At 69.7% G+C, this 109,463-nt stretch carries 91 protein-coding genes, 2 tRNA genes and 2 pseudogenes; 53 read left to right on the top strand and 42 right to left on the bottom strand.

From position 1 onward, the window contains the following. Positions 1-319, bottom strand: a 319-nt coding sequence (locus I004_RS0106710; RefSeq protein ID WP_028434844.1) for an extracellular solute-binding protein, incomplete at its 3' end; no start/stop codon positions are given. 154 nt (positions 320-473) lie between these two features. Beyond that, positions 474-869, bottom strand: coding sequence for a helix-turn-helix transcriptional regulator (locus tag I004_RS0106705; RefSeq protein ID WP_028434843.1), 396 nt, complete (start codon positions 867-869; stop codon positions 474-476). A gap of 278 nt (positions 870-1,147) precedes the next feature. Between I004_RS0106705 and I004_RS0106700 the strand changes: the two genes are divergently transcribed. Continuing rightward, the gene (locus I004_RS0106700; protein ID WP_028434842.1) at positions 1,148-1,963 is read left to right on the top strand and encodes a sulfite exporter TauE/SafE family protein; all 816 of its coding nucleotides are present in this window, start codon (positions 1,148-1,150) and stop codon (positions 1,961-1,963) included. Between the two features lie 262 nt (positions 1,964-2,225). Here I004_RS0106700 and fdhD read toward each other — a convergent pair whose 3' ends face one another. The 7 genes and pseudogenes from fdhD to I004_RS0106670 form a co-directional block, all read right to left on the bottom strand. Next, on the bottom strand, positions 2,226-3,125 hold the full coding sequence (fdhD, locus tag I004_RS0106695) for a formate dehydrogenase accessory sulfurtransferase FdhD (protein ID WP_028434841.1): 900 nt from the start codon (positions 3,123-3,125) through the stop codon (positions 2,226-2,228). An 86-nt stretch (positions 3,126-3,211) separates the two neighbouring features. Then, positions 3,212-3,301, bottom strand: a pseudogene (locus tag I004_RS38025) (hypothetical protein); the annotation flags it as partial. A gap of 40 nt (positions 3,302-3,341) precedes the next feature. Further along, positions 3,342-4,319: a 2-dehydropantoate 2-reductase gene (locus tag I004_RS0106690; RefSeq protein WP_028434840.1), complete on the bottom strand. Its 978-nt coding sequence runs from the start codon at positions 4,317-4,319 to the stop codon at positions 3,342-3,344. 158 nt (positions 4,320-4,477) lie between these two features. Continuing rightward, on the bottom strand, positions 4,478-4,633 hold the full coding sequence (locus I004_RS39805) for an MFS transporter small subunit (RefSeq protein WP_199779338.1): 156 nt from the start codon (positions 4,631-4,633) through the stop codon (positions 4,478-4,480). Beyond that, entirely contained in the window at positions 4,630-6,021 is a 1,392-nt protein-coding gene (locus I004_RS32620; RefSeq protein WP_037975106.1) for an L-lactate MFS transporter, read from the bottom strand. The genes I004_RS39805 and I004_RS32620 overlap by 4 nt, the downstream gene beginning before the upstream one ends. Before the next feature lie 186 nt (positions 6,022-6,207). Then, a complete protein-coding gene (locus tag I004_RS0106675) occupies positions 6,208-6,966 on the bottom strand; it encodes an MBL fold metallo-hydrolase (protein ID WP_028434839.1) in 759 nt (252 codons plus the stop codon). 54 nt (positions 6,967-7,020) lie between these two features. Beyond that, positions 7,021-7,719: a class I SAM-dependent methyltransferase gene (locus tag I004_RS0106670; protein WP_028434838.1), complete on the bottom strand. Its 699-nt coding sequence runs from the start codon at positions 7,717-7,719 to the stop codon at positions 7,021-7,023. Positions 7,720-7,957: 238 nt separating this feature from the next. On the opposite strand from I004_RS0106670, the gene I004_RS0106665 reads away from it, so the two are divergent. Further along, the gene (locus I004_RS0106665; protein ID WP_028434837.1) at positions 7,958-8,635 is read left to right on the top strand and encodes a GntR family transcriptional regulator; all 678 of its coding nucleotides are present in this window, start codon (positions 7,958-7,960) and stop codon (positions 8,633-8,635) included. Between the two features lie 129 nt (positions 8,636-8,764). On the opposite strand, the gene I004_RS0106660 is transcribed toward I004_RS0106665, so the two are convergent. Further along, on the bottom strand, positions 8,765-9,718 hold the full coding sequence (locus I004_RS0106660; protein ID WP_028434836.1) for a sigma-70 family RNA polymerase sigma factor: 954 nt from the start codon (positions 9,716-9,718) through the stop codon (positions 8,765-8,767). Positions 9,719-9,728: 10 nt separating this feature from the next. Continuing rightward, positions 9,729-10,946 (bottom strand): FAD-dependent oxidoreductase, encoded by a 1,218-nt coding sequence (locus I004_RS0106655; RefSeq protein ID WP_028434835.1) that lies wholly within the window; start codon positions 10,944-10,946, stop codon positions 9,729-9,731. Positions 10,947-11,483: 537 nt separating this feature from the next. On the opposite strand from I004_RS0106655, the gene I004_RS0106650 reads away from it, so the two are divergent. From I004_RS0106650 to I004_RS0106590, 13 genes are all read left to right on the top strand, one after another. Beyond that, positions 11,484-12,665, top strand: coding sequence for an ROK family transcriptional regulator (locus I004_RS0106650; RefSeq protein ID WP_028434834.1), 1,182 nt, complete (start codon positions 11,484-11,486; stop codon positions 12,663-12,665). Positions 12,666-12,867: 202 nt separating this feature from the next. Then, complete coding sequence (locus tag I004_RS0106645) at positions 12,868-14,421, top strand: sugar ABC transporter ATP-binding protein (RefSeq protein WP_028434833.1); 1,554 nt, start codon at positions 12,868-12,870, stop codon at positions 14,419-14,421. Then, positions 14,415-15,431 (top strand): ABC transporter permease, encoded by a 1,017-nt coding sequence (locus I004_RS32615; protein ID WP_078510878.1) that lies wholly within the window; start codon positions 14,415-14,417, stop codon positions 15,429-15,431. The genes I004_RS0106645 and I004_RS32615 overlap by 7 nt, the downstream gene beginning before the upstream one ends. Next, positions 15,428-16,552: a substrate-binding domain-containing protein gene (locus I004_RS0106635; protein WP_078510877.1), complete on the top strand. Its 1,125-nt coding sequence runs from the start codon at positions 15,428-15,430 to the stop codon at positions 16,550-16,552. The genes I004_RS32615 and I004_RS0106635 overlap by 4 nt, the downstream gene beginning before the upstream one ends. Before the next feature lie 96 nt (positions 16,553-16,648). After that, on the top strand, positions 16,649-17,857 hold the full coding sequence (locus tag I004_RS0106630; RefSeq protein WP_051344766.1) for a Gfo/Idh/MocA family protein: 1,209 nt from the start codon (positions 16,649-16,651) through the stop codon (positions 17,855-17,857). 70 nt (positions 17,858-17,927) lie between these two features. Next, complete coding sequence (locus I004_RS0106625) at positions 17,928-18,926, top strand: sugar phosphate isomerase/epimerase family protein (RefSeq protein WP_028434830.1); 999 nt, start codon at positions 17,928-17,930, stop codon at positions 18,924-18,926. A gap of 224 nt (positions 18,927-19,150) precedes the next feature. Then, positions 19,151-19,936: a D-Ala-D-Ala carboxypeptidase family metallohydrolase gene (locus I004_RS0106620; RefSeq protein WP_028434829.1), complete on the top strand. Its 786-nt coding sequence runs from the start codon at positions 19,151-19,153 to the stop codon at positions 19,934-19,936. 428 nt (positions 19,937-20,364) lie between these two features. Further along, the gene (locus I004_RS32610; RefSeq protein ID WP_051344765.1) at positions 20,365-20,751 is read left to right on the top strand and encodes an SseB family protein; all 387 of its coding nucleotides are present in this window, start codon (positions 20,365-20,367) and stop codon (positions 20,749-20,751) included. Further along, on the top strand, positions 20,748-21,371 hold the full coding sequence (locus tag I004_RS37430) for a hypothetical protein (RefSeq protein ID WP_051344764.1): 624 nt from the start codon (positions 20,748-20,750) through the stop codon (positions 21,369-21,371). Before I004_RS32610 ends, I004_RS37430 begins: the two co-directional genes overlap by 4 nt. 3 nt (positions 21,372-21,374) lie before the next feature. Next, on the top strand, positions 21,375-26,030 hold the full coding sequence (locus I004_RS32600; RefSeq protein WP_051344763.1) for a putative T7SS-secreted protein: 4,656 nt from the start codon (positions 21,375-21,377) through the stop codon (positions 26,028-26,030). Next, positions 25,999-26,487: a hypothetical protein gene (locus I004_RS38020; protein ID WP_486579786.1), complete on the top strand. Its 489-nt coding sequence runs from the start codon at positions 25,999-26,001 to the stop codon at positions 26,485-26,487. Before I004_RS32600 ends, I004_RS38020 begins: the two co-directional genes overlap by 32 nt. Before the next feature lie 98 nt (positions 26,488-26,585). After that, complete coding sequence (locus I004_RS0106595) at positions 26,586-26,918, top strand: hypothetical protein (protein WP_028434827.1); 333 nt, start codon at positions 26,586-26,588, stop codon at positions 26,916-26,918. 12 nt (positions 26,919-26,930) lie between these two features. Next, positions 26,931-27,275 carry a hypothetical protein gene (locus I004_RS0106590; protein WP_028434826.1) on the top strand — a complete coding sequence of 115 codons (345 nt, stop codon included), beginning with the start codon at positions 26,931-26,933 and terminating at the stop codon, positions 27,273-27,275. A 44-nt stretch (positions 27,276-27,319) separates the two neighbouring features. Here the strand turns inward: I004_RS0106590 and I004_RS38015 are convergent, their stop codons facing one another. Together I004_RS38015 and I004_RS0106585 are read right to left on the bottom strand one after the other, a co-directional pair. Further along, positions 27,320-27,538, bottom strand: coding sequence for a DUF397 domain-containing protein (locus I004_RS38015; RefSeq protein WP_078510876.1), 219 nt, complete (start codon positions 27,536-27,538; stop codon positions 27,320-27,322). After that, a complete protein-coding gene (locus tag I004_RS0106585) occupies positions 27,535-28,410 on the bottom strand; it encodes a Scr1 family TA system antitoxin-like transcriptional regulator (protein ID WP_078510895.1) in 876 nt (291 codons plus the stop codon). Before I004_RS0106585 ends, I004_RS38015 begins: the two co-directional genes overlap by 4 nt. A gap of 500 nt (positions 28,411-28,910) precedes the next feature. Here I004_RS0106585 and I004_RS0106580 point away from each other — a divergent pair, with 500 nt between their 5' ends. The 10 genes from I004_RS0106580 (at position 28,911) to I004_RS0106535 (ending at position 41,562) form a co-directional block, all read left to right on the top strand. Further along, on the top strand, positions 28,911-31,439 hold the full coding sequence (locus tag I004_RS0106580) for a PQQ-dependent sugar dehydrogenase (RefSeq protein ID WP_051344797.1): 2,529 nt from the start codon (positions 28,911-28,913) through the stop codon (positions 31,437-31,439). Positions 31,440-31,453: 14 nt separating this feature from the next. Beyond that, the gene (locus I004_RS32595; protein ID WP_078510875.1) at positions 31,454-32,875 is read left to right on the top strand and encodes a ThuA domain-containing protein; all 1,422 of its coding nucleotides are present in this window, start codon (positions 31,454-31,456) and stop codon (positions 32,873-32,875) included. Positions 32,876-33,282: 407 nt separating this feature from the next. Further along, on the top strand, positions 33,283-34,431 hold the full coding sequence (locus I004_RS0106570; protein ID WP_028434823.1) for an inositol-3-phosphate synthase: 1,149 nt from the start codon (positions 33,283-33,285) through the stop codon (positions 34,429-34,431). Next, positions 34,428-35,366 carry an SCO3242 family prenyltransferase gene (locus I004_RS0106565; RefSeq protein WP_051344762.1) on the top strand — a complete coding sequence of 313 codons (939 nt, stop codon included), beginning with the start codon at positions 34,428-34,430 and terminating at the stop codon, positions 35,364-35,366. The genes I004_RS0106570 and I004_RS0106565 overlap by 4 nt, the downstream gene beginning before the upstream one ends. Continuing rightward, positions 35,363-36,319, top strand: coding sequence for a sugar phosphate isomerase/epimerase family protein (locus I004_RS0106560; protein WP_028434821.1), 957 nt, complete (start codon positions 35,363-35,365; stop codon positions 36,317-36,319). Before I004_RS0106565 ends, I004_RS0106560 begins: the two co-directional genes overlap by 4 nt. Then, on the top strand, positions 36,313-37,038 hold the full coding sequence (locus tag I004_RS32590; RefSeq protein WP_199779337.1) for an EboA domain-containing protein: 726 nt from the start codon (positions 36,313-36,315) through the stop codon (positions 37,036-37,038). Before I004_RS0106560 ends, I004_RS32590 begins: the two co-directional genes overlap by 7 nt. Beyond that, positions 37,038-37,898: a TatD family hydrolase gene (locus I004_RS0106550; RefSeq protein WP_028434820.1), complete on the top strand. Its 861-nt coding sequence runs from the start codon at positions 37,038-37,040 to the stop codon at positions 37,896-37,898. The genes I004_RS32590 and I004_RS0106550 overlap by 1 nt, the downstream gene beginning before the upstream one ends. 15 nt (positions 37,899-37,913) lie before the next feature. Further along, positions 37,914-39,092 carry a metabolite traffic protein EboE gene (gene eboE, locus I004_RS0106545; RefSeq protein ID WP_028434819.1) on the top strand — a complete coding sequence of 393 codons (1,179 nt, stop codon included), beginning with the start codon at positions 37,914-37,916 and terminating at the stop codon, positions 39,090-39,092. After that, positions 39,089-40,528, top strand: a complete 1,440-nt coding sequence (locus tag I004_RS0106540) for an alkaline phosphatase family protein (protein WP_028434818.1) — start codon at positions 39,089-39,091, stop codon at positions 40,526-40,528. Before eboE ends, I004_RS0106540 begins: the two co-directional genes overlap by 4 nt. Beyond that, on the top strand, positions 40,525-41,562 hold the full coding sequence (locus I004_RS0106535) for a sugar phosphate isomerase/epimerase family protein (RefSeq protein WP_028434817.1): 1,038 nt from the start codon (positions 40,525-40,527) through the stop codon (positions 41,560-41,562). The genes I004_RS0106540 and I004_RS0106535 overlap by 4 nt, the downstream gene beginning before the upstream one ends. Positions 41,563-41,638: 76 nt before the next feature. Here the strand turns inward: I004_RS0106535 and I004_RS0106530 are convergent, their stop codons facing one another. The 3 genes from I004_RS0106530 to frc all read right to left on the bottom strand — a co-directional run bounded on the left by I004_RS0106530 (position 41,639) and on the right by frc (position 46,665). Beyond that, complete coding sequence (locus tag I004_RS0106530; protein WP_028434816.1) at positions 41,639-43,021, bottom strand: OFA family MFS transporter; 1,383 nt, start codon at positions 43,019-43,021, stop codon at positions 41,639-41,641. A gap of 248 nt (positions 43,022-43,269) precedes the next feature. Continuing rightward, positions 43,270-45,429 (bottom strand): acetate--CoA ligase family protein, encoded by a 2,160-nt coding sequence (locus tag I004_RS0106525; RefSeq protein ID WP_028434815.1) that lies wholly within the window; start codon positions 45,427-45,429, stop codon positions 43,270-43,272. A 3-nt stretch (positions 45,430-45,432) separates the two neighbouring features. Then, a complete protein-coding gene (gene frc, locus I004_RS0106520; RefSeq protein ID WP_028434814.1) occupies positions 45,433-46,665 on the bottom strand; it encodes a formyl-CoA transferase in 1,233 nt (410 codons plus the stop codon). 352 nt (positions 46,666-47,017) lie between these two features. Between frc and sucC the strand changes: the two genes are divergently transcribed. The 9 genes from sucC to I004_RS0106470 all read left to right on the top strand — a co-directional run bounded on the left by sucC (position 47,018) and on the right by I004_RS0106470 (position 58,585). Then, positions 47,018-48,172 (top strand): ADP-forming succinate--CoA ligase subunit beta, encoded by a 1,155-nt coding sequence (sucC, locus tag I004_RS0106510; RefSeq protein WP_028434813.1) that lies wholly within the window; start codon positions 47,018-47,020, stop codon positions 48,170-48,172. A gap of 14 nt (positions 48,173-48,186) precedes the next feature. Continuing rightward, positions 48,187-49,065 carry a succinate--CoA ligase subunit alpha gene (gene sucD, locus I004_RS0106505; RefSeq protein WP_028434812.1) on the top strand — a complete coding sequence of 293 codons (879 nt, stop codon included), beginning with the start codon at positions 48,187-48,189 and terminating at the stop codon, positions 49,063-49,065. 584 nt (positions 49,066-49,649) lie between these two features. Continuing rightward, positions 49,650-49,734 (top strand) — tRNA-Leu (locus I004_RS0106500). 372 nt (positions 49,735-50,106) lie between these two features. Then, positions 50,107-51,648, top strand: coding sequence for a Re/Si-specific NAD(P)(+) transhydrogenase subunit alpha (locus tag I004_RS0106495; RefSeq protein WP_028434811.1), 1,542 nt, complete (start codon positions 50,107-50,109; stop codon positions 51,646-51,648). 6 nt (positions 51,649-51,654) lie between these two features. Continuing rightward, the gene (gene pntB, locus I004_RS32585) at positions 51,655-53,133 is read left to right on the top strand and encodes a Re/Si-specific NAD(P)(+) transhydrogenase subunit beta (protein ID WP_051344761.1); all 1,479 of its coding nucleotides are present in this window, start codon (positions 51,655-51,657) and stop codon (positions 53,131-53,133) included. 242 nt (positions 53,134-53,375) lie between these two features. Further along, complete coding sequence (locus I004_RS0106485) at positions 53,376-54,536, top strand: acyl-CoA dehydrogenase family protein (protein ID WP_028434810.1); 1,161 nt, start codon at positions 53,376-53,378, stop codon at positions 54,534-54,536. Beyond that, complete coding sequence (locus I004_RS0106480) at positions 54,533-55,717, top strand: glutamate dehydrogenase (protein WP_028434809.1); 1,185 nt, start codon at positions 54,533-54,535, stop codon at positions 55,715-55,717. Before I004_RS0106485 ends, I004_RS0106480 begins: the two co-directional genes overlap by 4 nt. A gap of 74 nt (positions 55,718-55,791) precedes the next feature. After that, the gene (locus I004_RS0106475) at positions 55,792-57,861 is read left to right on the top strand and encodes an acetate--CoA ligase family protein (protein ID WP_486579780.1); all 2,070 of its coding nucleotides are present in this window, start codon (positions 55,792-55,794) and stop codon (positions 57,859-57,861) included. Positions 57,862-57,967: 106 nt separating this feature from the next. Continuing rightward, complete coding sequence (locus tag I004_RS0106470; protein ID WP_028434807.1) at positions 57,968-58,585, top strand: TetR family transcriptional regulator C-terminal domain-containing protein; 618 nt, start codon at positions 57,968-57,970, stop codon at positions 58,583-58,585. Between the two features lie 123 nt (positions 58,586-58,708). Here I004_RS0106470 and I004_RS0106465 read toward each other — a convergent pair whose 3' ends face one another. The 4 genes from I004_RS0106465 to I004_RS0106450 all read right to left on the bottom strand — a co-directional run bounded on the left by I004_RS0106465 (position 58,709) and on the right by I004_RS0106450 (position 64,888). Then, positions 58,709-60,079: a M14 family metallopeptidase gene (locus tag I004_RS0106465; RefSeq protein ID WP_028434806.1), complete on the bottom strand. Its 1,371-nt coding sequence runs from the start codon at positions 60,077-60,079 to the stop codon at positions 58,709-58,711. Positions 60,080-60,266: 187 nt separating this feature from the next. After that, the gene (locus I004_RS0106460) at positions 60,267-61,481 is read right to left on the bottom strand and encodes a S8 family peptidase (RefSeq protein WP_028434805.1); all 1,215 of its coding nucleotides are present in this window, start codon (positions 61,479-61,481) and stop codon (positions 60,267-60,269) included. 374 nt (positions 61,482-61,855) lie between these two features. Beyond that, positions 61,856-63,172, bottom strand: coding sequence for a tetratricopeptide repeat protein (locus tag I004_RS0106455; protein WP_028434804.1), 1,317 nt, complete (start codon positions 63,170-63,172; stop codon positions 61,856-61,858). Positions 63,173-63,427: 255 nt separating this feature from the next. After that, positions 63,428-64,888, bottom strand: a complete 1,461-nt coding sequence (locus tag I004_RS0106450; RefSeq protein ID WP_028434803.1) for an Nramp family divalent metal transporter — start codon at positions 64,886-64,888, stop codon at positions 63,428-63,430. A gap of 67 nt (positions 64,889-64,955) precedes the next feature. On the opposite strand from I004_RS0106450, the gene I004_RS0106445 reads away from it, so the two are divergent. Further along, positions 64,956-65,720, top strand: a complete 765-nt coding sequence (locus I004_RS0106445) for an FCD domain-containing protein (protein ID WP_037975097.1) — start codon at positions 64,956-64,958, stop codon at positions 65,718-65,720. A gap of 63 nt (positions 65,721-65,783) precedes the next feature. On the opposite strand, the gene I004_RS0106440 is transcribed toward I004_RS0106445, so the two are convergent. Both I004_RS0106440 and I004_RS0106435 read right to left on the bottom strand, forming a co-directional pair. Then, positions 65,784-66,230 carry a PaaI family thioesterase gene (locus I004_RS0106440; protein ID WP_028434801.1) on the bottom strand — a complete coding sequence of 149 codons (447 nt, stop codon included), beginning with the start codon at positions 66,228-66,230 and terminating at the stop codon, positions 65,784-65,786. A 101-nt stretch (positions 66,231-66,331) separates the two neighbouring features. Beyond that, positions 66,332-67,255 (bottom strand): alpha/beta fold hydrolase, encoded by a 924-nt coding sequence (locus I004_RS0106435; protein WP_028434800.1) that lies wholly within the window; start codon positions 67,253-67,255, stop codon positions 66,332-66,334. 377 nt (positions 67,256-67,632) lie between these two features. On the opposite strand from I004_RS0106435, the gene I004_RS0106430 reads away from it, so the two are divergent. Further along, positions 67,633-68,778, top strand: coding sequence for a site-2 protease family protein (locus I004_RS0106430; RefSeq protein ID WP_028434799.1), 1,146 nt, complete (start codon positions 67,633-67,635; stop codon positions 68,776-68,778). Positions 68,779-68,823: 45 nt separating this feature from the next. Here the strand turns inward: I004_RS0106430 and I004_RS0106425 are convergent, their stop codons facing one another. From I004_RS0106425 to I004_RS32575, 6 genes are all read right to left on the bottom strand, one after another. After that, positions 68,824-71,268, bottom strand: a complete 2,445-nt coding sequence (locus I004_RS0106425; protein WP_199779336.1) for a GcvT family protein — start codon at positions 71,266-71,268, stop codon at positions 68,824-68,826. 84 nt (positions 71,269-71,352) lie between these two features. Next, positions 71,353-72,891 (bottom strand): amino acid permease, encoded by a 1,539-nt coding sequence (locus I004_RS32580; protein ID WP_051344760.1) that lies wholly within the window; start codon positions 72,889-72,891, stop codon positions 71,353-71,355. A 119-nt stretch (positions 72,892-73,010) separates the two neighbouring features. After that, positions 73,011-73,964 (bottom strand): choline kinase family protein, encoded by a 954-nt coding sequence (locus I004_RS0106415; protein ID WP_051344759.1) that lies wholly within the window; start codon positions 73,962-73,964, stop codon positions 73,011-73,013. A 38-nt stretch (positions 73,965-74,002) separates the two neighbouring features. Further along, positions 74,003-76,417, bottom strand: a complete 2,415-nt coding sequence (locus I004_RS0106410) for a GcvT family protein (protein WP_037975095.1) — start codon at positions 76,415-76,417, stop codon at positions 74,003-74,005. Between the two features lie 342 nt (positions 76,418-76,759). Beyond that, positions 76,760-77,767 carry an NAD(P)/FAD-dependent oxidoreductase gene (locus I004_RS0106405; RefSeq protein WP_037975316.1) on the bottom strand — a complete coding sequence of 336 codons (1,008 nt, stop codon included), beginning with the start codon at positions 77,765-77,767 and terminating at the stop codon, positions 76,760-76,762. 134 nt (positions 77,768-77,901) lie between these two features. Continuing rightward, complete coding sequence (locus I004_RS32575) at positions 77,902-78,717, bottom strand: GntR family transcriptional regulator (RefSeq protein ID WP_028434794.1); 816 nt, start codon at positions 78,715-78,717, stop codon at positions 77,902-77,904. 639 nt (positions 78,718-79,356) lie between these two features. Between I004_RS32575 and I004_RS0106390 the strand changes: the two genes are divergently transcribed. After that, the gene (locus tag I004_RS0106390) at positions 79,357-80,817 is read left to right on the top strand and encodes an amino acid permease (protein ID WP_037975093.1); all 1,461 of its coding nucleotides are present in this window, start codon (positions 79,357-79,359) and stop codon (positions 80,815-80,817) included. A gap of 199 nt (positions 80,818-81,016) precedes the next feature. Then, positions 81,017-81,778, top strand: a complete 762-nt coding sequence (locus I004_RS0106385) for a dienelactone hydrolase family protein (RefSeq protein WP_028434792.1) — start codon at positions 81,017-81,019, stop codon at positions 81,776-81,778. Positions 81,779-81,887: 109 nt separating this feature from the next. Here I004_RS0106385 and I004_RS0106380 read toward each other — a convergent pair whose 3' ends face one another. Further along, positions 81,888-82,313, bottom strand: coding sequence for a nuclear transport factor 2 family protein (locus I004_RS0106380; RefSeq protein WP_028434791.1), 426 nt, complete (start codon positions 82,311-82,313; stop codon positions 81,888-81,890). Between the two features lie 96 nt (positions 82,314-82,409). Between I004_RS0106380 and I004_RS32570 the strand changes: the two genes are divergently transcribed. Further along, positions 82,410-83,027, top strand: coding sequence for a PadR family transcriptional regulator (locus I004_RS32570; RefSeq protein WP_051344756.1), 618 nt, complete (start codon positions 82,410-82,412; stop codon positions 83,025-83,027). Between the two features lie 181 nt (positions 83,028-83,208). On the opposite strand, the gene I004_RS32565 is transcribed toward I004_RS32570, so the two are convergent. The 4 genes from I004_RS32565 to I004_RS0106355 all read right to left on the bottom strand — a co-directional run bounded on the left by I004_RS32565 (position 83,209) and on the right by I004_RS0106355 (position 87,193). Continuing rightward, entirely contained in the window at positions 83,209-84,264 is a 1,056-nt protein-coding gene (locus tag I004_RS32565; protein ID WP_051344755.1) for a CU044_5270 family protein, read from the bottom strand. A 1-nt stretch (position 84,265) separates the two neighbouring features. Then, a complete protein-coding gene (locus I004_RS0106365; protein WP_486579776.1) occupies positions 84,266-84,877 on the bottom strand; it encodes an RNA polymerase sigma factor in 612 nt (203 codons plus the stop codon). A 364-nt stretch (positions 84,878-85,241) separates the two neighbouring features. After that, positions 85,242-86,099: a TauD/TfdA family dioxygenase gene (locus I004_RS0106360; RefSeq protein ID WP_199779335.1), complete on the bottom strand. Its 858-nt coding sequence runs from the start codon at positions 86,097-86,099 to the stop codon at positions 85,242-85,244. 2 nt (positions 86,100-86,101) lie between these two features. Further along, complete coding sequence (locus I004_RS0106355; protein WP_051344754.1) at positions 86,102-87,193, bottom strand: isocyanide synthase family protein; 1,092 nt, start codon at positions 87,191-87,193, stop codon at positions 86,102-86,104. A 107-nt stretch (positions 87,194-87,300) separates the two neighbouring features. On the opposite strand from I004_RS0106355, the gene I004_RS0106350 reads away from it, so the two are divergent. Beyond that, complete coding sequence (locus tag I004_RS0106350; protein ID WP_028434787.1) at positions 87,301-88,275, top strand: LysR family transcriptional regulator; 975 nt, start codon at positions 87,301-87,303, stop codon at positions 88,273-88,275. Here the strand turns inward: I004_RS0106350 and I004_RS32560 are convergent. Further along, positions 88,229-88,997, bottom strand: a pseudogene (locus I004_RS32560) (DUF2238 domain-containing protein). The gene I004_RS0106350 and the pseudogene I004_RS32560 overlap by 47 nt on opposite strands. Positions 88,998-89,385: 388 nt before the next feature. On the opposite strand from I004_RS32560, the gene I004_RS32555 reads away from it, so the two are divergent. After that, positions 89,386-90,864: an amino acid permease gene (locus I004_RS32555; RefSeq protein ID WP_051344753.1), complete on the top strand. Its 1,479-nt coding sequence runs from the start codon at positions 89,386-89,388 to the stop codon at positions 90,862-90,864. Between the two features lie 62 nt (positions 90,865-90,926). Here the strand turns inward: I004_RS32555 and I004_RS0106335 are convergent, their stop codons facing one another. Beyond that, positions 90,927-91,490 carry a hypothetical protein gene (locus I004_RS0106335; protein ID WP_486579773.1) on the bottom strand — a complete coding sequence of 188 codons (564 nt, stop codon included), beginning with the start codon at positions 91,488-91,490 and terminating at the stop codon, positions 90,927-90,929. Between the two features lie 119 nt (positions 91,491-91,609). Next, complete coding sequence (locus I004_RS0106330; RefSeq protein ID WP_051344751.1) at positions 91,610-92,521, bottom strand: LLM class F420-dependent oxidoreductase; 912 nt, start codon at positions 92,519-92,521, stop codon at positions 91,610-91,612. Positions 92,522-92,800: 279 nt separating this feature from the next. Here I004_RS0106330 and I004_RS32550 point away from each other — a divergent pair, with 279 nt between their 5' ends. The 9 genes from I004_RS32550 (at position 92,801) to I004_RS0106285 (ending at position 101,581) form a co-directional block, all read left to right on the top strand. Beyond that, positions 92,801-93,589 (top strand): DeoR/GlpR family DNA-binding transcription regulator, encoded by a 789-nt coding sequence (locus I004_RS32550; protein ID WP_051344750.1) that lies wholly within the window; start codon positions 92,801-92,803, stop codon positions 93,587-93,589. Further along, positions 93,586-93,744 carry a hypothetical protein gene (locus tag I004_RS39385; protein ID WP_158677008.1) on the top strand — a complete coding sequence of 53 codons (159 nt, stop codon included), beginning with the start codon at positions 93,586-93,588 and terminating at the stop codon, positions 93,742-93,744. Before I004_RS32550 ends, I004_RS39385 begins: the two co-directional genes overlap by 4 nt. Before the next feature lie 48 nt (positions 93,745-93,792). Further along, the gene (locus I004_RS0106315; RefSeq protein WP_051344749.1) at positions 93,793-94,812 is read left to right on the top strand and encodes an autoinducer 2 ABC transporter substrate-binding protein; all 1,020 of its coding nucleotides are present in this window, start codon (positions 93,793-93,795) and stop codon (positions 94,810-94,812) included. Positions 94,813-94,893: 81 nt separating this feature from the next. Continuing rightward, entirely contained in the window at positions 94,894-96,444 is a 1,551-nt protein-coding gene (locus I004_RS32545) for a sugar ABC transporter ATP-binding protein (protein WP_051344748.1), read from the top strand. A 2-nt stretch (positions 96,445-96,446) separates the two neighbouring features. Beyond that, positions 96,447-97,454, top strand: a complete 1,008-nt coding sequence (locus I004_RS32540) for an ABC transporter permease (RefSeq protein ID WP_037975091.1) — start codon at positions 96,447-96,449, stop codon at positions 97,452-97,454. Continuing rightward, positions 97,451-98,569, top strand: a complete 1,119-nt coding sequence (locus I004_RS0106300) for an ABC transporter permease (RefSeq protein WP_199779334.1) — start codon at positions 97,451-97,453, stop codon at positions 98,567-98,569. Before I004_RS32540 ends, I004_RS0106300 begins: the two co-directional genes overlap by 4 nt. Further along, on the top strand, positions 98,566-99,351 hold the full coding sequence (locus I004_RS0106295) for a class II aldolase/adducin family protein (RefSeq protein WP_028434781.1): 786 nt from the start codon (positions 98,566-98,568) through the stop codon (positions 99,349-99,351). The genes I004_RS0106300 and I004_RS0106295 overlap by 4 nt, the downstream gene beginning before the upstream one ends. Further along, positions 99,348-100,091, top strand: coding sequence for an HAD family hydrolase (locus I004_RS37425; RefSeq protein ID WP_078510872.1), 744 nt, complete (start codon positions 99,348-99,350; stop codon positions 100,089-100,091). The genes I004_RS0106295 and I004_RS37425 overlap by 4 nt, the downstream gene beginning before the upstream one ends. Beyond that, the gene (locus I004_RS0106285) at positions 100,088-101,581 is read left to right on the top strand and encodes an FGGY-family carbohydrate kinase (RefSeq protein WP_037975089.1); all 1,494 of its coding nucleotides are present in this window, start codon (positions 100,088-100,090) and stop codon (positions 101,579-101,581) included. Before I004_RS37425 ends, I004_RS0106285 begins: the two co-directional genes overlap by 4 nt. A 96-nt stretch (positions 101,582-101,677) precedes the next feature. Here the strand turns inward: I004_RS0106285 and I004_RS0106280 are convergent, their stop codons facing one another. Next, positions 101,678-102,253: a CGNR zinc finger domain-containing protein gene (locus tag I004_RS0106280; protein ID WP_028434779.1), complete on the bottom strand. Its 576-nt coding sequence runs from the start codon at positions 102,251-102,253 to the stop codon at positions 101,678-101,680. 104 nt (positions 102,254-102,357) lie between these two features. On the opposite strand from I004_RS0106280, the gene I004_RS0106275 reads away from it, so the two are divergent. Then, positions 102,358-103,530, top strand: coding sequence for an epoxide hydrolase (locus I004_RS0106275; RefSeq protein ID WP_028434778.1), 1,173 nt, complete (start codon positions 102,358-102,360; stop codon positions 103,528-103,530). A gap of 86 nt (positions 103,531-103,616) precedes the next feature. Here the strand turns inward: I004_RS0106275 and I004_RS0106270 are convergent, their stop codons facing one another. The 5 genes from I004_RS0106270 to I004_RS0106250 form a co-directional block, all read right to left on the bottom strand. Further along, positions 103,617-103,895, bottom strand: a complete 279-nt coding sequence (locus I004_RS0106270; protein WP_028434777.1) for a hypothetical protein — start codon at positions 103,893-103,895, stop codon at positions 103,617-103,619. A gap of 358 nt (positions 103,896-104,253) precedes the next feature. After that, positions 104,254-104,325 (bottom strand) — tRNA-Cys (locus I004_RS0106265). A 56-nt stretch (positions 104,326-104,381) separates the two neighbouring features. After that, positions 104,382-105,317: a sulfite exporter TauE/SafE family protein gene (locus I004_RS0106260; protein ID WP_028434776.1), complete on the bottom strand. Its 936-nt coding sequence runs from the start codon at positions 105,315-105,317 to the stop codon at positions 104,382-104,384. Positions 105,318-105,452: 135 nt separating this feature from the next. After that, positions 105,453-105,911 (bottom strand): RrF2 family transcriptional regulator, encoded by a 459-nt coding sequence (locus tag I004_RS0106255; protein ID WP_028434775.1) that lies wholly within the window; start codon positions 105,909-105,911, stop codon positions 105,453-105,455. Positions 105,912-106,049: 138 nt separating this feature from the next. Then, complete coding sequence (locus I004_RS0106250) at positions 106,050-106,856, bottom strand: thioesterase family protein (protein ID WP_028434774.1); 807 nt, start codon at positions 106,854-106,856, stop codon at positions 106,050-106,052. 194 nt (positions 106,857-107,050) lie between these two features. Here I004_RS0106250 and I004_RS0106245 point away from each other — a divergent pair, with 194 nt between their 5' ends. Together I004_RS0106245 and I004_RS32530 are read left to right on the top strand one after the other, a co-directional pair. Next, complete coding sequence (locus I004_RS0106245) at positions 107,051-107,737, top strand: TetR/AcrR family transcriptional regulator (protein ID WP_037975084.1); 687 nt, start codon at positions 107,051-107,053, stop codon at positions 107,735-107,737. Between the two features lie 276 nt (positions 107,738-108,013). Then, positions 108,014-109,390, top strand: a complete 1,377-nt coding sequence (locus I004_RS32530; RefSeq protein ID WP_037975082.1) for an MFS transporter — start codon at positions 108,014-108,016, stop codon at positions 109,388-109,390. The last annotated feature ends 73 nt before the right edge of the window (positions 109,391-109,463 follow it).

The raw sequence follows: 109,463 nt of genomic DNA, 5'->3' as shown, positions 1-109,463 counted from the left end.
TCAGCCCGTCCATGGTCTTGGTGTCGGCGGTGACCAGTGCGTCTGCGGGGGCGCCCTGCTTGACCTGGGCGGCGAGCTCCTGGGAAGCAGCGAAGGAGAACTTCAGCTTCGTACCCGGGTGTTCCTTCTCGTAGGTCTTTCCCGCGGTCTTGAACACATCGGTGAGTGAAGAGGCGGCCAGGACCGTCAGTTCGGCCTTCGAGGCATCGCTCGAGCTGCCGCTGCCCTTCTTGTCACTGCCACAGGCGGTCAGCGGTATGAGGAGGGAGGCAGTGGTGATCGCGGCGGCGGCACGCCGCCAAGTGACTGTGGACGACATGAAGTTGAGGCTCCTTGAACGGTGCGGGGGGCGGACGTGGGCGAGTGGGGGGAACGGGCCCACGGGGAGAGGAGGCGGAAGGCGGGCGGACGGGCATGCCGCGGCGGCACGGGGTTGGGGGACGGTGTGCTCAGGTGCGTTCGGGGACGATGGCTCAGGTGCGGTCGATGTGCACGTTGGTCGACTTCACTCTGGCGGTGGCCCGCATGCCGACCTCCAGGCCCAGCTCCTCGACGGCCTCCCGCGTCAACAGGGACACCAGACGGTGCGGACCGGCCTGGATCTCCACCTGCGCCGCGACATCACCGACCTTGACGGCGGTCACGATGCCGGAGAACGCGTTGCGGGCCGAGGTACAGGAGGCTTCGTCCTCGCCGAAGCCGCCCTGGCCGACCTCTACGGAGAAGGCAGCAAGGTCCTTGCCGTCGATGAGACGGCGGCCTCCCTCATCGCGATGGGTTGCGACCCGCCCGGCGTCGGCCCAGCGCCGGGCCGTGTCGGGGCTCACCCCGAGCAGACGAGCCGCCTGACCGATCGTGTAGCTGTGCACCCGGGCAAGCTAAGCGCACACTCTCGCATCCGCAAGACATCAGAAGCAGTCGTGCAGCAAATGCAACTCATCTCAAAGTCGCTCCATCGCACCTGAGCTACCTCGGCAGTTCGCCCCTGAGGCCCGTGCGGTCACAAGAGCGTGGCAGCGCGGAGAGAGCTCGGGGCGCCGGTGCCGATGCCTGAGGTCCGGGAGTCCAATCCTGAGCGGGTATCTGATCTCCGAAGGTGGGGTCGTGCCCTAGCAGGCAGGTAGGGCAACCAGCGAGGATGCCCTTCATGGCCGAAGATCAGAACCTCGTTCCTCGCTCGACGCGCTCAGCACCCGTGGTGTTCGGTGCGGGAGCGGCAATCGGCGTTGTGGGAGGGATGATCGGGTTGGGCGGGGCGGAATTCCGCCTGCCGTTGCTGATCAGCCTCTTCGGGTTCGCTGCGCTCTCAGCCGTCATCCTGAACAAGGCGATGAGCCTGGTCGTGGTTCTGGTCGCGCTGCCCGCCCGGCTGGCAGCGGTCCCGGCCGGCGAGGTGGCCGCACGCTGGCCCGTAGCGGTCAACCTGCTGTCCGGCAGTCTGCTGGGTGCCTGGGCCGGAGCGACTTGGGCGGTGCGGATGCGCACGGCCACCCTCTACAAAGTGCTGGCGGCTCTGCTGGTGCTCATGGCGATCGCGCTGGTGGTGGTGACGCAGGCCACTACCCTGGCAACGCTCGCGCTGCCGCTGTGGTCGCAGGTGCCCTGCGGGGTCATAGCCGGGTTCGGCATCGGGGTGGTAGCGGCGATCATGGGCGTGGCGGGAGGCGAGCTGCTGATCCCGACGATCGTGCTGTTGTTCGGGGAGGACATCAAGACTGCGGGAAGTCTTGCGCTGCTGGTGTCCTTCCCGACGATGCTGGTGGCGTTCGCCCGGTACAGCCGTGACGGCAGTTTCGCGGTGCTCGGTGCGAACCGCCGCTTCACGCTGGTCATGGCTGCGGGCTCCGTCGTCGGAGCGGTGCTGGGAGGGCTGCTCCTGGGCGTGTTCCCAGACTTGGTGCTCATTCCATTGCTGGCGGTGATCCTGCTCGTTTCCGCCGTCAAGCTCGCCCGTCACAACTGACTTCTGCAGGTGCAGCAGGCTGCCCAGAGGTGGGCCGGTCCAAAGCCGCACCATTCACAGATCCTGCGGTGCGCAGGAGGCGGCGTCGGGGCGGAGTGAGCAATGCGCCTACGGGCGCGCCGAGGAGCGCTCTCGGACTCTGAGACACGGGCGCGGGCGCGCAGGGGCGCCCGCGGGGAGGCCCAGGCATGGGAAGGGCCCGGCCGGCGCAGGGGGCGCCTCCCGCCGACCGAGCCCCTATCCCGTGCAGCAGGCGAGGCCGTCAGGCCCGGCCGGCCGTTGTGCGCAGGGCGAGCCGGTGCTCACCTGCATACACGTTCATGGAGGATCCGCGGAGGAAGCCGACCAGGGTCAGCCCCGTCTCCGCGGCCAGATCAACCGCCAGTGACGAGGGCGCCGAGACGGCGGCGAGCACGGGGATGCCCGCCATCACCGCCTTCTGCGCCAGCTCGAAGGACGCACGTCCGGAGACCATCAGCACCGCGTCGCGCAGGGGGAGTCCGCCCTGCTGGAGTGCCCGTCCCACGAGCTTGTCGACGGCATTGTGGCGGCCCACGTCCTCCCGTACGTCGAGGAGTTCGCCCTCGGGGGTGAAGAGGGCGGCGGCGTGGAGTCCGCCGGTGCGTTCGAAGACCCGCTGGTACGCGCGCAGCGTGTCGGGCAGCGAGGAGAGCACGGAGGGCTCGAGACGGACCCGTGGCCCGGCGGGGTCGTGCGGGTCCTCCGGATTCTCGATGCTCCAGCGGGCGGTCGTACGGACGGCGTCGAGACTCGCCTTCCCACAGAGGCCGCACGACGAGGTGGTGTAGACGTTCCGCTCCAGGGCGATGTCCGGGCGGGGGACTCCGGGCGCCAGGCGCACGTCGACCACGTTGTAGGTGTTGGACCTTCCCCCAGCCACCGGTGGGGGGTCCCCCACGTCGGTGGCGCCCGCGCAGTAGACGATGTTCGCGAGTTCGTCGGCCGCACCGATCACGCCCTCGCTGACGAGGAAGCCCGCGGCCAGCGCGAAGTCGTCACCCGGGGTGCGCATGGTGATGGCGAGCGGCTTGCCGTTCAGCCGGATCTCCAGCGGCTCCTCGGCGACGAGGGTGTCCGGGCGGGTGCTGACCGCACCATCGCGGATGCGCAGCACACGCCGTCGCTCAGTGACCCGTCCCATTCGGTCCGTCCTGTCGGTGTTTCCTGTGGGCGGTGGCCCCGGGCCGGCCCCACGGGGGTGGGGGCCGGCCGGGACGCACCTGGCCGTCAAGCGCCGGCGGTGTTGCCGCCGCCGACTTGCTGATAGCCGAACCGGCCTTTGACGCAGAGGTTTCCGTGCGTCACCGGATTGTCAGGCGGGGGTACTCCTTCGTCGGTTTCCCGCGGTCGCGTTGCCTCATGCTGCGCTCCTTACGGTCTGTGCCAGCAGGTCGGTGACGGCATGGATGGCGCAGAGCTTCGGAACGCGTGTGCCTGTCAGCGCGGCGAGTTCGACCACGGCGGCCAGGAGCACGTCCAGCTCCATGGGCTTGCCGCTCTCCAGGTCCTGGAGGGTGGAGGTCTTGTGCTCGCCGACGCGTTCGGCTCCTGCCAGTCGCTTCTCGACGGAGATCTCGGGACGGCAGCCGACGGCCTCGGCCACCGCGAGCGTCTCGCGCATCATCGTCGCCACCAGAGCGCGGGTGTCCTGGTGGCGGCAGATCTGTGCCATGGTCGCCCGGGACAGCGCGCTGAGCGGATTGAACGCGATGTTCCCGAGCAGCTTGATCCAGATGTCGTTCCGGATGTCCGCCTCGACGGGGCACTTGAGGCCACCGGCAATCATGGCTTCGCTGAACTCCTCGCAGCGCGCGGAGTCGGTCTTGTCCGGCTCGCCGATGGAGAAGCGGGTGCCTTCCATGTGCTGTACGACGCCTGGGCCCTTGAGCTGCGTCGCGGCGTAGACGACGCAGCCGATGGCGCGTTCGGGGGGCAGGACGGCACTGACGGCTCCGTCGGGGTCCACGCTCTCGACCCGCCTGCCCTTGTAGGGGCCCTCGAGACCGTGGAAGTACCACCACGGAATGCCGTTCTGCGCGGCCACCACGGCCGTCTTCTCGCCCATCAGGGGATGGACCAGCGGCCCGCACGCCGCGTAGGAGTTGGCCTTCAGCCCGAGGAAGACGAAGTCGACCGGTCCGATCGAGGACGGGTCATCGGTGGCGTGTACGCGTGCGGTGAAGTCACCGCGCGGGCTGAGGACCTGGACGCCGTTCTCCTTCATGGCAGCCAGGTGCGGTCCACGGGCTATGAGGTGTACATCGGCGCCTGCTCGGTGCAGGGCCGCTCCGACATAGGCGCCGATTGCTCCAGCGCCGACGACTGCAACTTTCATATCCGCTCTCCGTTCGGTTGAGGGGACCGAGCGTGGGATGGAACCAAGATGGTCGACAGAATATTGTATACACTCACGAACCGACAAGACATGTGCGGCGGTTGCACCGCACATGGCTCGTCCGAATTATCCCGTCGCGAGTGCCCCAAAGGGACCCGTCAGCCGCCGGTGAAGAGCTGCACGGCCTTGAGGATCAGCTCGTAGAGCCCGTACGCCATGGGTGCGCCGACCCAGAGCCAGGCGAACGCGAACAGGGCCGTGGGGGGCCCGTCGGCGGTTGCCGCCGCTGCGGTGCTGTTCTCGCCGGTCGTCATCGCCCCGTCGCCTCCTTGCGCTCTTCGCCGCTCGCGGACCCGGCGGCGGTCGCCGCCGCGGGCTCGTGGAACTTGGAATTCACCGGCCGTATCAGCTCATTCGCGATGAACCCGACAGCCAGCAAACCGATCATGATGGACAGGGCGAGTCCGTAGAGCCCCGGTCCGGAGCGGCCCGCCGCCTCCTGCGAGTCGGCGACCCAGTTGACGATGAGCGGGCCGAGCACCCCGGCGAGGGACCACGCGGTCAGCAGCCGCCCGTGGATCGCGCCCACCTCGTACGTGCCGAACAGGTCCTTCAGATACGCCGGCACGGTCGCGAAGCCGCCGCCGTAGAAGGAGATGATCACGAGCGCGCAGGCGATGAACAGCGGCTTGGAGGAGTCGCCGAGCAGCACGATCCCCAGGTACATCAGCGCCCCGACGCCCAGGTAGCAGCGGTACATGTTCTTGCGGCCGATGAGGTCCGACGTCGAGGACCACACGAACCGTCCGCCCATGTTGGCGAGCGAGAGCATGGCGACGAATCCGGCCGCGGCGGAGGCCGAGACGGGGGTGGAGGTGTCGGCGAAGAAGTCGCCGATCATCGGCGCGGCCTTCTCCAGGATTCCGATGCCGGCGGTGACGTTCATGCACAGCACCACCCACAGGAACCAGAACTGCGGTGTCCGCACGGCGTTGCGCGCCGAGACGTTCGCGGTGGTCACCAGTGGCTTGCTCGCCAGCTGTTCCTGCGGCTTCTTCCCGCCGGGCGGCTGCCAGCCCTCCGCCGGTACGCGGACCAGCAGCACGCCGAGCGACATGAAGACCGCGTAGACCAGTCCGTGCACGAGGAATGCGGAGGCGACCCCGCCGTTGTCGCTGCCGAAGCTCTCCAGCATCTGCGCCGACCACGGAGAGGCGATCAGGGCGCCGCCACCGAACCCCATGATCGCGATGCCGGTCGCCATGCCGGGACGGTCGGGGAACCATTTGATCAGTGTGGAGACGGGTGAGATGTACCCGATACCGAGGCCGATACCGCCCACGACGCCGTAGCCGAAGACCACCAGCCAGTACTGCTCGACGGCCGCGCCCAGCGCGGAGATCAGGAAGCCCGAGCAGAAGCAGATCAGCGAGACCGTCATCGCCCAGCGTGGTCCGTTGCGCTCCACGAGGGTGCCGCCGAAGGCCGCGGAGAGGCCGAGCATGACGATGCCGAGCTGGAAGGGCAGCGCGCTGGCCGTCCCGGAGAGGCCGAGGGACGACTCGAGCGCCGGTTTGAAGACGCTCCACGCGTAGGCCTGGCCGATCGAGAGGTGGACCGACAGCGCGGCCGGGGGTATCAGCCAGCGGCTCCAGCCGGGTGGCGCGACAGTGCGTGAGCGATCAAGAAACCCGAGTGCCATGGCCAGGAGGGTAGGTAGTTGAAGTGGGGATGACCAGAGCCAAGGCAGATTTCGTCGACTGTATGTGGACTGGCCGGTGTGCCACGTGGGTTGGCGTGATGGAACCGTGATCCGCCCCGCCCTCTCACCCCTGTTCTCCCGCGCGGCGGCACATGACGATCTGCCGGGCAGGAGCGCCCAGAACTGCTAGGCCCCCGTGGTGCCGACGTCCAGAACCTGCCGGGGAACGGCGACGGCGAGCGGTCCGGAGAAGCCGGCTCGGGCCCCGCGCAACGCCTCCTCGTGCGGGGTGCCGGGCCACAGGTGCGTCAGCACGAGCCGGGCGGCGCCTGCCTGCTCGGCGTACCGGCCCGCGAGGCGGGCGCTGAGCAGATGCTCCGCGTCCGCGGGCGGGACGGCTTCGGGGTGTGTGGCCTCGGAGAGGAAGAGGCCGGCCTCCCGGGCGAGCAGTGGCACCTGAGGGCTGGGGCCTGTGTCGCCGGTGTAGGCGAGCACGGCACCCTGCGGGTCGGTGAGGCGGATGCCCGCGTTCGGCACGAAGTGCGGAAGCAACAGGGTGGTGACCGTGAAGGGGCCGATCTCGAAGCGTGCCCCGGCGGCGAACTCGTGCAGTGTCCAGGCGTGGGCGAGCATGCCGTGCCGGTCGAGAGCGAGTACGGGGTCCAGGGCTCCGGGCAGGGCGTACAGGGGGAGCGGTGGGGGAGAGGCGCCGCCCAGGGCCCGCGCGCGCAGCAGCGGATTGAGGTCCGCGCAGTGGTCCGGGTGTCCGTGGCTGACGAGGACCGCGTCGATGTCCTCCGCGTCCGCGTGCTCCAGGAGCGCCGGCAGCGTGGCGTATCCCGGGTCGATGAGCAGCCGGAAGCCCTCGCAGACGACCATGTAGCCGCTGCATCCCTGCGTTCTCGTCGGCCACGCCCCGCAGCCCCCGAGTACGGTCAGATTCATATGGAGGGCCCTTTCTTCCGGGCTCCCGCCCGTCCCGCCCGGTCCGGCTTCCCGTCAGCGCCTCACGCAGGTGTACGAGGCGTAGGCGGAGCCGCGGTAGGAGGCGTCGGTGATCTCGAAGCCCGCGGCTTTGAGCATCGGCTCGAACAGCCAGCGGAACGTGCTGTGTTCGGTACGGATGTGCTCCGCGAGGTCCTCGCGCGTGTAGGCGGTGGAGGAATCCTTCGGGGCGGCGGCCAGCCAGTCCTCCAGGAATGTCTCCGTGTCCTGCGCGGCGACGTCGTAGACCAGGTCGTGGAGCCGGAGTATGCCGCCTGGCCGCAGCATCCCGGCCATGCGGCGCAGGGCCAGCACCTTCCAGAAGTCGGGAATCTGATGCAGCGCGTGCCGCGTGAAGACCGCGTCCGCGGGGGCTCCGGAGTGCTCGTAGGTGAGGAAGCCGCCCGGTACGCATTCGAGCGTGGCCAACTCCTCGGCGGCGGCGCGCTCGCGCAGCACGTCCCGCATCGCCGGTGAGATCTCCACCGCGATCACACGGCCGAAGTGCCGCGCCGCCGGCACGGCGAACTGGCCCGTGCCGGCCCCGAGATCGACGACCACGGAGTCCGACGAGAGCCCGTGCGAGCGGAGCAGGGCCAGGTCCTCGCCCGGATCGGGATGTCCCTGCTTACGGTCGAAGCCGCTGACGAACGCGGCGTCGAGGTGCTCGGGGCCCGCGTGCGCGAGCTCGTCGGGGATCCAGTCGCGGTCCATGGAAGGAGAGACTGGCACGCCGATGGGGCGTGGCTCGCGCCAATATCGGGTGGTGCCAAGGCCGTTGGGGTCCGGCGCGCGATGACCCGCGCCCGCGTGTGACGTGTCACAGAGATGCGAAAGTGGCTCACGACGCCGCCACAATTCGACTGCACTCCGTAGACTGTATTCAATAGCCAAGAGTTTCAGGGTTCCCATCTTTCCGGGTTCAGGGTGCCCGAAGGTCAGGAGTCGCAGAATGCTGTCCGCTGGACTGCCGGAAGGCACCATGCCCAAGCTGGAGCGGCCGGGGCCGCTCCGCGAGCGGGTCTACGAAGCGCTGCTGGAGCTCATCACCACCCGCTCGCTCAGGCCCGGGCAGCACCTGGTCGAGAGCGAGCTGGCCCAGCATCTCGGTGTTTCCCGGCAGCCGGTACGGGAGGCGCTTCAGCGGCTGAACACGGACGGATGGGTGGACCTGCGTCCCGCGCAGGGCGCTTTCGTGCACGAGCCCACGGAGGACGAGGCCGACCAGCTGCTGACCGTGCGCACGCTGCTGGAGGCCGAGGCCGCCCGGCTCGCCGCCGCGAACGCGGACGCGGCCGGTGTCGCGGAGCTCGAGGACCTGTGCGCGCGTGGTGAGGCGGCAGTCGGCGGCGAGGAGGTGGAGAAGGTCGTGGAGGCGAACGCGGCGTTCCACACCCGCGTGATGGCCCTGGCCGGCAACGCCGTCCTCGCGGAACTCGCCCGGCAGGTCGACCGCAGGGTGCGCTGGTACTACACGCCCGTCGCCCGGCAGCGCGGCGCGCAGTCCTGGATCGAGCACCGCGAGCTGATCGCGGCCATCGCCGAGGGCGACGAGCAGTCGGCCGCCAAGGTCATGCGGGAGCACACGGAGCACACGCGGCGCTCGTACCACGAGCGCGAGCGCGGCTGACACCTCCGCTTCTTCGTTCCCCCCTCCCGGCACCCAAGGTTCCACCGAGGCGCCGGGCGTAGCTGTGCGCGCCCGCAGTGCACCGCGCACTCCGGCCCCGGGACCGGCCATTTTCCGGTCGGCGGTGCATCACCAACGGGCGATGAGCGGCGTGTCCGGTTCGTGCTGCCGCCAGGCTTCAACGAGGCGGGCGAGACGGGTGGGCGCAGCGATGCCGCGCACGGTCGTGATCCTGCCGTTGGCGACGTCGAACGTCACGGCGCCGACGACTTGGTCGCTGACCACGAAGAGGATGGCGGGGGCGCCGTTGACGAGCGCGTAGTGCACGGCGGGAGTGCCACCGGCGAAACGCCGCTTCGCAGGTGTGGGCTTGAAGCCGGCCCGTACGACAGCGGCGACGCGCTGCGGAGTGTCGTACTGCAGCAGCTTGTCGGCCCTGCCGGCGCCGTCGGAGATCGCGGTCGCGTCGTCGGTGAGCAGGGCCACCAGCCGTTCTGTGCGGCCCGAGGAGGCGGCGGCGAGGAATTCCTCGACGATCCTGCGGGCGGACGCGGGGTCGACTGCTCCGCTGCCGCGGCGTACGGCGGTGATGCGGCGTCGGGCCCGGTGGAGGTGCTGCTGGCTCGCGGACTCGGTGATGTCGAGGATCTCGGCGATCTCGGCGTGGCTGTTGGAGAACGCTTCGCGCAGGACGTAGACGGCCCGCTCGAGGGGTGACAGGCGCTCCATGAGGGTGAGCACGGCCAGCGAGACCGATTCGCGCTGCTCGAATGTGTCGGCCGGGCCGAGCATCGGGTCGCCGTCGAGGAGCGGTTCGGGAAGCCAGGCGCCGACGGCGCGTTCGCGGCGGGCCTGCGCGGAGCGGAGCCGGTCGAGGCACAGGTTGGTGACGACCTTGGTCAGCCATGCCTCCGGCACCTTGATCCGCTGCCGGTCGGCGGACTGCCAGTGCAGGAACGCGTCCTGCACGGCGTCTTCGGCGTCGGCGGCGGAGCCCAGCAGTCGGTACGCCAGCGAGGCCAGCCGGTTCCGGCCGGCCTCGAACCGAGTGGTGTCGAAGCGATCAGTGACGCTGCTGTCCACGCGGACCACCCTAGGCGGCTACGCGACCGCTCTCGGCGGACGTGTTCGGCGACGTATCCGGGGCGGCGGCCAGGCGGCGCCTGCGCTTGGGCAGGCCGAAGGTCGGGTGAGAGGTAGCCCACAGCGCTGTCTTGAGAATGCCCGCCTTGATCCGCGCGGCCTTCCGGCCGCCCACGTACATCGGTCTTGCTTTCGCTTCGTCGTCGACCATCTGCAGGATCCCGTCCCGCCGCCCGAGGCTGATGTGATTGCCCACGTACTCGAGCTTGGCGTGAGGGATCTGGCGGCCGGTCAGGCGTCCCACGATCGCGGTGATCGCCTGCCTGCTGGTGCAGCCGGCCGAAGCGCAGGACATCGGCAGCGGCCGGCCGTTGTCGCCGATGGCATAGACGCTGTCGCCGGCCGCGTAGACGTTCGGGTGCGAGACGGACCGCATGCTGCGATCGACGACGATCCGACCGTTCCCGGTGACCTCCAGCCCGCCCGCGGCGGCGATGGGGCTGACCGCGAACCCGGCCGTCCAGACGGTCGCGTCGGATGCCAGTACGGTGCCTTCGGCGCACAGCACCCGCGTCGCTTCGACGGCTGCGACGCTGGTGTGCTCCAGGACCGTGATGCCCAGCCGGTCGCAGGCCTGGCGCAGGTGGCTGCGGGCTCCGGCGGAGAGCGGAGCGCCGAGCTCGCCGCGGGCGACCAGTGTCACCGACAGGCCCGGCCGGGATTCGGCGAGTTCGGTGGCGGTCTCGATGCCGGTCAACCCGTCGCCGACGACCAGCACGCTCCCGCCTTCGCCCCGCCCGTCCAGGCAGTCCAAGCGCTCGCGCAGGCGCAGCGCCGAGGGCCGGCCGGTGACGTCGAAGGCGTGCTCGGCCACGCCCGGGACGCCGCGGTCGGCGACGTGGCTGCCGAGCGCGTAGAAAAGCGTGTCGTAGCCGAGCTCGCCGCCGCCGTCGGCGTCGGCCACGGTGACGACCTGGCGCTCGGGGTCGACGGCCGTGACGAGGGCCAGGCGGAGACGAACCCCTGTCCCCGCGAAGACGTCGGCGAGCCTCCGAGCTTCGATCTCCTGACCGGCCGCGAGCTGGTGCAGCCGAAGTCGCTGGACGAAGTCCGGCCCAGCGCTGACCACGGTGATCTCGGTGTCGGCCGGGGACAGCCGGCGGGCCAGGTTCCCGGCCGTGTGGGCCCCGGCATAGCCGGCGCCGAGCACGAGGATGCGGTGCTTCATGTGGCGCTCCTGTCTGTTCGCTTGCTCCCTCGGTGGTTTGAGCGGAACGGCGTCCCGATTGCTGACAGGAATCATGTGTGACGTGGGTCACAAATCTATAGGATCGGTGCGAAGCGGCTCGGGGGCCGGTCGCCCGGTCGAGGCCCGCGCTGCCGGTCCTCCCCCTGGCTCGACCGGCAGACTTCCACGGTCGGCGACTCCGCCGGTGCCTTCCCGTCCGAGACCCTCGACGGCCGGAACCCCCACGGCCTCACGGATCTGCTTGCGGTGGTGCTCGGCAGTGCGGCCGGCCGGTACACGGAAAGGCTTTGTCCAGTCCATGGAAAAAGTCGAAGGGGTTTGTGCAGAACTTCTTCCCCATTGTGCAGAGCGCTGGTACGTTCCCAGTCAATCCCCGGGGAGCGACCCACGCTTCCGCGGGAGAGGTCGACGAGAAGTCCGGCCGGAGGCAGGGGAGTTGTTGCCCTGTCCGTCGGCCGGGTGGCTTCCCAGAGCCGGCTTACGGTTACCAGGGGAGGGAGGGTGGCGGTGAGGCGCATGACTGCTCGGCCCGCGAACGCGCACCAGGCGCGACTGCTCCGCTTGCTGCGTGACGGCGGTCCGAACTCCCGCGCCGAGCTGGGCGACCACGTCGACCTCTCCCGTTCCAAGCTCGCCGTGGAGATCGACCGGCTACTGGAGACGGGGCTCGTCGTCGCCGACGGGCTCGCGGCCTCCCGCGGTGGTCGCCGTTCGCACAATGTGCGACTTGCTCCCGAACTCCGTTTCCTCGGCGTCGACATCGGCGCCACCTCCGTCGATGTGGCAGTGACAAACCCCGAGTTGGAGATACTGGGGCACGTCAATCAGCCGATGGACGTGCGTGAGGGCCCCGTCGCCGTCTTCGACCAGGTGCTCGCGCTGGTCGCCAAGCTCCGTGACTCCGGAGTCGCGGACGGTTTCGCCGGTGCGGGGATCGGTGTCCCCGGGCCTGTGCGCTTCCCCGAGGGCGTCCCCGTGGCGCCGCCGATCATGCCCGGCTGGGACGGATTTCCCGTGCGGGAAGCCCTCAGCCAGGAGCTCGGCTGCCCGGTCATGGTCGACAACGACGTGAACCTCATGGCGATGGGCGAGATGCAGGCCGGAGTCGCCCGCTCCGTGAGGGACTTCTTCTGCGTGAAGATAGGCACCGGCATCGGATGCGGTGTCGTGGTCGGCGGTGAGGTGCACCGCGGCACCACGGGAAGCGCCGGCGACATCGGGCACATACAGGTCGAGCTGGAGGGCCGCCCGTGCCCCTGCGGCAACCGCGGCTGCCTCGAGGCCTACTTCGGAGGTGCCGCACTCGCACGTGACGCCGAGTCCGCCGCGCGCGACGGACTCTCGCCGGAACTCTCCACCCGGCTCGAGGCCGTCGGACGGCTGAGCGCCGAGGACGTCGCCACCGCGGCCGCCGCGGGCGACGGCACCTCCCTCGATCTCATCCGCGACGGCGGCGCCCGCGTCGGCCAGGTCATCGCCGGGCTCGTCAGCTTCTTCAACCCCGGCCTCGTCGTCATCGGCGGCGGAGTGACCGGGCTCGGCCACACGCTGCTCGCCAGCATCCGCACACAGGTCTACCGCCAGTCCCTGCCACTGGCGACCGGCAATCTCCCCATCGTCCTGGGCGAGTTGGGCCCCGTCGCCGGCGTGACCGGAGCGGCCCGCCTCATCAGCGACCACCTCTTCTCACCGGCCTGACCCGACTCCAGCGGCCCGGCCGGAGCCAGGCCCGAACGGCCCCCAGGGCCCACGTCGTACAGCGCGCGCACCGCCCCGCATTTCGGCACCCGGCACCACCGCACCCGGCACCACCGCACACAGCACCGCCGGCACCACCGTCCCGCGACGGCACCGAGCACGGTCCCGCCTGCCCGTACGCAGTACGCACGGAGGCCCCGCCATGGCTCCAGAGGTTCCACACGTTCCACTGCTGACGATGTCCCGCATCACCAAGACCTTCCCCGGCGTGAGGGCGCTGGACGGCGTCGACCTGGACGTACAGGCCGGCGAAGTGCACTGCCTGCTGGGGCAGAACGGGGCGGGCAAGTCCACCCTGATCAAGGTTCTCGCCGGTGCGCACCAGCCGGACGAGGGCGACATCCACTGGCAGGGGGAGCCCGTACGGCTGGCCACGCCGATGGCCGCCATGCGTCTGGGCATCGCCACCATCTACCAGGAACTCGACCTGGTGGAGCACCTGTCGGTGACGGAGAACATCTTCCTCGGCAATGAGGTCTCCGCCCGCGGCTTCATTCGCGCACGGGACGCCCGCACCCGTGCCGCCGCGTTGATGCGCCGCCTCGGTCACCCGGAGATCGACCCGGACGTGACCGTCGGCGCCCTTCCGGCCGCCGGGCAGCAGATCGTCTCGATGGCGCGCGCCCTCTCGCACGACGTGCGCCTCATCGTCATGGACGAACCCTCCGCCGCGCTCGATCCCGACGAGGTCTCCAACCTCTTCCGCATCGTCGGCGGGCTGACGGCCGACGGTGTCGCCGTCGTCTACATCTCCCACCGGCTGGAGGAGATCCGGCGCGTCGGCGACCGCGTCTCCGTGCTCAAGGACGGCCGCGTCGCCGCCCGGGGACTGCCGGCCCGCACGACGGAGACCCGGGAGTTCGTCGCCCTGATGACCGGCCGCGAGGTGCAGTACGCATTCCCCGAACGCCCCGTCCACACCGAGCCGTTGGAGGACCGCGTCCTTCACGAGGCGCCCCGGCCACCCGTGCTGCGCGCCGAAGGACTCGCCCGCAAGGGCGAGTTCGAACCGCTCGACCTCGAACTGCGCGCCGGGGAGATCACCGGCCTCGCGGGCCTCGTCGGCTCCGGACGCTCGGAGATCCTGGAGACACTCGCCGGAGCCCGCCGTCCCACCGACGGGCGCATCCTCGTCGACGGCAGACCGCTGCGCGCCGGCGACGTCACCGCGGCGGTACGGGCGGGCGTCGGCCTGGCGCCCGAAGAGCGCAAGTCCCAGGCGCTGTTGATGCTGGAGCCTGTCACCAGCAACGTGTCCGTCTCGGCACTGCCCCGCTTCTCCACCGGCGGCTGGCTCGACCGCGCCCGCGAGCGCGCCGAGACCCGCGCACGCACCCGCGACCTGTCCCTGCACCCGGACGACCCCGACAGGGCCGTGCGCACGCTGTCCGGCGGGAACCAGCAGAAGGTCGTCCTCGCGCGCTGGCTGCTGCGCGAGTGCCGGGTGCTGCTGCTGGACGAGCCGACCCGCGGCGTCGACGTGGGGGCACGCGCCGAGCTCTACACCGTCATCCGCCGCCTCGCCGACTCCGGCGTCGCCGTCCTTCTCGTCTCCAGCGAAGTGCCCGAAGTCCTCGGACTGGCCGACAGGGTGCTGGTGCTGAGGGAGGGCCGCGTCGTGCACACCGCCCCCGCCCGGGAGCTCGACGAGCACCGGGTGCTGGACCTCGTCATGGAAGGGAGCCCGTCGTGCTGAGCCCAACCGGTGCCGAGGCGGTCAAGGAGCCCGCGTCGCAACCGCCCGCGCCGCCGTCCCGGCGCGGCATCAGCGCCCCACGTCGCGGGGTGCGGCACCTCTCCCTCGCCGGGGTGCTCGTCGCGCTGGTCGTCGTCGGCGCGTTCACCAAGCCGGAACAGTTCCTGACGTCCGACAACCTCCAGCTGATCCTGACCCAGTCCTCGGTCATCGGGGTAGTCACCGTGGGCGTCACGTTCGTGATCATCGGCGGCGGCATCGACCTGTCCGTGGGAGCGATCGTGGCGCTCGCCTCCGTGTGGGCGACGACCGTCGCCACGCAGGAGTTCGGGCTCGGCGGCATGCTGCTGTGCGCGCTGTCGGTGGGGCTGGGCTGCGGGCTGGTGAACGGGATGCTCATCGCCTACGGGCCGATGGTGCCCTTCATCGCGACCCTGGCCATGCTCGCCTCGGCGCGCGGGCTGGCGCTGCTGATCAGCGACGGCAAGACGCAGGTGGTGACGGTGAATTCCGTGCTCGACCTCGGCGTCTCCGACAGCTACGTGCTCGGCATCCCGCCTCTCGTGCTGGTCTTCGCGGCCGTCGCGGTGCTGGGCTGGCTCGTCCTGGGACGCACGACCTTCGGACGGCGCACCGTCGCGGTCGGCGGCAACGCCGAGGCCTCGCGGCTCGCCGGCATCGCGGTACGCAGGCAGCGGCTGCTGCTGTACCTGCTCTCCGGCCTGTGCTGCGGCATCGCCGCGTTCATGCTGATCGTTCTCACCGGCTCGGGTCAGAACACCAACGGCAACCTCTACGAACTCGACGCCATCGCCGCCGCGATCATCGGCGGCACCCTGCTCAGCGGAGGCCGGGGCACCATCACCGGCTCCGTGCTCGGAGTGCTCGTCTTCACCACGATCACCAACCTGTTCGCTCTCAACAACCTCCAGACGGACGTCCAGCAGATCGCCAAGGGCGCGATCATCGTCGCCGCAGTCCTGGTCCAGAAGGGTCGGAAGACGTCATGACCGAATCACCCGAGAACCCGAATCCACAGAACCCCAACCCCAACTCGTCCCGCACGGACGCCTCTTCGCGCGCGTCCTCGTTGAGGGCGTTCGGCGCCTCCCGCAGGAACATCCTCTTCGGCGCCGCCGCCGGTGCCGCCTTCCTCTCCGGCTGCACCAGCAACGAGAGCAATGCCGAGAAGGACGCCGAGGCCGGGCAGGCGAACGTCGCCGACGACAAGCCGGGCAAGAGGGTCACGATCGGCTTCGCAGGGCCGCAGGCCGACCACGGCTGGCTCAACGCCATCAACGAGCAGGCCAAGGAGCGGGCGAAGAAGTACAAGGACGTCACCCTCGAGGCGACGGAGGGGTCGAACGACAACGCCCAGCAGGTCGGCCAGATCGAGACGCTGATCAACAAGAAGGTCGACGTCCTCGTCATCCTCCCCGCCGACGGCAAGGCGCTGACACAGGTCGGCCTGAAGGCGATGCGCGCGGGCATCCCCGTCGTCAACCTCGACCGGGTGTTCGCCTCGCAGCAGGCCTACCGCTGCTGGATCGGCGGCGACAACTACGGCATGGGGCTCAACGCCGGCCGGTACATCGGGGAGAAGCTCAAGGACAGGAAGAACGCGAAGGTCGTCGAACTCGCGGGCATCGACAACCTGGAGCTGACCCGGGAGCGTACGGAGGGTTTCGACGACGCCCTGAAGAACTACCCGAACATCAAGAAGGTCGCCCGGCAGGCCGCCGAGTTCACCGTTGAGTCGGGCCAGTCGAAGATGGCCCAACTGCTCCGTGCGGAGCCGAAGTTCGACGCGCTGTGGAACCACGACGACGATCAGGGCGTGGGCGCCGAGCGGGCCATCAAGCAGGCGGGCCGCGACGACTTCCTCATGGTCGGCGGTGCCGGGTCGAAGCGGGTCATGGAGGCCATCAAGGCCGACAACAGCGTCATCAAGGCCACGGTCCTCTACCCGCCGACGATGGCAGCATCAGCCATCGACCTCGCCCGCGCGCTGGGCCAGAGCAAGGGGATCGGTGGTCTCGCCGAGTTCGAGATCCCGGCCTCCATCACGCTCTACTCGGCCGTCGTCACGAGGCTCAACGTCGACGAATACCTGCCGACGGGCTTCAAGTAGGCCCGGCCCTGGCCCCGTTACCGGCGCACCACGCCACGCACCACGCCAAGGCCGTGCCCCACCCCCCCACTTGTACCCCCGACAGGGAGGAGCCCCATGTCCGACGACACAGCGCCCGCACCCGCGCCCGTACCGCCCGAGCAGGGTGGATCGGCGCCACCGCTCGGCGTGGGCATGGTCGGTTACGCCTTCATGGGAGCCGCACACTCCCAGGGGTGGCGCACCGTCGGCCGGGTCTTCGACCTGCCGCTCACTCCCGCGATGACCGCTGTGTGCGGACGGGACCCGGACGCCGTGCGGGCGGCGGCCGGGAAGCTCGGCTGGGCGGCGGTGGAGACCGACTGGCGGAAGCTGATAGCCCGCAGCGACATCCAGCTCGTCGACATCTGCACGCCCGGTGAGAGCCATGCCGAGATCGCTGTCGCCGCGCTGGAGGCCGGCAAGCACGTCCTGTGCGAGAAGCCTCTCGCCAACTCCGTCGCCGAGGCCGAAGAGATGGCCTCGGCGGCACGAGCGGCCCGCGAGCGGGGCCAGTTGACGATGGTCGGCTTCAACTACCGCCGCACGCCCGCGCTCGCCTTCGCGCGGCGCTTGGTCGCGGAGGGACGCCTGGGTGAGCTGCGACACGTACGCGTGAGCTATCTGCAGGACTGGCTCGTCGATCCGGCCTTCCCGCTGGCGTGGCGGCTGCGCCGCGAGGCCGCCGGGTCCGGTGCGCTGGGGGACCTCGGCGCACACGCCATCGACATCGCACAGCACCTGGCCGGATCGCCCGTCGCCGGCGTCTCGGCGCAGACGGAGACCTTCGTGACGGAGCGCCCCCTGCCCGGCGAGGCACCCGGCGGCGCGCTCGGGCCGGTCACCGTCGACGACGCCGCCATCTTCAACGGGCGCCTGGAATCAGGGGCGTTGGCATCGTTCGAGGTCAGCCGCGTCGCCTCCGGGCGCAAGAACGCGCTGCGGGTCGAGCTCAACGGGACGCTCGGATCGCTCGAGTTCGACCTGGAACGCCTCAACGAGCTCCACTTCCACGACCAGACCGACACCGCGTCCGAATCCGGGTTCCGGCGCATCCTCGTCACCGAGGGCGAACACCCCTACCTGGAGGCGTGGTGGCCGCCGGGGCACGGCCTGGGCTACGAGCACACCTTCGTCCACCAGGCGCGCGATCTGCTGTACGCGATCGCCACCGGCACGGACCCCGAACCGTCCTTCGCCGACGGACTGCAGGTCCAGCGGGTCCTGGCCGCGGTCGAGGAGAGCGCGGCAAAACACAGTGCCTACATCAGCGTCGACGCCGGCTGACGAAACCGGCAGCCCGGCCGGGAGACCGGACCGGATCAATCGGCCCAGCTCGGATCAGGAGGCTGCGCACATGCCCCGACAGTTCACCCTCTTCACCGGCCAGTGGGCGGACCTCCCGCTGGAGGAAGTCTGCGCACTCGCCCGCGACTTCGGATACGACGGACTCGAACTCGCCTGCTGGGGCGACCACTTCGAAGTGGACCGCGCACTGGCGGAGCCGGACTACGTCGACGGACGGCACGCCCTGCTGGAGAAGTACGGTCTGAAGTGCTGGGCGATCTCCAACCACCTCGTGGGGCAGGCGGTCTGCGACGACCCCATCGACGAGCGGCACCAGGGCATCCTCCCCGCCCGCATCTGGGGCGACGGCGACCCGGAAGGCGTGCGGCAGCGCGCCGCGGCCGAGATGAAGGACACCGCGCGCGCCGCGGCGGCGCTCGGCGTACGCACCGTCGTCGGCTTCACCGGCTCGTCCATCTGGCATCTGGTCGCCATGTTCCCGCCGGTCCCGCCGCACATGATCGACCGCGGCTACGAGGACTTCGCCGAGCGGTGGAATCCGGTCCTGGACGTGTTCGACGCGGAGGGCGTGCGCTTCGCACACGAGGTTCACCCCAGCGAGATCGCGTACGACTACTGGACGACGCACCGTGCGCTGGAGGCCATCGGCCACCGTCCGGCGTTCGGCCTCAACTTCGACCCCAGCCACTTCGTCTGGCAGGACCTCGACCCGACGGGGTTCCTCTACGACTACCGGGAGCGGATCTACCACGTCGACTGCAAGGAGGCCCGCAAGCGGCTCGACGGCCGCAACGGCCGGCTCGGCTCCCACCTGCCGTGGGGCGACCCGCGGCGCGGCTGGGACTTCGTCTCGGCCGGCCACGGCGACGTGGCGTGGGAGGACGTCTTCAGGATGCTGCATTCCATCGGCTACGACGGGCCCGTCTCCGTGGAGTGGGAGGACGCGGGCATGGACCGGCTCGCGGGAGCGCCGGAGGCCCTGCGCAGGCTGAAGGCCTACGACTACGACCCGCCGTCCTCCTCCTTCGACGCGGCGTTCAGCAGCTGAGCAGCGCCCCGTCCCCGCCGAGCCGCCGCGCCCCGGGCAACCCAAGCCCGCCTGCCCGGGGCGCGGTGCGGTGTGGGGACCGGGACGCCCCCGCCCTGCCGGCGTCAACTGCCGTAGCACGGACGCCGGAAGCGTCATGACGTGTTCTTGACACTTTCTGCGAGCAGGGTCACTCTCATGCTCTTCCAGCCTGTGCCACCGACCAGTGAGAGGCAGCGTCCGTCATGAGTTCACGTCCCGTCAGAGTGCTGTTGTCGGTTCTCACGGGAGCGGGTTTGATGCTCGTCGCCCCCGCTGCCACCCCCGCTGTCGCGAGTTCCGCGCCGGCCGCCCCTGCCACCTCGACCACCGCCGACGCGAGCGCTGCCGACGCCTGCTACAGCTGGAGCGGAACGCTCAGCGAGGGCGCGTCCGGAGAGGCCGTGCGGCAACTCCAGATCCGCGTCGCCGGATACCCGGGATCCGGCAACCAGCTTGCCGTCGACGGCCAGTTCGGCCCGGCCACCAAGGCCGCGGTGCAGCGCTTCCAGTCGGCATACGGCCTCTCCGCCGACGGAGTCGCGGGCGCCCAGACCTTCAACAAGATCTACGAGTTGCAGGACGACGACTGCACGCCGGCCAACTTCAGCTACGACGAGCTGAACAACTGCAACTCCGACTGGTCCGGGGGCAAGGTCGGTGCTGCCACGGCCCGCGGTAACGCCCTCGTCACCATGTGGAAGCTGCAGGCGATGCGCCACGCCATGGGCGACAAGCCGATCACCGTCAACGGCGGCTTCCGCAGCGTTGCCTGCAACAGCGCGGTCGGCGGCGCGGCGAACAGCCGCCACATGTACGGTCACGCGGCCGACCTGGGCGCCGGTTCGCAGGGTTTCTGCGCCCTGGCGCTGGCGGCCCGTAACCACGGCTTCACCGAGATCCTCGGTCCCGGCTACCCGGGCCACGACGACCACACGCACGTCGCGGGCGGCGACGGACGCTTCTGGTCGGCGCCCACCTGCGGGCTCTGACCCGCCACTTCGCGTTTCTGCCTCGCCATGTCCGCTCCGGTGCCGTCGGCCCGGAGGGACGTGGCGAGATGCGTTTCCCGGTGGGACCCCCGCCCGTGCCGCCGCCGGAAGTGATCACCGCCTCATCCTGCCCCCGTCACCGGGTACCTCGCGTGCCTGCTGTGTACGGTGATGAGGACTGTAGGGACGTAGGGGGACGGGGAGTTGTACGGATGTGCAGGGGGAGGCGGCACCGCCCGCGGACCGGGCGGCGGAGCTGCGTGAAGTGGCGGCGGCGATGGGGGAGTTCGGACGTCGCCTGGTGCTGGTGCCGTTGCTCGACGGCGAGTTGAAGTACATGCAGCCGGGGGGCCGCGACGGAACCTGTCGCAGGGTGCGTCGTGTCCCCTACGGTCGGAACGGCTGATCGGACCGGGGGGGGGGTTGTCATGCTGACGGAGGACGTCGAGGACGTCGAGGCTGCACAGGAGCAAGTGCGCGCCACCTTGGGGGAGTTCCGCAGGTCGATGGTGCTCGTTCCGGTCCGGGACGGCGGGATCCTCACCGGGGACCAGGGTGGTCTGCGCTGGATCTATGCGTTCACGGACACGGACACGCTGACGGCGTTCGCGCAGGCACGTGGCGAGGGCGGCGAGTGGGAGTTCCGGCGGGTCTACGGCGCCCGGCTGCTGGACGAGACCGTGGCGGAGGTCGGAGTTCCGTGCGGGATCGCGGTCGATGTGGGCAGCGAGGGGGCGTTCCTGTTGCCTCCGGCGAAGGGGATCGTGCCCGATGAGGTGGCCGTGACCGAGGAGCCGGAGGGGGCGTCGGCATGAGCGGTGGTTACAAGTTCGACCCGGCGGCGGCGAAGCAGGTCGAGCAGGGTCTGAAGGCTGCGACGGCGGAGCTGGAGGAGACGGGCTTCTTCTCGATCGCGGCGCAGCAGGGGCAAGGGTTCCAGTTCCTGCAGATGTCCGGCATGGAGATGGGCAGCGGCGAACTGGCCGACGTCTTCGGGCAGTTCTGTGGCCTGTGGGGTCTGGCGATCCAGATGAAGATGCACGATCTGAATGACATCGCGGAGAAGCTCGGGCTGTCGGCGGGGCTGTACCACGAGCAGGAGCAGTACGTGAACGACACCCTCAAGGAGGTCGTCGTCACGGCCGGTTCGTACAACCCCCAGCAGGGAGTCGCGGAAGGGGACAAGGCGGGGGAGAAGTCCTGGGGCGAGGTGTGGGGGGACGTGAAGCCACGGATGCCGGAGGTGGACACGTCGCAGCCCGACTGGAACCAGATGGGCGACCAGTGGGGGCAGGTCGGGGACGACTTCGGGAACTCCCCGTGGCAGGACCTGGCCGGACCGGACCGGCAGGACGACTCGGACTGGCAGTGGGACGGGCCTCCCGAGCAGGAGCAGGGCGGCCAGGGCGACAACAGGGGCAACGGGGGGAACTGACCGGTGGGTCTGGGGGACGCGTTCGAAGCGGTCGGTGACGGAGCCGAGTGGGTCGGCAACAAGGCCGCCGACGGCCTCGACAGCGTAGGTCTGGAAGGCGCAGCCGAGGGCGTACGGGATGCGGGCGAGTGGACGGCGGACAAGCTCGGTGCCGACGTCTCCGAACGGCAGCTGGGCGAGACGGAGGATCCGAAGGAGATCATCCACGGCGACGTGGAGAAGCTGACCGAACGGGCCGAGCATCTCCGGGACTTCTTCAAGGCGTTCGACAAGCTCGGCTCCGGGCTGAAGGGCCTGGACGTGCACGGCTGGGAGGGCGAGGCCGGGGAGGGGTTCCGGGCCGAGTTCGCGCCGCAGCCGAAGTTCTGGATCCAGGCCGCGGACGCCTGCGAATCCTCCGCGAAGCAGTTCGTCCAGTACGCGTCCACCGTGCAGTGGGCACAGGGCCAGGCCAAGGAGGCCATCGCCCTGTACAAGAAGTCGAAGGCGACTTCGGACAAGGCGGTCGACGACTACAACGCGAAGGCCGACGACTGGAACCGCAAGAACGAGTCCGGCCAGGACCCCGGCCCGAAACCGTCACCGTTCCAGGACCCGGGCAAGGCCGGGCTGGAGCGGGCCCAGCACATGGTGACGGAGGCCCGCAGCCAGCGGGACGACGCCGCGCGCCGAGCGAAGGACGTCGTCAAGGGGCTGGTGGAACAGGCCCCTGAGGTGCCCGGGGCCTGGGAGATGATCAAGACCAGCTTCCAGGACATGTCGGACGGTCTGGCGCTGAACAGCATGCACCTCGTCGGCGGGGCGCTGAAGGGCCTGGGCGAGACGGCCGGCCTGGTGCGGATGCTGAACCCGCAGGATCCGTACAACATGACCCACCCGGGCCAGTACCTGCAGAACATGAACGGCGTCGCCACCGGCCTGGCCTCCACCGTCGCCCATCCCGAACGCCTCGTGGGCATCGTCAAGAACCAGAACTGGCGCGACCCCGCCGAGGCCATCGGGAAGGTCGCCGTCGACCTGATCGGCGGCAAGGGCGCGGGCGGCGCCGTCAAGGGTGGCCTCAAGGGCGCGCTGAAGACCGGGGGCAAGGAGGCCATCGAGCAGGGCGCGAAGCAGGGCGCCCGGAGGACGGTCAAGGAGCGCATCCAAGATCTCGCACGGGACCTGAACTGCAAGGTTCTGCGCAACGAGCCCGTCGACATGGCCACGGGCCGGATGGTGCTGCCGCAGACCGACGTCAGCCTGCCCGGCACGTTCCTGCTGGAGTTCACACGCACCTTCGAGTCCGCGTACCGCAACGGCGGCTTCTTCGGGCCCGCCTGGGCCTCCACCATCGACGAGCGCCTCGAAGTCGACGCCGAAGGTGTCGTGCACGTCGCCGCCGACGGCAGCGTGCGCGCCTACCCGCACCCGGCACCCGGCCTGCCCGTCACCCCGGTCAAGGGGGTGCCGTGGTCGCTGGAGCGGCACCCGGACGGCTCCTACGTCCTGCACGATCCGGTCGGGCGGATCACCCGCACCTTCGAGGCGCCCGCCGGCGTCGAGCCGGGCGGTGACGGGATCGCCAAGCTCGCGTCGATGTCCGACGCGCAGGGCAACTGGATCTCGGTGGAGTGGGAGCTGGGACACCCGCACTCCATGACGCACTCAGGCGGCTACGAGCTGCAGTTCACGTGCGACGCGGGCCGCATCACCCGGCTTTCGCTGGCCACCGCCGATGGTCCGGTCACGCTTCGCTCGTACGGCTACAACGAGCGCGGCTTCCTCACCTCCGTCGCCGACTCCGAGGACCGCGCCACCCGCTATGACGTGGACGAGCGCGGCCGCATCACCAAGTGGACCGACAGCAACGACCGCTCGTTCTCGTACACGTACGACGACGAGGACCGCTGCATCCACCACGCAGGCGAAGCCGGGCACCTCGAGGCCCGATTCGAGTACGGACTGGACAGCAACGAGCCGGGGTGCACGACGACTCGGGTCACCGACTCCCTCGGCCACACGTCCCTGTTCACCGTCGACGCCCGGCTGAGAATCGTCGCGGAGACCGACCGTGCCGGCCGGACCACCCGCACGACGTACGACGACGAGCACCGGCCGCTGACGGTCACGGATCCGGTCGGTGCCACTGTCGAGTATGTCTACAACGAGGTCGGGCGTCCGCTGCGTGTCGTGCTGCCCGACGGCGGTGAGATCTCCGTCGAGTACGACGAAGAGGGCCGTCCCGTCCGGAGGACGGACGCGGACGGAGCGGAGTGGAAGTACGCCCGTGACGAGGGCGGGCTGCTCACCGCCGTCACCGACCCGGCCGGCTCCACGACGACGTACGGGTATGACGGACGCGGTCATCTCGCCTCCGTCACCGCCCCTTCCCCAGCCTCCGGCCGGGGAGACCCCAAGGGCGCCACCAGCGCGGTCCGTTGCGACGCGGCCGGGCTGCCGGTGCAGATCACCGATCCCCTCGGTGGAACCACGGTGTACGTGCGCGACGCCTTCGGCCGTCCCGTCACCGTCACCGATCCGTCCGGCGCCGTCACCCTGCTGGAGTGGACGCCGGAGGGCCGGCTGGTGCGCCGCACCGACCCGGAGGGCGAGGTGCAGAGCTGGACGTACGACGGGGAGGGCAACTGCGTCACCCACACCGACGCGGTCGGGGGTGAAACCCGCTACGAGTACGGCCACTTCGACCTGCGCACGGCCCAGACCGGCCCTGACGGAGTGCGGCACACCTTCGCCTACGACACCGAGCTGCGGCTCGTGCAGGTCGCCAACCCGCAGGAGCTGACCTGGAGTTACACCTACGACCCCGCGGGCCGGCTGATATCCGAGACCGACTTCGACGGCCGCACCGTGCAGTACGGTCACGACGCCGCCGGGCGCCTGGCCTTCCGCACCAACCCGGCGGGCCAGACGATCAGCTTCACCCGCGATGTCATGGGCCGCGTCACCAGGAAGAACGCCGACGGCGACGCCACCGACTACTCCTACGACGCGGTCGGACGGCTCATATCCGCCTCAGGCCCCGACGCGGAACTGATCTGCCGCCGGGACAAGTTGGGACGCGTCAAGGACGAAGCCGTCAACGGCCGTGTCCTGAACCATGATTACGACGCGCTCGGCCGCCGCACCCGCCGCGTCACACCGGCAGGCACTGTCACGACGTACACGTACGACGCGGCAGGCAACCGCACCTCGCTCACGACGAACGGCCATACGCTCACCTTCGGCCACGACGAGTCGGGCCGCGAGATCAGCCGCAGTGTCGGCGAATCCGAAGGTGCCCTGACCTTCACCAACCTCTGGGATCCAGCGGGGCGGTTGGCGTCCCAGACCATCGCGGGCCCTGCGGCGGGCACGGTGCAGCAGCGGACCTACCGGTACCGCGCAGACAGCCATCTGGTCGGTGTCGAGGACCAGTTGAACGGTTCGCAGCTCTTCGAACTCGACCGGGCGGGACGGGTCACGGAGGTCCGCGCCGAGAACTGGTCGGAGAGCTACGCGTACGACGAGGCCGGGAACCAGGCCAGCGCCGACTGGCCCGCCCAGCACGCCGGTTCGGACGCGCGCGGCGAGCGCAGCTACAGCGGTACGAAGCTGCTGACCGCCGGGCAGATCCGCTACGAGTACGACGACGCGGGCCGTGCGGTGCTGCGGCAGAAGTCGCGGCTGTCGAAGAAGCCGGACACGTGGCGCTACACCTGGGACGGTGAGGACCGACTGACGTCGGTGACTACGCCCGACGGTGCGCGCTGGCGGTACCTGTACGACCCGCTGGGGCGCCGCATCGCCAAGCAGCGGCTCGGCGACGACGGTCAACAGGTCCTGGAGCAAGTCGACTTCACCTGGGACGGCTCGATCCTCGTCGAGCAGACCAGCAGCGCCCCGAACATGCCCGATCCGGTGACGCTCACCTGGGACCACGATGGGCTGCGGCCCCTGACGCAGACCGAGCGCATCACGAACGAGACCACTCAGGCCGAGATCGACTCGCGTTTCTTCGCGATCGCCACCGACCTGGTGGGTGCCCCGATCGAACTGTTCGACGAAAGCGGCGGCATCGCCTGGCGCACCCGCCGAACCCTGTGGGGCACGACGACGTGGAACGCGGACGCCACGGCGTACACGCCGCTGCGCTTCCCCGGCCAGTACGCGGACCCTGAGACGGGCCTGCACTACAACTTCCACCGCCACTACGACCCCACCACGGCCCGCTACCTCTCCCAGGACCCCCTGGGCCTCGACCCGGCTCCGAACCCGGTCACGTACGTGCACAACCCACACACGTGGGCGGACCCGCTGGGGCTTAAGTGCGAACCGGCTGACAGTGGCAACAATGATCTTCCGGAGGGGTACACCTCTTCCCCAGCGCTCAAGGGAGACCCCTACCATCCCGACTCGGTGGACGAGCGAAGTCGGCAGAGTCGGGAAACGTATGGACCGACCGTTGCCGATCGGGCGGCCGAACTGGGATATAACAGAAGAATTCCCGCACAGAGGGCGCCGTTTAATTCCCATGGACAGGTCGTGTTCCATAACGGTAGGAACTACATCACGCCAGATGTCGATGGGCATAACGTTTCAGACGGCTGGAAGATGTTCAATCGCAGAGGCCAACGGATCGGGACATATGACCAAGATCTCAACTACGTCGGGGAATGACAGCTTCTCAATCGAGGTGATCGAAGAAGCTGCCTCAGAGGATCAGGATCAGCAGTCTCCCCAAGCCGTAGGCAGGATTAAGGTCGGCGGCTTCACCGAGACCTTTCTCATGGATCTGAGTTTCTGGGCAGTGGGTGAATATCGCCAGAGTTGGGGGCAAGCGCTCGATGAACTCGAACGCACCGAGACGGCTACCTCCTGCCTTATTTCGTCCATCACTGATCCAGCACGCAGCAACTTCATTTCGTGCTGGCCACTGTATCGAGAAGGGGGGGCGGTGTATCTACAGAATTCGATCATCTTCTTGGATGAACTCGATGAAGCGTTCGACCCTCAAGAGCCCTGGCGGTACGTGCAGCCTCGCTGCTCGGTGGACGAAGACGGGAATCGCATCTCGGAGTGGGTGACGAGCGTGTCCCAGGTGCGTCGATTCCGTGAATCCGCCTGGGGCTCGTGAATCCACTTCCTAGGATCCAACCTTTCGAGGAGTTACTGCGGCATCGTGTGGATACCCGAATTTGAGGTTTCCTCGGTGAACTTGATGGGTGGGTACAAGTGATCGAGGTGCAGACTTCCGAGGGCAACGTGGAGCTCGGCGACGAGGACAGGTCGCTGCTCCGAGCGGTCCTCCGCGAGGTCAATGAGGCCTCCTACCTCCTGGAGGACGAGGTGACCTGGAGCGGATTTCCAGAGCTTTTGTCAGCCGTCCGCGACGAACGCACCTTTCCCGATACCCGGGTCGTGATCGGTGCAGAGCAGATGAAGAATCTCCGCGAGTTGGCTGACCCGACCTGTAAGCACTTGGGTGCCGACGAGTTCCGGACTCGGACCGGGTTCCCTTTGCGGGAGGCGCAGAGAATGCTGCACCGCCTCGGCGACGATTCGTAGCTAGGAGGTCCGATGAAGGAATGGCTGCAGCCTCATGTGGCTGAGGTCCTGCGGGATGCGGAAGACGACTGGATCATCATCGACAATGTCATCGCGTACGGTTGGGAAGGTAGTACGCAAGCCCGAAAAGACCCTCGTGAGGCGACTGTCGAGCTGTTCCGCTTCCTTCTGGACCAGGAATTGATGCTGGTTGGTGATCTCGGAGACCGCGGGTTCGAGGCCTGGACATGCTCTGTGGATGAGGCTGTCAAGACATTCGTCGAGGGTTGCGAGTCCTATGACTGGGAACCGCAAGGCGCACTTTGGTGGCTCGAAATCACCAGCAAAGGCAGGGATTGGCTCGCTCGGGCAGCATGACTTATTCCGAGCTCTTTTTGAAGTGCTGAAAGTAAACTGAGCAGCTACTCGTCTGCCGCCTCCGGATGCGTGATCACCAACGTATGCCTGCATGCATTGAGGAATGTGGCCCAGGCAGCTGGAGAAAGGGCGAGTTGCGGGCCCTGCTTATTCTTGGAGTCGCGGACGTGGATGGCCTCGGGGCAACTGGCGACCTCCACGCAGTCCCCGTCACCGCTGCTGCTGTAGCTGCTCTTGAACCAGGACAGTTCAGTAGTGCTCATAGCGCTCCCCGCATCCGCTCCAAGAGGGCCTTCGAGTCCTCCAGGCCAAGGGCCTGAGAGCGCATCCTGGCATACCTCTTCTGGAGCACGCTCAGCTCCTTCGGCTCGGAGACGAAGATGCCGCCTCGCTGTGCCTCGTTGTACGCGAACCAGCGGTGCTCCGGTGTCTCCAGGAGCTGCATGGGGCCGGCCAAGCCTGCATGGGCCCCGTGGGCCAGCGGCATCACCTGGATCTCCACGTTGCGCTGCTCGGCGACGAGCACCACGTGGTCCAGGAGCCCCCGGGTCACCTCCACCCCACCCGTGCGGCGCAGGAACAGATGCTCCTCCAGGATGAAGCTGTACGCCGTGGACGGGCGCTCCGTCAGCAGCCGTTTGCGTTGCGCACGCGCTTCCCACTGGGCCTGGATCTGCGCGTCGTCCAGCGGTGGAAGCTGGTTGACGAACAGCGTCCGCGCGTACGCCTCCGTCTGCAACAGCCCTGGAACCAGGCGGCATTCGTAGGTGTTGAGCGTGATCGCTTCGGCCTCCAGACGCGCCCACTGGCGAAACCAGCTCGCCAGGCCCGGTTGCCGGGAGAGGTGCCGTGCTGCTCCTCGCAGTGTTCCGAACGCGTCCAGTACCTCCTCGGCGCGTTCCACGAACTCCGGCTGGGGGAAGCGCCGGCCCTGCTCGATCGAGGCGACCGTCGGCTGCGAGTAACGCACCAGCGGTGCGAACTCCTCCTGGGTCAGCCCGGCCCGCTTCCGGAATGACTTCAGTACTTCGCCGAACGCCTTGAGGCTGTCCGAGGACTCCGGTTCGGCGCCGCCGTTCGCCGCGTCGCCGCGGCCTTCGTCGGCGCACGAGTTCCCGCCGATGCCGTCCACCATCTCCAGTAGCCCCCGCTCGCCGCGCACCCTGAACTCACGCATCGTCACGGAACGTGACACTCGCTGTCCAGTGTCTCCACCCGTACTCCGGCCCTGAGTACGTGTCAGTGACCTGGCCCGCGTCACCGTGCGGCAACCCATGTCGGCGCTGGGAGCGCAACGCACGGGGGCCCAGCTGGCCGCAACGCTGCGTGAGTTAACGCCCCCACACACTTTGTCCACATGGTGGAAGAAGCCGACTTGGACGGTGCCAAAGGGGTTTCCGTATTGGACGAAGATGGCTAACGTCCTTGTGGTGTACCGGACATGAGCCGCTTTCCCCCTCGATCGCATGCACGACCGGTACATCCGCAATCCGGTGATCCCCGGGCCCCACACCGGCGATCAAGTCGGCGCGACGGCGCGCGCCTGTGCCAGCACGACGGTCTACGACACCTCGGTCACCCACCGTTCTCCCTCTCAGGAGGAGTCGCGTGCACAGGATCACCCGCTACTCATCCCTGCCCTACGGACCCCACAGACACCCACGACAGCGCCGTTCGCCGCTCAGGCCGCGACGGCCTCGTGCCGCGTTCCGCTCCCGTATCGCCCTTCTGGTCTCCGGCGTCCTGGTCGCCGGCGGCCTCTCGCTCTCCGCCGCCCCCGCTTCGGCATCGGAAGCGGCTTCGCCACCGGAAGCGCCGAAGGGCGCGGCCGCCGCGAAGAAGGCCGCCGACTTCCAGCAGGTCACCCTGGCCAAGGGGGTCGCCGAGACGGGCGAGCCGATGACGTTCGCCGTGCTGCCCGACAGTTCGGTGCTGCACACCTCGCGCGACGGCACGCTGAGGCTGACCGACAAGGGCGGCTCCACGAAGGTGGCCGGGCAGATCCCCGTCTACAGCCACGACGAGGAAGGGCTCCAAGGCGTCGGCGTGGACCCCGACTTCAAGGACAACCGCTTCGTCTACCTCTACTACGCGCCGCCCCTGAATACCCCCGAGGGCGACGCCCCCGAGACCGGGAACCCCGACGACTTCAGGCCCTTCGACGGAGTCAACCGGCTCTCCCGGTACGAGTTGGGCGAGGACGGCACCCTCGACGCGGACAGCGAGAAGAAGATCCTCGAAGTCCCCGCCAGCCGCGGCCTGTGCTGCCACGTCGGCGGCGACATCGCCTTCGACGCCGACGGCAATCTGCTGCTGTCCACCGGCGACGACACCAACCCGTTCCAGTCGGACGGGTACTCGCCGATCGACGAACGCGCCGACCGCAACCCTGCGTTCGACGCCCAGCGCAGCAGCGGCAACACCAACGACCTTCGCGGCAAGATCCTCCGCATCACGGTGAAGGAGGACGGCTCGTACGGCATCCCGGAGGGCAACCTCTTCGAGCCGGGCACCGAGAAGACACGCCCCGAGATCTATGCGATGGGCTTCCGGAACCCGTTCCGTATGACCGTCGACAAGCCCACGGGCATCGTCTACGTCGGCGACTACGGCCCCGATGCCGGCGCGGCGGACCCGGCCCGGGGTCCCGCCGGACAGGTGGAGTTCGCGCGGGTCACCGAGGCGGGGAACTACGGCTGGCCGTACTGCACCGGCGACAACGATGCCTACACGGGCTACGACTTCGGCAGTGGCGAGTCCGGCGGGAAGTTCGACTGCGCGGCCCCGAAGAACGAGTCGCCCAACAACACGGGCCTCACCGATCTGCCGCCCGCGCAGGCGGCCTGGATCCCCTATGACGGCGCGTCCGTACCGGAGTTCGGCGACGGTTCCGAGTCGCCCATGGGAGGCCCCGTCTACCGCTACGACAAGAACCTCGACTCGGCTGTGAAGTTCCCCAAGGAGTACGACGGGGACTTCTTCGCGGGCGAGTTCGGGCGGCGGTGGATCAAGCGGATCGAGCAGGACGCCTCGGGAGGCGTCACGTCCATCAACTCCTTCCCCTGGAGCGGCACTCAGGTGATGGACATGGAGTTCGGCCCGGACGGTGCGCTGTACGTGCTCGACTACGGCACCGGCTTCTTCAACGGTGACGAGCACTCGGCGGTCTACCGGATCGAGAACGCCACCGACGGCCACAGCCCCATCGCGGAGGCCAAGTCGGACAGGACCAGCGGACAGGCGCCGCTGGAGGTCGCCTTCTCCTCCGAGGGCAGCAGCGACGCCGACGGTGACGAGCTCAGCTACAGCTGGGACTTCGGTGACGGCGCCACTTCCGACGAGGCGAACCCGACGCACACGTACACCGAGAACGGCACCTACTCCGCGACCGTGACGGCAACCGACCCGGGCGGCCGCACAGGCAGCGCGAGTGTCATCGTCACCGTGGGGAACACCGCGCCGACGGTGCAGCTCCAACTGCCGCAGGACGGGCAGCCGTTCAGCTTCGGCGATGAGGTGCCCTTCAAGGTGGAGGTGACCGACCCGGAGGACGGCGACATCGACTGCTCCAAGGTCGAGGTCAGTTACGGTCTCGGCCACGACAGCCACGGCCACCCGATCACCTCGGCCAAGGGCTGCTCCGGAACCATCAAGACCAGCGCGGACGGCGAACACGACCCGAACGCCGACATCTTCGGGGTCTTCGACGCGTCGTACACCGACAACGGAGGCGGCGGCCAGGACCCGCTGACCAGTCACGACCAGAGCATCCTCCAGCCCGAGCACCGGCAGGCCGAGCACTTCACCACCTCGGCCGACGGTGTGACCGTCGCCGACGCCGAGGGCGCCGAGGGTGGACGGGCGGTGACGGGCGTGAACGACGGCCAGTGGATCTCCTTCGACCCGTATGTCAGCGAGCACGTCACCGAGTTGTCCGCGCGCGTCAAGAGCAGCGGCAGCGCGAGCGGCACCGTCGAGGTACGTGCGGGCGGCCCGGACGGCACCCTGCTCGGCACCGCCGACGTCGGTACCGGCGACGGCTGGCGGGACGTGAGCACATCCATCGAGAACGCGCCACAGGGCACCGGCAAGCTCTGCCTGGTCTTCAAGGGCGGCGCGGGCGACCTGTACGACCTGGACAGCTTCAAGGTCACCACCGGCTGAGAGGAGGAGAGCACATGAGACGAACACGCAGATCACGCACCGCTCGCCCGGCACGCAGGGCGCGCACGACACGTGCGGCCCTCACCGCCGCCTCGGCGCTGCTGCTGACGGCGACGGCAGCGGTTCCGGTGCAGGCCGCCGCGCAGAAGAAGCCGCCGCATGAAGGCGAATCCGTGCTGGTCTTCTCCAAGACCGCCGGCTTCCGGCACGACTCCATCCCCGACGGGATCGAGGCGTTGAGGCAGCTCGGTGAGCAGAACGGATTCACCGTGGACGCCACGGAGGACGCCGGCGTCTTCACCCCGGGACGTCTCGCCGCCTACGACGCGGTGGTCTTCCTCTCCACGACCGGCGACGTGCTCAACGAGCCGCAGCAGGCCGCCTTCGAGGGGTACGTCGAGGACGGAGGCGGCTACGTCGGAGTGCACGCGGCGGCGGACACCGAGTACGAATGGCCGTGGTACGGCGGGCTCGTGGGCGCGTGGTTCGACTCGCACCCCGCGATCCAGCCCGCCACCGTCGACGTCGAGGACCGGGCCAACCCGGCCACCTCCCATCTGGGCACGGCCTGGGAACGCACCGACGAGTGGTACAACTACCGCTCGAACCCGCGGGAGAACGTCCACGTCCTGGCGGCCCTCGACGAAGGCTCGTACACGGGCGGCACCATGGGCGGCGATCACCCCATTGCCTGGTGCCAGGAGTACGGCGGTGGCCGGGCCTTCTACACCGGTGGCGGACACACCAAGGAGTCCTACGCGGACGAGGCGTTCCGTACGCATCTGCTCGGCGGCGTGCGGTGGGCAACCGGGACCGCGCAGGCCGACTGCCGTCCGGAGAACGGCTATACGGCCGTCTACGACAGCGGCACCGGGCTCGACCAGTGGAAGCAGGCCGGGCCCGGTCACTTCGAGGAGAGCGACGACGGGACCCTGCGAACTGTCGGCGGGATGGGCCTGTTGTGGTACCAGGCCGAGCAACAGGGCAGTTATTCGCTGAAGTTCGACTGGAAGATGGCCGGGGACGACAACTCCGGTGTCTTCGTGGGCTTTCCCGCCTCGGACGATCCGTGGTCCGCGGTCGACAACGGCTACGAGATCCAGATCGACGCGACGGACGTGCCGGAGAAGACGACCGGCTCCGTCTACGGATTCCAGTCGGCCGACCTCGAGGCCCGTGACGCGGCGCTCAACCCGCCCGGGGAGTGGAACACCTACGAGATCCGCGTCGAGGGCGAACGGCTCCAGGTCTGGCTCAACGGAACACGCGTCAACGACTTCACCAACACCGACCCCGCACGCAGCCTGACCGACGGCCACATCGGCCTGCAGAACCACGGCGACGGCGACGACGTGGCCTTCCGCGACATCAGGCTGCGCCAACTGGCGCCCGCCACGGGCTCCGGCGACAGGGCTCACGAGGGAGGCGAGCACTGAGCCGAGTGCCCGGCCGCGCCCCACCGCCCGGTGGCGGTCGGGACCGCGTCCGAATGTGAACCGCCGTCCGGCACACGCCGGATGACGGGCCGCAGCCTGCGGTCCGTCCTCACGGTGTCCGACGGTCCGAGGGGGGCCGCGGACCCGTACAGGCGGCGGGCGAGGAGAACGCCGACTCCTCCCCGCCGCCCCAGCCGTGAACGGTGCGGTGCCCGGCCCGGGCGCCGCACCCCCGATCGCGCCGGACCGGAACGGCACCGGCCTGCGCCCGCTCGTCCCGACCAGCTCCGTCACGACTCCGGCAGGTGCAACTCCGGTTCCGTGCGGCGCCGTTCGGAACCCCCTCACCGCGTCACACCCGCGACACCCCGGTCCACCCGTACACCCCCTCACAGCGGAGGCAGGCCGTGACCGAAGTCAATGCGAACCAGCCCGACGCCACCCCGGACGGCGCCCGCACCGGCGTATGGCTCATCGGAGCACGCGGCTCCGTCGCCACCACGGCGATCGCCGGCTGCGCCGCTCTCGCCTCCGGGATGCATCCCCCGACCGGCATGGTCACCGAGACCGCCGCCTTCGCCGGATGCGGCCTGCCACCGCTGGGGCGGCTGGTCTTCGGGGGCCACGACACGGCGTCGTGCCCGCTGCCCAAGCGCGCCGAACAACTCGTCGCGGCCGGTGTCCTCCCGCACGGCCTCCCCGCCGCCGTGCACGACGGACTCGCCGCCGCCGATGCGTGCATACGTCCCGGCGGCCCGTTGCCCCAAGACCCCCGCGACGAGGACGAACTGATCCGCTCCTTCGCCGCCGACCTCGGAGACTTCGCCCGGGACAACGCGCTCGCCCGCACGGTCGTGGTCAACGTCGCCTCCACGGAAGGCGTTTCCGCCGACGACGATGCCGCGCTGCCCCCGAGCTCCCGCTACGCGGCCGCCGCTCTTCGCGCGGGATGCGCGTATGTGAACTTCACGCCGTCCACCGGGCTGCACCACCCATCGCTGCGCGAGGAGGCCCGCCGCTGCGGACTGCCGCACGCGGGCCGCGACGGCAAGACCGGTCAGACGCTGCTGCGTTCCGTGCTCGCGCCGATGTTCGCGCAGCGCGCGCTGCCCGTACGCGCCTGGTCGGGCACCAATCTGCTCGGCGGGGGCGACGGGGCGGCGCTGGCCGACCCCGGAGCGGCCGCCGCGAAGAACGCCGGCAAGGAGCGCGTGCTCGCCGACAACCTCGGCGGGTTGCCCGAGGGTCAGCTGCACATCGACGACGTCCCGGCGCTCGGGGACTGGAAGACGGCCTGGGACCACGTCGCCTTCGACGGCTTCCTCGGCTCCCGCATGGTCCTTCAGACCATTTGGCAGGGCTGCGACTCGGCCCTCGCGGCGCCCCTCGTCCTCGACCTCGCGCGCATCGTCGCCCGCGCCCACGAGGCCGGCATCGGGGGAGCAGTCGACGGGCTCGGGTTCTACTTCAAGGATCCCGACATCGGACCCGCGGACCTGCCAAGGCAGTGGCACGAACTGCTTGCCCTGGCCGGCCGGCTGCGGGCGCTCGCGTGAGGGGCGGAGGCGCGACGCGCGAACCCGGCGGCTCCGGTGCTGGCGCCTGGGCCGAACTCCTGCGCGTATCGGCCCTGTTCACGGTGCCCGGTGACGCGATCGCGGGCGCCGCGGCAGCCGGGCACAGGCCGAACCGACGCACGGTCCTGGCGGCCGCATCGTCGCTGTGCCTGTACGAGGCGGGCATGGCCCTCAACGACTACTCGGACCGGCACATCGACGCGGTCGAACGCCCCGGACGCCCGATCCCGTCCGGACGCATCACCCCGGCACGGGCGCTGACGGCCGGGGCCGCGCTGACGGCCGCGGGACTCGGCATGGCCGCAGCGGCGGGCCGCGGAGCGCTGCTCACGGCCACCGCGCTGGCCGGCACCGTCTGGGCCTACGACCTGCGGCTCAAGCACACCGCGTTGGGGCCCGCGGCGATGGCCGCCGCCCGCGGCCTCGACCTCGTCATGGGCGCGGCGGCCACCGTGTCCGCCTCCGCGCACCCTGCCCGCCGCCCGCTCGGCGTGCCCGGCGAGGTGCTGCAGGCCGCCGGACTGCTCGGAGCCCACACCTTCGCCGTGACGACCGTCTCGCGACGGGAGACGCTCGGCGGGTCATCGGCGGTGCCCCTCGCCGCGCTGGGCGCCGTCGGAGCGGTCGCGGCCGTCGCCGGGGGAGCCGCCGGGCGCGCTCGTGGCGGTGCGACAGGCCGCGTCGGGGCGCTGATGGCCGCGGCATACGCGGCCACAGCCGCGCGCCCGCTCGTCCACGCCGTCCTCAACCCGTCGCCCCCGCTGCTGCAGGGCGCCGTCGGAGGCGGAATCCGCGCCACGATCCCGCTCCAGGCCGCGCTGGGCGCGCGTGCGGGACGGCCCGGAGCGGCCGCCCTGGTCCTCGCACTGCTGCCGTCGGCCGCCCGGCTCTCACGGAAGGTCAGCCCCACATGACCCCGACCGCACAGGACCCACAGCGCCCCGGCCTGCGCTACGCGTACGGCACCAACGGCCTGGCCGATCTCAGGCTCGTTGACGCCCTCGCCGTCCTCGCGGACCTGGGCTACGACGGCGTGGGACTCACCCTCGACCACATGCATCTCGACCCGCTCGCACCCGACCTGGCGCGGCGGACCGCCGCCGTGGGCAGGGCACTCGACCGGCACGGGCTGTCCGTGACGGTGGAGACCGGAGCCCGCTACGTGCTCGACCCCCGCCGCAAGCACCACCCCACCCTCCTGGACCCGGAACCCGAAGCCCGCTCCGCGCGACTGGAGTTGCTGCTCAAGGCCGTACGCGTCGCCGCCGATCTCGGCGCGCACGCCGTGCACTTCTTCAGCGGCACCCTGCCGAAGGGCGCCGACGCGCACACCGCCTGGCCCCGCTTCGTCGACGGCGTCGACGCGCTGCTCTCGGCGGCGCGGGCCGCGGGCGTGGCGCTGGCCGTCGAGCCCGAACCGGGGCATCTGCTGGGCGACTTGGCGGCGTTCCACCGGCTTCGCTCCGGACTCGGCTATCCGGAAGGCCTCGGTCTGACCCTGGACGTCGGGCACTGCCTGTGCCTGGAGTCCGAGCCGCCGCACGAGTGCGTACGGGCCGCCGCCCCCTGGCTGCGGCATGTGCAGATCGAGGACATGCGGCGCGGCGTTCACGAACATCTCCCGTTCGGCGAGGGGGAGTTGGATGTGCCCCCGGTCCTCGCCGCGCTGCGCGAGGCACGGTACGCCGGGCTGGTCACCGTCGAACTGCCCCGCCACTCGCATGCCGGCCCCGACTGCGCCCGCGACGCCCTCCGCTTCCTGCGGCAGGCCGAGGCCGAGGCGGTACGTGCCGGCGGCGGAGCCGGGCCCGGGGGAGCCGCGGAACGCCTGCTGCCCGAGAAGGAGAGAAGAGCCGCACCATGCTGAATCCCCGTGCCCCTCACGACCCGGATCCCGCCGCCCCGCGGCTTCCCCACGCGGACGAACACCCCACGCTCCAGGGCATCGAGGACAGGCTCGACTGTCACCTGGACGACACCGGCCGCACCTGGCTCCGCGAGGCGCTGGCCGAGGCGTCTCGCGCGCCCGGGAACACCGCCTGGGAACTGCACTTCGCCTCGGCGGGACGCCACTGCGGACGTACGGCCGTAGGCGACGCCCGCGTCCTTCTGCTGCACGCGGCAGGCGCCGGCACGGACACCCTCACGCGCCTGTACCGGCAGGGCACCGCAGCCGAACGTGCCGCCGTGCTGCACGCACTGCCCCTGCTGCCCGCGGGTGCCGCACCGGAGGCGCTGCCGCTGGTCGAGGACGCGCTGCGCGCCAACGACACCACCCTCGTCGCCGCCGCCGTCGGCCCGTACGCAGCCGCGCATCTCGACCGGCACGGCTGGCGGCACGCGGTGCTGAAATGCCTGTTCACCTCCGTTCCCCTCGACGCCGTCGCCGGCCTGGCGCGCCGTGCTCGCGGCGATGCCGAACTGGCCAGGATGCTCACCGACTTCGCCCACGAACGCACCTCCGCCGGCCGCCCCGTTCCCGCGGATCTGCACCGCGCCCTCGACCTGACGGGACCGGCGGGCCCGCCCGGCAGCACCGGCGCACCGGAGGAACCCGCCCCCGCGCACCCGCCCGAGGAGTCCTGATGCGCATCTTCGACCCGCACATCCACATGACCTCGCGGACCACCGACGACTACACCGCCATGTACGAAGCGGGCGTGCGCGCCCTCGTCGAACCCTCCTTCTGGCTCGGCCAGCCCCGCACTTCGCCCGGATCCTTCTACGACTACTTCGACTCCCTCCTCGGCTGGGAGCCCTTCCGCGCCGCCCAGCACGGCATCGCCCACCACTGCACCATCGCCCTCAACCCCAAGGAGGCGGGCGACCCCCGCTGCGTGCCCGTACTCGACGAACTGCCCCGCTACCTCGTCAAGGACGGCGTCGTCGCCGTGGGCGAGATCGGCTACGACTCGATGACGCCGGCCGAGGACACCGCGCTGGCCGCACAGCTCCAACTCGCCGCCGACCACGGCCTGCCCGCCCTCGTGCACACCCCGCACCGCGACAAGGCCGCGGGACTGAGGCGCACCCTCGACGTCCTTCGCGAGTCCGCCCTGCCGCCGGAGCGCGTCGTGCTCGACCACCTCAATGAGGCCACGGTCGGGGCAGCCGCCGACTCGGGCTGCTGGATGGGCTTCTCCATCTACCCCGACACCAAGATGGACGAGGCCCGCATGGTGCGGCTGCTGCGCCTGCACGGCACCGACCGCGTCCTGGTCAACTCCGCGGCGGACTGGGGCCGCAGCGATCCGCTCAAGACCCGCGCCGTGGGCGACGCGATGCTCGACGCCGGCTTCACCGACGACGAGGTCGACCAGGTGCTGTGGCGCAACCCCGTCGCCTTCTACGGGCAGAGCGGCCGCCTGGAGCCAGAACTCGAACCGGCGACACCGACCGCACCGGCCACGCACGAGGGCAACTCCATTCTGCGCGGCGGGGAATGAGGGGGATCGGCTGACATGCGCTTCCGGCACCCCGACGGCTCGACCGTCCACCTCGCCTACTGCACCAACGTGCACGCCGCCGAGGACCTCGACGGCGTCATGAACCAACTGCGCGAGCACGCCGAACCGGTACGCCGCCGACTGCACCGCGACCGTCTCGGCATCGGCCTGTGGCTTGCCCGCGACGCCGTACGCAGACTCAGCGCCGACCCTTCGGACGTGAGGGCACTGCGCGCCGAGCTCGACCGCCGCGGCCTCGAGGTCGTCACCCTCAACGGCTTCCCCTACCAGGGGTTCGGGGCGGAACGCGTCAAGTACCGCGTCTACAGGCCCGATTGGACCGAGCCCGAACGGCTGGAGCACACCGCCGAACTGGCGCGGCTCCTCACCCTGCTGCTTCCGGACGACGTCGCCGAAGGCACCGTCTCCACACTGCCGCTGGCCTGGCGCGAAGGCTTCACACCCGCGCGGCGCCGCACGGCACTGTCCGCCCTCGGCACGCTCGCCGCACGCCTCGACGCGCTGGAGGAGACGACCGGACGCAGCATCCGCGTCGGCCTGGAACCCGAGCCGGGCTGCACGGTGGAGACGACCGCCGACGCGCTGGAGGTGCTCGGCGGGGAGGACGCCCCGCCCGCACACCGCATCGGCGTATGCGTCGACACCTGCCATCTGGCCACCCAGTTCGAGGAGCCCGGCCGGGCCCTGGACGCCCTCGCCGAAGCGCACGTGCCCGTCGTGAAGAGTCAGCTCTCCGCGGCGCTCCACGCCGAACACCCGGCGGCCGACGGAGTTCCGGCGGCTCTCGGAGCATTCGACGAACCCCGCTTCCTCCACCAGACCCGCGCGCTGACCGCCGCCGGAGTGCGCGGCACCGACGACCTCGGCGAGGCCCTGCGGCCCGGAACCCTGCCGGACTCCGTCCCCTGGCGCTCGCACTTCCACGTACCGCTGCACGCGCCGCCGGAGCCGCCGCTGACCTCCACGCTCGACGTCCTGGAGGCGGCGCTCACCCGGCTCGTCGGCGGGGCGGCCCCGCTGACACGCCATCTGGAGGTGGAGACCTACACCTGGCAGGCCCTCCCGCACGGTCTGCGGCCCCGCACCCGCTCACAGCTGGCGGACGGGATCGCGGCCGAACTCGACGTGGCCCGGGAGATGCTGACCGCCCTCGGCCTGAAGGAGCTGCCATGAACGACGCCCGGCAGGACCCGGGTTCCCCCCGGCCCCGCAGACACGGGCAGGCACCGAATCCGCTGCTCGTCCTGGACGTCGTCGGACTGACCCCTCAACTTCTCACCCACATGCCCCGGTTGAGTGCCATGGCAGGCGAGGGAAGCTACCGGCCGCTGGGCACGGTGCTGCCGGCCGTCACCTGCGCCGCGCAGTCCACGTTCCTTACGGGCCTCACGCCGCAGGAGCACGGAATCGTCGGCAACGGCTGGTACTTCCGCGAACTCGGCGAGGTGCTGCTGTGGCGTCAGCACAACGCCCTCGTCTCCGGCGAGAAGCTGTGGGACGCCGCCCGCGCCCGCCACCCCGGCTACACCGTCGCCAACGTCTGCTGGTGGTACGCCATGGGAGCCGGCACCGACTGGACGGTCACGCCGCGTCCCGTCTACTACGCCGACGGACGCAAGGAGCCCGACTGCTACACCCGGCCGCCCGCACTCCACGACGAACTCACCGACGCCCTCGGCACGTTCCCCCTCTTCCACTTCTGGGGACCCGGAGCAGACCTCGTCTCCTCCCGCTGGATCACCGAGGCCACGCGGCATCTGCTGCGCACCCGCCGTCCCGACCTCGCCCTCTGCTACGTCCCGCACCTCGACTACGACCTCCAGCGCTACGGACCCGACGATCCCCGCTCCCACCGCGCCGCCGCCGAACTCGATGCCGTGCTCGCCCCGTTGCTCGACGACGCGGACGCCGAGGGACGCACGGTCGTCGCGCTCTCCGAATACGGCATCACCCGAGTCGACCGCGCCGTCGACATCAACCGGGCGCTGCGCCGCGAGGGCCTGCTCGAAGTGCACACCCAGGACGGCATGGAGTACCTGGACCCCACCACTTCGCGTGCCTTCGCCGTCGTCGACCATCAGCTCGCCCACATTTACGTGCGCGATCCCGCCGACCTGGACGCGGCCCGGGCCGTGGTGGAGTCCCTGCAGGGAGTCGCCGAAGTCCTCGACGAGCGCGGCAAGAAGGCGCACCACCTGGACCACCCGCGCTCCGGCGAACTCGTCGCCGTCGCCGAGCCCCGCGCCTGGTTCACCTACTACTACTGGCTTGACGACGCCCACGCCCCCGACTTCGCCCGGCTGGTCGAGATCCACCGCAAGCCCGGCTACGACCCGGCCGAGCTGTTCATGGACCCCCTCGACCCGTATGTGCGTCTGCGTGCCGCCACCGCGCTCGCGCGCAAGAAGACCGGCATGCGCTACCGCATGGCGGTCGTACCCCTCGACCCCTCACCGGTGCGCGGCAGCCACGGCCGGCTTCCCGGACGCAGCGACGAAGGGCCCGTCTTCATCTGCTCACGCCCCGGCGTGGCCGAAGGCTCCGGCCCGCTACCCGCCACCGACGTCAAGTCCCTGCTCGTCAACCTCGCACTGGGAGAGCACACATGAGACGTACGACGAACACCCCCGACGCCGAGCTGTCCCGACGACTGCGCCGCCGCGGCTTCCTCGGTGTCGCCGCCGGCGCCGCCGCGGCATCACTGCTGGGCAGCGCCGGGGGCACGGCACACGCCGCGACCCGCACCGGCGCGGCACACGGCCGCTGCGAACCGGCCGTTCCCATGGGCCGGTTGGGCATCCAGCTCTACACCTTGCGCGACAAGGTGGCCTCGCTCGGCTTCGCCGCGGTCTTCGAGGAACTGTCCCGCTACAGCTACGAACAGGTCGAGTTCGCCGGCTACAGCCAGGGGACCGGGGACATCTCCCTGGCCGAACTGCGCAAGCTGCTGCGCGAGTACGGGCTGCGCGGCATCGGCAGCCACGTCGGCTACTACTCCGGCAACCCGGACGACTACACCTTCGACACCCAGCTGGAGAAGGTGGTCGACGACGCCGCCGCGCTCGGGCTTCCCCATGTGGGCACGGCATCGAGCCCCGACCGCTACGGCCGCACCGTCGACGGGTGGAAGCGCGCGGCGGAGGACTTCAACAGATACGGGGCCGCGGCGAGGAAGCGCGGCCTGAAGTTCTACCAGCACAACCACCAGATGGAGTTCGGCTTCGCAGAGGACCGCCCGGACGTGCGCCTGTACGACGTGCTGCTCGCCGAGACCGACCCCGAACTGGTGTACCTGGAGATGGACATCTACTGGGCCTACGCCGGCCAGTACCGCTTCAGCGTCCGCCCGGACGGCACACCGGCGCCCTTCGAACCGGTCGAGTACGTGCTGAAGCAGCCGGAGCGCTACCCGCTCTTCCACGTGAAGGACGGGGAGCACGACGAGACGTCCGACGACGGCTACCGGATGGTGGACGTCGGCGACGGCGACATCGACTACCAGCGCTTCCTGACGAAGGTCGGCCGGACCCACGGCGGGAAGAAGCACAACTGGCTGGTCGAGCACGACCAGCCGGAGGACTCCTTCAGGACCGCCCGCCGTTCGGCCGGGCATCTGCGGTCACTTCGGACCCGCGGGCATTGAGCACAAAGACAGCTGCCGGGCAACCCATGGGGAGCGGGTGGCCCGGCAGCTGCTGGTTCTGTCCTCCTCAGTTACCTCATTCGCCGCCTATCGGCTGCGGATTGGGCTTGATCAGCGACCTCTTCGGCCGTCCCGGCTGATGCAGGAACAGGGCGACGGCGCCCGCGAACAGCGAGGTGCCACCGGCGAGGCCGAACGCACCGCCGTATCCCCACGACGCGACCACGAGCGAGCCGAGGCCCGCGCCTGCGAGACCGGACAGCAGCTTCGAGCTGTAGATCAGGCCGTAGTTGGTGGCGTTGTTGTTCTCACCGAAGTAGTCGGCGGTCAGCGCCGCGAACAGTGGGAAGATCGCTCCGCCGCCGAAACCGGAGATCATCGAGCAGACCAGGAACAGCGGCATCGACCCAGCCTGTCCGGACAGCAGGACGCCGAACTGTGACAGACCGAGCACCACGCAGACGAAGATCAGGCACTGCTTGCGTCCGTACATGTCGGACAGCCAGCCGATCACGCCGCGGCCGGTGCCGTTGACGATGGCCTTCAGCGACATGGCGGTGGCGACGATGCCGCCGGCGAAGCCCATGTCGTCACCGAAGGGCACCTGGAAGGCGATTCCGAAGATGTTCACGCCTGAGGTGCACAGCAGGCAGAACCACATGAGAGGCACGCGGCCCGTCTGGAGGGCCTCCCTGGGGGTGTACTGCTTGACCGCCGGCGGGTTCTTCTCCAGGGCCCGGCGGGTCCGCTTGTCGTCCGGCGCCTTCAGCGGGTCGACGTCCGCCGGCCACCAGTTCTTCGGCGGGTCCTTGAAGAACCAGCCGGCGGCCGCGACCACGAGGGCCAGGAAGACGCCCACACTCACCAGGACCCACTTGAAGTTGTGCAGGTCCATGAACCCGGTGAAGATGTACACGAAGGGCACCGAGCCGTAGGCGAAACCGCCGTTGACGAAACCGGTCTTGCCGCCCTTTCGTTCCGGATACCACTTGCCGACCATGTTCACACAGGTCGCGTAGACCGCTCCCGCGCCCATGCCGCTGAAGGCGCCGAAGCCGATGTACGCCCAGATGGGATTCTCCGCGTATGCGAGCGAGAGATAGCCCAGGAACGTACCGACGGCGCCCCACATCATCGCCAGACGCGCCGGGAACCTGCCCGACTCGCGCAGATGCCCGACGGGCATGGCGACGCCGGCCTGGAAGAACACCCAGACACCCATGATCCAGAAAATGTGCAGGCTGTTCCAGCCGTGAGCATGGTGGAGAGTGTCCTCGGCTGATGCGAAGGCGTACTCCGCCGACGAAATGCCCATCATGCCGATCCACGGCAGGATGACCATCCAGCGGCGACGACGCCCCATGATGTCGATGTCGGTCTCGCCTATTCGGTAGGTCCGACCGTTCCTGTCGGTCACCTCCCTGTACGGGAGGGCCGACGGCGCTTCTGTTGTTGTCATGTTCTGCACCCCTTGCGTGGAGAGAGTCTGGCCAGCGCCCCCTGTCCGGATCCCTAGCTCTGGTGCTGTGTCCTGCCTTTCAGCTCGTCCTGTGTCGGTGTAGGGGCTCCGGCGACCGCGGTTTCGCCGGAGCCCTGCCGGGGCTTCCCGCCGTAGTGGCGGAGAGAGGAACATCCGCCCTCATGCGGGAAGCCCACGGCATCAGCGGCTCTTTTCAGATGTGCGGCTCGTGCGTCTCCTGCGCGGCGTTACCGCAGCAGGCCCGCCGCCCGCGCCCACCGGTACTTGGCGCCGAGCACGGCGACCGGCTTCTCCGTCGTGTACGGGTAGGCGACCACGCCGCGTTCGAAGAGGTACTGACTTGCCTCTTCGACCTCGGTGTCGCCCGCGAGAGACGCCACCACCGGCTTCTCGATGCCCTTCTCCCGCGCCTCGGCCACGACCCTGGCCGTCAACTCCGCGAACACCATGGGCGGAGTGACGATCGTGTGCCAGTAGCCGAGCACGAGGGAATGGATGCGGGGGTCCTCCAGGCCGAGCCGGATCGTGGCCTCGTACGTGGAGGGCGGCTCACCGCCGGTGATGTCCACCGGGTTGCCCGCGGCGCCGAACGGCGGGATGAAGGCGCGGAACGCCTCGTCCAGGTCCGGCGGGATCTCCATGAGCGACATCCCGTTGTCGACGATGGCGTCCGAGAGCAGCACTCCCGAACCGCCGGCGCCGGTGATGATCACGGTGTTGTCGCCCTGGGGGGTGGGCAGCACGGGCAGTGCCCGCGCGTACTCCAGCATTTCGTTCAGACCCGGCGCCCGGATGACGCCGGCCTGCCGCAGGACGTCGTCGTAGACCGCGTCGTCGCCCGCGAGTGCGCCCGTGTGCGAACCGGCTGCCTTGGCGCCCGCACTCGTGCGGCCCGCCTTGAGCACGACGACCGGCTTCTTCGGCACGGTCGCCCGTGCCGCCTCCACGAACGCCCGCCCGTCCTTGAGGTCTTCGAGGTGCATCGCGATGCACTTCGTGTTCGGGTCGTCCGCGAAGTACGTGAGCAGGTCGTCCTCGTCGAGGTCGGACTTGTTGCCGAGCCCCACGATCGCCGAGACACCGGTGCTGGTGCTGCGCGCGAAGCCGAGGATGGCCATGCCGATGCCGCCCGACTGGGAGGTGAGCGCCACACCGCCCTTGACGTCGTACGGCGTGCAGAACGTGGCGCACAGGTCGTGCCACGTCGAGTAGTAGCCGTAGATGTTCGGCCCGAGCAGCCGCACACCGTGCTTCTCGCCAATGGCGACGATCTTGTCCTGGAGCTCCACCTCACCCGTCTCGGCGAAACCGGACGGAATCAGCACGGCGTTGGGAATCCCCTTGGCGCCGACGGCTTCCAGAGTGTCCGGGACGAACTTCGCCGGCACGGCGAAGACCGCCACGTCGACGTCGCCCGGGATGTCGGCCACCGACTTGTACGCCTTGCGCCCCAGGATCTCGTCGGCCTTCGGGTTCACGGGGTGGATCTCCCCGGGGAACCCGCCGTCGACGAGGTTCCGCATGACCGAATTGCCGATCTTGCCCTGCTCGTTGGAGGCGCCGATCACCGCGACGGAGGACGGCTGCATCAGCCGCTTCATCGAGGTGCGGATCTCCTCGGGGGTGTAGCGCCGGCGCTCCGCCGGCTGGCCCTCGCTGAGCAGGATGCGGATGTCCGCCGCCATCGCACCGTCGGGCGACGCGAAGACGGGGTTGAGGTCGACCTCCACCAACTCGGGAAAGTCGTGCGCCAGTTGTGAGACGGAGGTGATGACCTGCGTCAGTGCCGCTCGGTCGACCGGGTCGCCGCCGCGTACGCCCTTGAGGATCTCGGAGGCACCGATGCCGTCGAGCATCGACTCCGCGTCCTCCTGGGACGCCGGCGCCAGGCGGAAGGTGACGTCCTTGAGGACCTCCACCAGCACACCGCCCAGACCGAACGCGACGACCTTGCCGAAGGTCGGGTCGGTGACGGTACCGACCAGCACCTCCTGCCCCGGCTTGGCCATCTGCTGCACCTGCACGCCGAGCACGTTCGCGTTCGCGTCGTACTTGCGGGCGTTGCCGACGATCTCCGTGTACGCGCTGCGCACCTCGGCCGAGGTCGAGACCCCGACGCGGACGCCGCCCGCGTCGGTCTTGTGCAGGATGTCCGGCGAGACGATCTTCATGACGACCGGGAAGCCCAGCCTGTCGGCCAGCTGCACCGCCTCGTCGGCGGATTCCGCGAGCCCTTCGTCCGGCACCGGTATGCCGTAGGCGTCCGCGACGCGCTTGCCCTCGGGGGCGGTCAGCGACGTGCGGCCCTCGGCGCGGGCGGCATCCAGTACCGCCCGTACCGCTTCCTTGTCCGGCGTGGCGAGGCCGTCGTTCTTACCCTGCGCCATCGGTCAGATCACTCCGTTCGTCTTGAGCAGTGCCAGTTCTTCCTCGCCCAGGCCCAGCTCGCCTATGTAGACGTCCTCGTTGTGTTCGCCCAGCAGCGGCGAGGACGTGATTTCCACGGGGGAGTCGGAGAGCTTCATCGGGGAGCCCACGGTGGTGAAGGAACCGCGCTCCGGGTGATCGACCTCGACGATCATCCCGTTGGCGGCCAGGGACTCGTCCTCGACGATCTCCTTCGTCGAAAGGATCGGCCCGCAGGGGATGTTGTGGGCGTTGAGGGCGCCCAACACCTCCCACTTGGGCAGTGTCGACGACCACTCCTCGATCAGCTGGAACATCTTGTTCAGCTTGGGCAGCCGCGCCTCCGGCGTGTTCCAGTCCGGGTCGTCGGCCAGTTCGGGACGGCCGATGAGCTTCGTCAGCGGCTCCCAGCCCACGGGCTGCACGATCACGTAGACGTAGTCGTTGGGCCCGCCCGGCGCGCACTTGACCGCCCAGCCGGGCTGGCCGCCGCCTGAGGCGTTGCCCGAACGCGGCACCTCGTCGCCGAAGTCGTCGTTCGGGTACTCACCGAGCGCACCGTGTGCGAGCCGCTGCTGGTCGCGCAGCTTCACGCGGCACAGGTTGAGAACCGAGTGCTGCATGGCCACGTTGACCCGCTGGCCGCGGCCCGTGCGCTCACGTTGCAGCAGCGCGGCGAGGATCGCGGCGACGGTGTGCACGCCGGTGCCCGAGTCGCCGATCTGTGCCCCGGTCGCCAGCGGCGGCCCGTCCTCGAAGCCGGTCGTCGACATCGAGCCGCCCATGGCCTGGGCGACGACCTCGTACGCCTTGAACGTGGTGTACGGACCCTCGCCGAAGCCCTTGATGGAGGCGTAGACGATCTTCGGGTTGATCTGCTTGATCCGGTCCCAGGTGAAGCCCATCCGGTCCACCGCTCCGGGGCCGAAGTTCTCCACCAGCACGTCGCTGCGCCGGATCAGCTCCGTCAGCAGCTCCTTGCCGCGGTCGCTCTTGGTGTTGAGCGTGATGCTGCGCTTGTTGCAGTTGAGCATCGTGAAGTAGAGCGAGTCGACGTCCGGGAGGTCCCGCAGTTGCTTGCGGGTGATGTCGCCCGAGGTCGCCTCGAGTTTGATCACGTCTGCGCCGAGCCAGGCGAGGAGCTGAGTCGCCGAGGGGCCGGACTGGACATGAGTCATGTCCAGGATCCGAATCCCGTCCAGCGCCTTCTCAGTCACCGTCGTCGTGCCGGTCACATCGGTCACATCGGTCACCGCGGTCACCTCACTTGTACATCGTCTGGTTCATGGTTCCGTCGCCGAGGGTGTTGCCGACCCGCTCGCGCTCCTCGCGGTACTTGGCCTTCCGGCCGTGACGGATCTGGTTCATCGAGGAGTTGTCGCCGACGTCTTGCGGCTGTCCTGGCTGTCGTCGGGCATGGCTTACGAGTCCCTTCGTCGGGTGTGAGCTCTGGTCAGAGCAGATTGCATACAGTCGACGAATACTGTATGAACCTTGTTATCCCGCATCGAGAGACCGATGTCCAGGGGGCGTGCACCGATCGTTTCGAAGATCGACCAGGGAGCACATGTGGACCTTTTCGAGCACCAGGCGAGGGAACTCTTCGAGCGCTACGGCGTCTTGGTACCTGAAGCGGAGGTCGCGGAGACGGGCAGCGCAGCCCGCGAGGCGGCATTGAAGCTCGACGCCGATCAGCACGGCGTCGTGGTCAAGGCGCAGGTCAAGACAGGAGGCAGGGGCAAGGCCGGCGGCGTGAAACTCGTGGCCGACGCCACTGCCGCGGAGGTCACCGCGCGTCAGATCCTGGGCATGGACATCAAGGGCCACACCGTGCACAAGGTGATGCTCGCCCAGCCCGTGAAGGTCGATACGGAGTACTACGTCTCCTTCGTCCTGGACCGTGCGCAGGGATGCTTCATCGCCATCGCATCCGCCGAAGGCGGCATGGAGATCGAGGAAGTTGCCGAGGCGCGGCCGGAAGCCGTCGCACGCGTCCCCGTCGATCCGGCGGAGGGCGTGACGGACGAGAAGGCCGCGGAGATCGTCGCCGCGGCGGCACTGCCGACGAACGTGGCGCCGGTACTGGTCAAGCTGTGGCAGATCCTGCAGGCCGAGGACGCACTCCTCGTCGAGGTCAACCCCCTTGTCCGCACGGCCGACGGCACGATCGTCGCCCTCGACGGCAAGGTCACCCTCGACGACAACGCCCGCTTCCGCCAGGCACGTTGGGGCGAGCAGGACGAGGGCGGCGGCCATGACGCGCTGGAGGCGCAGGCCGCCGAGAAGGGCCTCAACTACGTGAAGCTGGACGGCGAGGTCGGAGTCATCGGCAACGGCGCGGGGTTGGTGATGTCCACCCTCGATGTCGTCGCCGGCTGCGGCGCGAAGCCCGCGAACTTCCTCGACATCGGCGGCGGCGCCTCCGCGCAGGTCATGGCCGACGGCCTCTCCGTCGTCCTCGGCGACCCGTCCGTGAAGTCCATCCTCGTCAACGTCTTCGGCGGCATCACCGCCTGCGACGCGGTCGCGGACGGAATCACCCAGGCCCTCGGGCAGATACGGCTGACCAAGCCGCTCGTCGTGCGGCTCGACGGCAACAACGCCGTGCGCGGACGCGAGATCCTCGAGGCGAATCCCCACCCGCTGCTGGAGCAGCGGACCACCATGGACGGCGCCGCCCAGCGGGCCGCCGAACTGGCCACGGCCGCGGCTGCGGCCGCTTAGGGAGGCGGGAGACCATGGCGATCTTCCTCAACAAGGCGAGCAAGGTCATCGTCCAGGGCATGACCGGCTCGGAGGGCATGAAGCACACGCGCCGGATGCTGGCGTCCGGCACCGACATCGTCGGCGGCGTGAACCCGCGCAAGGCGGGCCAGGACGTGGATGTGGACGGGCGCTCCGTCCCCGTCTTCGGCTCGGTGGCGGAGGCGCGGGAGGCGACGGACGCCGACGTGTCGGTCCTCTTCGTACCCCCGGCCTTCTGCAAGGCGGCGGTCGTGGAGGCGGCGGACGCGGGCATCCCGCTCGGCGTCGCCATCACCGAGGGCATCCCCGTCCACGACGCGGTCGCCTTCCGGTCGTACGCGCAGGAGCGCGGCACGCGCATCATCGGCCCCAACTGTCCCGGTCTCATCAGCCCCGGGCTGTCCAACGCCGGCATCATCCCCGCCGACATCGCACCGGAGCCCGGCCGTATCGGCCTGGTCTCCAAGTCCGGCACACTCACCTACCAACTCATGTACGAGCTGCGGGACATCGGCTTCTCCAGCTGTGTCGGCATCGGCGGCGACCCCGTCATCGGCACCACGCACATCGACTGCCTCGCAGCCTTCGAGGAGGACCCGGAGACCGACCTGATCGTGATGATCGGCGAGATCGGCGGTGACGCGGAGGAGCGCGCGGCGGACTTCATCAAGGAGAACGTCACGAAGCCCGTCATCGGCTACGTCGCCGGATTCACCGCTCCCGAGGGCAAGACCATGGGGCACGCGGGCGCGATCGTATCCGGCTCCTCCGGAACCGCGCGCGCGAAGAAGGAGGCACTCGAGGCGGCAGGCGTACGGGTCGGAGAGACCCCGACCGAGACGGCACGCCTCGTACTCGACCGGCTGGCGTGAGCTGCCCAGGGGGTGTCGTCACGACACCCCCTGGAGCTGACCGGGCCGGTGTGAACTGCGCGGAGCGACGTGACGTTCCGCATATCTGGGCGGGGGCGGGTGCCAAGGCACCCGCCAACTCACTACTGTCCAGTAATAAGTCCACGCCGGCTTCAGCAACCCGCCCCGTATGTGCAACGAGAGCGGAGAGGAACGATGGGCATCACACCCTCACCCTCGTCACTCCCACCCCCGACGCCGAACGGTCCACACAACCTCATACCCGAGCCCGGTACCGCCTGGGCGCCCCCCGACCCTGCCGGAGAGCCCCTCCCCGGCCCGGAGTTCGGGCCGGGGCCCGACGCGGCCGGGCAGGGGCTCTGCGGCCCGTCCGGCGAAGACCTCGTGAGCCGTGGCCGCGATGCTCACCGCCCCCCGGCCCAGGAGGATCCCACCGGACGGCGGCCTGACCTACTGCCAGAGCGGGCGGCCCGGCAAAATCCCCGCCGGGCCGCCCGCTCACCGGGGATCACCGAGGTGAGTACCGCTGCCGGAGCTTGGTATGGTTGTCCGCGTCGCCACGGCAGAGCCGGGCGACGACCCTTGTCCGGGTGGCGGAATGGCAGACGCGCTAGCTTGAGGTGCTAGTGCCCTTTATCGGGCGTGGGGGTTCAAGTCCCCCCTCGGACACAGATATTGCGCCTGCCGGCGTCGGCCTCTTTCCGGCCGGCGCCCGCGGATTCTCTCTGCCGGGCAGCTTTCTCCTCTGCGTCCCGTGGGTGGTCCACCCCGCGACAGCCTCCGTTTGCGCCGCGCAGCAGCGTGCATCCTCACATCAGTCCGATGCTGTGCTTCCGGCCGGTCGACCTCCCACCCGAGGTCACCGGCGGCGCACCCCGCCACCGCGGGAGGAGCCACGGAGAACTCACTTAGGAATAGTCCCTGCACAGAGCCCGTCAGACTGACATTAAATAAGCAGCCCCTGAGCAGTCCCCTCACCGCCGTCCGGCCCCGACGTACAACGGACCGCGGAGCCGCCCAACACCCCGTAAAGGGAGATCGATGTCAGATTCACATCCGCAGCAGGTGGGTGTCGCCGCAGAGTCGAAAGCCGGGGAGACCCGGGTCGCGGCCACACCCGACAGCATCCGGAAGATCCTGAAGCTCGGCTATGAGGCCGTCGTCGAATCGGGAGCGGGCGCGGCCTCGGGATTCTCCGACGAGCAGTACACGGAGGCGGGCGCGCGCATCGGCGACGCCTGGCAGGCGGACGTCGTCCTGAAGATCAACGAACCCTCGCGTGAGGAGATCGGGCGGTTGCGGGACGACGCGACGCTGGTCGGCATGCTCGCCCCCGGCCTCAACCCCGGCCTGCTGGACGACCTCGCCCAGCGGTCCCTCACCGCGCTGTCCATGGACGCGGTGCCGCGGATCTCGCGGGCACAGTCCCTGGACGTGCTCAGCTCCATGGCCAACATCGCCGGATACCGGGCCGTCATCGAGGCGGCGCACGTCTTCGGGCGGTTCTTCACCGGGCAGGTCACCGCGGCGGGCAAGGTGCCTCCGGCCAAGGTGCTCGTTGCCGGTGCGGGTGTGGCGGGCCTTGCCGCGATCGGCGCGGCGAGCAGCCTCGGAGGCGTCGTACGGGCCACCGACCCGCGTCCTGAGGTCGCCGACCAGGTCCGTTCGCTCGGCGGTGAGTACCTCGCCGTCGACGTCGAGCAGGAGGCGTCCACCGACGGATACGCCAAGCAGACCTCCGACGCGTACAACCAGCGTGCCGCGGAGATCTACAGCGAGCAGGCCGCCGACGTCGACATCATCGTCACCACGGCTCTGATCCCGGGCAAGCCGGCGCCGCGGCTGGTCACGGCGGAGGACGTGGCGAGCATGAAGCCCGGCAGCGTCATCGTCGACATGGCCGCCTCGCAGGGCGGCAACGTCGACGGGACGGTCGCCGGCAAGGCCATCGTCACCGACAACGGCGTCACGATCATCGGCTACACGGACCTGGCCGGGCGTCTGCCGACGCAGGCCTCGCAGCTGTACGGGACCAACATCGTCAACCTGCTCAAGCTGCTCACGCCGGAGAAGGACGGGCAGCTGACACTGGACTTCGACGACGCCGTTCAGCGAGGCGTCACGGTCGTGCGGGACGGTGAGAAGAGCTGGCCGCCGCCCCCGGTGGAGGTGTCCGCCCAGGCAGCTCCCAAGGCCGAGACCGCGGAACCCGCCGCCGAACCGGCCAAGCCCAAGCTGTCCGCGACGGCACGGTACGGCCTCATCGGCGCCGGGATGGCCGCCATGTTCGCGCTGATCGCCTTCTCGCCGACCCAACTGGCGGAGAACTTCACGGTGTTCGCGCTGGCCGTGGTCATCGGCTACTACGTCATCGGCAAGGTGCACCACGCCCTGCACACACCGCTGATGTCCGTGACCAACGCCATCTCCGGGATCGTCGTCGTCGGGGCGCTGGTGCAGATCGGCCACGTGGGACCGGCGGTCACGGTCCTGTCGTTCGTGGCGATCCTGCTCACCAGCGTCAACATCTTCGGAGGCTTCTCCGTCACCCGTCGCATGCTCGGCATGTTCTCGAAAGGCTGAGGCCCCATGACTGCCACCACGTCCGCCCAGGCCGCGCACCTCGTTGCGGCCCTTCTGTTCATCCTCAGCCTGGCCGGGCTCTCGCAGCACCGCACGTCCCGGGCCGGGGTCGTCTTCGGCATCGCCGGGATGGCGCTGGCGCTGCTCGCCACCGTCGTACTCGCCTCACTCGAGATCTCCGCGACCGCCATCCTCCTGATCCTCGTCGCGATGGCGATCGGAGGTGCCGCGGGGCTGTGGCGCGCGCGGCAGGTGGCGATGACGGAGATGCCCGAACTCATCGCGATCCTGCACAGCTTCGTCGGCGTGGCCGCGGTGCTGGTCGGCTGGAACAGCTACTTCGAGGTCGAGGCGAAGGGCGACGCCCAGCACGTCGTCCCCGCCGAGCTGCTGTCGATCCACCATGCCGAGGTGTTCATCGGCATCTTCATCGGCGCCGTCACCTTCACCGGCTCCGTCGTCGCGTTCCTCAAGCTGTCCGCGCGCATCAAGTCGCAGCCGCTGATGCTGCCGGGCAAGAACCTGCTCAACCTCGGTGCGCTGGCCGCGTTCCTGGTCCTGACGGTCTGGTTCACCATCGCCCCGAGCCTGGGCCTGATGATCGCCGTGACCGTGCTGGCGCTCCTCCTCGGCCTCCACCTCGTCGCAGCCATCGGCGGCGGTGACATGCCGGTCGTGGTCTCGATGCTCAACAGCTACTCGGGCTGGGCCGCGGCCGCCGCGGGGTTCCTCCTCGACAACAACCTGCTCATCGTCACCGGTGCGCTGGTCGGCTCCTCCGGTGCGTACCTCTCGTACATCATGTGCAAGGGCATGAACCGCTCGTTCATCTCGGTGATCGCCGGCGGCTTCGGCATCGAGGCCCCCTCCAGCGGCGACGACGATCAGGGCGAGCACCGTGAGACGAGCGCGGAGGAGGCGGCCGAACTCCTCGGCGCGGCAACCTCCGTGATCATCACGCCCGGCTACGGCATGGCCGTCGCCCAGGCCCAGCACCCGGTGGCGGAACTGACCCGCACGCTGCGCGAACGCGGAGTCGAGGTCCGCTTCGGCGTCCACCCTGTCGCCGGCCGCCTTCCGGGCCACATGAACGTGCTGCTGGCCGAGGCGAAGGTGCCCTACGACGTCGTGCTCGAAATGGACGAGATCAACGACGACTTCCCCCAGACCTCGGTCGTGCTGGTGATCGGCGCCAACGACACCGTCAACCCGGCGGCGGCCGAGGATCCCACCAGCCCGATCGCGGGCATGCCGGTGCTGCACGCCTGGGAGGCGGAGAACGTCATCGTCTTCAAGCGCTCGATGGCCTCCGGATACGCGGGAGTTCAGAACCCGCTGTTCTTCCGGGAGAACACCAGCATGCTCTTCGGTGACGCGAAGCAGAGCGTGGAGAACATCCTCCGGGCGCTGGACGACGCCCCGTCCTCGGGAGGTGCGGCCTCGAAGAGCGGCGGTGCGGCCCAGCCCGCGGGCGCGGGGAGGTAGCCGCCCGTACGCAGGTGCGCCGAGCGCACTCCTGACGGGACCTGGCGCAAGGAGACCCGCCCCCTGGTCGCAGCACCCCGCGGCCAGGGGGCGCTCCTGTGTGCCTGGCGACGGGTGCCCACGCTTCCCGAACCGGGTTGGTGTGCGGCCTCGTTGACACAGCCGCGAACCGCTCCGGATACTGACTCATGGTTCAGTAATGAGACCGGTAAGAGACGAGCGCCACCGCTGCCGGAGGCACCATGACAGACCTCCCCGCCGAGCTGGTTCCCCTCACCACCGAGCAACGGGACATCGTCGAGCTGAGCAGGGCGTTCACCGGCGCGGAGATCCGCCCGCGCGCCCGCGCCGTGGACGAGGCGGACACCGTCACCCCGTGGGACCTGTGGCGGAAGGCGGCCGACGTCGGCATCACCGGTTTCATGCTTCCCGAGGAGTACGGCGGCGGCGGATTCACCGACGTGTTCACGCAGTGCCTCGTACAGGAAGAGCTGTGCGTGGGAGATCTCGGCATCGGCAACCTGCTGTGCTCCAACGGCTTCTTCGCCGATCCCGTGCTGGAGCTGGGCAGCGAGCAGCAGAAGCGCGAATGGCTCACCCCGCTGGCCGCCGCCGATACGCCGATGACCGCGTTGGCCACCACCGAGCCCGGCGCCGGCTCGGACGCCGCCTCGATCACCACGACGGCCCGGTGGACCGACGGCGGCTACCTGCTGAACGGCCAGAAGGCGTGGATCTCCAACGCGGGCGAGGCCGAGCAGTACGTGGTCTTCGCCAAGACCGACCCGGCCGCCCGCTCCCGGGGCGTCACCGCGTTCCTCTTCCGCAGGGACACCGAGGGCGTCGCATTCGGTGAGCCGATGCGCAAGATGGGTCAACGCGCCATCGTCTGCCGGGAGATCTTCTTCACCGACGCCCTGGTGCCGGAGGAGCAGCGCCTCGGCGCCGAGGGGCAGGGCTTCTACGGACTGATGCGCACCTTCGACATCTCCCGCACCGTGCTGGGGGCAGCCGCGACCGGAGTGGCCAGGGCCGCGTACGAGTATGCCGCCGACTACGCAAGAACACGCGAGCAGTTCGGCAAGCCCGTCATCGAGCATCAGGCAGTGGCCTTCCGCCTCGCGGACATGCGCACCCGTATCGAGCAGTCACGGCTGATGACCTGGCGGGCAGCCAAGCGCATCGACGCCGGACTCGACGCACGGGCCGAGGCGGCAATGGCGAAGCTCACCGCGTCCGAGTCCGCGGCCTGGTGCACCTGGGCGGCCGTTCAGACCCTGGGCGGCTGGGGCTACTCGCGCGAACACCCCGTGGAGCAGTGGATGCGCGACGCCAAGCTGGAGGAGATCGAGGAAGGCACCTCGGACATCATGCGACTGATCATCTCAGCGGGCATCCGATGACCACGCACACTCCATTGGTCTCCCTCACCTGGACCGACCATGTGACGGGCCGCCAGGGGTACTTGGTCATCGACCGTCTCGTGCGCGGTGTCTCCAGCGGCGGCCTGCGGATGCGCAAGGGCTGCGCCCTGGACGAAGTGGCCGGTCTGGCACGGGGAATGACGATGAAGGAGGCCCTGCACTACGACTCGCAGGCCCGCTACATACCCCTTGGCGGCGCCAAGGGCGGCATCGACTGCGACCCGCGGGACCCGGAGGCCCACGGCGTCCTCGTGCGCTATCTGCGCGCCATGCGCCCGTACATACAGAACTTCTGGACCACGGGCGAGGACCTGGGCCTGACCCAGGACACGGTCGAGGAAGCCGCCGCCGAGGCCGGTCTGGGCTCCACCATCCAGGCCGTCCATCCCCTGCTCGACGACGAGCGCGCCGCGCGGCAGCGGCTCGACGACGCCTTCGCCATCGAGGTGGACGGCATCGGGCTCGACGAACTCGTGGGCGGCTGCGGCGTCGCCGAAGCGGTGCTCGCGGGCCTCGACAGCTCGGGAGCCGGACACGAGGAGACCCGGGTCGCGGTGCAGGGCTTCGGCACGATGGGCGGAGCCACCGCGCGCTTCCTCTCCCGGGCGGGTCTGAGGATCGTAGCCGTGGCCGACGTCGAGGGAACGGTCGCCAATCCGAACGGGCTGGACGTGGAGACGCTGCTCGCCGCCCGCGACGCGCACGGCACCGTGGACCGTTCCGCCCTTGCCTCCGACGACCAGCGGCTGCCCGGCGACGCATGGCTGTCGGCGGACGCCGACGTACTCGTCCCGGCTGCCGTCTCCTACGCGGTCGACACGGTCAACCAGCAGCGGATCAAGGCCCGTTGGGTGGTCGAGGCGGCCAACATGCCCGTACTGCCCGAGGCTGAGGCGCTGCTCGCGGCACGGGGCATCACCGTCCTGCCGGACGTCGTCGTCAATTCCTGCACCAACGCCTGGTGGTGGTGGACGCTCTTCGGCGACATCGGCGCGGACGCGGACGAGGCCTTCGCCCACATCCGACGCTCGATGCGTGCGCTGATCGAGCGGATGCTGGCACGGGCCGAAGCCGACCGCACGAGCCCGCGTGCGGCAGCCCATGCGATCGTGGCCGAGCGGCTGCCCCTCATCGCCGAGCGCTTCGGCTGGTACGGGTGAGCAGCGGGACGGGCCCTCCGACCGGAGGGTCGGCAACCGGGCTCGACGCTCTCTTCGACCCACGGTCCGTCGCCGTGGTCGGAGCATCGCAGAACCCCGCCAAGTGGGGGTACTGGCTCGCGAAGGGAGCGCTGGCCGGAGCGCACCGCCGCTCGGTCGATCTGGTCAACCGGCGCGGCGGTGAGTTGCACGGTGCACCGTTCCTGCCGGCGCTCGACGCCCTTCCCCGCATGCCGGAGCACGTGGTGGTGGCGGTGCCTTCGCCGGAGGTCCGTCCGGTCGTCACCGCCGGTCTGGCGGGCGGCGCGCGGTGCTTCACCGTCATCAGCTCCGGCGCCGGGAGCCGCCAGGAGGAGAGGGAACTGGCAGACCTCGTGACCCTGCAGGGCGCCCGGCTGCTCGGCCCCAACTGCATGGGCGTCGTCGACACAACGAACCAACTGCAGCTCAGCTGGGGCGACTTCCCGGCCGGGGCAGTGGGGCTCGTCTCCCAGAGCGGCAACCTCGCGCTGGAGATCGGCCGGCTGCTGGCAAGGGCGGGACAGGGTTTCTCGCGCTTCGTCTCACTGGGCAACCAGCGCGACATCGACGCCGTGGACGCACTGGACGCCCTCATCGCACACGAGGAGACGCGGGCACTCGCCGCCTACGTGGAGGACTTCCGCGACGGCCGCAGGCTGGCCCGAACGATGTCCACCGCGCACGCGGCCGGAAAGCCCGTACTGCTGCTGACAGTTGGCCGGAGCCACGCGTCGGGACGTGCCGCGGCGTCACACACCGGGGCCCTCGTCAGTGCCCGCGCCACGGTCGAGGCGGTGTGCCGGGAGTCGGGTGCGCTCCTGCTCGACACGGCGGGGGAGCTGGTGGACACAGCTGTGTGCCTGCTGGCTGCGTCCGCCGGTGCGGACGCCGGCAACGCGGAGCGCATCCGCTCCCCATCGCCGGGGCCGGACCCGGGCATCATCCGGGTGGCCGTCGTCGGAGACAGCGGAGGCCAAGGCGCCCTCGCCGCCGACACGTTCGCGGCTCACGGACTGGACGTACCCGCGCTTCCCGAGGCCACCGCCTCGGCCGTGGCGGCGCGTCTGCCGCACGGAGCAGGCTGCGGCAACCCCGTCGATCTGGCCGGTGCGGGCGAGCGGGACCTCGGCAACTACTCGCGGATCGCAGGGGTGTTACTGCACGGTGGCGACGTCGACGCCGTCGTCCTCACCGGATACTTCGGCGACTATGCGACGGCCGACCCCGCGCAGACGGACCGTGAGTGCGAGACCGCCGGTGAACTCGCCGACGCCGCCGACTCGTCGGGCCGGACGCTCATCGTGCACACCATGGCCCGCGACACCGCCGCGATCGACGCACTCAGGCGCCGAGGGATCCCCGTGTACGAGCGGATCGAGCAGGCCGCCCGCGCACTGGCCGGCACGGCGACGTTGCGCGCGGTCCGGCCGCAGCCGCCGCGGCACGGGCCGACGGCCCGGGCTCGGGCCCCGGCTCGGATGCCGCTGTCGGACGGCGGCTATGAGACGGTGCGCAAGCTGATCGCCTCGTACGGACTCGCCACGCCGGCGGCCGAGTTCGTCGCTTCCGGCGAGGAGGCCGTGGAGGCCGCGCACCGCGTCGGCTACCCCCTGGTCCTCAAGGCGATGGGTCTGCCGCACAGGACGGACGCGGGCGGCGTCGCTCTCGGAATCGAGGGAGAACGGGCGCTGCTCACCGCATTCGCGCGGATGCGGGGGGCCACCGGCGCGACGCGGTACGCGGTCGAGGCAATGGCTACGCCCCGGCACTCGGTGGAACTCATTGCCGGCGTACGGCGGGACCCGGCATTCGGATCCGTCGCCATGGTCGGCATCGGGGGAGTGGCCGCGGAACTGCTCGCCGACACGGTGCTCGCCACGGCACCGCTCACGCCCGAACGGGCCCGCGAGATGCTGCTGTCGCTGCGCAACGCGCCACTGCTGACCGGGTGGCGCGGTGCACCGCCGGTACGGCTGGACATCGCGGCCTGTGCACTGTGCTCTCTCGCGAGGGCTGCTTTGGAGCATCCCGAACTGTCGGAGCTGGAGGTCAATCCGCTGCTCGTGCATCCGGAGGGCGCGATCGCGCTCGACGCACACGCCGTCGTCGAACTCGGGCCGTGAACCCGGCACGTGAGCCGTTGCTGAGGTCGGCAAAGGTGCAAGTGGCGGCGGGGAGCCGCAGACTCGTTCCGGCCGGGCGCGGTCGCCGGCGGCGTAAGGTGACGCCGTGACCAGGGTGCGGCTGAGCGTCGAGCAGCGCCGCGAGGACCTGTTGCGTGCCGCGGTGGAACAGATCGAGGCCCGCGGCGTATCGGCCGTCCGCATCGCCGACGTCGCATCGAGCCTCGGCGTGAGCAACGCCCTGGTGCTCTACCACTTCTCCACGAAGGAGAAGCTCGTCGCCGCCGCCTACGCGCACGCGGCCGAGAGCGATCTGGCCCATCTGCGGAAACTGCTCGGCCGCCGCAGTTCTGCCCTGCGCAGGCTCCGCGCCGCCCTGCGCTGGTACGCACCGACAGGCCAGGCCAAAGGGTGGCGGCTGTGGATCGAGGGGTGGGCGGCGTCACTTCGCGAGCCGTCGCTGCGGGAGGTCGCCCGTGACCTCGATCAGCAGTGGAAAGCCGCCCTGACCGAAGTGATCGCCGAAGGGGTGGGAGCCGGCGAGTTCGACTGCGAGGACCCCGCCTCCACGGCCTGGCGTCTGACGGCACTCCTCGACGGCCTGGCGGTGCACACGACTTCGTACACGTCGCTCTCACGCGCGGCCATGCTGCGATGGGCGGACGATGCGCTGGCCCACGAACTGGGCATCGACCGGGGCGCGTTGACGACCGCCGGGCGGTGACCGGCGTCCGGCATGGAATGGCAGCGCCGGGAACGTGAAAAGCGGTGCTGGGCACGTGAAGTGCGTGCCCAGCACCGCCGCCCGGTCGGAACGCGGGTGCTCGCCCATCGACCCGGCCGGGACTCAGCTACCGCTGCAGTACTGCTCCTCCTTGCCGATGGAGCGGTACATGCAGTCGGCGTTCTCGATCAACTGGAGCACCGCGTCGCGGTTGCGGTCCGTCTCACGCTCGATGACGTCGTCGGGCGGGTAGAAGCCGCCTTCGAGGATGTTCGTCGGATACATCTCGAAGGTGTAGGCGAAGATCTTCTGGTTGCCCCACAGCCAGTCGTCGATCGACCCGTCGGTGATGTAGAGGTCGCTGGACTGCTCGGCGGTGTAGCCGTTGCTGGCGCCCATCTTCTCGCCCACTGCCGCGAAGGCGTCGTGGTCGTCCTGGGTGAGTCCCTCGGCGGTGTCGTCGGTGGTGTATCCGTAGGGCCAGAGCACCAGTTCGCTGTAGGTGTGGAAGTCGATCGCAGCCTTGATCTGCTGCTTGCCTCCGACCACGCGGGAACGTACGAAGTCGGCGACGACCTTCACCTCGGGTCCGGACTCGGGCGCCGTGCCGCGGTAGGTCTCGGAGCTCGGGCTGCCGGAAGAGCCGCCGCAGCAGCCGAACTTGTAGTCCCAGTTGCGGTTCAGGTCCGTACCCACGGAGCTGGAGCCGGAGTTGGGCTGACGGTTCTTGCGCCAGCTGCGGTAGGAGCCGGAGGCGATGTCGTACTCGCCGCCGTCCGGGTTGAGGTCGGGGATGATCCAGATCTCGCGGCCGTTGACGGCGTCGGCTATCCGGGAGTCCGTCGCGTAGTCCTCGCCGAACTCGCGCAGCAGATAGAGCGCCATCTCGACGGTGAGGTGCTCTCGGGCGTGCTGGTGATGGGTGAAGAGGATTTCGGGCTCGTCCTCGTCCGTGGCGACGTTGTCGCTGACCTTGATGGCGATGAGGTCCCGGCCCTCGTGGGACTTCCCGATGACCTGCTTGCTCATGATCGACGGGTTCTGCGCGATGCGCTGGTCGATCTCGTCCATCGCCTCGGCGTAGTTGTGGTAGCCGGAGTCGGAGGGCGGGAAGTCGCCGGGCTTGCGGGCCTCTCCGCCGGTGCGGGCCGGCGGTGCGCTCAGCTTCTTCAGCGTGTGTCCGAGCTTCCGCAGCTTGCCGGCCTGCGAAGAGTCGGCGCTGACCACCACGGAGTGGTCATGGACCTCGTCCACCGACACTCCGGTGGCGGCGACCGCGGTGCGGTCGGCGACCGTGGACGGCCCGTGGATCTCGTACTGCCTGATGTCCTCGTCGACGGTCGCCGTGGATGCCCGGGCCGGGGGAGCGGCGGTGGCGTTGGTGCTGGCGGTGAGCGGCGCCGCGAGGACCAGTGTCAGCAGGGCCACGAAGGTTGGGGGTACCGCCCGCCGAAGGCAGGGGGAGGTTCGTTTTCGCTGTGTACGAAGTCGCATGGCAACTCCTGGGATCGGGAGCGGGGGGGTGCCCCGAAGTGCGCGGACAGTTCCGCGCACTTCGGCGCCCGGCGTTGCGAGGTCGTGCGCTGTCCCGGCCCGGTGGCACAGTCGTGGCTGCGCCCACCGGGCCGGGGGTGCGGGCCGGTGTGAGGAGGGGGGACACTCGTCGCACCGGCCCGCCGGATCAGAACAGGCTGTGGAGGAGCTTGTTCGGGGAACCGGCCATCGGGTCCTGGACCTTGTCGTTCGTGGCGTTGTTCACCAGAGCGTCCCGTACCTCGGTGGGCGAGGCGTCGGGGTGGTCGGCCAGGTAGAGAGCGGCGACGCCTGCCGTGTGGGGCGAGGCCATCGAGGTGCCGCTGATGGTGTTCGTTGCGCTGTCGTCGGTGTTCCAGGACGACGTGACGTCCACGCCGGGGGCGAACACGTCAACGCAGGTTCCGTAGTTGGAGAAGGACGCGCGCGTGTCCGTGTTGTCGGTGGCGCCGACGGTGATCGCCTCGGTCACCCGGGCGGGGCTGACGGTGCAGGCGTCCACGGGACGGCCGAGGAAGTCCCCGTTGCCGGCGGCAAGGGCGTAACTGACGCCGGAGGAGACGGAGTTGCGCACGGCCGCGTCGAGTGTGTCGCTGGCGCCGCCGCCGAGGCTCATGTTGGCGACGGCCGGCTTGACGGCGTTGGCGGTGACCCAGTCGACGCCCGCGATCACGCCGGCAGTGCTGCCGGAACCACCGCAGTTGAGGACGCGGACGCCGACGATCGAGGCGGCCTTGGCCACGCCGTAGGTGGAACCGGCAGTGGTGCCCGCAACGTGAGTGCCGTGCCCGTTGCAGTCGTTCCCGTTCTGGCCGTCGCCGACGGTGTCGGTGCCGATGGAGGCCCGGCCGCCGAACTCGCTGTGCGAGGTGCGCAGTCCGGTGTCGATGACGTAGACGTGCACGTTGGACGCAGTGGTGTTGTACGTGTACGTGCCGCTCAGCGGCAGGTCCCGCTGGTCGATGCGGTCGATTCCCCACGTGGCGTCGGGCTGCGTGTCGCTGGCCGTGACCTTCGAGTCCTGTTCCACGAGGGCGACGCGGGGGTCGGCGGCCAGCTTGTGCGCCTGCGCCTTGGTCATCTTCGCGGAGAAGCCGTTCAGGACCTCTGTGTAGACGTGTGAGACGCGGCCGTCGCTGCGCCGGGTGAGGTCACCCGCGACAGACTTCGTCGACCGGGTGCCGTCCTTGAGGGTGACGATCCAGCTGCCCGGGACCGCTGTCCCGGTGGCGGCCAGCCGGACGTCGGCGGAGGGGGGTGTTGCGCTGTGGGCCGGCGAGCCGGCCAATTGCATGCCTGTCAGCAGCAGAACTGCTGGAACGAGAGCGCTCAGACGACGGGTGACAGATCGCATGTAGTGCACCAGACCTTCCTGGACCGGATCTCGGACGTACGGACCGGACTGCTGCGCGCCTCGCCCAGGGCAGGGCGCGGTGCGGCACGCAGATGTGCGACGGGTCAGGTGGTACAGGGGGCAACTGGGGCTGCTTCCCGCCAAGTTGGTTCCGGTGCGCCGTCGAGCTGGGCTCCGCTGCTCCGTGGTGGGTTCGAGCAGACGGGCTGGTGGGGGGCGCGCCGAAGTTGTCAACAGGAGTCATGGAAGCTGTTACCCTGCTGCTGAGAAGTGTGCTGGCCGCTGAAGACCGCGTCAAGAGCCTTGTGCTGCAAGGGATTTGACCGGTTCGACGAGGAGAGGCCGGCGGGGCGGGCCCTGATGCAGCGGGTCCCCGGGCCTCGTCACACGCCTTCCAGCGCTGCCAGCCCTTGCCGGTAGACCGCTGCGGCTTCTTCGGTGCGCCCCCTTCGCAGCAGCTGGTCACCGAGGAGACGGCAGGTCCCGATGGCCTCGAGCGTGGCGCCGACCAGCAGGTAACGCTCGATCGCGGAGCGGAAGAGGGTCTCGGCGGCAGCCGCGTCACCCCGGTCGACGGCGATGCGTGCCTCGATGCGGTCGAGTTCGGCAGCCTGCTCCGGGTCCTGGCGGCTGGGGGCCAGAACGGACCGGCATTCGCCGACGAGGTCGGCAGCCTCTTCGGGCCGCCCCACCTTACGTACGACGTCGGCCAGTTCGGCGGTGGCGTTGATCCGGCGCTGAACGGCGCCGGTCTCACTCAGGATGCCCCGGGCCTCACGTAACTGCTCCTCCGCCTCGGCGAGCCGCCCACGGCGGGCGGTGAGGAAGCCGTGGGCGAACCGGCACATCCCCACTTCCGTGCGCAGCCGCAGATGTTCGTACAGAGCCGTTGCCCGCACGATCGTCTGCTCCGCCTCGTCGTACCTGCCCTGCGCCACCAGGACCCGGTTGATGTGGTAATAGCCCTGGGCGAGGACATCGGGCGCGCTCACGTCCGGAGCCCGTGTCAGCGCGGCGTCGGCGACGGCCCCGGCCCGGCCCAGGTCCCCTCGCTCCACATGCGGCAGGCCGCACGCCGCGAGCAGCGCGAACTCCACCGTCGACTGGGACGTCCGAACCGCCTCGCGCAGATGTTCCTCGACGAGGGTCAGCGCATCGTCGATGGATCCGCCGGCGAACAGGGCCCACATCCGGCCCATCAGCGCGGGGAGCCTCTGGGAGAGGTCCCGCTCGCGCAGCAGCGCGTCGGCCTCCTCGAACAGCACGCGGCCCGCGGCATGGTCGCCTTGGTGGCGGGCCACGAGGCCGAGTCCGTATCGGGCGAGCGCTCTCAGCGTCCGGTCCTGGTGCTCCTCGGCCTCCGCGGACAGCGCCTCGTACACGGCGGACGCCCGTTCCGTATCTCCGCCGGACAGGACGATGCGCGCCTCGGCGGCCTCGGCCTGCAACTCGCGGCGCCGACCGGGGGGATAACCGAAGCAGAGGTCTTCGAGGTCCGTGCCGAGCCGGACGGCGAAATACGTCGCCGCGGCCGGCGACGGGGTGCGTTTGCCGCCCTCGATCGACGACACATATGCCCGGGTGAACCGGTCGCCCGCCAACTCGGTCTGTGTCAGCCCCCGTTGAGCGCGCAGCTGCAGCATCCGCGCCCCGATCCCGGCCACATCGGCGTCGGCGGGGAACGAGGCGGCGTCTGACATGCGGGTCACCTTAAGGCACCGGTGAGGTGGGCTCAGGGGGTCCGGTGAACTTTGGGATCATGCGTTGCCCGACCCGCGGGGAGACGCGCGGCGCTGTACGCGTTGCGGGGCTCTGACGGCCGTCGCGAGGGCCGTGCCGGGAGGGAGGAGACAGGCGCGCGCCCCTGACGCGTGCGCGTTCGCGCGCGGACGCCCCCGGTACGCGCCGCGGCCCCGGGCGGCCGGCTCCGCAGCCGGCCGCCCGAGGCCGGCCACTCAGCCGAAGATGTCCATGATCTGCTGCCGTACCGTCAGGATGGTCAGCACGCCGAAGAGCACGATCGCCCAGATCAGGGCGGCGATCCGGATGCCGCGGACCTTGAGCGGTGCGGGCATCGCCTTGCGGTTCATGTAGAGCAGCAGGCCGGCGTAGACGAACATCATCATTCCGGCCACGCAGGCGGAGATCACCAGCAGCACCAGCGGCTGGTCGGTCACCGTCAGCAGGACGAAGATGCCGACGAGGACGATCGCCCACACCAGGAAGAAGTACAGCCGGCTCTCGGAGAGCCGGGACCTGCGCATGTACGTCGACTTGAGCACGTCCGAGGCGAGCCTGCTCGTGTAGTCGACGATGCCCGTCGCCGCGGTGAACAGCGCGAACGAGCCGATCAGCCAGAACAGGATGCCGAACCACTCGCCCACCTGTGACTTGAGGGCCTCGCCTTCCTTTTCCAGGAAGCTGATGTCGTTGGCCAGGCCTTCGGTGCCGAAGAGCGTGGAGTGGGCGAGCAGCGACGAAAGCACGATCGTCACGATGGTGACCAGGACGAAGGTCAAGGCCTGCTCGGTGTTCGCGAAGCGCCACCAGCGCTTCCACCGGGCCATGTTCTCCTCGTTGGTCACGAAGACGTACCCGGTGGTGGCTGCGGCGTCCTCGTCCTTCTTGGCCGTCAGTGGGCTGACCAGCCGCGGCACGTAGTGGCCCATGCCGAAGCCCTTGTCACGTATCCAGTTGCTCTGGCACAGGTTCTGGCCGCCGCCGGCACCGGCGTAGGCGAGAGCACCCATCAGCACGGCGACGCCGAGGTCGCTCGGGAACTGGCCGGTGTGGGTCACGCCCTGCGGCAGATCCGCCCAGCTGGACGCCTTCACGGCGAAGATCACTGCAAGCGTGAAGAACCCGCCGATCACCGCGACCTTCACGAACAGCAGGCCCTCCAGCGCCGTGTAGACGACGGGGGCGAGCGTGAGAATCGCGCCGATGCACAGCAGGAGGGCGATCGCGATGTACGCGGGATTGCCCCCGAACACGTAGGAGGCCATCGTGGCGGAGCTGGTGACCCAGCCGGGCCAGAGGTTCGCCGCGTACGTCAGCAGCGCCATCACCGCGCCCCAGTGCCGCCAGTACCGGTTGAAGCCGGTCATGGCGGTCTCGCCCGTGGCGAGCGTGTAGCGCTCGATCTCCATGTTCAGGAAGAACTGGGTGACGACGCCGACGACCGCGCCCCACAGGAAGACGAGACCGGCCTGCGAGGCGATGTACGGCCAGAGAATGAACTCGCCGGAGGCCAGGCCCACTCCCGCGCCGACGATGCCGGGCCCGATGATCCGCCAGGTCTTGCTGGGCGGAGGCGGCAGCTCCCGTACCTCGGGCGGTGGCAGGTTGCGGGTGCTCAGCGAGAAGTCGGTGTCGGCAGGGCTGCCCGTGCCGCTTCGGTCGTCGGTGTGCGTCATGAAGAACTCTCTTCGGCCGGTCAGGGGGGGGCGGCGCGTAATGTGGCGGCAATCATCGAATGATTCGATGGGGGAGTCCAGGGGGTGGACAAAGATCGTGGAGCAGTACCGGACCAAGCACCAGCGAGTCGTCGACGAGCTCGGACGTCGCATCGTGAAGGGCCTGCTCGCCCCGGACCGGCCACTGCCCGTCGAGGACACTCTCGCCGCCGACCTCGGTGTCAGCCGTGGCGCGCTGCGCGAGGCGGTGAAGGTCCTCGCCGCGAAGGGGATGCTGCGGACCCGGCCGCGCACCGGCACCCACGTACTTCCGCGCAGCCACTGGCATCATCTGGACCGCGACCTGCTGCAGTGGCAACAGACGTGTGAGCCCTGGCAGTTGCTGCGCGACACCGGTGAACTGCGCCGCGCCGTCGAACCCGAGGCCGCCCGGCTCGCGGCGGGACGTGCCGGCCCCGGCCACATACAGGCCATGTTCGACGCGCTGGAGGCGATGGAGTCCGCCGCCGCGCACCCCGGGCTCGGCGACTTCGTCGAGGCCGACATGGCCTTCCACCGGGCGCTGCTGGACGCCAGCGGCAACAGGCTGCTCGGCTCGCTGGGGCGTGCTCTCGAAGTCGCGCTGGAGCACAGCTTCGCCGTGAGTTCGCAGAAGGCGGGGGCCGTCGAGGCCTCGCTTCCGTCCCATCGCGCGCTCGTGGAGGCCGTCCAGGATTGCCGGCCTTCCGATGCGGCAGCGGCCATCCTGGCGATCATCGAACGCGCCGAGCAGGAGATCGCCCGTGCGCCCGGACTGCCCGGCGTGAACGGTGCGGGGAACTCACTGCCCTGACTCCTGTACGCCCCCGCCGTCTGCGCGCCCGATGCGCGGCGCCGGCACACCGCCGCGGAGTCCTCACACGGCCGTCGCCGCGTCCTCGAGGCTGATGACGCGGGCCGTGGCGGTCGCGGTCGCCACCGTCAGGCCTTCGCCGTCGAGGAGAGAGGCCTCGAGGAACGCCAGGTCCCCCTCCCGCCGCAGCACACGGCCCTTCCCGATGAGCCGGCCGGGCCGGACCGGACGCACGAAGTTCACCTTGAGCTCCAGCGTGGACTGGAACTGGTCGGGCCGGACGGTGGCGAGAAGGGCGGGGCCCACGGTGTCATAGAGCATCGCCGAGAGGAACGCGCCCAGGACGTTGCCCACGGGGTTGGTGAACGCCTCCGTCGCGTGGAACGCCAACTCGATGGTGCCCTCTTCGGGATCTGCGTCCACGAACTCGAGGCCCAGCGTGGCCGCGGCGCGAGGCATCGGAGCGCGCCCCGCGACGCCGTCCCAGAACGGTCCGGTCCGCTCGGACATGGCGCAACCTCCGGTTCACGGGTCCTGTATGCACCGAATTGTCACGCATGACGCGATGGATCTCGCCTGTTCTGCGTGTGACCTGATGTGACCCGCTCTGCCTACGAGCCGTCCGGGCCTTCCGCTCCCGTCGCCGCGAGAAGGCTCCCGGCGACCGTACTGGCGCCGTCGTCGCCCAGCAGCAGGGTGTAGTGGTTGGTGCCGGGAATCATGCGGGCGCGGACCATCGTGTCGGCGATTCGGGCAGCCTTCAGCCGCTCGTCGTCGTAGAGGCCCTGCGGTTCGTCCAGGAGGCCGCGCTCGGCCCAGAGCAGTTCGGTGGGTACGGCGAGACGGTGCACGGCGGCCGTGGTCTCCTCGCCCAGCGCGTCCGCGCCGTCCGTGCGCACCGCGTCCATGCGGCACGAGGAGCGCAACTGGGGCTCCGTGCCCACCAGGTCGCGCTGGATGTGTGCCTCTGTCCACGGCTCCCAGGAGGAGGCGAACGCGGGATGGCCTCGCCAGAAGGCGCGATACGCGTCGCGGTCGGGGAACGTCGTCTTCAGCCGGTCCATCGCGGGGCCGATCACCGCGGTGACCAGTTCGTCCGACGTCAGGCCCTCCGGCACGGGGAAGCCGATTCCGCCGTCGACGAGGAGCAGCGACCGGAAGTGCTCGGGGTGCCTCACGGCGGCGACCGCCGCGACGAACGCGCCCATCGAGTGACCCGCAAGGACGACGTCTCGAAGGCCGAGCGCACGGGAGAGCGCCACCGCGTCGTCGGCGTGCACCGCGATCCCGTACGGACCGGGCAGGTCGTTGCTCCCGGCGCGACCGCGCAGGTCCGGGGCGACCAGGGTGACGCGGCCGCCGAGGTGGTGTGCGACCCCCGCCCACGACATGGCGTTCGAGGTGATCCCGTGCAGGGCGAGGACCGTGGGCGCGGGTCCGTCCCCTTGCGGCCGTACGGTCGCGGGCCAGCGCAGCACGGTCAGGTGCCCCCCTGATACGGGGACTTGGAGTTCCTCGTAAGTGATCGCTGCCATGCGTTCTCCCTCGTCCTGGGCGGCGGAGGCCGTCAGCCGGGCCGGTCCCGGCGCCCGGCGGTCTCCGGAAGTGACCGTACGGGGACCTCGCCGTCGGCTGCATCGCCGCCCGCACCTGTCCCGGCCGGCACCATCGTGGGCGCCGCCCGGGCACGCTGACGATGGAGCACCGCCACATCCCGGAGGCCGCGGCTGTGGTGCGGATGCCCACGGGCGAGCCGGCCCGGACAGCGAGGTGCCGGGAGGCGCCCGGGCAGGAGACCTCCCGGGACGGACTGCGGCCCGGCCCGGCACACCGACGGCCCATCGGCGGTTCAGGCGCCCGGATCCGTGGGACGACTGACTGTTCGGAGACGCTTCGATCAGGGGAGAACGACGTGCGGGCGACCTTCGTACTGGGACGGATCGCCGGTGTCCGGATCGGTGTCCACTGGAGCGTGCTGCTCATCTTCGGAGTCATCGCCTTCGGCCTGGCCCAGGGCCGCTTCGCGGTGGCGTATCCGGACAGTCCCGTGGCCGCGATCTGGGTCGCCGGCTTCCTCGCGGCGATTGTCTTCTTCGCATCGCTGCTCGCCCACGAACTCGCCCACGCCGTCGTGGCCCGCCGCAACGGGGTCGGGGTCGACGACATCGTCCTGTGGCTGCTCGGAGGCGCGGCCCGGCTGAAGTCGGAGGCGTCCAACCCCGCCGCGGAGCTCCGGATCGCCGGGATCGGCCCGCTCGTCAGCCTGCTGCTGGGCGGACTCTTCGTCCTGCTGGCCTGGCTGCTCAGCCTGGGCTCCGTTCCCGGGCTCGTCGTGGAGTCGGTGGCCTGGCTCGGAGCCATCAACGTGCTGCTCGCCGTCTTCAACGCCGTTCCCGCCGCTCCCCTCGATGGCGGACGGCTGCTGCGCGCCTTCCTGTGGTGGCGTACGGGGGACCGGCTGAAGGCGACCGCCGGGGCCACCGCGGCGGGCCGCGTCTTCGGCTGGCTGCTCGTGCTGCTGGGGGTTGTCCTCTTCCTGGGCAGCGGCTCGTTCGGCGGGCTGTGGCTGTCGGTCGTCGGCTGGTTCCTCATCGCGGCCGCGACCGCCGAGGGTCGGCAGGCGCAACTGCGGGGCGTGCTGTCCGGGGTGCCGGTACGGGATGCCATGACGTCCGGTCCGGTCACCGCGCCGTCCGGCCTCTCCGTGGCCGACTTCCTCTCCGGCCCCTCCTACCGGTACAGACACTCCGCGTTCCCCGTCGTCCACGAGGACGGGACCCCTGCCGGACTGCTGACGCTGGACGCCGCCAGGAAGGTCCCGTGGGACCGCGCCGAGGAGGTGAAGGTCGACGAGGTGATGGTGCCGCTCGCGGACGTCTCCGTCGTGGCACCGCAGGACTCGCTGGCCGACCTCGTGCCACGCATCGAGCCCGGTGCGCACAACCGCGTCCTGGTGGTGGAGGAGGGAAGAGTCGTCGGCATCCTCACCTCCAGCGACATCAGCCGTACGGTGTCGTGGCTGATGAACTTCACCTCGCAGGGACGCAGGGACCAGTGACGAGGGGCAGCCCGCTGGAGTCGGGCCCGGTCCGCGCGGCGCCCCTCACTGCTTGACGCGGCTGAAGCCGGGGTCGAACGGCGCGCGCAGATGCACGGCCGCACCGTGCAGCCGGCCGCCGATGTCGATCTCGTACGTGCCGGACGTCAGATGGTCCCTGGTGACGGGCTCGCCGCCGCGGCTCCAGATGTACGCCAGGCCGACGCACGCACCCAGGGTGGCGCCCCACGCGGCGGAGGTGACCTGGCCGACCGCGACGCCGTCGCGCCTCACCAACTCGCCTCCCCACATCATCGGTTCGGCGTCGTCGAGCACGAACGACACCAGCTTCCGCCGCGCGCCGGCGGCCCTGGCCTTCTCCAGGGCCTCGCGTCCCCGGAACGGGATGTCCTTCTTGAGCTTGCAGGCGAAGAGCAGTCCCGCCTCGAGCGGGTTGTAGTCCGCGGTCAGGTCGCTGCCGATGGCCCGGTAACCCTTCTCCAGCCGCAGTGAATTGATCGCGTAGTACCCCGCCTCGGAGAGACCGAACTGCTTGCCGGCGGAGGTCAGGAGCTCGTAGACGCCGACGGCGAACTCGACGGGCACGTACAACTCCCAGCCGAGTTCACCGACGTAGGTGATGCGGGTGGCGCGCACCGTGTAGTGGCCGAGGTCGATCTCCCTGCTGGTGGCGAAGGGGAACGCCTCGTGCGAGAGGTCGCTGCGGGAGAGCCCCTGCAGCAGGGCGCGGGCGTGGGGTCCCATCACCCCGAAGACGGCGTACGCCGATGTGACGTCGACAGCCGTGACATGGGCGTCCTCGCCGGTCTGCTTGCGCACGTAGTCGAGGTCCCGCAGCACCGCGCCGGAGCTGGTGACCCACAGGAACTCGTCATGGGCGAGGCGGGTGACGGTCACGTCCGCCTCGTATCCGCCCCGGTCGTTGAGAACCCCCGTGTAGACGGTGTTGCCCGGGGGCACGGCGACGTCCGCCGTGCACAGCCACTGCAACAGGGCTTCCGCGTCACGGCCCTTGATGAGCAGCTTACCGAACGACGTCTGGTCGAACAGGGCGACGCGCTCCCGGGCGGCCCGGTGCTCGGCGTCCGCCCACGGCTGCCAGTTCTGCTTGCCCCACGAGTACTCCAGGACCGGTTCGGTGCCGGGAGGAGCGAAGACGTTGGCGCGCTCCCAGCCCATCTTCGAGCCGAACACGGCGCCCGCGTCCTGAAGGAGGTGGTGGACCGGCGAGCGGCGGAAGGGACGGGCAGTGCCGACTTCGCGGTTGGGCCACGGCACTTCGTAGTGCAGGCCGAGGATCTCGCCGACGCGGGCGCGCAGCCACTGGTTGTTGCCGTTGAAGCGCCCGAACCGGCGGATGTCGACCCCGGCGACGTCACCGGTGGGGGAGCCCTCGACGATCCATTCGGCAAGGGCGCGTCCGGCGCCGCCCGCGGAGGCGATGCCGACGGAGTTGAAGCCCGCCCCCACGTAGAAGTTCCGCAGCTCGGGCGCCTCGCCGAGGATGAACTGGTTGTCGGGGGTGAAGCTCTCAGGACCGTTGTAGAACTTCTTGATGCCCGTCTCGTTCAGCGCGGGGATGCGCAGCAGGGCGCTCTCCATCAGTACGGAGAAGTGGTCCCAGTCCTCCTCCAGGAGCTGGAACTCGAAGGGGTACGGCAGTTCGTCGGGCGCCACCCATGGCTTGGCCTCCGGTTCGAAGCCGCCGACGACGAGCCCGCCCACCTCCTCCTTGAAGTAGGTGTAGCCGTCCGGGTCGCGCAGGATCGGCAGACCGGGGTGCACACCGTCGATCTGGTCGGTGACGACGTAGAAGTGTTCGGCCGAGTGCAGCGGAACGGTCACACCGGCCAGCTCGCCCACCGCCTTGGCCCACTGGCCGGCGCAGTTGACCACGAACTCCGCCTCGATGTCGCCCTTGTCCGTGGTCACTCCGGTGACGGTGCCGCCCCGAGTGGAGATCCCCGTGACCCTGGTCCGCTCGAGGACCTGTGCGCCGCGCAGGCGGGCACCCTTGGCCAGGGAGGCGGTGAGGTCGGTGGGGTTGGCGGTGCCGTCGCCCGGCAGCCAGATCGCCCCGAGCAGGTCCTCGGTCTCCAGGACGGGATACAGCTCCTTGGCGCGGGCGGGACCGATCAGTTCGCAGTCGAGGTCGTAGGCCTCGGCGGTGGCGGCCGTCCGCCTGAGCTGCGTCATGCGGTCCTCGGTGCGGGCCACGGTGACTCCGCCGCAGCGCTTGTATCCGGTGGCCAGACCGGTCTCCGCCTCCAGCCGCTCGTACAGCTGCGTGGAGTACTGGACGAGGCGGGTGCCGCTCTGCGAGGCGCGCAACTGGCCGACCAGGCCGGCCGCGTGCCACGTCGTGCCGGAGGAGAGCTGCCCCTGTTCGATCAGGACGACGTCGGTCCAGCCCAGCTCGGTGAGGTGGTAGGCCACGCTGGTGCCGATGACGCCGCCGCCGACGATGACCACGCGTGCGCGGTCGGGCATTGCCGGGCTCATTGCAAGGTCCCCTCGTCGAGGTTGCCGTGGTCGCCGTGGCGGACGCCGGGTTCCGCGGGAGTGGAGGGGCGGTCATCCGTCCGCATGCTGGGTCTCCAGATCACCGGTTCCACTGTTTCCGCCGGAGCCGGCGTCGTCCGCCACAAGGAGATGTTCGCTGGCGACCTGGTCGGACTTGTGCCGCTGCACGAGCAGGTAGTACGCGCCGCCGAGCACCGCGACCCCCGCGAAGCTGACGACCCCGCCCCAGGCGTAGCCGCCCTCGCCGTACACGTCCTGGCGTGGCCACAGCAGATTGACGGTCATGAACAGGCCGTACGCCACGGCCAGACCGTTCACGACCAGTCCGGCCCCGCGTCCCATCGTGAACAGGCCCGTGCCGCGGTCGTGCGGCCAGCCGCCGAGCCTGCGCCTGAGAACCGGCACGGTCACCAGCAGATAGGCGGCGTAGACGATCGCGATGGCGACGGAGGTGACGATCGTGAAGATGTTGGGGTTGCCGACGTTGACGATCAGGATCGCCGCTGCCACCAGGCCGGAGACGATCGCCGGGGCCGCGGGGGACTGCCTGGTGTCAGTGACGTGGGCGAGCTTCTCCCCGAAGGGCAGCTTGTTGTCGCGCGCCATGGAGAACGCGATCCGGATCGTGGCCGTCTGGATGGCGAGGGTGCAGATGAACACGGCGATCGCGACGTCCAGCAGAATGATCTTGCCCATCGTGGAGCCCAGCACGGTCTGGAGAATGTACGGCAGACCGGCCGTGCCGAGCTTCTCGACATCGAGCGTGCGGGTCGCCATGAGCGCGAACAGCAGCAGCAGCGCGCCGGCGATCCCCGCGGCACCGAGCGCCTGGAGCAGGGCCACGGGTGTGCGCTTGCGGGGGTTGCGGGTCTCCTCCGCGAGTGAACCCGCCGTGTCGAAGCCGAACATGACCCAGGCGGGCATGATGGCGGCCATCAGCAGCGGAGCACCGTAGCCCAGGATCTCCCAGCCGGGGGTGCCCGGCCCGGCGCCCTGCGTCGTGGCGACGACCTGCGGGCCCCGCACGGCGTGCGCCGCCAGCAGCACCAGGACCACCGCGACGCCGAGCAACTCCGCGGCCACGCCGATGTTGTTGACCTTGGTCATGACCTTCACGCCCAGCGCGTTGATCAGCGTGGTCAGTGCGATGCAGACGGTGCCGAGGAAGACGGCGTTGTGCGTGTCGTTCTCGAACACGTCGAAGCCCGACCACAGTTGAGGCAGCACGACCTGCATCGCCATGGTCACCGCGGCGACGCTGACGAGTGAGCCGACGAGCATGGTCCACCCCGCCATCCAGGCGCCGCTCCGGCCGGAGATCCTCTTCGACCACTGGTAGACGGAGCCCGCGATCGGGAAGCGCGCGCTGAGTTCGGCGAAGACGAGGGCCACACAGAACTGCCCTGCGAACACCAGAAGCCAGGCCCAGAAGATCAGCGGTCCGCCGAACCCGTAACCCAGGCCGAAGAGCTGGAACATGCCGGTGAGAATCGAGATGTAGCTGAATCCCGCGGCGAAGGAGGAGAAGCCGCCGAGCCCGCGGTGCAGTCGCTGGCGGTAGCCGAGCGTCGCGAGGTCGTCGGAGTCCACCGTGTCTGATCGGCTGTCTGTTTTTGCGTCGCTCTTGCGCATGGCAGACCTTTCGGAGGTGGCCGTGGGCCGGGCGGAGGTCCCGTGGTCTTCCAGGGGGTGGGGCCCGGCTTCGGTGGTCAGTCGGCGAGCCGGGCGTCTTCCAGCAGACGCTCGAAGCGGGAGCCGCTGGAGAGGATTCCGACGGCCGTGTCGTACTTCTCCATCCCCCATGTCCAGAAGTCGAAGTCGATGCTGCTCGTCGCCTGCTGGATCGACGCCCACAGCGTCCAGCCGTACTTCGACATCAGTCCCTGGAGCTGGGCGCGCGCGACCTTGTCCGGGCTGGGGCGGCCGAAGTACGCGGTGATCAGCTCCTCCAACTCCTCGACGGACAGGTGGCATTCGCTCCAGATGTTGCCCAGCTCGAAGCAGGGGTCGTTGTTGCCCGCGTATTCGTAGTCGATGATCCAGATCTGTTCGCCGTCGTCGATGAAGTTCTCGGCGAGCAGGTCGTTGTTGCACGGCACCGTCTCGACCGGGGTCGCGGCGAGGAGGTCACGCACCCGGTGGACGGCCTCCATGTTCTCCAGATAGCGATCCGGCAGCCGGAAGCCGCGCTCCCGCACCGTCGCCAGGTACCGGTCCTGCACGTCGGCCATGTCGAACTCGCCCACGAACCGCGGCCCTTGGTGCAGGCGGCGGCAGGAGTCAGCCACGCGGGGGAGATTGCCGGGCTTCTTGATCAGTTCGTCGGACATGGTCACGCCGTCGATGTAGCCGACGACCAGCATTCCGTGGTCCGGGATGTAGTCGAGGACGGGTGCACCGACGCCGGCGGACGCCGCGGCAGTCGAATTGCGGTGCTCGTGGTCACGGTCGATCGGCAACTCGGGTTCGTTGCCGAAGACCCGTACGACGCAGTCGGTTCCGCCCGCAACGACCCGGTAGTTGCGGTTCGTCAGCCCGCCGGAGAGCTCCGAGACCTCACATGACCGGCCCGCGAGGGAGGGAATCCGCTCCAGTAGACCTTTGAGCGGCTCCTGCCCGGTCCGGGAGAGGTCTTCCACGATGCCGGCGTCCTGCTTGTCCATTCGCGGTCGCTCCTCATGTCCTCGTGCTGATCGGATTCTCAGGTACGGAAGTTCTTCCCGTCGGGGTCGTGGAGAGGTGCGTCGTGGCGCGTCGCGTCGAACCTGCGCCCCGCGACCTCTACTTGGAAGGCCGAGTCCTGAGCTGATTCCTCGGGCAAATAGGCGCTGAAGAGGGTTCTGCCCACGGTCCAGCCGTAGCCCGCACTCCTCACACCGGCGGCCAGATCCGTGTGGGCCTGCGTCACCAGTTCGCCGCCGTGCATCACCACGTCCGCGTCGGTGGAGAACCAGCACAGCCTCTTCGCCGGGCGCTCGTCCCGCAGTGTGCGCAGCGCCGGACCGGCCAGCAGCCCGGGCTTGTCGGGACGGACCTCGGAGCCGAGCCCCGCCTCGTACGGACTGTGGTCGGGGCCGATGTCCGCCGGCCAGAGCGGGATCTGCTTCTCCAGACGCAGCGAGTCGACCGCCCTGCAGCCGACGTCCCGGATCCCGGACCCCGCACCGGCGGCGAGGAGTTGGTCGTAGACGCCCCGCATGTACTCGGTGGGGATGTGGAATTGCCAGCCCGGTTCGCCGACGCACGTCACCCGCAGCGCCCGCACCGGCGCGTACCCCAGATCGGCCTCCCGCGCGGTCATGAACCCGAATGCGTCGTCGCCGAAGTCGCAGTGGCTCAGCTGCCGCACGACATCGCCGGCCCGCGGCCCGCACACGTCGAGCAAGCCCCAGGCGGAGGTGACGTCCCGCACCGTCACCGAACCGTCGTCGGGCGCGTTCTGGAGCAGGAACGTCACATCGTGGCGTCCGGAAGCGCTCCCCGTGACGAGGCGGAACAGCTCCTCCGTGAGGCGGGTGACCGTCACGTCCGCCTCGATGCCGCCCCGCACGTTGAGCAGTTGGGTGTGCACGACACGTCCCGGCGCGACGTCCAGGTCCGCGCCGGCGGTCCTCTGCATCAGGGCGAGTGTGCCCGGCCCCGAGATCTCGTACTTGGCGAGCGACGTCCGGTCGACCACCCCCACGCCCTCGCGCACCGCGCGGTGCTCCTCTCCGATGTACGGCCAGGCGTTGCTGCGCCCGAACGTCGGCTCCTCGACCGGGTCCACACCGGGCGGCGCGAACCAATTCGCCCGCTCCCAGCCGTACTTGGTGCCGACGACCGCGCCGCGCGAGAGCAGCACGTCGTGCAGGGGGCTTCGCCGCTGACCGCGCGGGGCCGCCAACTCGCTGTTGGGGTAGTGCAGTCGGTAGTAGTGCTCGTACGCGCCCACCACGCGCTGCTCCAGATAGGCGGGCACGTTGTGCGCCGCCCCGAAGCGGCGGACGTCGAAGGGCCACAGATCCATGCCCGGATCACCGTCGACGATCCAGTTCGCCATCGCGTCACCGGCACCGCCGGCCGCGGCGACGCCCGCTGAGAACCCGCAGCAGTGGTAGAGGTTGTCCAGGTCCTCGGTAAGGCCCATCAAGGGTTCCGCGTCGGGCGAGAAGGGGATCGGCCCGTTGACCCACGTCTGGATCCCCAGGTCGCCGAACACCGGCACTCTCGTGGTGGCGCCCTCTGCGAGCGGCGCGAAGCGGTCCATGTCCGGTGTGAACAGCTCGGGCCCCAGGTCCCGCGGGACGGTGCGCCACGGCACGCGGGTTCCGTCCTCCCAGCCTCCGACGAGCAGGGCTCCGGTCTCCGGCTTGAGATAGATGCGGGCGTCGGGATCGCGGAAGGTCGGCAGATCCGGTGGCACGTCGGGCGTCTTCTCGGTCACCACGTACTGGTGCTCCACCATTCCCGCGGCCACGTCCACCCCCGCGAGCCGCGCGGTCTCCGTGCCCCACATCCCGGTCGCGTTCACGGCGACGTCGCACTCGACGCGGCCCTGTTCGGTGACCACAGCGGTCACCCTGCGGCCCCGGCGTTCGACGGCCTCCACGCGGCAGTTCTGAACGATGCGCACGCCCGCGGCGCGGGCTCCCGTGGCGAAGGCCTGGGTCAGCTGGCTCGGGTCGACGTAGCCGTCGCCGGGCACCCACGTCGCCCCGTACAGGCCGTCGGTCTCCAGCAGCGGGAACAGTTCCTTCGCCTCCGAGGGCGAGGCCAGGTGGACGTCGAAGCCGAAGCTCTTGCCGGTGGTCGCCAGCCGCTTCAGCTCCTCCCACCGGTCCGCGCCGGCTGCGACGCGTACGGAGCCGACGCCCCGCCATCCGGTGGCGCAACCCGTGGACTCCTCCAAGGTCCGGTACGTCTCCACGCTCTTGCGCATCAGCCGTGTGAGGTTGCTGGACCCTCTCAACTGGCCCACGAGTCCGGCGGCATGCCATGTGCTGCCGTGGGTGAGGCTCTTGCGTTCGATCAGCAGGACGTCGCTCCACCCGCGCCCCGCGAGGTGGTAAGCGATGCTGCAGCCGACGACGCCGCCACCGATGACGACCACTCGGCTCCGATCGGGCAGTGCCATGAAAATCCCGGGGTGTAGATCGCGGAAGGCGGGCCGTTGGGGATCGGGATGGCGATGCTGGCTGCGGCGCCCTGCCGAGAGGTGGGCGCGGACCGATAGACGGCGGACGCTACCACCAGGCCCGGACTCATAAAAGGTCTAGACGCAATCCGCCTCGGCTCGTGAATGTGCGGAGGCCGTCCGGGGTCGTGAAGCTCGGTCGGGGAAGGGAAACCCGCTGGTCGCGGGCGAACGGCGGCCGGCTGGCAGTGGGGGAGGGGAGGCCTCGACTTCCGTGACCGCTCGCGGAGTTCGGCCCGCCCGGCGTTCGAGGCAGCGGTCCCCGGCAGCGGAATCCGACGCCTAGAAGCGGTCGAGACGGCAGCCCGCCAGCACCGGCTCCACGGCCCCGTCGACCAGTTCCCGCGCGACCAGGCGGCCCACGGCCGGGCCGAGCGTGACCGCAGCGTGCAGCACCGCCACATAGAGGCCGGGCACCTCGACGGCCGGGCCGACGATCGGCTCGCCGTCGGCCGGCATGGGGCGCGCACCGATCCGGGTGCTGAGCAGCTCGACATCCGCGGCGCCGCGGAAGGTGGACCGGACGGCGGCGAGAGTCCGTTGGGGCGAGTCTGCGGCGGCGACCAGCTGATCCCCGGCGACCTGCCGGAGATCGAAGTCCCGGTTGTTGACCACGGTGCGGACCAGACCGGCCGGAGCGCGGAACCGGAAGAGCGTCGCCGGCGACGGGTCGACCGGGACGCGTATGCCGAGCGACGCGCCCAGCGCGGCCGTGGCCACCCCGGCCGCGAGCACCACAGTCTCAGCGGAGAGGGGACCTGCTGCCGTCTCGACCCCGGCAACCCGGCCCGCGGCGTCCCGGCGGACCGCGGTGACCGGGGTGTCCGGACGGACCCGGGCGCCGCAGTCGCGGGCACCCGCGACCAGCCGCTCGGTCACGCCCACCGGGTCGACGGCGGCGTCACCGGGCGCCCAGACAGCCCACTCCGGGGGCTGCCGCAGGGTGGGCTCGAGCGTCGCCACAGTGGCCGCGTCCACGATCTCCTGCCCGGGCCCCGGCTCCGGCGCGGTGTCCGCCGTGCCCCAGGAAAGAGAGCCGGACCGGGTCACCGGGAGACCCGGCAGCTCGGCCTCGAGCCGGCGGTACTCGTCCGTCGCGGTAGCCCGCAGCGCGGCGGCCGGACCGGTGCGTACGCCGGGCCCTCCGATCCAGGCGAACGAGTCCGCCGTCACGCCGGCGCCCGGCCGCCCGGCATCGACGAGGGTCACGACGGCACCGGCCCGGGCGGCGTGATAGGCCACCGAGGCACCGACGATGCCGGCGCCGACGACCACCAGGTCGCTGCTCACCACTGGCTCAACACGTTGACGACGTTCCCGTACCGTGGGGGGCGCACGCTCATCCGCAGCACTGTGCCGCAGGGTGGACCTCGCCGACAACCGAAAATCGCGCTTGGGCGGCCGCCCGGCAAGAGCGACGCGCACTAGCCGCTGGAGCCGGTCCCTTTCGCCCCGTCGCCCTGGCCGATTCCCGTGCGGAACGAGATGCGTACCCGGTCGGACCTGAACAGATCCCGCGCGTACTCCAGTGCCAGCCCGCTACCGCTGTACGCCGTGCGCTCGATCAGCATCAGCGGCGTGGTGGCCTCCACGCGCAGCAGCCGGGCCTCCTCCTCGGTGGGGAGCACCGGCTCCAGGCTCTCGGACGCCACCTGGGGCGTCTGCCCGTAGCGGCGCGAGATCAGGCGGTAGATCGACCCGGTCAGGCCCTGCTCCAGCAGGTCGGGGAACACCTCCGCGGGGAAGTAGGCACGCTCCAGCGCAAGCGGCCGGCGATTGGCCGTCCGCACCCGCACGACTTCGTGCACCGCGGCGCCGGGCCGGAGTGACAGCGCGCCGGAGGCTGCCCGGTCGGCGGCTACCGTCGCCGCGCTGACGAGCCGGGCGCCCGCCCGGACGTCGGCCCGCTGCATCTGCTCGGTGAACCCCGCCAGCCCCGTCAGGTCGCACTCGATCCTCGCCTCGGAGACGAAGGTCCCGCCGACGCCGCGTCCCCTCTTCCTTACGACGGTCCCAGCCTTCTCAAGACTCGCGAGCGCCTGCCGGAGCGTCATCCGGCTTACCCCGAGGCTCGCGGCGAACCGCTCCTCGACGGGCAGTTTGTCGCCCGGTACGAGATCGCGCCGCTCGATGACGCCCATCAGCCACCGCTCGATACGGGTGTGCGCGGGAAGCGTGGACGGAGCAGTCAGATCAGGGGCGCTCCCCAGCCACCCGGGATCCGAAGACACACGCGCCATGCGGCGTAGTCTCGCACAGCGAGCCCGCTGGTCAGCCGGGCGGCGACAGGCCTGGACCGTACGACGGATGACGCCCCGGCCGGGCCCGGATCCCGGTGCCCACACGGCTTTCACGCCGCCCCTGTGCCGCGATTCCCCGTACCCCCGGCGCAGTCGGCCCGCTCGATCTGCCGGGCCCGACCCCGTATGCCGGGTGGCGGCTGCGCGTCGACCCTTTCTTCCACCGCCGCTGCGAGCACCGCCCCAGGAGCGACTTCCTCAAGCGATCCTCAAATTTCTGACGAGTACATCTGACGGACCCTCACGTCGAACTCAATCGCTTCCTCAATTCCAGCTCAAGTCAACGGGAGATTCCTTAATCGATCCTCAAATCGAGGTAACGATCCAGTGTCAGGAGGCGGCCAATTGGGGCGGCACGCCGACTATGGGCGGTTCTCCCTGTGACGCCTGCCACACTTCGCCGCGGAAGGCGGCCCCAAAGCCGTGATAAATCTTCACGATCTCCTGCACGGCGTCCCTCCTGCTGTGCAGGAGACCAGAGCTGGCAGATTGCCGGCCAGCACCTCCATTCATTCCCGGGAGAGCCGGATCCGGCCCGATTCGAATGCGCGGCCGGACGTGGAGAAAGGCACGGACGTAATGGTCTCGGTGGAAACCAGGCAGCCTGAAGACGTCGGAGGGGCCGCGATCAGCGGTTCCGAAGAGGGATACGAGCGTGGTCTCGGTTCGCGTCAGGTTCAAATGATCGCAATCGGCGGCGCCATCGGTGTCGGCCTTTTCATGGGAGCCGGAGCGAATATCGCGAAGGCCGGCCCCAGCATCATTCTCATGTACGCGCTCGCGGGTGTGGTCGTCTTCCTCATCATGCGGGCACTCGGTGAACTCCTTCTCTACCGGCCGGTGTCCGGTAGTTTCGCGGAATACGCCCGCGAATTCCTCGGCCCGTTCTTCGGATTCGCCACGGGCTGGACGTACTGGCTCCTCTGGGTCGTCACGGGCATGGCCGAACTGACGGCCGCCGCCATCTACATCCATTTCTGGTTCCCGGTGATTCCGCAATGGGTCAGCGCACTGGTGTTCCTGGTGGTTCTCTTCGGGGTGAACCTCATCTCCGTCAAGATTTTCGGGGAGATCGAGTTCTGGTTCTCGATGATCAAGGTCACCGCCATCATCGGCATGATCGTGATCGGTCTCGGAGTGCTGACCCTGGGCTTCTCCGAGGTGGGCGACACCGCGTCGGCGGCCAACCTGTACGCGCACGACGGGTTCTTCCCCAACGGCATCGGCTCCAGCTTGATGACGCTGCAGGGCGTCATGTTCGCCTACCTCGCCGTCGAACTCGTCGGCGTCACCGCGGGTGAGTCGGAGAACCCGGAGAAGACCCTCCCCAAGGCCATCAACACGCTGCCCTGGCGGATCATCTTCTTCTACGTGGGCGCGCTGCTGATCATCCTGTCGGTCGTGAAGTGGACGCAGTACTCGGAGGGGGAGAGCCCGTTCGTCCGCGCCTTCTCCGAGATGGGCATTCCCCTCGCTGCCGGCATCGTCAACTTCGTCGTACTGACGGCCGCGCTGTCGTCCTGCAACTCCGGCATGTACTCCACCGGCCGCATGCTGCGCGACCTGGCGGCGAACAGCCAGGCGCCGAAGATCTTCGCGCGGCTCAACTCCCGCAAGTCCCCCGCCGTCGGCATCACGGCCTCCGTCGCGCTGATGGGGATCGGGGTCGTCCTCAACTACCTGGTGCCGGAGAAGGCTTTCGGTTACGTCACCTCGGTGGCGACGGCCGCGGGCATCTGGACCTGGATGATGATCCTCTGCAGCCACATCCGCTACCGCCGGGCGCTGAAGGCGGGCCAGTTGCGCGAGTCCTCGTTCCCCGCTCCGGGGGGCGCCGTCGCCAGCACGGTCGCGCTGCTGTTCCTGCTCATGGTCACCGGCCTCATCGCCTACGACCCGGAGGCCCGCGTCTCCCTCTACGTGGGTGCGGTCTGGGCCGTTCTGCTGGCAGGCGGGTGGGTCAGGCTGCGCAGTCTCCAGAAGTCCGCCGTCGCACACGGCGAGGAGGAGAAGGCGGAGCGCCTGCCCACCTCCCGGTAGGCCGCCGCCCGTTCGCACCGACCGGCGCCCCATGGACCGTGAAGCATCGACGAGGGGGCTTCACGGCTCATGGGGCGCGTGTGTGTGCCTGAGCCGGAGGCGGTGACGGGACGCGGAGCCGGAGGCGGTGACGGGACGCGGAGCCGGAGGCGGTGATAGGACGGGCGGGCACCTGTTCGCGGCGGAAGGATCACAGACGATGGAAACCACGTCCCTCGACCTCGACATCCCTGCCCCGGACGGTACGGCGGACGCGTTCGCCGCATTCCCCGCCGAGGGCGGCGAGCATCCCGGCGTCCTGCTCTACATGGACGTGATCGGCCTGCGGCCCGTCATACGGGGGCTCGCGATGAAGCTCGCCTCGCACGGCTACTACGTGCTCGCTCCCAACGTCTTCTACCGGCACGGCCGGGCACCGCTGTTCCCGCTGCCCGACATGCGGGAGCCCGAGGCGCGTGACGCCTTCATCGCGAAGGTCAGGCCGGTCATGGCGGAGCACACCCCTGACAAGTCCGTCCCCGACTCGGGCGCCTATCTCGACTTCCTCTCACAGCAGGAGCAGGTGAGCCCCGGCGGGGTGGGTGTCACCGGCTACTGCATGGGCGCGATGCTCGCCCTGCGCACGGCGTCCGCCCACCCCGGCACGGTCGCTGCGGCCGCGGGCTTCCACGGGGCCCGGCTCGCCACCGACGCGGCAGACAGTCCGCACCTGGACGTCGGCTCCGTGACCGCCGAACTCCACTTCGGCCACGCCGAGAACGACGACGCGATGCCTCCGGAGGACATCGCACGGCTGGACGAGGCCCTGGACGCGGCGGGTGTCCGCTACACCTCCGAGGTGTATCCAGGGCCTCACGGCTTCACCATGTCCGACACCTCCGCGTACAGCCCCGTGGCACTGGAGCGGCACTGGGAGCGTCTGCTGCCGCTGCTGCGCCGGAACCTCAACGGGAGCAGCTAGAGGGGTGGGCGGTCGCGGGTTGTCACGCCGGCCGCCGTGCCGGGTCCGTCGGGCCTCGCGGGAGGGGCTGTCCGTACGGGCCGTTCTGCCGGTACGAAGTGGCCCGCTCTCAGCCGGACTTGGGCACGAGACCGTCGGCGACCAGTCCCGCGAGCACCGCCTCGCCCAGTGCCTGCACGGCGGACTGCGGCCGGACCATGACGGTGAACTCCTTGATGCGACCGGCCTCGTCGAACTGGAGCATGTCGATGCCGTGGATCTGCTTGCCCTGCACCGTGGCGCGGAAGACGAGGACCGACGCGGGGGCGTCAGTGCTGTCGGTACTGGTCTGAGCCGCGCCGTCGAACTCCCCGATGTAGTGGAAGTCCTCGAAGGTGCGCAGCAGAACGTCGAAGAGCCCCAGCACCATGGGCCTGCCCTCGAAGGGCGTGAACTTCACCGGGCTGTAGAAGCGGATGTCCTCCGTGAACAGCTCTTCCAGCGCGGCCCGGTCGCGTGTCTCGACGGCGGCGCGGAAGCGTGCGGCGGTCTCCATGGCTCTCCTCCCCAAGTCCTCATACTCAAGTATCTGACTAATCAATTTCTTGAGTATGATGCACGGACGGACGACGAGTGGGAAGGGGGCGCATCGATGGCACTGAGACACGCGGTGCTGGCGGCACTGCTGGACGGCGAGTACAGCGGATACCAGTTGGCCAAGGCGTTCGACGTCGGCGTCGCGAACTTCTGGCACGCCCTGCCCCAGCAGCTCTACGCCGAGCTGGCCAAGCTGGAGAAGGAGGGGCTGGTCACCGGAAGGCAGGTGGTCCAGGAGACCCGGCCCAACAAGCGCCTCTTCCGGGTCTCCGACGCCGGACTGGCAGAGCTGGAGGGGTTCGTCGCCGCCGCGTCGAAGCCGTCGTTCATCCGTGACGACCTGCTCGTGAAGGTCCAGGCCGTCGACCGCGTCGGGGCGGGGCCCGTCATCGAACAGCTCGAAGAGCGTGCGTCCGCGGCCGAAGCCAGGATCGGGCTCTTCGGCGAGCTGCTGCGGCGGATGCGCGACGATGCGGACGAGGAGGAGTTCCTGCGCCGCGGCGGACGGATCGGCCCGTATCTGACCTGCATGCGCGGCCTGGCCTTCGAAGAGGGGCACCGGGACTGGTGCCGGCGCACGGCGGACGTACTTCGGGAAAGGCAGACGACCGGTAGGGAGGGCGCCGGGAAGAGCGGGGCCGCGAGAAGCGCCGAGGGGGAACGCGGCACCTGACCTCCCCGAGGGTCCGGGCGTCGCCGTTACGTCGTCCCCCGGCCTGGTCTGCCCCGACTGACCGGTGTGGCCCCGCAGTTGACGCTTCTGAGACATGCGGGAGTCCGCATCTCACCGAGAAGCGGCCCCTCACGTGCCCGGTGGCCGCACCCCCGTAGCGGCCACCGGGTCGCCTTCGGTGTCACGGCCGTTGCTTGACCTTGTCGACGACGGCGCTCTCGGCAAGGCGGATGAACTGGTCGTAGCTCTTCTTGCCATCCAACGTGGTGCGGATCGCCCTGTCTTCGAGGTACGCGTGACGGTCCTCGTCGAAGAGGAGCATCTGGTCCCTGGTGAACTTGTGGTCGTACGCGATCCCGACCGTCGGTCGTCCCTTGCTGTCCTTCACGCCCGCCTTCGCCTTCATCCCGGGGACCTTGGCCAGGGCCTCGAAAGCCGCGGGCCGCAGGCCCTTGGGCGAGATCGGCCGAGTGGCCAGCCCCTTCAGGGAGAACTGGACCATGTACCAGTCACGCTTCTTGACCTCCTTCAGCGAACCGGGCTTGCCCGACCCGCCGAGCCCCTTCGCCAGGTAACGGATCAGTTCGACGGGGTCCTTGGGAATCTTCTTCTGCGCCTCCCAGCCCGGAGGCGGGAACGTGGACTCGTTCTTTCCCAGTGGCTCGTCCCACGTGCCGTCGCCGCCGATCTCGTTCACCCACCCGCGTTGGGTGCGGTCCACCGACTCCCAGTTCTCGGCCTCCCTGACATCGGTCCTGCCGGTCTTGCGGTTGGTCTCCTTGACGATGTTCTTGATGTAGATGAACTGGTCGTCGCGTGGGACGTCGGTCTTCGCGTCCTTCTCCTCCTCACGCACACGGTCCGCGGCGTCGTTGAGCACCTTCTTCGCGCTGACCTTCCGCGTGGTGGACGTTTCCGAGACGGACGGTCCCGAACGCCCTTGCCGGTCACCGAGGTTGTCGGCGACGACGACCGTGGCGGTGACCGCGACGGCCGCGGTGGCCGCCACCGCGACGCTCAGCACCGGCCGGCGGCGAAGGAGATTGCCGGAGCCGCGCCCACTGTCGCCCGTGATCTTGATGTCGTTCATGATTCCCCCTGTCCGTGGTCGGTCCGAGGCGGTCCGGAGTGCCGGCGTCTCTTCGTTGATCGCGGCCTGAAGCCGCTCCCGGCCGGTGGTCAGCCGTTCCGGGTCGGGGTGGGAGACCTCAGCCCGCATGCGCCGAAGTTCTGTCATTTCATCCACGTGTGAACTCCTCGCGTGCCGCAGTGGGGTCGGCCCCACCGAGCGCCTTCCGGACCTTCTTGCGAGCCCGGTTCAGTCGGGAGCGCACTGTCCCGACGGGAATCGCGAGCGCCTGCGCAACCTCGCCGTAGGTCAGCGACTCCCACGCGACCAGCAGCAGCACGTCCCGGTCGCCCTTGGACAGACGGGCCAGCGCCGCACCGAGCTGACGGGTCACCGCGGCTGCGGCCACCCGGCTGTCGGCGCGGTCGTCATGTCCCTCCACCACGGGATCGACCGCGGTCTTCGCCAGCACGCGGTACTGCATGACCTCCGAACGACGGTGTCCGGCAATCAAGTTGCTCGCTATCCCGTACAGCCACGGGCGTGCGGAGCCCCGCGACGGGTCGAAGCGGTCCCGGCGGCGGAACGCGACGAGGAAGGTCTCCGCCACCACGTCGTCCGCCGCGGAGTGGCCCAGGCGCCGTGCGGCGTACCGGTGAATGTCCGGCGCATGCCGGTCGTACAGTTCGGCGAACCTCTGCGGATCGGTCTGTGACGCCTGCACCAGAACCGAGTCCTCCGAAGGGTCCGGCCGGCGCTCCACTCGGGAGGGCGCTGTCACATCGGGCTCCGTTCGTCGCCTGGCCGGGCGAGAACAGAGCCCGGTCACTCCCTACTCCGCACGAACCCGCGATCGAGTTCACGGTTCTTTCCAAGGCCGTTCAGCGGTGGACTCGGGGCCGTTCGGCGTGTGCGGTCCGCAGCCGCGCGAGCAGGACGCGGGCTACCTCCCGGCATTCTCAGGGCCGCCTGCTGACGCGCAGCGTCCACCTCCGCCGGGTGCTGCCGGCGGGCTGCCCCTGCTTCGTCCGCGCACTCCGGTGCCGGCGGCACGCGCGGAGAGCTTCCAGCACAACGGGCACGGACGCAACGCCGGCGTGGGGGACCCTGCGGGGAGGGGCCGTCGTCGCGTCCGTGAGCCGTTGTCAGCCGGCGGGTGGCTGACCGCCCGCCAGCAGCGCCGGATTCTCCAGCGGCGGGTCACCGAGCACGTGTACGCGGCGCAGATGGCGCGGGGCGCGGCTGGTGAACGCCTCCCGGCCGTGGAGCATCGTGTAGTTGTCGGCGACGACGAGGTCTCCCGTGCGCCACTGGTGCGTGTACGCGTATCCGGGGGCGCGCAGGGCCTTGCTCAGGCCGCGGTGGAATTCCTCGAGCCGCCCGGCGGGCACGCCGGTGAACTCCAGGACCGGGTGGTTGATGAACTCGTCGTCGGGAGCGACCGGTTCGTTGTAGCGGATCACCGGCTCCCCGGTGACGGGGTGTTCGCCGACCACGGGTGAGACGGCTGTGCTCTCGTAGAACTCCATCTTGCGGCGGTAGATCCCGGTGGCCTGTTCCCACAACGCGCGTGCGCCCGGGTCCGCGTCCCGGAGCACGGCCGAGGTCTGGGAGAAGACCGTCCCGCCGCCCTGGTCGTGACCCGGTGCGTCGGCGCAGTGGAAGAGCTGGAACTCGGGCACCTGGGGGCGGTACATGCCGTCCCAGTGCAGCGGCACGTGCCGGTGGTCGAAGATGTGGTCCTCGGGGTTCTCGTGCTCCACCAGTTCGAGCACCGCGCCGAACGGCCACATGCTGATCTCGCCCCAGCGCGCGCAGTACGCGGCCAGTTCCTCGCCGTCCGCGAAGGGTGTGAAGCCGCGCAGCAGCAGAAGGTGGTGGCTGCGGACCAGTTCGCGCAGTTCCTCCACGGGGAGCGCGTCCAGCCGCCCGCCCGGCGACGCGGCCTCGATGACGGCTCCGAAGCGGGCGAGGGGAGGACGGGCAGGGGTGCTGATGGTCAAGGTCACCACTCCTTCGATGCTGTGGGTGCGGTGGATGCGGTGGACGCGCTCGGTGCGATGGCGGCGCCCGTACGTGCCGCCGGGTGCCGGAGGAGGTCCTCGTGCGCGGAGCGGGCCGGCCCCCGCAGGGCGAAGTGGCTTGGCCGGCCACCCCGTTCGACGAGGTCGCAGTCGAGCGCTTCGGCCTCCGACCGCTTCATCAGCACCAGCCGTCCGCCGAGGTCGACGGCGACTCCGTGCCACGGCGTGAGCCACGTACCGGTCGACTCGCCCAGCCGGATGCCCAGCTTGAGCGCGGAACAGGGCTGGGGATGGATGGAGAGCCGGACGGAACCGGGGAAACGCTGAGCGAGGAACTCGCCCCAGGCCTTGCTGCGCTGGATGACGACGTAGGCACGCGCCCGTGCGTCCCTCTGCAGTGCGGCCCTGCTTCCCTTGTATTCGGGCGTGTTGCCGTCCTCGAAGAGGAAGCGGGTGATGGCTCTGTAGAGCGGCAGCTCCTCGCCGTGCCGTACGCCGTAGCGCAGTTGGTCCAGGGGAACGGCGTGGCGTTCGGTGAGCACCGTGCGCATCGTGTCGTGCGGGAGCCCCGCGAGTTCGGGTACCTGGTCGAGCGTGAAGAGCGAGACCCCGCCGTGGGGAAGCGCGGCGATCATCGTCCGCAATTCCCGGTGGTAGGCCGTGATGTCGTCGTCCGGTATGCCGACGGCATCGCTGAAGACACGGCCGTCGGAGCAGATCACGATCTCCGCGCCGGGCGGATGGATCTCCCGGATCGAGGCGGCGAGGGAGTCGAGGTATTCCAGGGCCCGCTCCTCGGCCATGTCGGGGAGGGTCCCCAGTACCTTGGCGCGGTTCGGTGACTTGCCGGGGAAGGCGGGCAGTACGAGGCGTACGGGTCGGCCGGCGAGCACGAACGCCTCGATCACGCGGGCCTGGGTGGCCCGGCAGTCGGCGCAGGGTAACTCCCGGCAGTCTCCGGGTTGTTGGTGTCGGTTGCGGTCCGGTTTTCGCTGGTGGCTCAGCAGCAGTCCGGCAATCTCGTTCGCCCGCTCCCTGGCGCCGGATGCGGGCAGGGCATGCGAAGTGAGCATGCGACGGCTCCTCGCGGATGTGGTGGGGGGTGGCTGGTGCGCCGTGAACTCACGATGCCCGCTGACGTCCGCTCCCTGCCCATCCCACCTGGACATAGCATCGTGTGATGGACCTCGAAGTGCGCCACCTCCGAGTGATCCGGGCCGTGGCGGACGCGGGGAGCCTGACCAGGGCGGCTGCCGTGCTCGGACTCTCCCAGCCGTCCCTGACGGCGCAGCTGCAGCGCATCGAACGCATGCTGGGCGGCCCGCTGTTCGTACGGCACCGGGGCGGTGCCAGCCCGACGGCTCTGGGAGAACTGGTCGTCGCGAAGGCCCGCGAGCTACTGCCGCAACTGGACTCGGTGCAGCAGGAGGTCCTGTCCCATCTCGGCTTCTCGGACGGCCGGTTGTCCCTGCGTTACGTCGCCAATCCGGGGCCGCTGATGGTGCGCTTGCTGGACCCCCTGCGTGCCCTCTTCCCGGGCGCGGAGGCGAAGTTGCGCACCGAGCCGGACGTCGCGACCGTGCTCGACCTCGTCGCCGCGCGGCAGCAGGACCTGGGCGCGCTCGTCGAGTACGAGGGAAGCGCGCGTCCACCGCGCCGTGAGGTCGAGCAGCATGTGGTGGCGATCGAGCCGGCGTTCGTGCTCCTCCCCGAGGAGCATCCGAAGGCGGGGCGGCCGATGTTGGGGCTGGACGAACTGGCAGAGGACGTATGGGTGTTGCCGCCCAGCCAGGGGAGCGGCCTGCACGATGCCTTCGCCGCCGCGTGCACCGGTGCCGGCTTCACGGCGATCGTCCAGCACGAGGCGGAGGCGGCCGCGGCACGTGAACTCATCGTGGCCGGGGCGGCGATCGGCCTGGGCCAGGCCACCTTCCGCAGCACCCCGGGCATCGTGCCGCGCCCGCTGAAGGGGACGCCGCTACGGCTGCGGCACTCTCTGGCATGGCACCGGGAGAGCGCCCTGGCCGCTCACGGGGCGGCGCTCGTCGAACACGCCGAGAAGGCCTACGCGGACGCCATCGGCAACAACCCGCAGTATCCGGCCTGGCTCAGCGACCACGGTCAGCAGGGCCCGGCCCACCGGGTGCCCCGCTGAGCGATGGGGGGCGTTCCGGGCCGGCAGCGGCGAACTGCCTGTGAAGACCGGCGAGTTGCCGGTCGTGCACCCTGCTGAGGAGAAGCAGCGCCGACGTCGCGCCGACGAGGGCGAGGAACATGTCCCACTGGGTGTCCCACACATCGCCCTGTGTGGCGAGGAAGTCGTCCGCCGCCGAACCCCCGATTAGCGCCGCCCACCATTCGATCAGCTCGAAGAAGGCGCTGAAGGCCACACAGCCGCACACGACCATCGGCGCCAGCCAGCGGCTGCCGGCGCAGCGGCGAGCGCCGGACCATGATCTCCCTCACGAGCACCGCGGGCACGAACCCCTGCGCGAAGTGGCCCACCCTGTCGTAGGGATTGCGCGCCGGCCCGAACCAGTCCCGCAGCCACTCGCCGACGGGCGTCCGCGCATACGTGTACTGGCCGCCGTGAACCAGGATCAGGGCGTGCAGACAGCACAGCAGTCCCGTCAGCGGGAAGCGGCGCCACACGAGCACGGCGAGCGGCAGCCCGAGGATGATCCAGAACGTCTCCATCAGCCAGGTGGCACGGTCGTACGGGTCGATGCCCGACACGATCAGCGCGGCCGCCACCACGACCACCAGCACGGCGGGCAGGGAGAAGCGGCCCCGTGAGGCCGTGGACGGGCCGGCTGGGCCGGATTCCGCAGCTGAATCGGATGAAGCGGACGGTTCGCGCGAGGTGGACGAGGTCATCAGAGTCATCCCAGGGGTGGGCTGCTGTCGGTTGCCGCGTGACGTTGGCGGACGAGGACCTGCCGGGCCCTCACGCCAGGGCACTCTTCCCAAGGCGGCGGGCCCCGTACATGAGTACTCGTACTCAACTCATCGTCTCCGGGCCCGCGGTCCCGGCTCAGGCCGGGATCGACACCGGGCGTCCACTCCGCCAGGCCCCGGGTGCCCCCTGCCGGGGTTCACGCGCGGAGGCGACGCATGACAGGGTTGACGGTCGGCCGACAGCACTGTCCTGCTCACCAGCACGACGGACCCCCACATCCCATCGACAGGCGGCGTCCCGGCCGGCGACCGCGGTCACAACGCGCCCGCCCGGATCATCCGGGGCACCGACAGAGCGAGTCGCACCATGAACATCCTGCGCAAGATGCCCGTCGAGCACGTTCTCGAACGAACCCGGCAGAACACGCTGAAACGCCGCCTGTCCGCGATATCCCTCGCGGGCTTCGGTGTCGGAGTCATCATCGGCACCGGCATCTTCACGCTGGTCGGCGTCGAGGCGAAGCAGCACGCGGGGCCCGCGATCGTCGTGTCCTTCGTGGTCGCGGGCGTGGTCGCGGCGCTGGCGGCCCTGTGCTACGCGGAGCTCGCCTCCGCCGTCCCGACCGCGGGCAGCGCCTACACCTACGCCTTCGCCACTCTGGGAGAGCTGTTCGCCTGGATCATCGGCTGGGACCTGCTGCTCGAATTCGCGCTCGGCGCCGCGGTCGTCTCACGCAGCTGGTCCGGCTACGTCGCCAATCTGCTGCACCTGCCGCCGGAGTGGTTCGGCGAGCAGGCCACGGTGAACGTAGGCGCGGTGCTGATCATTGCGGTCCTCACCGTCGTCGCGGTCGCGGGCATCCGCGAGTCCTCACGGCTCACCAACGCACTCGTCGTGATCAAGGTGTCCGTGTGCGTGCTGATCGTCGTCGCCGGCCTCTTCTTCGCGCGGGGAGCCAACCTCGACCCGTTCGTCCCGCCGGCGCAGCCTGCCGAGGCCACCGCGAGCGTCGTCGATCAACCGCTGATCCAGGCCTTGGCGGGGCTGGAGCAGTCCGCCTTCGGATTCGGGGGCGTCCTCACGGCCGCGGCTGTCGTCTTCTTCGCCTACACCGGGTTCGAGGCGCTCGCCAATCTCGGCGAGGAGACCAAGGAGCCCAAGCGGGACCTGCCCCGGGGGCTCCTCGGCAGCCTCGCGGTCTGCACGGTGCTCTACGTCGCAGTGGCGCTGGTGCTCACCGCCGTCGTCGACTACCGGAAGATCGACGAGGGGGCGCCGATCGCCGCGGCGTTCCAGTCGGCTGGAGCGCCCTGGGTCGGGGCGCTCGTGGGACTGGGCGCCATCACCGGTCTGACGTCGGTGATGATGGTCGAACTCGTCACGCTGGGCCGGATCGGCTTCGCGATGAGCCGCGACGGTCTGCTGCCGCGCCGGCTCTCCGAGGTGCATCCGCGGTGGCGCACACCGCACCGGATGACCATCGCGATAGCCGTACTGATCATGCTGCTGGCCGGGTTCGTCCCGATCGCCGAACTTGCCGACATGGTCAGCATCGGCGCCCTGTCCGGATTCCTCATCGTGGCACTGGCGGTGCCGGTGCTGCGCCGCCGCAACCCCGAGCTGGAGCGGCCCTTCCGCGTGCCGCTGTCGCCCGTGCTGCCGGTCGTCACCGCTGCCGCGTGCCTGTACCTGATGGCCAACCTCGACGTCTTCACCTGGCTGCGGTTCGGGGTGTGGCTGGTTCTCGGCCTGCTGATCTACCTCTTCTACGGGCGCCGGCACTCCGTCCTGGCCACGCGGACCGGGGCAACGGGCGACGTGAAGGGCGGGACATCAGGCGACTGAGCGAAGGCGGGGGGTGCCCACGAGGCGCGGGCCGTACGAGTCGGGAGCCCTCGCCGGTACGGTCAGCGCCCCTCGGCCAGCTTCCTCAGGGTCAGCAGCTGCCGGCGCATCATCAACAGGTCACCCCATGCCAGGAAGCGGCGGCGCAGCCGGCCGAGCACGCCGTCGCCTTCGTTGCCACCCACGACCAGTTTCGCCACCAGTCTGGTGGCGCCCGGTCGTTCCTCGGTCACCGCATAGGTGACGGCGAAGGCTCCGAAGAGCCGCAGCCCCTTGGGGTCGTCCAGCAACAGCGTCATGTGCCGGTTCTCGGCGAAGGAGACGAGCCGGAAGATGCTCATCACCCGTTGCCCCGCCTCCAGGTCCCCGGCGCCGGGTGTGAGCTGTCGCGGGCTCCGCCGCCCGGAATTGTCCAGCAGGTCGTAGCTGTAGGGAGCGACCTTGAGCTGGCAGAGCCAGCGGAAGACGGTGGCGCGGTCGGCGGCGACCGTGACGGCGCGGAACCACTCTTCCTTCGGCTCGGCGGGGAGGCCGTCGCACGGGTAGGCCCTGCGGATCTCCTGCTCGCGCGCTCCCCACACCCGCGGGGCCCGCCTGGGCACCCTCACATCCGGTCTGTCGCTCACACGGCAAGCGTCGACGGGACGGGCACTCCAGGTCAACCGGCCCAGACCTGCGCCTCCTTGGGCGCCGTTCGCAGGCCGGAGCTCCCTTGAGCAGGGCCGCCCCGTCGACGTCCCCGGCTTCAACCCGGCAGCAGCGCTTCCGCGAGCGTGCGCCACTGGGGCATCGGCAGCGCGTTGAACGTGTCCTCGGTGACCACCTGCAGAGCCACATGATCGGCGCCCGCGTCGAAGAACGTCCCGACCCGGGCCCTCACGGCCTCGGCGTCACCGAAGGCGTAGACCGCGTCAAGCAGGCGGTCGCTGCCCCCGTCCGCCAGGTCGTCCTCGCCGAAGCCCATCCGCAGCCAGCTGTTGCGGTAGTTGGCCAGGGCCAGGTAACGCTGCAGGTAGTCGCGGGCCGTGGCGCGGGCCCGCTCCGGGTCGGCGTCGAGGACGACCTTGAGCTCGGGGGCGAGCAGCGCGTCCGTGCCGAGCACCTCACGGGCCCGGGCGGTGTGCTCCGCCGTCACCAGGTACGGCAGAGCCCCCAGGGCGCGGTCCCGTGAGAGTTCCAGCATCTTCGGGCCCAGGGCCGCCAGGGCACGCTCGCCCGCCGGTACGGGCAGCGGCGCGGCGTCCAGCCCGTCGAGATACGTGCGCATCGCGCTGTACGGGCGACGGCGCAACTCGTCCCGTGTGGCGTCGTCCTTCGCCGCCTCGGCGTGGCTGACGCCCATACCGAGCACGAAGCGGCCGCCGTGCGCCGCGTTGAGCCGGGCGTGCTGGGTGGCGGCCTCCTCCGCCGTGTGCTGCCAGATGTTCATGATGCTGGTGCCGACGGTGATCGTCGATGTGGCGGCCAGCAGGGGCTCGGCCTGCTCCGGAGCGGGACTGCCGCCGATCCAGAGGGCGCCGAAGCCCAACTCCTCGAGTTCCGCTGCCGTTTCCTCGATTTCCGTGCGCCGTGAGGGGCTTGTGGAGCCCAGTGCCGTGCTCCACACACCGATCCGGCCGAACCGCTGGGTGTGCCCGGAGTGTTCGTTCGTCGTCATGCCGGGACAGCCGCGAGAGTCGCCGACCGTATTCCTCACGGGCACCCGATCGGGGCACACCTTTCTTGAAATTCACAGGTCGGGCGGCCCACGGGGCCGATTCTCCACGACTCCGTCACATTTTTCGTAAGCGTCCCGTCACCAAGCGCTTTCGAAAGAAAGCGCTTCGGGTGCGGCTTCTGTTTCATTCATTGACTTTCCGACTTTGCGATTTCTAGTCTCACGCAGCGATTCGAAAGGCCGCCGGGTGCTTTCGCGTGGTGCGAGGAGCAGTGAGACATGCCGGGTATCGCGGAGCACGAGCGCCAGCAGGAGGTGCTGCGGCTGCTCGAGGGGACGGGACGGGTGAGCGTCCCGGAACTGGCCGAGCGCCTGGACGTCTCCGTGGTGACGGTGCGCAAGGACCTCGACGCTCTGGAGCGCCGCAGGGTCCTGCGCCGGGTCCGCGGAGGCGCGGTGGCCGTCCGGGGCGCCGACGAGGGCGCCTTCGAGATGCGGGTGCGCTACCGGGTGCCGGAGAAGCAGGCGATCGCGCGGGCCGCCGCAGAGCTGGTCAACGACGGCGATGCGATCGTCCTGGACTGCAGCACGACCTGCTACCACCTGGCCCGCGAGATCCGGGACCGCGGGGGCCTGATCGTCGTCACCAACGGGCTGCGCGCGGCGGAGGTTCTCAGCGAGTCCGACGCCACCGTGGTGATGCCGGGCGGCACGCTCCGCAGGTCGTCCTGGTCGCTGGTCGGCGACATCGGCGATGCGTTCAGCGGCCGGGGCCGTGTCGCCCGCGGGTTCTTCGGAGTGCGCTCCCTCTCGCCCGAACTCGGGCTGCTGGAACTGTCCGCCGAGGAGACCGAGGCCAAGCGCATGCTCGTGTCGCTCTGCCACGAGGTGTACGGCCTCTTCGACTCCAGCAAGGTCGGCAGGTTCGCCCTGCACCCCTTCGCCGGCTCCGAGCAGGTCACGGGACTGGTCACCGACGCGGACGCCGCCGACGACCTGGTCGGCCGCTGGCGCGAGGTGGGAGTGCCCGTGCGTCGTGCCGCCGTCTCGGCGGAAGGGACGACATGAAGACGCGGAAGAAGGCACCGGCGGTTGGCCCCGGAGCGGACGGCGGGAGCGCCGTCCCCGGCGGATCAGGCAGTTGGGTGGTCGAGACGCACGAGGTGCGCCGCTACGGGCAGCGGGTCGCGGCCGATTCGGAAGAGGCGGGAATCACGGACTGAACGATCGGCCCGGACCTTCGGGCCGGGCCCCAGAGAAGGAGAGACAGGATGCGTATTTCGCGAGGTGTCGCGGCGGGTGTCGTGGTGGCCTTGTCGGCGTCGCTCACGCTGGCAGGGTGCAGCAAGAAGAACAACGGGTCCGGGGAGTCGGGCGGTGACAAGCCGAAGGTCGCGTTCGTGCCCAAGGTCCAGGGCATCCCGTACTTCGAGGCCATGAACAAGGGCGGCAAGAAGGCGGCGAAGGACCTGGGCGCCCAGTGGATCTACAAGGGGCCCACCACGGCCGATCCGGGTGCGCAGACCGACATCGTCAAGTCGCTTCTCCAGCAGCGCGTCGACGTGCTCGCCGTGGCGCCCAATGACCCCGACTCCATGCCGCCGATCCTGCGCGACGCCAAGGACCAGGGCGTCCATCCGATGACGTCCGACACGGACGCCCCCAACTCCGACCGCGAGGTCTTCGTCAACCAGGCCACCCCGGAAGGCATCAGCACCGCGCTGACCGACACGCTGATGAAGGAGATGGACGGCAAGGGCAAGTACGCGATCGTCTCCTGCGGGCAGACGGCGGAGAACCTCAACTCCTGGATCAAGGAGCAGAAGAAGTACACGAAGAAGAAGTACCCGAAGGCGGAGATCGTCGACATCGTGTACGCGGGCGAGGACGAGGCCAAGGCCGTGTCCATGGCCAAGGACCTGATGAACGCCCACCCGGACCTGAAGGGCCTCGTCGGCGAGTGCACCACCTCGGCGCCCGGTGTGGCCAAGGCCGTGCGCGAGGCGGGCAAGACCGGCAAGGTCGCCACCACCGGCGTCGGTACCCCGAAGTCGATGAAGCCCTACTTGAAGGACGGATCGTCCGCGGGCTCGGTCCTGTGGGACGTCGAGGAGCTGGGTTATCTGACGGTGTGGGCCGGCAAGCAGCTCAGCGAGGGCAAGTCGTTCAAGAAGACGAACAAGGTCAACGACAAGCTCCCGGCGGTGAAGTACTTCCCGGACCGCAAGGAACTGCTCCTCGGTGAGCCGCTGCGCATCACCAAGGACAACGTGGACGACTACGACTACTGACGACGTCACGAGCCGCGCTCCGCGAACCGCCGCCGGGCCGCACGCCGGCGGACGGTTCACGGAGCGGGGCCGAGGAGTGAGATGACCGAGTCCGAGATGCTTCTGGTCTCCCGTGGAATACGCAAGCGTTACAGCGGCGTACAGGCCCTGCGCGGCGTGGACTTCGACGTGCGCGCAGGCGAGGTACATGCCCTGGTCGGCGAGAACGGCGCCGGCAAGTCCACACTCATCAAGATCATTTCGGGCGCGGAGGCCCCGGACGAAGGAACGGTCGGAGTCGGCGGCACGACGCTGGCGGCCGGTGACACGAACTCGGCACTCGCCGCAGGGATCGCGACCGTCTACCAGGAACCTCAGCTCTTCGGCGAGTTGACGGTGGCGGAGAACATCTTCCTCGGCCGGGAGCTGAGACGAGGCGCATTCATCGACTGGGGCGGACAGCGCCGGCGCGTCTCCGGACTGCTCGAACGCCTCGGCCTCGATCCAGCACTCGCGGACGAACGCGCCGCGGATCTCCCCGTGGCCGAGCAGCAACTGGTGTCCATCGCCAAGGCGTTCGCGCACGAGGTGCGCGTCCTCATCCTCGATGAGCCGTCTGCGATCCTCACCGACCAGGAGGTGCAGACCCTCTTCCGCGTCATCGACTCGGTGAAGGCGGAAGGCGTCGGCGTGATCTACATCAGCCACCGCCTCGACGAACTCGTCGTCGTCGCGGACCGCGTGACGGTGCTCCGCGACGGTGAGGTCGTGGCGACCCGGCCGGCGCGGGAGCTGACCGTCCGGCAGACCGCCGAGCTGATGGTCGGGCACACCCTGGACTCCCGTCAGGTCTCCAGGGAGGCCCCCGCCTCCGATCCCGTGCTCGAAGTGCGCGGACTGGGCGGCGGCGCCTTCCGCGACGTGGACATGGTGATCGACCGCGGTGAGGTCGTCGGCCTGTACGGGCTGGTCGGCTCCGGCGTGAACGAGGTGGCACGCGCCCTCTACGGGGTCGACCCGGCGGACACCGGCACGGTCGTCGTCGGAGGCGAGCGGCGGCGGTTGCGCAGCACCCAGGACGCCGTGCGCGCGGGCGTCGCGATGCTTCCGGCGAACCGCAAGGTCCAGGGCGTCTTCGCGTCCAAGTCGATCGGCTTCAACATCTCGATAGGGCACCTGCCGATGCTGAGCAAGCTCGGCGTGGCGATGGACCGCCGCCGTGAGAAGACCGTCGCGACGGAATTCCTCCAGCGGATCGCGATCAAGGCCCCCGGGGTGCAGACGCTCGTAGGCACGCTCTCGGGCGGCAACCAGCAGAAGGTGGTCCTGGCGCGGTCGCTCGTCGAACGGCCGGACATCCTCGTGCTGGAGGAGCCCACCCAGGGCGTGGACGTCGGGGCGAAGGACGAGATCCACGACATCGTGCTCTCCCTCGCCGACAGGGGCAGCGCCGTGCTCGTCGTCTCCTCCGACCTGGCCGAACTCCAGCGCCTGGCCGACCGGGTGCTGGTGATGCGGGAGGGAGAAGTGGCCGGTGAGTTCGCCCGCGGCGCCTCGCAGGCGGACCTGCTCTCCGCGGCGGCCGGCGGCGCCGAGGAGGAGTCGACGGAACTGGACGTCGCGAGGGCGGCCATCACCAAGGAGGTGCCCTGACGATGTCATCGGCCACCCTCGAAAAGGACAGGGCGCCCTCGCGTGCACGGCACGGATCACTCCGCCTCGCCGAGGGCCAGGAAGTGGTGCTCGCCGCGCTGCTCGTGGCGCTCTGGCTGGCGCTGGGACTGAGCACCGACACCTTCTTCGCCGCGTCCAATCTGCAGAACATCCTGTTCACCGTGGCGCCCGTGGCGATCGCGGGAATCGGCATGACGGCGGTCATCGTCACCGCCGGCATCGACGTCTCCGTGGGCGGCACGCTCGCCGTGGTAGGCGTCGTCGTGGCCAAGCTCCTGCGCGACGCCGGTGCCGGGCTGCTGACGGCGGTGGGTGTCGCGGTGTTGACCGGTGCGGTCCTCGGACTGGTCAACGGCCTGCTCGTCGCGTACGGACGGCTGCATCCGATCATCGTCACGTTCGGCACGCTCAACGTGTTCCGCTTCGTGGCCCTGCAGATCTTCGACTCCAAGCAGGTCTCGGGCGTGCCGGGCACGTTGGGCGTGCTGGGCGGCGGGGAGAGCGGGCTGTCCCTCGGGGTGCCGCACGCCGCAATCCTCGCGCTCGTGCTCGCGGCCGTGGCCTGGACGTACATGCGCTACGTGCCCACCGGCAGACACCTGTACGCCGTGGGCGGCGACGCCGCCGCCGCACGGCTCGCGGGTGTGCGGGTGGAGCGCCGCCAGATCAGCGTCTACGTGCTCGTCGGCCTGCTGGTCGGCCTCGCCGCGTGCGTCCGCATCGGATCGGGCGGCCTCGTGGGGCAGGACATCGGCACCGGCTTCGAACTGGAGGTCATCGCGGCGGTGGTGATCGGCGGGACGAGCATCCTCGGCGGCCGCGGCAGCGTCGTCGGAACGCTGCTCGGGGCGATGCTCGTCAGCACCATCACGAGCGCCGTCACCTTGCTGAACTGGCAGAACGAACTCACCCAGCTCTTCATCGGTCTGTTCATCGTCGCGGCGGTCGGCGCAGACCTCCTCCGCGAACGAAGGAGGCGATCCCTGTGACCACCTCGACCCGAGGGACACCGGCGGACGAGACGGGGACCACGGGAACACAGCCCGGCTCCGGAACATCCGAGGGCAGGGCGGGCCAGGACAGCCGTCTGCGCCGCGCGGTCACCGTGCTGCTGACGGAACGCGTCGTCCTGCTCGGTGCCCTCCTCGCCGTGCTGCTGGTCTGGATGAAGGTCCTCGACGCCGGTGGCTATCTGCTGGCGCCCTACGACCTCACCTATCTCGCCTCCGCCCTGGAGACGATGGTGCCGCTGTGCATCCTGGGACTGGCCGAACTGCTGGTCATGGTGTCGGGCAGGGGAGGGATCGACCTGTCAGTCGGAGCGATGGTGAGCCTCACCGGCATGGCGTTCGGATACACCGTGAGCGAGTGGGGCTGGTCCCCGCTCATGGCTGTCCCTGCCACGCTCGCGGCCGGTGCGTTGCTCGGTGCGGTCAACGGATTCCTGGTGGCCCGGCTCGGCTTCCCCGCGCTGATCGCCACGCTCGCCACGTACTACGCCTACAGCTCGCTCTCCCTCGTCAGCAGCGGCAACAGGCCCATCTCCACAGCGCCCGTACGGGAGTTGCACGATCTGACGAGCCGCGTCCCGCTGCCCGGTCTGCCGGATCTTCCGATGCAGGTGTTCACGTTCCTGCTGCCCTGTGCGGTGCTGGTCTGGCTGCTGGTCAACCGCTCGACGTTCGGCCGCAAGCTGTACGGGGTCGGCACCAACGACGTTGCCGCGCGGTTCGCCAACGTGCCGGTCGTCTCCGTCCGGCTGCGCGCCTTCATGCTCTCCGGGCTGCTCTCGGCGGTGGTCGCCATCGTGACGGTCGGGCAGTTCGCATCCGCCCGCCCCGACGCCGGCACCGTCGGCAACGGCATGGCGCTGCCCGCGATCACCATCGCGGTGCTCGGCGGTGTCGCCATCACCGGCGGCATCGGACGGGTGGGCGGCGTCGTCGTCGCGGCACTGCTGGTCGCCTGGCTGAACGCGGGGATCCTGCTTGCCTTCGAGGGCTCGCAGGGCAGCCGCACCCAACTCCTTGCCCTGGGCGTGCTGTTGGTGTGCTCCGCGCTGCTGAACTCGGTCACGGCACGCCGGTTGGGAGGTGGCCGATGAGTGCCCTGTGGAAGCCGGACGCCGTACCGCCCGGACTCGTCGGGATCACGCGCCGCCTCGGCGACCCGTCAGCGGACCTCGTCGTGCTCGCCGAAGGCAACACCTCGATGCGGCTGACCGACGGCACCTTCGCGGTCAAGGCGAGCGGCGCACGCATGGACACCGCCGACGAGAAGGACTTCGTCGTCGTCGACCCGCAGCAACTGCTGGAACTGATGCGCGGCGGAACCGGCGGAGGGACCACACAGGACGACGTCACCGAGGCACTGGCCGTCGAAGGCCCCTACGAGGGCCCCCGCAGGCGAGCCTCCGTCGAGACGCTGGTGCACCTCGCCGCCCTCGAATACGCGGGAGCGACCTGGGTCGCGCACACCCATCCGACCGCCGTGGTGGGTCTGCTCGCCTGCCCCTCCGCCGAGGACCTGTGGCAGGCGCCGCTCTTCCCGGACGAAGCGGTCGTACTCGGCCGCCCCGCCTGGGTCCCCTATACGACGCCCGGGCTCGAACTCGGCCGCGCCGTCGTCGAGTCGCTGGTGCGCCACCGCGAGGAGGAGGGTGTGCCGCCGCGTCTGGTGCTGCTGGGCAACCACGGCATCGTCGCCCTCGGGCAGAGCGCCGCCGAGGTCGAAGCGGTCACTGCGATGTGCGTGAAGGCGGCGCGCGTGCGCTCGGTCGCGCTCGGGGCCGGCGGACTGGCACCCCTGGATGCCTCACACGCCGCTGCCCTGGCCGGACGCGGGGACGAGGCGGAGCGCTGGGCCCGGCTCGGCGGTGCGCGATGAGCGTATTCCGCGGCGTCGAGGCGGTGTTCTTCGACATCGGCGGCCCGCTGTACGACGACGAGAACTTCGTCCGTGCCGTGCTGAGCGCGATCGACGAACTGCGCGCCGAACGCGACCTGCCGCCGGCGAGCAGAGCCCGCTTCAGGGAGATCTACGACGAGACACGGGCCCGGCAGCACGGCTCGCTGCGCGGCGCCCTGGCCGCCGAGTTCCTCGGAGACGCCGGGCACCGGAAGGTGCTGCACGAGCGGACCGCGCCGTACTGGACACACCCCGAGGGCACTCTGCACACCGATGTCCTGCCCTGTCTGCGGGAGTTGCACGGAAGGGTCCGCACTGGCGTGCTGGCGAACCAGGAGGGCACCGTCGTCGACGCGCTGCGACGCGACGGCGTGGCCTCCTACGTGGACGTATGGGCGGTCTCCGGGATCGTCGGCATGGAGAAGCCGGACCCGGAGCTGTTCGCCTGGGCCCTGCGGGAAGCGGGTGCCGCCGCCGGCAACGCCGTCCATGTCGGCAACCGGCTCGACACGGACGTACGGCCCGCCCGCGCACTCGGCCTCGGCACGGTCTGGGTGCTGCGCGGCGAGGCCCCGCCCGAGCCGAGCCCGCAGCAGCTCGCCGAACCCGACGCGGCCGTACGGGACTTGAGCACGCTGCCCGATCTGCTGTTCCGGCTGCCCGCCCCCGGCGCCGTGGCCGGCACGGCCGCTTCGCGCGCAGAGGGCGGGCAGCTGTGACGGTGGTCATCGGCGTCGACGTGGCCACCGCCGACGTACGCGCCACCGCCGTCGATCCGTCGGGCGCCGTGGTCGCGACCGTGGCGCGCCCGCTGCCCGCACCGCAGCGTCCGCGGCCGGGCTGGTCCGAACAGCCCGCGTCCTATGCGGACGTGGCGCTGGAGGTGCTCCGCACGCTGGCCGGGCAGCTCGGCGGTCGGCCCGTGGCCGGACTCGCTGTCACCTCGACGTCCGGAACGGTCGTGCCCTGCGACGCCCGCGGCGTGCCCGAGGGCGTCGCGCTGCTCTACGACGACGGGCGCGCCGCGGAGGACGGGTCACTGCTCGCCCGCGCGGAATGCGCACACCGCGACGCGGTGCGGGCACCGGAGCAGGCACTGGCGGGGCCGTCGGAACCGGAGGAACTGTCCACGGACGACCTGCCCGCAGCCCTGGGCAGGATCGCGTGGCTGGAGAGGCACCGGCCCGCGTCGCGGTACCTGCACGTCGCGGACGTCGTCGTGGCCGCGCTCGCGGGAGAGATCCAGCCGACCGACACCAGCCACGCGTTGAAGGGCGGGGCGGATCCCGAGACGGTCTCCTGGCCAGGACGGCTGCTGCCGCTGCTGGGTGTCGACGAGGAGACGCTGCCGGCCTTGGAGCGTCCGGGCGCGGTCGTCGCGGAGGTCTGTGCGGAGGCGGCGGCCCGCACGGCGCTGCCGGTGGGAACGCCGATCGTGCTCGGTATGACCGACGGCTGCACCGGACAGATCGCGGCCGGCGCCGTCGTCGTCGGCGATGCCGTGAGCGTCCTGGGCACCACACTCGTGCTCAAGGCCGTCACGGACACGCGGCCTTACCTGCCGGGGACCGCCGTCTACAGCCACCGCGCGCCGGACGGCCGTTGGTGGCCCGGAGGCGCGAGCAACGTCGGCGCGGGCGTGCTCACCGCGAGGTCTCCGGGTGCCGATCTCGGCGCGCTCGACCTGGCGGCCGACCGCCACGGGCCCGCCCGCGTGTGCTGCTATCCGCTGACGCGCCGCGGGGAGCGTTTCCCGTTCGCCCGGCCCGACGCCGAAGGCTTCTGGACCGGGGAGCCCCGTGACTCCGTTGAGGAGCACCGGGCGCTGCTCGAGGGCGTCGCCTTCACCGAACGCCTCGCCCTCACGGTGCTCGGGCGGGCCGGGGACCTCGCGGCCCGCCCTCTCAGTGCGGTCGGCGGCGCGAGCCGGAGCGAGGTCTGGCTGCGCATCCGAGCCACCGTCACGAGACGATCCGTCTCAGTCCCCGAACATCCGACGAGCGGCTTCGGCGCCGCGGTTCTCGCCGCGGCCGCGACCGTTCACGGATCGCTCGCCGATTCGGTTGCCGAGATGGTCCGTCCGTCCCGCACCGTCGACCCGGACGCCAGCCAGAGCGAGGCGCTGGAGGCCTCCTACACCCGCTTCCTCGCGGCGCTGCGCGACCGCGGCTGCCTGGACGGGGACGTTGGCACTTCTGTGACGGAGTGACCTCTCGCGGGGGCCGGTGCGCAGTGGTGGAGAACGTGGCGATGTCCCTGAACGGAGACATGGAAACGGCGGCGCTCGGATGTCCTGAGGCAACGATCACTTCGGCGATCTGGGGGTTTTGGCCTTATTGGCATTGAAGCGCGCCTTCTTCTGACGGTTCCCGCACGTGTTCATGTCGCACCATTTGCGGGTGCGACTTTGGCTGGTGTCGAAGAAGGCGGCTTGGCAGGTCGGTGATGCGCACAAGGCCAGTTTTCCGTCCCGTTCGCCCGCGATGATGCTGATCGCGTCGGCGGCGATCACGCTGAGGGCATCTTCAACGCAGGAAGCCGAGCTGAGCCGCCATCGACGATTGCCCTCGGGCGTCAGGATCGCCGCGGCCCGCCCCTGAGCGCTGCACTCATTGATGACTTGGACAGCAGATACAGGGAGAGCGTCCTGGACCGCGGCCGCTGTCGCGGCGGCGTGAATCGACTCCCTCAGTTCCCGAGCGAGGTCGAGCTGGGCAGTGGTGCAGGAGTCCACGGCGAGACCGTTCACTGACAGCCAGTCGACGAGTCGCTGCGGCGTGGGAATGCGCTCCACGGCGTCGCCATGACGCTCCGACAGAGTCCCCGTGAAGCTGGTCGCCAGCACGCTGCCGAGGCGGAAGTCAGGGAGCCCAGCATGCATGGAACCACCTTAGCAGGTTCCACTCTGACAGGAAGGCGTGGTAGAACCGCCTTAGCCGGTTCGCGATAGGTCGTAGCCGGTTCCACGACCGGCCAGGAGGCCTCATGCCCCGTCCAACCAGCGAAGTGCAAGCGTTTGAAGCCCACGCAACTGACGCCGACCTCGACGATCTGCGCGCGCGACTGGCCGCGGCGCGACTGCCGGAGGCCGAGACGGTGCATCGCGCCGCGCCCGACCCCCGCCGATGGGAACAGGGGGTTCCTCTCGCCGACCTCGTCGATGTCGTGGACCACTGGCGCACCGGGTACGACTGGCGGTCGTTCGAAGAGCGCGTCAACCGCATCGGCCAGTTCCGCACGACCATTGATGATCTGGGAATCCACTTCCTGCACCGCCGATCCGCGCGCGCAGATGCCACTCCTCTGATCTTGACGCACGGCTGGCCGGACAGCGTCGTTCGGTTCATCGACGTAGTGGACGAGCTGGCAGATCCGAACGATGGAGACGCGCCGGCGTTCCACGTCGTGGTCCCGTCGCTGCCGGGCTTTGGTTACAGCGACAAGCCGGCCACCACCGGGTGGGGAACCGAGAAGATCGCCGCCGCATGGGTGGAACTCATGGGAAGGCTGGGCTACAGCGAATTCGCAGCCCACGGCGGCGACTGGGGAGGGAATATCACCACGGTTCTCGGCGGCAGGTTCCCGGCGCACGTTCTCGGCATCCACACCACGTTCGCGGAGGGACCGCCCGGGTTGCCGACGGACGGATTGACGGCGGTCGAGCGCAAGTGGACCGAGGAAACCCGCGACTTCTGGCGTCACCGCGCGGCGTACGCGAAGCAGCAGGCGACACGACCGCAGACCATCGGCTACTCGCTCGTCGACTCACCGGTCGGGCTTCTGGCCTGGATCCTCGACAAGTTCGCCGAGTGGACCGATACCGAAGACAGCCCGTTCGAGACGATCTCCAGAGACAGAGTTCTTGACGATGTGACCCTGTATTGGCTGACGCGGACCGGCGCATCGGCGGCCCGCATTTACTACGAAAGCCACAACTCGCTGGACCCCGAACTTCGGGTCGACGTCCCGTCAGCAATCACCATGTATCCCCGCGACGTCGAGAAGTGCCCGCGCCCCTGGGCGCAGGAGCGGTACCGGCAGATCGTCCGATGGAGGTCGCCCGAATTCGGGGGACACTTCCCGTCGCTGGAGGTTCCCGAGTATTTCGTCAAAGATCTGCGAGAGGGCCTCGCGGCAGTGCTGGCCGCCAATCGATGAACGCGGCCCGGCGACCCGGTTTCGGGAGCTGAAGGTTGTTCTCAGTCCCCGAAGACCTGAACGCGTGGATGACGTTGCTGAATTTCCTAGGGCGCGGGGGTCAGTGTTGTCGGGGTCACCACGATTGTGTCCCCGCCGACCGCGCTGCCGCTTGAGCTGTCGTTGTCGATGATCCCGACGCCGCAGGACGATCCGTTGTTGCTCGCATCAGTATGGCCGGAGCCATCGGGGGACCCAGCGCTGTTGGTGCCGTTCTCCTGCGTACAGGTCACGCCGGTGTTCTGGGCGGTGGCGAGGCCGACACAAAGGACGCTCAGACCTCCGACCATGGTGGCCGCAAGGGCTGCCATGCCAAGCTTGCGCATTTGCTTCTCCGATTCCTTGAGATCTCGGCCGCGATCCGAGAAAGTCGCGCGCTCGTTCCGAGACTATTTGCGGAAATCGAGACGGACGTCCTGCAACACGCGGCGCGGGCCGGTGGTGAAAAGGAGCGGAGCTCCCGGGAGGAGCCCGTCATTGCGGAGTGCAGAGGCGAACGACTTTCCGTCTTCTGATCAGCCGGGCCAGGCTCGTGGCGGCCCACGAATTCCGTGGTCCGCGCCTTGTACCCTGGGGCGCGCTTGCCATTGCGGCAGTGGCTGCCGAGGTGCGATCGCTGTTCTTCAGGTGAGGATCAGAAAGTCACAGTCAGCCGGTGTTCCGATGTCCTGAGACATCACAGGGAGACCGTGGCGGGATTCGAACCCACGTAACTCGCTTTGCAGGCGAGCCCCTGAACCACTCGGGCACACGGTCGGGTCTGTGACGCCCGGGCCGGGGGGCGGGTCGTCCCCCCGGCGCCAGGCTGCGGGTCACGCCGAGGGCGCGCTCTCCTTCACGTCCGTATCGGTGGCTGCCGCCGCCTCCTCTTCCCGCTCGCGTGCGGCGTTGCGGCGGTGTTCACGCACCGAGTACGCGAGTGCCGCGGCCCAGACCGCGTAGAGCACCACGTAGACGGCCGTGCTCACGGCGCCGCTGGCACCGGCCCAGTCGCTGCCCAGCAGCGTCTTGGTGTTGGTGATCACGATGATGCCGCCGACGGCGGACCCGAGGATGCGGGGCGGAACGTGCCGCACCAGCCATGCCGCGAGCGGTGCGGCTATCACGCCGCCCACCAGAAGGGCCCCGGCCCATGTCCAGTTGACGCCTTCGGAGCCGAGCCCCGCCAGGAAGCCGATGCTCGCGGCGACGGTGACGAGGAACTCGCTGGTGTCGATGGAGCCGATGACCTTGCGCGGCTCCAGACGCCCGCTGGCGAGGATGGCCGGGGTGCCGACCGGGCCCCAGCCGCCTCCGCCGGTGGCGTCGACGAATCCGGCGACGAGTCCCAGCGGGGAGAGGAAACGCTTGCGCAGCGGCTTGCCCAGATTCCGGGACGAGAAGCCGACGAAGGTGAAGCGCCCGAGCAGGTAGACGCCCAGGGCGAGCAGGATGAGTGACATCACGGGCTCGGCGACGGCGGTGGAGAGTTTGGAGAGCACCGTCGCACCGGCGAACGCGCCGATCGCGCCAGGCACACCGATCTTCGCCACGACCCGCCAGTCGACGTTGCCGAAGCGCCAGTGCGAGGCGCCGGAGGCGAGTGTCGTGCCTATCTCGGCCAGGTGCACCGTGGCCGACGCGGCCGCCGGGTTGGTGCCCACGGCGAGCAGCAGGGTCGTCGACGTGACGCCATAGGCCATTCCCAGGCTGCCGTCGACGAGTTGGGCGCCCAGGCCCGCCAGCGCCAACAAGATGAGCGTGCGCATGCTGCCCCGATCTGGATCCCTAGTATTCCTACCGCTTTGATAGGGAAATCTGCCCGACGGCGACAGAACGGGTCAAGGGCGTCTCGTCACGTGGACACGATCAGGGATCGTCCACGGTCAGGAGGTCGCGCACGATCAGGGGTTGGTCCACGACTCGGGCTCCTCCGCGAGCTCGTACACACGCTCGGGAAGGTCAGAGCGTGCGACGTCGGCGAGCGTGACCTGGCCGAGGATCGCGCGCACGTTGGCACGTACGGCGATCCACAGCGGCAGCAGCGACTCGGCCGGCCCCGTGTAGGAGAGCGCCGGCGGACGCTCACCGCGCACGGACACCAGCGGCCCGTCCACCACGCGGATCACGTCGGCGATGGTGATCGTCTCGGCGGGCGCCCCCAGGTAGTAGCCGCCCTGGCCGCCGCGGCGGCTGACCACGAGCCCGCCCCTGCGCATGTCGTTGAGGATGCCCTCGAGGAACTTGCGAGGGACGCCCTGGGCCTCCGCGATCGCCTCGGCCTTGACGGGGCATTCGTCGCCCGCGGCCGCCAGTTCCAGCGCGGCACGTACCGCATAGTCCGCTCTCGCCGAGATCCGCATACACGTATTGTCGGGCACCAGGGGCCCCGTGCCGCCACGTGGATGCCCCGGCGGGCCTGCGATGAGGCAAACACACCACACCTGTCGGCGGTGTGAGCCTCGAACTGCCTCCGGAGCGGCTGTGACGGGGGAGTGGGCTCAGCGCCGGGGAGCGACGAACAGGCTCTGCACTCCGCGGCCGATCGGCCCCTGCTCGTCGTGGATGGCGGACTCGCTCATGCCGACGCCGGCGGAGTCGATGCTCGTACGGGCGTCGATGCAGACCCATTCCCCGGTCGGGTGGCGGTGCAGATGCACGGTCAAGTCGGGGTTGACGAAGAGGTGTTGGGAGAAGTCCAGCACGTTGCTCACGCCGTTGCCGGAGTCCGCTGCCACCAGTACGCGGTCAAGCGGCGCCACCTTCTCCCCCTCGACCAGCGGAACTCTCATCCGCAGCCAGCAGGCCGCGGGTCCGCGTGCGAGGAACGAGCCCTGTGCGAACCGGGATTCCATGGCTGTGTGGTAGCCGACGTCCCACGGAACGGGGAAGAAGGGCTCGGTCTCCGCAGTGCCGGGGGCGGGGATCTCCGGCCCCGGCGTCTCCTGGGGCACCGAGCCGGGCTCCGTGCGGATGCGCAGCGCCCGCGCCCGCATGACCTCCTGGCCGCCCTCCGGGGTGAGCGAGGCCTCGACCAGTTCCACGCTGCGTCCCTCGCGCAGCACATTCGTCGTCACCGTCAGCGGTTTCAGGGGCACGGGACTGGTGATCTCGAACGTGATGCGGGCCAGCCGCATGTCCTCGCGGGCGCCCGGACGTGTCTGCACAGCCCGGCCCAGGAGCGCGGCGGGCGGACCGGCGTGCTGGCTGTCGGCGGACCAGGGGCCGCGGGTGTTCTCGGTCGGCACATACCGGTCGTCAGCCACCCGCTCGAAGAAGGCCTCGGCGCAACTGGTCTTTTCTGTCACGGCTGTCCTCCTGCCCGGCGGCTGGTCCGGCAAGAAGGCTACTGGCAGGTAGTCCGCGGTGTCACGGTCAGGTGGACCGCAGTCCAGCGGAAGGGGAAGGGCAGGTCAGCCCGGGGCCGTGCCGGTCCTTGCCGGTCGGAGGCGATGCGGCAGACGAAGTTGGAGGTGAAGCCAAGTTCATGTATAAGTTGACCATGGCATCTATCGCGTCCGACGACTGGGAAGGTTCGCCGCTGCCGTCCATGGTGAACCCGGCCCTGCTGCGCGACACGCCCGCCACCGAGCGCGGCGCCCGCCGGCGCTCGGATCTCGTGGCCGCTGCGCGCAAGGTCTTCGAGCGCTCGGGGTATCTGGATGCCCGCCTCACGGACATCACCAAAGAGGCGAAGTGCTCGACGGGCTCGTTCTACACCTACTTCAAGAACAAGGAAGAGGTCTTCGCGGCGGTCCTCGAGGTCGCCCAGCAGGACATGCTGCACCCGGGCATGGACCGCGTACCGGACAGCGGCGACCCCTATGCCGTCCTCGAGGCGAGCAACAGGGCCTATCTGGAGGCCTACCGGCGCAACGCCAAGCTGATGGCCCTGCTTGAGCAGGTCGCCAACGTGGACCCGACGTTCAGGGAACTGCGGCGGCGCCGGGGTGAGGCGTTCATCCACCGCAACGCACGCGGCATCGCCGATCTGCAGAAGCGCGGCTATGCCGATCCGGACCTGGACCCGATGCTGGCCTCGCGTGCCCTGTCGAGCATGGTCAGCCGCGTCGCCTTCAGCCTCTTCGCGCGGTCGGGCAGCGGCCGGGAACCGGTCGACTTCGAGCAGGTCGTCTTCACCGTGACGAGGATCTGGGCCAACGGGCTGCGATTCCCGGGCCACGTCTGAGTCCTCTTCCGCGTCCTCGCCGGTAGTCCTCGTCCGAACTCTCGACAAGGACCGGGCGGTTGAGTTCCGTTCGCGTTTCCTGCCTCCTCCTGCCGTGTCCGTGTGCGTATCAGGACCAGAGGTCTGAGTGCGGACGCCGGATGTCGTCCCAGCGCAGACGGTTCTGTCCAGGTGGTTGACAGCACAACGGCCTTCGCCGAAGCTTCGCCCCACAAGTTGAACTTGACGTCAGCTTACGGGGACCAGTTGCAGTCCACCGCCTCAAAGGAGAGCTCGATGACTGAAACGGCGGAACCGAGCGATGCGGCATCGGCCGCACAGCCCGGCGTCCAACCCAGGGGCCATCGCAAGCTGCTCGCAGCAGGGCTGATAGGCAGCTCGATCGAGTGGTACGACTTCTTCCTCTACGGCACGGCCGCCGCGTTGGTGTTCCCGCACGTCTTCTTCCCGTCCAGCTCGGCGCTCACGGGCACGCTGCTCTCGTTCAGCACCTTCTGGGCGGGCTTCATCGCGAGGCCGCTGGGCGGGATCCTCGCGGGACACTTCGGTGACCGCCACGGCCGCAAGCCCATGGTCGTCGCCTGCCTGCTCGGCATGGGCGTGGCGACCTTCCTGATCGGCTGTCTCCCCTCGGCCGACAGTATCGGGGTGCTCGCGCCGATACTCCTGGTGACCCTGCGCTTCATCCAGGGTCTGGCGTGCGGAGGGCAGTGGGGCGGCATCGTGCTGCTGCTGACGGAATCGACGAACCCGAAACGCAGGGGATTCGCGGGCACGTTCGGGCAGATGGGCGTGCCGTTCGGAGTCATCCTCGGCAACGTGGCCTTCCTGGCGTCGACCGCGGTCATGTCGGAGTCGGCGTTCATGAGCTGGGGTTGGAGGATTCCGTTCTTCTTCTCCGCGCTGCTCTTCCCGGTGGTGCTGTACATCCAGACGAAGGTCGAGGACAGCCCGGAGTTCCGCGCGCTCCAGGAGGCGTCCAAGAGCAAGCAGCAGAAGGTGGCACGGGCTCCGCTCAGCGAGGCCATCCGCAACGACTGGCGCAAGATCCTGCTCGCCTGCGGGACACTCGCCGCGACCAACTGCCTCTTCTACATCAGCATCGCGGGCGTCCTCAGCTACGCGACCGAGGAACTGAAGATGAGCCACGAGTCGTTGCTCTCGGTCTCGCTGCTCACCTCCCTGATCGGAGCCGCCGCGATCCTCTGGTCGGGCGCCGTCTCCGACCGAATAGGCCGCCGCCCGATGATCCTCATCGGCTCGGCCATGCTGATCGTGTGGGCCTTCCCGTACTTCTGGCTCGTCGACACCAGGAGCCTGCTGCTGTTCTTCGTCGCGCTGGCCGTCGGCAGCATCTTCCAGTCGATGACCTACGGGCCGGTCGCCGCCTACATCGGAGAGATGTTCGCGCCGAAGGTGCGGTTCTCAGGTGCGTCGCTGTCCTACCAGCTCGCGGCCATCACGGTCAGCGGTGCGACTCCGCTCGTCATGACCGCGCTCATCGCCGAGACGGGTTCGACGACGCTGGTGTCGGTCTTCGTGGCGCTCATGGGTCTGATCACCTTCTGCTGCACCTGGGCCCTGCGGGAGTCCAATCCCCCGGAGGTGCGCAACGACCCGGACGCGGTGCCGGGCGAGTTGCTGCACGCCTGACCGCTTTCGTGGCCTGCCCGGGACGTCACGACGACGCCCCGGGCAGGCCGTGGCCGTCATCCGGCATCCATGA

It is taken from the genome of Streptomyces sp. TAA486 (assembly GCF_000426165.1).
The sequence above is the reverse complement of the archived record's forward strand: the minus strand, read 5'-3'. Positions and strand labels throughout refer to the sequence as shown.

What these genes read in the sequence shown, in the direction of transcription:
- I004_RS0106700 (WP_028434842.1), top strand. Translation starts at nt 1,148, where the DNA reads ATGGCCGAAGATCAGAACCTCGTTCCTCGCTCGACGCGCTCAGCACCC.
- fdhD (WP_028434841.1), bottom strand. Translation starts at nt 3,125, where the DNA reads ATGGGACGGGTCACTGAGCGACGGCGTGTGCTGCGCATCCGCGATGGT.
- I004_RS0106690 (WP_028434840.1), bottom strand. Translation starts at nt 4,319, where the DNA reads ATGAAAGTTGCAGTCGTCGGCGCTGGAGCAATCGGCGCCTATGTCGGA.
- I004_RS39805 (WP_199779338.1), bottom strand. Translation starts at nt 4,633, where the DNA reads ATGACGACCGGCGAGAACAGCACCGCAGCGGCGGCAACCGCCGACGGG.
- I004_RS32620 (WP_037975106.1), bottom strand. Translation starts at nt 6,021, where the DNA reads ATGGCACTCGGGTTTCTTGATCGCTCACGCACTGTCGCGCCACCCGGC.
- I004_RS0106675 (WP_028434839.1), bottom strand. Translation starts at nt 6,966, where the DNA reads ATGAATCTGACCGTACTCGGGGGCTGCGGGGCGTGGCCGACGAGAACG.
- I004_RS0106670 (WP_028434838.1), bottom strand. Translation starts at nt 7,719, where the DNA reads ATGGACCGCGACTGGATCCCCGACGAGCTCGCGCACGCGGGCCCCGAG.
- I004_RS0106665 (WP_028434837.1), top strand. Translation starts at nt 7,958, where the DNA reads ATGCTGTCCGCTGGACTGCCGGAAGGCACCATGCCCAAGCTGGAGCGG.
- I004_RS0106655 (WP_028434835.1), bottom strand. Translation starts at nt 10,946, where the DNA reads ATGAAGCACCGCATCCTCGTGCTCGGCGCCGGCTATGCCGGGGCCCAC.
- I004_RS0106650 (WP_028434834.1), top strand. Translation starts at nt 11,484, where the DNA reads ATGACTGCTCGGCCCGCGAACGCGCACCAGGCGCGACTGCTCCGCTTG.
- I004_RS0106645 (WP_028434833.1), top strand. Translation starts at nt 12,868, where the DNA reads ATGGCTCCAGAGGTTCCACACGTTCCACTGCTGACGATGTCCCGCATC.
- I004_RS0106635 (WP_078510877.1), top strand. Translation starts at nt 15,428, where the DNA reads ATGACCGAATCACCCGAGAACCCGAATCCACAGAACCCCAACCCCAAC.
- I004_RS0106630 (WP_051344766.1), top strand. Translation starts at nt 16,649, where the DNA reads ATGTCCGACGACACAGCGCCCGCACCCGCGCCCGTACCGCCCGAGCAG.
- I004_RS0106625 (WP_028434830.1), top strand. Translation starts at nt 17,928, where the DNA reads ATGCCCCGACAGTTCACCCTCTTCACCGGCCAGTGGGCGGACCTCCCG.
- I004_RS0106620 (WP_028434829.1), top strand. Translation starts at nt 19,151, where the DNA reads ATGAGTTCACGTCCCGTCAGAGTGCTGTTGTCGGTTCTCACGGGAGCG.
- I004_RS32610 (WP_051344765.1), top strand. Translation starts at nt 20,365, where the DNA reads ATGCTGACGGAGGACGTCGAGGACGTCGAGGCTGCACAGGAGCAAGTG.
- I004_RS37430 (WP_051344764.1), top strand. Translation starts at nt 20,748, where the DNA reads ATGAGCGGTGGTTACAAGTTCGACCCGGCGGCGGCGAAGCAGGTCGAG.
- I004_RS38020 (WP_486579786.1), top strand. Translation starts at nt 25,999, where the DNA reads ATGACCAAGATCTCAACTACGTCGGGGAATGACAGCTTCTCAATCGAG.
- I004_RS0106590 (WP_028434826.1), top strand. Translation starts at nt 26,931, where the DNA reads ATGAAGGAATGGCTGCAGCCTCATGTGGCTGAGGTCCTGCGGGATGCG.
- I004_RS38015 (WP_078510876.1), bottom strand. Translation starts at nt 27,538, where the DNA reads ATGAGCACTACTGAACTGTCCTGGTTCAAGAGCAGCTACAGCAGCAGC.
- I004_RS0106585 (WP_078510895.1), bottom strand. Translation starts at nt 28,410, where the DNA reads ATGGTGGACGGCATCGGCGGGAACTCGTGCGCCGACGAAGGCCGCGGC.
- I004_RS32595 (WP_078510875.1), top strand. Translation starts at nt 31,454, where the DNA reads ATGAGACGAACACGCAGATCACGCACCGCTCGCCCGGCACGCAGGGCG.
- I004_RS0106560 (WP_028434821.1), top strand. Translation starts at nt 35,363, where the DNA reads ATGACCCCGACCGCACAGGACCCACAGCGCCCCGGCCTGCGCTACGCG.
- I004_RS32590 (WP_199779337.1), top strand. Translation starts at nt 36,313, where the DNA reads ATGCTGAATCCCCGTGCCCCTCACGACCCGGATCCCGCCGCCCCGCGG.
- I004_RS0106550 (WP_028434820.1), top strand. Translation starts at nt 37,038, where the DNA reads ATGCGCATCTTCGACCCGCACATCCACATGACCTCGCGGACCACCGAC.
- eboE (WP_028434819.1), top strand. Translation starts at nt 37,914, where the DNA reads ATGCGCTTCCGGCACCCCGACGGCTCGACCGTCCACCTCGCCTACTGC.
- I004_RS0106540 (WP_028434818.1), top strand. Translation starts at nt 39,089, where the DNA reads ATGAACGACGCCCGGCAGGACCCGGGTTCCCCCCGGCCCCGCAGACAC.
- I004_RS0106535 (WP_028434817.1), top strand. Translation starts at nt 40,525, where the DNA reads ATGAGACGTACGACGAACACCCCCGACGCCGAGCTGTCCCGACGACTG.
- I004_RS0106530 (WP_028434816.1), bottom strand. Translation starts at nt 43,021, where the DNA reads ATGACAACAACAGAAGCGCCGTCGGCCCTCCCGTACAGGGAGGTGACC.
- I004_RS0106525 (WP_028434815.1), bottom strand. Translation starts at nt 45,429, where the DNA reads ATGGCGCAGGGTAAGAACGACGGCCTCGCCACGCCGGACAAGGAAGCG.
- sucD (WP_028434812.1), top strand. Translation starts at nt 48,187, where the DNA reads ATGGCGATCTTCCTCAACAAGGCGAGCAAGGTCATCGTCCAGGGCATG.
- I004_RS0106495 (WP_028434811.1), top strand. Translation starts at nt 50,107, where the DNA reads ATGTCAGATTCACATCCGCAGCAGGTGGGTGTCGCCGCAGAGTCGAAA.
- pntB (WP_051344761.1), top strand. Translation starts at nt 51,655, where the DNA reads ATGACTGCCACCACGTCCGCCCAGGCCGCGCACCTCGTTGCGGCCCTT.
- I004_RS0106485 (WP_028434810.1), top strand. Translation starts at nt 53,376, where the DNA reads ATGACAGACCTCCCCGCCGAGCTGGTTCCCCTCACCACCGAGCAACGG.
- I004_RS0106480 (WP_028434809.1), top strand. Translation starts at nt 54,533, where the DNA reads ATGACCACGCACACTCCATTGGTCTCCCTCACCTGGACCGACCATGTG.
- I004_RS0106465 (WP_028434806.1), bottom strand. Translation starts at nt 60,079, where the DNA reads ATGCGACTTCGTACACAGCGAAAACGAACCTCCCCCTGCCTTCGGCGG.
- I004_RS0106455 (WP_028434804.1), bottom strand. Translation starts at nt 63,172, where the DNA reads ATGTCAGACGCCGCCTCGTTCCCCGCCGACGCCGATGTGGCCGGGATC.
- I004_RS0106450 (WP_028434803.1), bottom strand. Translation starts at nt 64,888, where the DNA reads ATGACGCACACCGACGACCGAAGCGGCACGGGCAGCCCTGCCGACACC.
- I004_RS0106445 (WP_037975097.1), top strand. Translation starts at nt 64,956, where the DNA reads ATGGGGGAGTCCAGGGGGTGGACAAAGATCGTGGAGCAGTACCGGACC.
- I004_RS0106440 (WP_028434801.1), bottom strand. Translation starts at nt 66,230, where the DNA reads ATGTCCGAGCGGACCGGACCGTTCTGGGACGGCGTCGCGGGGCGCGCT.
- I004_RS0106435 (WP_028434800.1), bottom strand. Translation starts at nt 67,255, where the DNA reads ATGGCAGCGATCACTTACGAGGAACTCCAAGTCCCCGTATCAGGGGGG.
- I004_RS0106425 (WP_199779336.1), bottom strand. Translation starts at nt 71,268, where the DNA reads ATGCCCGACCGCGCACGCGTGGTCATCGTCGGCGGCGGCGTCATCGGC.
- I004_RS0106415 (WP_051344759.1), bottom strand. Translation starts at nt 73,964, where the DNA reads ATGGACAAGCAGGACGCCGGCATCGTGGAAGACCTCTCCCGGACCGGG.
- I004_RS0106410 (WP_037975095.1), bottom strand. Translation starts at nt 76,417, where the DNA reads ATGGCACTGCCCGATCGGAGCCGAGTGGTCGTCATCGGTGGCGGCGTC.
- I004_RS32575 (WP_028434794.1), bottom strand. Translation starts at nt 78,717, where the DNA reads ATGGCGCGTGTGTCTTCGGATCCCGGGTGGCTGGGGAGCGCCCCTGAT.
- I004_RS0106390 (WP_037975093.1), top strand. Translation starts at nt 79,357, where the DNA reads ATGGTCTCGGTGGAAACCAGGCAGCCTGAAGACGTCGGAGGGGCCGCG.
- I004_RS0106385 (WP_028434792.1), top strand. Translation starts at nt 81,017, where the DNA reads ATGGAAACCACGTCCCTCGACCTCGACATCCCTGCCCCGGACGGTACG.
- I004_RS0106380 (WP_028434791.1), bottom strand. Translation starts at nt 82,313, where the DNA reads ATGGAGACCGCCGCACGCTTCCGCGCCGCCGTCGAGACACGCGACCGG.
- I004_RS32570 (WP_051344756.1), top strand. Translation starts at nt 82,410, where the DNA reads ATGGCACTGAGACACGCGGTGCTGGCGGCACTGCTGGACGGCGAGTAC.
- I004_RS32565 (WP_051344755.1), bottom strand. Translation starts at nt 84,264, where the DNA reads ATGACAGAACTTCGGCGCATGCGGGCTGAGGTCTCCCACCCCGACCCG.
- I004_RS0106355 (WP_051344754.1), bottom strand. Translation starts at nt 87,193, where the DNA reads ATGCTCACTTCGCATGCCCTGCCCGCATCCGGCGCCAGGGAGCGGGCG.
- I004_RS0106350 (WP_028434787.1), top strand. Translation starts at nt 87,301, where the DNA reads ATGGACCTCGAAGTGCGCCACCTCCGAGTGATCCGGGCCGTGGCGGAC.
- I004_RS32555 (WP_051344753.1), top strand. Translation starts at nt 89,386, where the DNA reads ATGAACATCCTGCGCAAGATGCCCGTCGAGCACGTTCTCGAACGAACC.
- I004_RS0106330 (WP_051344751.1), bottom strand. Translation starts at nt 92,521, where the DNA reads ATGACGACGAACGAACACTCCGGGCACACCCAGCGGTTCGGCCGGATC.
- I004_RS32550 (WP_051344750.1), top strand. Translation starts at nt 92,801, where the DNA reads ATGCCGGGTATCGCGGAGCACGAGCGCCAGCAGGAGGTGCTGCGGCTG.
- I004_RS39385 (WP_158677008.1), top strand. Translation starts at nt 93,586, where the DNA reads ATGAAGACGCGGAAGAAGGCACCGGCGGTTGGCCCCGGAGCGGACGGC.
- I004_RS0106315 (WP_051344749.1), top strand. Translation starts at nt 93,793, where the DNA reads ATGCGTATTTCGCGAGGTGTCGCGGCGGGTGTCGTGGTGGCCTTGTCG.
- I004_RS32545 (WP_051344748.1), top strand. Translation starts at nt 94,894, where the DNA reads ATGACCGAGTCCGAGATGCTTCTGGTCTCCCGTGGAATACGCAAGCGT.
- I004_RS32540 (WP_037975091.1), top strand. Translation starts at nt 96,447, where the DNA reads ATGTCATCGGCCACCCTCGAAAAGGACAGGGCGCCCTCGCGTGCACGG.
- I004_RS0106295 (WP_028434781.1), top strand. Translation starts at nt 98,566, where the DNA reads ATGAGTGCCCTGTGGAAGCCGGACGCCGTACCGCCCGGACTCGTCGGG.
- I004_RS37425 (WP_078510872.1), top strand. Translation starts at nt 99,348, where the DNA reads ATGAGCGTATTCCGCGGCGTCGAGGCGGTGTTCTTCGACATCGGCGGC.
- I004_RS0106280 (WP_028434779.1), bottom strand. Translation starts at nt 102,253, where the DNA reads ATGCATGCTGGGCTCCCTGACTTCCGCCTCGGCAGCGTGCTGGCGACC.
- I004_RS0106275 (WP_028434778.1), top strand. Translation starts at nt 102,358, where the DNA reads ATGCCCCGTCCAACCAGCGAAGTGCAAGCGTTTGAAGCCCACGCAACT.
- I004_RS0106270 (WP_028434777.1), bottom strand. Translation starts at nt 103,895, where the DNA reads ATGCGCAAGCTTGGCATGGCAGCCCTTGCGGCCACCATGGTCGGAGGT.
- I004_RS0106260 (WP_028434776.1), bottom strand. Translation starts at nt 105,317, where the DNA reads ATGCGCACGCTCATCTTGTTGGCGCTGGCGGGCCTGGGCGCCCAACTC.
- I004_RS0106255 (WP_028434775.1), bottom strand. Translation starts at nt 105,911, where the DNA reads ATGCGGATCTCGGCGAGAGCGGACTATGCGGTACGTGCCGCGCTGGAA.
- I004_RS0106245 (WP_037975084.1), top strand. Translation starts at nt 107,051, where the DNA reads ATGGCATCTATCGCGTCCGACGACTGGGAAGGTTCGCCGCTGCCGTCC.
- I004_RS32530 (WP_037975082.1), top strand. Translation starts at nt 108,014, where the DNA reads ATGACTGAAACGGCGGAACCGAGCGATGCGGCATCGGCCGCACAGCCC.